Raw genomic sequence first — 101,584 nt, 5'->3', positions numbered from 1 at the left:
GAAAGACATTAAGGTTGAGTTCAAAATTACCGAAGACAATATAAAAAGCCGCCTTGACTGTTCACGAGAAGAGTTAGATTTCACCGTCATAGATGATGAAAACAAGAAGAAAAAGATTCTCATAGAAAAACTTGACTACTTAAAAGAAACAACCGGCATACTGAAACTAAATGGCGACGAAACCAAGTGTGGAATAGTCTTCACTCCTAATGTTAACGGATATAAAGGTTGTGTTGATATTGCAAATATACTTCAAAAACACTTTCAGACAGAAGTCAGATGGTTTGCTGGCTCAACCCTTGCGACAGGATTCACGAGGAAACGGCAATCCGAATACACTAGAGAATCCCAAAAAGGATTCAAGGAAAATCAGTTTTCTTTGATAGTGGCAACCAAAGCCTTTGGAATGGGTATAAACAAACCCAATATCCACTACACTTTCCACTACGGCATACCGATGTCAATAGAAGGGTTATACCAGGAAGCAGGTCGGGCAGGAAGAGACAGAATCAAATTCAAGAAAGAAAAAGCTCAATGTTTGATTCTGCTTTCTAAATCTGACGAAACACATCTCTCTAAACTCTGGGAGAGAGAAACACCTCTGTCTATTGTAAAAGAAATACAAGAAAAAGACAAAACAAGTGGAGATATCAATACCAATCTCTTCTTGTTTTGTAAAGACTTGGAAGTCATACCAAAAGAATTTTCAGTCATGAAATCTTTATACACTCGATTTGCAAAACCAAATCAAAACGGAGTTAAAATAACATGGAAAAAATACAAACGAAACGAATTAACTGAAAAAGCGAGCCAACAAACTGAAAGAGCTATTTACAAACTTAGCCAGATTGGAGTTGTAAAAGATTGGACAATTAATCACAAAGATGGCTGTTTTGAAGTGGACTTTAATGATTTTTCCGAACAAACCATACTAACATCTCTTTTAGAAACGATTAGAAAATATGATCCTGAGTACTCACTTGTAAAACTTGAAGAAGATTCCCAACATATATACCAAAAGTTTCTTGATTACCTGAAACGCAACCACAATAAAACAAATGCTACTGACAACGCTTTGTTGAACCCTTCAAAGACAGACAAATACATGCTCAGGTTGCTTGACTGGCACGATGAAAACTTCATATACAGCAGAAGACAATCTTTAAGAAATGTGTATAAATGGTGTTGTGATCTCGCGGACAAAGGGGGAAAAACCAAGGAAGAATTCAAAAAGTACCTTGAAGATTATTTCAGGTTTTCAGAAACAACTGACTCTCTACAAATTATAGCAGAAACACCTGCAAACTATAAAGAATGGTTCAAAGTCTTCTATCAGCCTCAATCTTCCCGTTTGAAGACAAAAGAAGAACAGCAAAGTTTAAGAAGTAGTTTGAGCCGCTTTTTAGAAACATACAAAGAGAATTCAGGACTGAACCTCATCAGTGGTCTGCTACACTTATTGCTGGATGACTATGAGGACAGGGATGGGAATGGGAAAAGCAGACTTGAAGGGTCACTGGAAAAGATTCAAAAATATGGACCTTATGAAAAACAATACATCATTGAAGAGATACTGAAGATTGGCAAGGAGTCCGATGATAAAAACAAGGCTCTTTTGGCTAAATCGCTTCACAAATTTTTTGACAGCGGGAAGTTCTTGTATACATTGCACGGAGTGTTAAACGATTCTTACTCGTTAGCAATCTTGCTTCAGCAAGCAAGCAACAGATTGCAAAGAGTGAAGGAGAACTTGAATGACGGACTTAAAGAAATTGGATAAGACCATCAAAGACTTGGATGAAACATCCAATGAGTTGAAAGAATACGGTAAGATCTACAAGGGAATTTCTGCGTTGAGCAAAGAAGCAGCAGAAGTGACTGACAGACTCAAAAAAACCAATAACAATCTTTCCGAGATAGCAAGCAAACTTGAATCCTTAATCAAGAAGCAAGACCAACAATTCGAAAATGTGGCAGAGAAAGCCGCCGAGGGTTTTTTCAAAGAAACCAACCGCAACCTCTCCCGAATAGTGGAAACAATTGAATCCGTGATAAAAGAGCAAAACCAACAGGCTGAAGACATCAAAAAAGAAAACAAAGAAAACTTCACTCTCTTGTTGGACAACCTCAAACTACAGTTAGAAGCCCAGAATCAACACATTGCAAATATGGAGAAAACTTTTTCTCTGTCCTCAGACAACATCCAAAAGAGCACGAAAGAAACTCTTGAGAATATGGTTAGCCTTCAAATACAGTTGTCTAATGATATGAAAAGTAGATTAACAAAGTATCTTGTCGCTATGGCATTGGTTGCAATGGGAGTAGGCGCGGGGATTGCTTTGTACTTTATGAGAATTTGACTTGTAATGCCTTGCATGAATAGAGAAAATTAGGAGTTGAAATATAATGAACTGGTCAAATGGACTTGATGAGGAAACGCCTACTTTTAAGATAGCCTCTTCGAATAATAGTCGCATTCGTGTCATGGCCGGTCCGGGAACAGGTAAGTCTTTTGCCATGCAAAGGCGAGTTGCTCGGCTGTTAGAAGAAGGTGTTGAACCATCTGAAATCCTGCCTGTGACTTTTACCCGAGTGGCTGCAGAAGACTTGCATCGTGAATTATCTAGTATGGATGTCTATAGATGCGACGAACTCGAAGGAGTTACTCTCCACAGCCTCGCTCTGCGGATGCTAATGCGGACTAATGTATTGAGGGCAACAGGACGTACTCCACGACCACTGAATAAGTTCGAGATAGAGCCACTGATTTATGATTTGAAAGACAAACATGGCGGAAAACGCAAAGTAATTAAGCTAATTGATGATTACCAAGCCGCTTGGGCTCGACTCCAAAATCAACAGCCAGGATATGCACAAAAATCCGCAGACATCGCCTTTGAAATAGACATTATAGGGTGGTTGAAGTTCCATAAGTCTATGCTGATTGGCGAGGTTGTTCCTCAACTTTACCAATACTTACACTCTAATCCAACAGCAACAGAAAGAAGTAATTACAAACATATTCTTGTGGATGAATATCAAGACCTGAACCGTGCTGAACAAGAGGTAATAGAATTGTTATCTGATGTAGCCGATGTGTGCATTGTCGGGGACGATGATCAGTCTATATATAGATTTAAACATGCCCATCCCGATGGTATCCGAGAGTGGACTACTATTCATCCAAGGGCAGATGATTTGGATTTGGAGATATGTCGCCGCTGTCCCACCAGGGTGGTTGAAATAGCAAACAACCTGATTAAGAATAATAATACATCACGCTCAAAGCCTCGATTAACCCCCAGGCTCAAAAATGGCAAAGGTAATGTGCGAATTTTCTCATATCGCACAATCGCAGAGGAAGTTAAGGCTGTTTCATCAATAGTCTCTGAGATGATTGCAAGTGGCATACCCCCCAGAGATATTCTCATTCTCACACAAAGCAAAGCTTTTGGCACACCACTATATGAAGCCCTTGTAGCAAAAAGTATTCCCACCAAATCTTATTATGTGGAATCTGAGTTGAGTCACGAAGATGCACAACGAGCATTTACCCTCCTTAAACTCTTTGTGAATCATGAAGATAGGGTTGCATTAAGATGGCTTATCGGCACGGGTATAGGTAACTGGAATTCTGCTGGCTATAGTCACATTAGAGAGCATTGTGAGAAAAACCGTATGTCACCTTGGGAGACAATGACACAGATTGTGCAAGGGACACTAATATTACCTTATACGAAAGGTATCATTGAGTCTTTCCGCAAAGTTGTTAAAGATTTGTATGCCTTAGAAACACTTCCTAATCTTCGAGCCGTTGTAGATAATCTTTTTCCTAATGAGCAAGATTCCACTCGAGATATGCGCAAACTGGCGTTAAAAATTCTTGACCAAATGACAACTGACGACCGCACTGAATTCGTTCGAGAAATTTCCACATCAATTAGTCAACCTGAAATTCCTACCGAGATCACAGATGTGCGAATTATGAGTTTACACAAGAGCAAAGGACTCAGTGCACCAGTGACTGTGATTGCTGGGTGCGTTCAAGGACTACTTCCGCGTCTGCCAGATAATAGTCTCTCCAATGCAGAAAAAATACAACACATAGAAGAAGAGAGACGTCTTTTCTATGTGGGAATCACGCGAGTGAAAGCCATGCCGCAAAAAGGGAAACCAGGAACACTTATTCTTACTTATTCCAAACAGATGCCAGTTGCTACTGCCTATTCAGCTCGTGTTTCACCCTATGGGAAGCAAAGTGGACAAGCTCTTTTCCATGCAAGTCAATTTATCAATGAACTACAATTAACACCGCCATCTGTCGGTAGGTAAATGCGTCTCTCACAGAGCAGAAACATACTTACAAAAGATTAAGTTCCCCCTGACGCACTCCTGTTTTTTCCGAAAACCTTATAGTTTCGCCAAAACGAGACTTCAACTCATACCCACACTTCCCAATCAACCCCTCAACATCCTCAAGCGACTTCACAGAAACAAACCTCCTATCCGGTGAAAAATAAACATCCGCTTCCTTCCGTTGCTCCAGCAAGTTGAAGATATTATTCAGCGTCCCCCTACTCTTGCCGTCCCATATCATAATGCCGAAATCAGCAACACGGCTCATTTCGGCATCTTTCATCGCAAAGTATTTGAAATCCTTCCTCCTGCCCCCGGAGTCAATCACGACAGTCTCCCAATTCCCCAAATTGTTCCTGTATTCCCCGTCCATACAGTAGATAACCACATTCTTATAACCTTCCTGAGCAAAGAAACCCTGAACCGCTTTATCCGCGCCACCGGCTTCTCCGACCACAACTTTGCAGTTGCTTGCTATTACACTATTCAGCCTTGCGCGGACAGTTGAATTCAATCGCGGCAACTTCCGCGAACCGCCAATAAAGACCGTCTTCATTTTAATCACTTCCTTCAATCCTCTTAATAAACTCTTCAAACATCGGCACAGTAAACGCCACCTTTCCACGAGCCGGACTGTAAATTACTCCTTTTCGTATAATACTGTCTCGCTGTTTGCTGAGTTTTCCTGTGCTCACGTCAAGCCTTTTCGCAATATCGGACGAGCGGTATGGGCCATGTCCAAGTTCCGCCATTGCAACCACATAATCCTGCTCTTTGGGTGTCAACCGGTCATAGCGAACGCTAAAGAACCCTTCATCCAGCCTCCGTAGAGCCTCAGTTGAAGCCGTGTCAATATCCTCCTTGCTGATGGGAGAAGACTCCGCAATGTTCCACGCCTGAGACCCCCATTCCTGCAAAAAATAGGGGTAACCCCCCGTTCGAGTCAAAAGCCGGTCAAGAGCGGCGTCCGAGATTGACTCACCCTCATTCTCTATGGGTTGACGAATCGCTTTGACAGCCGCCACATTGTCAAGGGAGCCGACCTTCGGAAATTCAAACAGCCGCTCGGCATACGACTTCACATTACCCGCCATCGGAGCCACCTGAGGCAGACCGGCCCCGAAAAACAACACAGGCAGAGACTCCTGACTGACCCGATGGAGCGAGACAATCAGAGCGGCAAGTTCCTTTTTGCTCAAATACTGCAATTCATCTATCAGCAGACACCACGCTGTCTTTGCCGATTTTGCGGCTTCCCCAACTTTTAGAAACAGGTCGGGTAGGTCAAATTCAAGGTTGCCGCTGTCCGCCGTTCCGGGTTCCGCATCCACTGAAATCGTAACGTCCCCAACCGATATTTTGAAAACATTTGCGAAACCCTTCAGAGCACGCATCGCCTCATGGACATGCGCTTTGGCATTCTGAACCGCCGACAACTTCCTTAAGACCTGATGAATTTGCGGATACAAAAGGCCCGCCAAACTCTCGTTTTCGGGCGACTCTATAAAGGAAGTTAGACATTCGTCTGATTCGGCTATCCCCTTGATCTTATTTAAGAGAACGGTCTTACCCGTGCCGCGCAGTCCGAGGAGAATTTGAGATTTGGCATGGCGACCCGCAACAACTCGCTTGAGGGCGACCTCGGCACCGGAAACAATCTCATCACGACCAGCAAGTTCCGGCGGCTGACTGCCCGCCCCCGGCGCAAACGGATTTCTTACCGTGTTCATGGCGAAAGTATAACCTTTTATCCCCTTGTATACCAAGATTGGGTTATAAATAGGGATAAACGGGGATAAATAGGGATAAATGGTTATAAAGAGGGATAAACGGTTATAAATGGATAAAGAAGTTATAACTCCGTTTTCTCCAATGATTACAGTAACTTACCCCCCTCAATCCCCCTCCGCAAACTTCGCAAAACACTCCTCCCCCGTCATCTTCTCCCTCTCTCCCCCGAACTCATAAAACCCCGGCTTCTCGTCAATAAAGACCTCATGGGTGAATGCAAACCCCTTCCCGTCTCCGAACAGCCCGACCGGCATCATATGCGTATTGTTGCGCTTTATCCGGTAGAACAGATGAGTCCCGCACTTTCCGCAAAACCCCCTGTCCGCCCAGTCGGACGAGTCCAGAACCTTTATGTCGCTTTCACCCTCAAAAGCCACATCCGAACCGCAGTTAACGCCCATAAACGGGCCGCCGCTCCAACGTCGGCAAGTCCCGCAGTGGCACGCGCCCACATCCGTGCTCGCGCTTGCCGCCGTAAAACTGACCGCGCCGCACACACACTTTCCCTTTGCTTCCTTTACATTCGCCATCTTAATCCTCCTTGCTTTGGCATTGCACAACCCTACCCGCCCGTCAGTCAAAAAACACCCTGAACCCAAGACCCGGCGAGCGGTATTCAAGCGGCAGCAACCGGCCGCCGAAACTGCTTGCGGTCTGCTTTCCGGGAAGCAGCCAGTTGCCGCCCTGCGCCCACATCGCAAGGCCGCCCGCATCAACGGACACGCTGCGCGTCCATTCCGACACGCCCCCCGCAAGGTCGTTTATTCCGGCGGAGTTGCGGTCGCGCGAAGACCGCCCGCACACAAGGGGGCCCGTCATGGCGGCGTCTCCCGTTACGGCGGCGGACGGGTCATAGTCATCACCCCAAGGATAGCGGAGCAGATCGCCTCCGGCGGCGGCAATCTGCCATTCCTCGCGGGTGGGAAGCCGCCCTCCCGCCCACCGGGCGTAAGCGTCCGCCGCCCACCAGTTGACGCCGCTCACGGGCAAACGCGGGTCTTCCCTCTGCTCATCCCAGCCGAGCGGCGTGTAGTCCGTCCCCTCCGGCTCATTCTCATTCGCAAAAAGCCCCCACCGGGTCAGCCGGTCGGAAAGAAAACGCCCGTATTCCTCCCTGCTGACCTCGCACACGCCCGCCTTCACCGAACCGCCGCGCGCGCGGGCTTTTCGTAAAACCTCCACCGGCGGGTCTCCGGTTTCAGCGATGAAAGCCGCAAGACGGGGCAGACGCGCGCCCGGAGGCATGCCAGCGGGATACTCGCCGCCCGGTATTTGAACGGAACGTATTTCCGAACCCCAGGGCGCGGAGCGGGCGGGGGCGGAATCGTAAACACAGCGGAAGCCCAGATGGTGGCTTTTTATTGAGGGGGAAACCTCAATCCATGCGGGGTTGAGCGCATACAGCCGCCGCCCCCTTGCGCGAAGCGGAGGCGCGCCGTGAGCGGCGGGGCGGCGGAAACCTTCGGGCAGGTCGCGCCGCCCCCTGCTCCACTCCATCACGTTGTGGTTCAACCCGCTTACCCCCTCCGGCGTTGAGGCGGACGGGTGGGCTTTGCACACCTGCGCCGCGTTGCGGTCAGGGTCGTTGTAGGGCCACGGCGAGCCGTCCCACTCATTTCCCCAAGGGTAAAGCCGCCCCTCCGCGCCGGACGCCGCCGCCTCCATCTCGTCCGTCCACGGCAGCCGCCCGCCGGCAGCCCCGCAATACGCGGCGGCGGCGGCAAAGTCCATCCCGCTTGCGGGCGATTTCAGCAAACCGGCAATCCGGTGTCCGGTGGAAATGCTTTTCAGGTCAACGGCGGACGCATTGACGGCGGCGGCGTTGGCGCTTTCCGCCCACCGGGCAAACATCTCATAGTCCCTTTGCGTTACCTCGCACTCGTCAATGCGGAACGGGGATATGTCCGCCGAACCCGAACCCTTTGAGAGCCGGGCGCGAAGTTCGGCGTCGGAGCGAATAACGTTCAGATCTTCCAGCACCGCCTCGTCAACGGAGCGCGCCGCCCCGCCGCCCTGCTGTAAAAGGGCGGGGATTTTGACCTCCGCAAGCGCGGACGGGCGGATTAAAAACCCCTGCCGCGTGAGCGCGAGCGAGGCGGCAATCAGAAGGGCAAACAGGGCAATGAACCCGCGCGGAAGAGCCGCGCCGCGAAACATCCTTTTCAGAAACAGCGCGAGTATGCCGAGGCCGAGCAATGCGTAAAACGCAAACAGCAGCCCCCTTGCCCCGAAAAACTGCGCGGGGCGGGGCGAGAGCAGGGAGCGCCCGTCCAGCAATGCGCGGTTGTTCAGCGGGTCGGTAAGAATCCGGCCCTCCGAATCAATCCGCGAATAAATGAAGCCGACTATAAAATCGTTGAATTCCGGCGAAACATGCGCCACGGCGCGCCAGCGCGGCACGGACGGCAACTCCTGTGACGGCGGCATAAGCAGAACCGAACCCCATCTCACCGGCAGGCGCAGACCGTTCCAGATGTCGGGGTGGGAATTGAGGTTGATAACCGGGCGGGCTTCGGAGGAAAACTGCCCCGGACCGGAGATGAGCGCCGCATGAGACAGCAACCGGTTCGGCTTGAACGCAAGCGCGGGCTCTCCGCCGGGAGACTCCTCTTTCAGTATCAGGAACGGCTGAACGGGCAAATCCGCGCCGAAGAGGCCCTCCACAATGCCGCGCTGCCACATAACGCTGCCCGCAATTCTCCGCTCCGGCGGGGTAAGGCGCGGCGGATTTTCAACCAGTTCCGATATACGCCGCTTGAAATTGCGTATCTCCGCAACCGGCGAGACGCCGCCGTCCAGAACCTCCTGAAGTTCAGCCGCATACCGCAACAGCGCGCCTATCACCTTCTCCGGCTCGGGAATCTCTTTGCCCCACGGCAAACCCTCCTCATCCTCCCTCAAACTTTCAGGGCTGGCAAGACGCAGGCGAAAACCGCCGCCCTCAGAACCCGAACCGCCACCGCCGCCGCCACTTCCGCCGCCTCCGGAACCGCCACCGCCGCCGCCTGAACCGGAGCCGAAACTGCCGCCATAAGCGCCGCCGTATGCCCCCGGAAAACCTCCGCCGCCAGAACCTCCGCCACCGCCGGAGCCGGAGCCCTCACCGAAACCGCCGCCCGGTGACGCCACCGCGCCGCCGGGCAGGCTTCCGCCGCCTCCGCCGCCGCCCGCTCCCGAACCGGAGCCGCCTCCGCCGCCGTAGTCCCAGCCGCCGCCTCCGCCGCCGCCCAAACCGTCACCGTCGCCCGAGGCAAGAATGTCTCCCACGGACTGCCCCGAACCGCCCTCACCTGAACCGGCGGCGACCGCCGGGCAGTCTTTTCCGGCAACCCCCGGCGGACACCGGCGGGCGGCGGCAATCGGCAGGCGGGCGGGAAGAAAATGCCAGTGAGTGGGGGTCGCCTCATATTCGCGCAGTATGGACATCACCACGTAAAACTGCCCTATGTCGTAAATGTCCATCCGCAACCGGCGGCGGGTTCGCGGGGGGATGGAGGAAAGCCACTCGTCCATCGGGTTGGGGTCTGCAAGCAGAACGGCGCGGGGCCATACGCGGCCCGAATAATACTCCCGCGCATAGTCGCGGTGAAGTTCCAGAATCGGCATGACGGCGGGGTCAAGGATTTGGTCTATGGGAGAATGCTCATAGTCGTGCAGCACGGCGGGCTGGCTCGCCGTGAGGCGGTTCAGCACAAGAGAGGTGGCAAAACGGCGGCTCATCACGGAGGCAACCTCGCGCGTCTTTTCCGCCTTGAACTCCTCGCGCTCAACACGCGCCGCAATGCTGAGGACGATGACTATGAGAAGCATCGCCGCCCCGTTTGCGAGGATGTCCACAAGCGCCATTCCGGCAACGCCGGGAAGTTTGCGCCTACTGCTCACGGCTTTTCCTCCACGTATTCGCGTATGTAGTCCGGAATGTCTCCGAGGGAGACGGATTTGAGAAGTTCATTGTCGGCGATAACCCAGCCGATGGTCACCGCCCTGTCGGGCCACATGGTTCGCAGGCACTCGCGCGCCTCCGCCATTACGGGAACGCTGCCCTCAAGCATGAAGAAAACCAGCTGGTCGCCGCGGTTTGAATAAACCCGGCGGGCGTATTCGGCAAACGGCGTGTTTGTGTGCGGGCAAATCCCGCCCGGCTGAGCCTCCTGCCCCGTCTCAACTATGCGGAGAGACGAGGGGAAGGAGATGACGACAAAACCGGAGCCGCGCTTGTCGGGACGCTCTATGCGGAACAGCCCGTTTTCCCCCGCGCTTTCAAGCCGCTCCCGCGCCGCCTCGCCGGTGAACAGGTTGACGAGGACGAGAAAAACCAGCAACAGTCCGAAAAAGCCGCCGAACGCGGCCATCATAGCCGCGCCGTTCTCGCCCTCCGAAAAACGCCCGCCCCTTCTACCGTTTCCGCGCATCGTTGCGAAGGCGCGTCTCCAGAGCGGCAAGCGCCCCCTCTTCGCCGCGCTGCACAAGGGTCAGCATCAGCATAAGAACAACGCTCAGCGACAGCGCTATCAGGGTTGTGTCAAAGGCTATTCCGAGCGGCGCAATCGCCCCGCCCAGCTCGCCGGACATTCCGGCAAGGCCCGTGTCGGATGAAAGTATGCGCCGTATGCCGTCCGCGGCGAGCGATATGCCGAGAACCGTGCCGATAAAGCCCAGCACCGGAACAGCCCAGACAATGTAGCGCGGTATCAGGTAGGACTCCTCCAGTTTCTGCCACAGCATGGCGGAAAAACGGTCAACATCCCCGCCCGATTCGGAGGGAAGAGCGGGGGGGCGCAAAGCCCCGGCGGCGCGGCGCAGGGCGCGTATTCCGCGCAGTTTCCCCAGAAGAAGCAGAAATCCCCAGAAGAAAAGCAGGGTGGTTACGGGCGGAATTATCCCGCGCTCAAGAAACCGGACGGACACGGCGTCTCCGCCCGACGGCCCCTCCGACCACCAGTTGAGGCCGAGCAGAAAACCGGACGACAGCACAAGGGACGCAATAAGACTCAAATGCGCGGCGGGCTCTGAAAACAGCGCGCCGGAAAACTCCTCCCGGCGCGGGGCGGAAGCCGAGGCGAGCCAGATTGCGGCGATATACAGCGCGAGCGCAACGGCAAAAAGCGGTGCCATGCGCCCCGCAAGCGAGTGCTCCGCCCCGCCCGACACCACCTGCCACGCGGGAAAGGCGAGCGCAACGGCGACTGCGGCGAGCGCAACCGTAGTAAGCGAGCGCAAAAAACCGTAAACCGCGCGGTCGGAGGACGCAAAAAACATAACGCCCGCCGCCGCGCCCGCGCCCCCGGCGGACACGGCAAGCGCAATCCACACGGAAACCCCCGCCATGCCCGCCAGATTCACGCAGGCGGCAAGAAAAAGAACCAGCGACACGGCGGCGGCGGACGCGGCTTTTGAAAGCGGAAACGCTCTCACCACGCCAAGGGCGGTTTCAAAAAAACGGCGAATACGGGGCATCAAACCTTTTCTCACGGACGGAAACGCAATCGTATCACAAAGAGCGCAAAAATACACTCCGCCGCCCCGCCCTTGCATTGGAGGCTTTCACAGACAATACTCTTTACACAATGCCGAGGGCAGTCAAATGCAACCCGTTCATAGGCGGCAGGGAGGTCAGGCCGCGCGGCGGAAACTATTTTGCGCGGGAGAACCCCGCCACCGAAACCCCGTTTGCGGAGGTGGCGCTCTGCGGGCGCGCCGAGGCGGACGCCGCCGTCAGGGCGGCGCAAAAGGCGTTTGACGGGTGGCGGCGCACTCCCGCGCCGCAGAGAGCCAAAACACTGCTCAAAATGGCCGGGGTGTTGGAGAAAAACTCGGAGCGCCTCGCCCTCATCAACACGCGGGAGACCGGCAAGCCCGTCCGGGAGAGCAAACTGGTTGAGATCGGCGGCTCGGTGAAAACGCTTGAATACTTCGCCGGGCTTGCTCACGGGATATGCGGGGAGGCAATGGAAACCTCCGAGGGGCAGGCCTCTTTCACCATAAAAGAGCCCGTGGGTGTGGCGGCGCAAATCGTGCCGTGGAACTTTCCCGTTTTGCTTGCGTTCTGGAAAATCGCCGCCGCGCTTGCCGCCGGGTGCACGGTTGTCGTCAAGCCGTCCGAACTGACTTCGGTCGCCATCACAAAAATTGCCGGGCTGTTTGCGGACAAGGCGGGGCTGCCCCCCGGCGTTCTGAATGTTCTTACCGGAGCGGGCGCGGAGGCGGGCGATGCGCTGTGCCGCCATCCGGGGGTCGCAAAGATTGCGTTTACCGGCTCAACCGCCACGGGCAAAGCCGTTATGGAGGCCGCCGCCGGGGGGGTAAAGCGCGTCTCCCTTGAACTTGGGGGAAAGGCGTCCTGCATTGTTTTTGAGGACGCGGACATCGGCGGCGCGGTTGAGGCGTGCCTGAGGGGCGGCTTCTTCAATCAGGGGCAGAACTGCACGGCGGTAACAAAACTGCTTTTGCACGAAAGCATCCGCCGGAAGTTTCTGAACGCCTACATTAAAAGGGTGGAAAAGATAAAGACGGGAGACCCCCTTTCTCCCGCAACGGAGATGGGCGCGCTGATCTCGCGGGAGCATCTGGACAAGGTTGAGGGCTGCGTTAGGGAGGCGGTGAGCGGCGGCGCGCGGGTGCTTTGCGGCGGCGGGAGGCGGCGCGGCGCGGGGTATTTCTTCAAGCCCACCGTTCTTGGGGACGTCCGCCCCGGAAATGTGGCCGCGCAGACGGAGATCTTCGGGCCCGTGGTTGCCGTGATGAGTTTCAAGACCGAGGGGGAGGCGCTCAAAATTGCCAACGACACCGGCTACGGACTTGCGGGCGGCGTGTGGACAAAAGACATAAACCGCGCGATGAGGTGCGCGCGCGCGGTGGAGGCCGGTTATGTGTGGGTGAACACCTACGGCGGAATCATCCCCCAGACGCCCTACGGCGGATTCAAGCAGAGCGGTTTCGGAAAGGAACTGGGAGCGGAGGGACTTGAGAACTATCTTGAGACAAAAACGGTCAACATCTCCGGCGTCCCGGCGGTCAAGTGGTATGGCGGCTGATTTCAAGGACATAAAATATTCAAAAACACGCGGGCGCGCCCTCATAACAATAAACCGCCCGCGTGTTCTGAACGCTTTCAGGGCTGTAACGCTCCGCGAGATGATAGAGGCGCTGACGGATGCGTGGAAGGACAAAAAGGTGGGTGTTGTGGTCATTTCCGGCGCGGGAGGCAGGGCGTTTTCCACGGGCGGCGACCAGAAGGCGAAAAAGGGCAAGCCGGACGCAAAACTTCTTGGCGTGGGCGCGTATGTGGCAAAACTGCACTACATAATACGCAACATTCCAAAGCCCGTTATTGCCGCCGTGAGCGGATACGCCATAGGCGGCGGCAACGTGCTTCAGGTGGTGTGTGATTTGACAATTGCGGCGGAGACCGCCGTTTTCGGGCAGGTGGGGCCGAGGGTCGGAAGCGTGGATGCGGGTTTCGGGACCGCCTATCTGGCAAGGATAGTGGGTGAGAAGAAGGCAAGGGAGATGTGGTATCTGTGCAGAAAGTATTCCGCCCGCGAGGCGCTTGAGATGGGTCTTGTGAACGCGGTCGTGCCGGAAAAAGACCTGAACGCCGAGGTTGACCGCTGGTGTGATGAAATTCTTGAGAAAAGCCCCACCGCCCTGAAGATGGCAAAATACTCCTTCAATGCGGACACCGACAGCATATTCGGCATATCCCGCATGGGGCTGAGCTCCCTTGAGTTGTTTCACCTGACCGAGGAGTCAAAAGAGGGTGTGGACGCGTTTGTGGAGAAGCGCGAGGTGGATTTCGGGAAGTTTCGGAAATGACAATGAAGTTATAATGAGTTGACAATGAACTGACAATGAAACTGTGTATATGCGCTATAACTATTTGATACATAAAGATATTTTTTCCAATGAGTTGACAATGAACTGACAATGAACTACCTTATGACCTCACAATGAGCGTCATAAAATACGGAAAACCCGCAGATTGGATCAGTTACGACTTCAAGGAGGTTGCGACCCCTCTTGCCGAGGCGAAGGCGGCGGTTGAAACCTTGAAACTTCTGCCCCGCACACGCGACTACACGGAGCGGTGGAAAGCGGAGCAGTTAAGGCGCGAAGCGGCGGGAACATCGCGCATAGAGGGCGCGGAGTTCACCGAAGACGAACTTGACGAGGCGCTCAGGGAAACCTCCGCCGAATACGGGCTGACCCATTCCCAGCGGCAGGCAAGAGCGGCGGAGCAAACCTACAGGTGGCTTACCGCGTTGCCGTCCGGCTATCCGTTTGGCGGCGATTTGATAAAAGAGATTCACAGGCGGATTGTCAGGGGTTGCGATGATGACCATTGCGAGCCGGGCGCGTTGCGGAGAAGCGGGCAGAATGTGATTTTCGGCTTGCCGCAGCATCGGGGCGCGGAGGGCGGAAATGAGTGCGGGGAGGCGCTTGAGGAACTTGTAAGGGCGGCGTCAAGGGAATTCGGAAGCCATGACCCGCTGATTCAGTCCCTTGCCGTTCATTACCATCTTGCGGCAATTCACCCTTTTCTTGACGGAAACGGCAGAACCGCAAGGGCGGCGGAGGCGTTTATGCTCCGCAAGGCGGGGTTGCAGGAAGAGATTTTCATACCGGTTTCCAATTTTTACTATGAAAACAATGCCGAGTATTTGAAGGTTTTAAGCGAAACCGCCGGAAAACACGGAGACCTGACGGACTTTGTGAAATTCGGGTTGAGGGGAATAAAGACCCTCTGCAAAAGGGCCGCCGGGGAGATAGCCCTTCATCTCCGCAAGTCGCTTTTCCGCGAGCGGATGCATGAGTTGTTCGGCAAGCTTGAGAGTCCGAGGAAACGGGTGATTGCGGAGAGGCAGATGCGTCTTTTGAACATACTGCTTGAAAAGGGCTCTCTTCCGGCGGAAGATTTTGCAAAAGAGGCGGTGAGCAGGTCTTTGTATTCGGGACTGAAGAAACTTGACAATGCCATACAAAGGGATTTCAAAAAACTGCTTGATCTGGAAGCGGTGAAAGTTGATGAAGCGACAAATGAAATGAGTATAAATCTTTTATGGGCGGAAAAGATGAGCGAGAAAGAGTTTAAGGAAAAGTTTGACCTGCTTCCGAAAGCAAGGTCTTATTTGTAACGAAGCATAGGCAAGGTGTCCAGCAACTGAAAATGACATATACGACCTATAAAGTGATTTGTTCGTAGAATACGGGAATGTTGAATTTCTCCCGTAGTGTTTTCAAGTATGCCTCGCCCTTTTTTGTAAGTTTTGGTTCTCCCACGACTATGAGACGCTCCGCCACTTCACAACCCGGCCAGTATGAATATTCAAGCAGTTGCCCCATGGCTTCGCGGATACATAGGCGGTCATTATCTTGCACTTTTATCTCATAAAACCAGCGTTTGGAACCTTGTAGAACCACTAAATCAACACTTTGACCATTATCCGTACGCCACTCCGTATCCACATTTTGCTTACCGTGTTCTCTTACTTTCTTTTTATACAGGAGGTCTTTAATCTTGTCATGCCTTTCTTCAGTCTGAATTGTCCTTTCTTGAATTGTTCTTTCTGTTGACCGAGATGTCGGGTTAAATCCGGGGTTAGAAGAAACACCTTCCCTCTTATTATCCTCGCCCTCAACAAGTGGCATTTTGGCTCCACAGACTTTGTAAAGCGGAAAAAGGCGGTCAAAAGTTCTCAAAATTTCGTCATAATTTCTCTCATTAACTTTGCAAGTTTTTCCGAAAAAGATGAAAACTCCTTCTTTGACCAGATTATTCGGAATAGAGTCTTTCAGTAAAAAACGTTTTCCTTTCGCCTCATCATATCGAAAACAAACCATTTCTTCAAGAAGGTCAGGGTGAGAACTGACATACTGATTAAATTTTTGAACTTTAGGCTCTAAATGCTTTCTAAGGTCCTGAAACTGATAAGTTTTAGACTTTCTGAAAGAAAACGCCACTCCATAGCGGAACTCATTTTCGTCTTTCCGTATTCCAACATTATATTGTAATTCCAACCTCCCACCCCGGTGCGCCGTCCAAGTCTTACCATTACTCGGCATAAGAAATTTACCGCCCACAAGTTTTGGGTTCTGTCTTTTGCGCCAAGCGTGGAAACCCCCTATCTCATATTTGTCTATCTTCTTGTTTATTTCATCAACAATCTCAGCAAGTTTATCACTCATCTCAACTCCTCCGTTTCCCATATTATAATCTGTAGCGTCCCTCTTGCATAATCCCCCCTTCCCCCTATACTTAAAGCCCCCGCCCACAAAGCGGGCTTTACGGGATTGCAATGTCCGGTTCTAACGAAGAGATAAAGGTTTTCAGCGGCAACTCCAACACCCCGCTTTTTGAGTCAATCTGCGAAAAGATTGGCGTGAAACCGGGGGAAATCAACATTCACCGGTTCAGCGACGGCGAAATCTACGCCGAGATTGTGGAAAGCGTGCGCGGGGCGGACGTGTTTGTGGTGCAGTCCACATGCCCGCCCGTCAACGAGAACCTTATGGAACTGCTGATAATAACGGACGCCCTCAAACGCGCCTCCGCCGCCTCCATAACCGCCGTGATGCCCTACTACGGATACTCCCGGCAGGACAGAAAGGTGAAACCGCGCGGGCCCATCTCCGCCAAACTGATAGCCGACACGGTCGTCAACGCGGGAGTGAGGCGGGTGATGACCATAGACCTTCACGCCGGACAGATACAGGGCTTCTTTGATGTTCCGGTTGACCACCTCTACGCCTCCCCGGTGATTATCAACTACCTGAACGGAAGGTTTGAGGGAAAAAACGCCGTGGTGGTCTCGCCGGACGCGGGCGGAATGGAAAGAGCGCGCTTTTATGCGGACAGAATGCGCCTGGATATCGCAATGACCACAAAACGGCGCACCGCGCCCAATGTGGCGGATGTGGACTACATTATCGGCGAAGTGAAAGACAGGCACGTCATAATCGTTGACGACATGGTTGACACCGCCGGAACGGCCACTCAGGCGGCTGAAATCCTTATGAACGAGGGGGCGCTGAGCGTCTCCCTGTGCTGCACGCACGGCATACTGTCGGGACCGGCCATTGACAGAATCAACTCATCGGCGCTTGACGAGGTGATTGTAACAAATACCATCCCGCAGGAAGAAAAAATGAAAAAATGTGATAAACTGACCGTCCTGTGCATGGCGGACCTGATAGGAGAGTCCATCCGCAGAGTGGCAAAAGGGGAGTCCATAAGCCCCCTGTTTAATTGAAGAAAGCCGACCGGGCAAGGAACATCAAGCAATGGCGACAAGCAGTCTGACCGTGAAAAAAAGGGATAGAGTCGGCAAGTCCGGCGCCGCCGGAGTCCGCAGGGAGAAGAAAATTCCGGCGGTCATCTACGGAAAGGGAATAAGCCCGGTGAGCGTGGAGGTTGAGCCGGAAGACCTGAAAAAAGCCCTCTCCACCGAATCACAGAGAAACACCCTTCTTGAGGTCAGCATAGAAAATTCGGGAGACAAACCCGCCCTGTCCATCATCAAAGACGTGCAGAAAGACCCGCTTACCGGGAAAACCATCCATCTGGACTTTCACTCAATAGACCCCGACACCGCGCTGGTGGTTGAAGTTCCGGTTGAGTTCACGGGAAGGTCTCAGGGCATCAGGGACGGAGGCATACTTGAGGAGATTGAAAGAACCCTCAGGGTCAGATGCCTGCCCGAAAACATACCAAGCAAAATAGAGGTTGACATCACCGAGGTCTGCATAGGCGACTCCCTTCATGTGAGAGACTTGAACTTTGACGAAAGCATTGAAGTTTTGAACAATCCGGATGACCCGGTCGTTATGGTCATAGCGCCCAGAGCGGCCATCTCCGAAGCCGCCGCCCAGAAAACCGGAGACGGCGAAGAGGGGGAGGAGGCGGACGGGGAGACCGCCGGAGAGGAGGAGGAGAAGACCGGGGAGGAAACCCCCGCGAAGGAAGGCGAAGGAGAATAGGCGCACGGTGGTTTTTCTGGTGGTCGGTCTCGGCAATCCGGGCTTGCGTTACGCAAACAGCAGGCACAACGCCGGGTTTATGGTGGTTGAGAAAGTTGCGGAAAAAACCGGCATCGGGATTTCGGGCAAACAGTTTGACGGAGAGTGCGGAAGCGGTTTTTGCGGCGAAACAAAACTGATACTTTTCAAGCCGCAGACATTTATGAACAACAGCGGAGAGCCGGTCAGAAAGATAATGGGATTTTACGGATTAAACACGGACGCCGCCGTTGTGGCGCATGACGAGGTTGATTTGCCCGTGGGGCGCATTCAGGTGAAAACGGGCGGCGGAAGCGCGGGGCACAACGGCGTCAAGTCCGTTGCGGGCAAAATAGGAAGCGGTTTCGCAAGGCTGAGAGTGGGCGTGGGACGCCCCCCCGCCGGTGTGGACACCGCCGATTACGTTCTTTCAGGATTCACCCGGGAGGAAACCGGGGCAGTGGAGGATTCAGTGTCAAGAGCCGCGGACGCGGTGATTGAGATGGCGTCCAAAGGCGTGGAAAGCGTCATGAACCGATACAACACAAACCAAAAACAACACAACGGAGGATAAAAGATGTTGGCAAATTTTGATGCAAGCACGGCGGGAATTGCCGGAATAGCGGTCGGAGCGGTTGTTCTGCTCTACGCCTATGTGGTCTACCGCGGCTTGAGCGGGCTTCCCGTGGGAAGCGACAGGATGAGGGAAATATCCGAAGCCATTCACGAAGGGGCGATGGTGTTTCTCAAAAGGGAATACAGAATTATTCTGTTATTTGTTGCGGCGGTTTTCGCCTGCGTCTCATACTTCATCGGGCTTGAGACGGGAGTTGCGTATGTCGGCGGGGCGGCGTGCAGCGTGCTTGCGGGATTTTTCGGGATGAAATCCGCCACGAAGGCGAATGTCCGAACCGCGCAGGCGGCGGCAAGCGGCGGGCAGGGAAAAGCCCTTGAAGCCGCTTTCAAAGGCGGAAACGTCATGGGGCTCTCCGTGGCAGGGCTCGGCCTTCTGGGGCTCGCGGTCGCCTTTGTGGTTCTCGGAACCGGAGACAACTTCGCCTTTGCCGAAATCATAGGCGGGTTTGCCATGGGCGCAAGCACGGTCGCCCTGTTTGCCAGAATCGGCGGCGGGATTTACACAAAAGCGGCTGATGTGGGCGCGGACCTTGTCGGCAAGGTTGAGGCGGGCATTCCCGAAGATGACCCGCGAAACCCGGCAACCATAGCGGACAATGTGGGAGACAACGTGGGAGACGTGGCCGGAATGGGGGCGGACCTGTTTGAGTCCTACGTGGGGGCTGTTATCGCCACCGTGGTGATAGCCGCGTCAACAAGTTTTATATCGGGGGCGGGAGCGTATGTTGACACTTCAATCCTTATGTCCGTTCCGCTCGGCCTGATACTGCTCGGAAGTTTGTCCTCTCTTATAGGGGCGCAGTCGGTCGGGTGGCTGAAAAACTCCGAGCCGCAACTCGTTCTGCGCTGGTCAACAATCATAGCGGGGGTGGTTTACGTAGGGCTGTCGCTTGCGGGGCTGCTGCTTCTTGCAAAAAGCACCGCGCTTGACGCAAGCGGCTTTCACGGCTTCGGAAACGCGGGAGAGGTTTTGACCCTGAGCGCCATGGGGATTTTCCTCGCCTCGGTTCTGGGTCTTTTCTCTGGCGTTGTGATAGGGCGCATAACGGAGTATTACACCTCGGCGTCCCCGGTCAGGAAGATTGCCGAAGCGTCTGAAACCGGCGTGGCGACAAACATCATAGAGGGGCTTGCGGTCGGCATGTACAGCACGACCGCGCCCGTGCTTACAATCGCGGTGGCAATCGGCGGCGCGTATTACTGCGCGGGGCTTTACGGAATAGGCATAGCGGCGGTCAGCATGCTTGCGACCATCGGGATGACCATGTCGGTTGACGCCTACGGCCCCGTTGCGGACAACGCGGGCGGCATAGCGGAAATGGGGGGGCTCGGAGAGGATGTGAGAAAGATCACCGACAAACTTGACTCCCTCGGAAACACCACCGCCGCAATCGGCAAGGGGTTTGCCATCGGCTCTGCGGCGCTTTCCGCGCTTGCGCTCTTTGCCGCATATGTGAACGCCGTGGGGCTTGAGTCAATAGACATCTCGCGCCCCGATGTGGTGATCGGGATGCTTGTGGGCGGAACGATGCCGTTTCTCATCGGCGCTCTCACCATGGGCGCGGTCGGAAGGTCGGCGCAGAAGATGGTTGAGGAAGTGAGGCGGCAGTTCAGGGAGATCAAGGGAATTCTTGAGGGCGAGACCAAGCCGGACTACTCCACATGCGTCAGCATCAGCACGGACGCCTCTCTGCGCGAGATGATAGCGCCCAGCGTTGTTGCGATTGTCGCCCCGATAGCGGTGGGGCTTGCGCTCGGCAAAGAGGCGCTCGGCGGATTTCTTGCGGGCGCGGTGGTAACGGGCGTTATGCTTGCGCTTCTTATGGCGAACTCCGGCGGCGCATGGGACAACGCCAAAAAGTACATAGAAGAGGGCAACCTCGGAGGCAAGGGCTCTGAGGCGCACAAGGCGGCGGTCGTGGGAGACACCATCGGAGACCCGTTCAAAGACACTTCGGGGCCCGCGATGAACATTCTCATCAAGCTGATGTCCATCGTGTCGCTCGTCATCGCGCCGCTTATGCTGTGAGACGTTTGACCCGGACGCGCCTGTGGTTATAATAGGCGCGGTCTTTCTTGCCTGTTCCCGCGCTCCGATATTGATGAGGCGCGCGGGCGCAAGACCAAAGCAGGAGGAAACATTTGACTGACAAACGCAACTTTTACGAGACCCTCTACCTTGTCCGGCCGGACATAGGGGAGGACGAGCTTTCCGCCATACAGGGCAAACTGGCCGCGGCGCTCAAGGAAAATGAGGCCGAGACCATCCGCAACGAGAAATGGGACGAGCGCGACCTCGCCTACGAAGTGCGGGGCTACAGGCGCGGCGCATACCACATTCTCACATACAAGGCCCTTCCCGGCGCGCCCGCCGCGCTTGAGAAACATCTGGGATTTTACAAAAGCGATATCATGCGGTTTATAACCGTGTCCGTGGGTGAAGACCAGGCGCACGGCAGAGAGCCTGAAAAGCCGCCCGCCCCCCCTCCGGTTGAAAACGAAGGGCGAGACGGGCGCGGAGGGCACACGAGAGAAAGAGAGGGCGGAGGGCAGAGGCGCTCTTCGGGACAGCGGAACGGAAGGGCGTCCGATGAGGGCTCAAGCCCCTGGAAGTCCGCCCGCAGGGAGAAGGAGGGAGAGCGGAAATGAGAAGCCACAACCAGAGAAGGCACAACAGGAAAAGGGGAAAGAAGGTCCGCAACCTTGCCAAAGAGGGCAGGAGAATAGACTACAAGGACACCGAGCTGCTTTCGCAGTTCATCACCGAGAGGAAGAAGATTATCTCCAAAAGGGGGACGGGCTTGAACGCCAAGGAGCAGAGAAGGATTGCGGTCGCCATCAAGCGGGCGCGCTTTATGGCTCTTTTGCCTTACACAACCCTTCACAGGTAGCGGGACGGAAATGAAAGTCATCCTGACATCGGACATAGACGACATCGGTTTCGCGGGCGAGATAAAGGTCGTGAAAAACGGTCTTGCGCGCAACTACCTCATCCCGAAAAGTCTGGCTATTGAGGCGACCGCCACCAACATCAGAGACTGGGAAAAGCGGCTTGAAAACCTGAGGCTGAAACGCGAAAAGGTCATTGCGGACGCTGAAAGGACGGCGGGCGACATAGAGGGAAAGGTCATCACCATGGAGTTCAAAGTCAGTAGCGGGGAGAAAATGTTCGGCTCGGTAACCGCCCAGACAATAGCGGACGCGCTGAAAGAGCAGCACGGCATCACGGTGGAAAAAAGGAACATACTGCTTGAGAAAAACATCAAATCCGTGGGAACGCACGATGTGCCCGTGAGGATCAAGGGGCATATAAAAGCGACCGTGATTGTTGACATAAAACCGGACAAAGAAGAGGAGATTGATGAGGAAGCGGCCATGGAGGCCCCGCCGGAGCAGACGGAGACTGAAACGGCGGAAGCGGCGGCGGAGACGGACGCCGGAGACGGAACGGCGGCGGAAACCGCAACGGAACAACCGGAGACGGAGGGCGAAACCGAGGAGGTTGCGGAGGAAGCAGCCCCGGACGCGGAGCCTACGGAGTCTGCGGAAACAGAGCCCGCGCAATCCGCGCCGGAGCAACCGGAGGCGGAGCAGACGGAAGCGGAGCAGCCCGGAGAAGAGGCGGCGGATTCAGGCGCAGAATCCGTTGCGGAACAGACGGAAACGGAAACGGCGGAGAATGTTGAACAGGCGGAAACCGGCGCGGAAGAAGAGGAGCACAACAATGGCTGAAGACGGAAACGGAAAAGTGAAGTTTGCCCCGGTCGGGGAAAAAGAGGTTACAAGGGCAATCGTTGAGGGGTTTTCCCGCGAGTTTCTTGAATACACGGAGAGCGACGTGATAGTCGTCGGGGCGGGCCCCAGCGGGCTTGTCGCCGCAAAAGACATTGCGCTTGCAAAATACAAGGTGCTGCTGGTTGAGCGTCTGAACTCGCTCGGCGGCGGCTTCTGGATAGGCGGCTACCTTATGAACAAGGCGAGCGTGCGCGCTCCGGGGGAAACCGTTCTGGACGAAATAGAAGTTCCCTACGAGGAGGTCTCCAAAGGGCATTTTCTCGTGGACGCCCCTTATGCGTGTTCAAAACTCATAGCAATGACCTGCGAGGCAGGCGTGACAATAAGAAACATGACGATGTTTGACGACCTGGTTCTGAGAGAGGACGGGCGGGTCGCCGGAATCGTCATCAACTGGACGCCCATAGCCAATGTGCCCAAGGAAATAACCTGCCTTGACCCGATATCCATAGAATCAAAACTGGTTATTGACGCAACCGGGCATGACGCCTATGCGGTGTCGCGCCTCTCACAGCAGGGGCTTTACAAAGAACTGCCGGGGCACGGCTCAATGTGGGTGGAAAAAGCGGAAGACGCCCTTGTTGAATACACCGGAGAGGTTCACCCCGGCCTCATAGCCTGCGGAATGTCCGTCAACACCACATACGGACTGCCCAGAATGGGACCCACATTCGGGGGGATGCTGCTCTCCGGAAAGAAGGCCGCCCGCGTGGCGATTGAAACGCTCAGAAAGATGGAAGGGTAACCCCTCCCCTCTCCAACACCTTTTCACACCCGGCGCACAGCCGCCCCTTCGCCTGCGCGGCCAGCACCTCGGACTGCCGGTGAGAATTGAACAAACTGCACTGCGGGTCGCCGCAGAACTCCCTTCCAAAGAAAAAATACATAAGCGGCTGAAGGCAGTAGGCCGCCACCGCGCGACCGAGCAAACCGCCCGACCGCCTTACAAACCCGCCCTCAAAAACCTCGTCAAGAACGGAAAGGGCCTTTTCGTCCGCCGCGCCCTCCTGAAGCATCCTCGCCTTGGCCCAGTAGTATTCGGGCGGCTTTGCCGGGCCCTCAAGCACGCCTTCGGACGAAACCACCTGAACGGAAGGCGCGTCTCCCATAACAACCGTCCGCGCGTGATACCTGCCCCGCCCGTATGTGCAGAGAAGCCGCCCCGTGCATACCAGATTTGCCGCGCCGGGCTTTGAGGAATTCGCGCAGATGCGGTGCGCCTCCCTCTGAAACCAGAAACCGTCATAAGCCGCCCGGGGGTCGGCGGCGCGGGAGGCAATCACGCACAACTCCCCGTTCACCCCGCCGCCGGAAGGCCGCGCCGGGACGTCAAGCGGCTTTTCAAAATCCCTTATGCGTATGGAGGCGAGAAACTCCGCCTCGGAGCGCGCGCCTTCAAACAACTCTCCCGCCGGACGCGCCTCAAACCCGAACCGCCGGAGAAATTCGCACACCCCGGCGGCGTCAACCCCGGCGGGCAGGCAGTCCGTCCGGAGATTGCAACTTCTCATCCGTCCCGGACTTCCGCCACGGCTTCAATCTCAACCGGAGCGCCGAGGGGCAGCGCGCTTGCCCCGACCGCCGCCCTTGAGTGGCGTCCCCTCTCCCCGAACACCTCCGCAAACAGGTCGGACGCGCCGTTCACAATATCGGCCTGCCGGACAAAACCCGCCGCCGAAGCCACATACCCCGTAACCTTCACAATCCTCCCGACCGCTCCGAGGCCGCCCGCCTCCGCGCTGAGGACGGCAAGGCAGTTCACCGCCGCCTGACGGGCGCACAGCACCGCCTGCTCAACGGAAACCCCGCCGCCGACAAGCCCCTCAAACAGCAGTTTCCCGTCTTTAAGCGGCAGTTGCCCGGAAATAAAAACAAGCCGCCCCGAACGGACGCAAGGCCGGTAAGAGCCCGCAGGGGACGGAACTCCGGGCAGGACAATTCCCATCTCCCGCAGTTTCTGTTCCGGTGAAAAATCGCTCATTTCAGGGAGACCATACACAAAATTTCAGGATTTTACCGCGAAGTATCCGCCCGCAAGATAGCCCCCGAAGAACTTTACGGGCGGCTCAAATCCCGCGTTTTCAAGTATTTCGCGCAATCTGCTTTCGGGAACAAACTTCACGTTTTTCATTATGTTCGTCATGGTTTCCTCAACCTTGTCCGCCTCAACTTCAAGAGACCGCATGCGGCGTCTCCACGCCCCCACCAGGGCGGCGAAACCGTCCGAAGAGGGGTCGCCCTCAAGGTCGGCAAGGACAAACGGCGCGCCCGGTTTCAAACGTTTTGAAATCTCCAGCGCGAATGCGTCCTTTGAGCCGTCATCGGGCAGAAAGTGCATTACCAGTATGGCGGTGGCGGCGTCAAAAATCTCCCCCTTTTCAAGCGCGTCCGCAAAACCTTCAATCAGGCGGACGCGCCCGCCAAGCCCCCGCTTTTCCACCTTCGCCCTTGCAATCCTCACCATCTCCCCCGCCGGGTCAAACCCGGTTACCGTCCAGCCGGGATTGGCGGACGCAAGGGAAACCGCCTCGTTGCCCGTTCCCGCGCCGGCGACAAGAACCCTTGCGCCCCCGGCAAGGACGCTCCCAAGCAGGGAGGCGGCAAGTTCCTGAAGCGCGTCATAGGCGGGAATCAGAATTCTGACCCTGCGGTCATAAGCCCCGGCGCGCTCCCTGTCAAAATGGCTCGCCGGGTCTATCGCCCCGCCCTTGCCGCCGCCTCCGCCGCCTTCCCAGATGCGCGAAACCTCCGGCTTCAAAACCTTGCCGAGGGCGTTCTCCGGCAGTTCGTCCACAACCTCAAACAGCGAAGGCACTTTATACGGGGCAAGGCGCTCTTTGAGACGCCGCCTGAGGCCGTCCCCGTCAAACGCCCGCCCCGGCTGCGGCACAATCGCGGCGGCCACCCTCTGCCCCCATACCTCATCCTCCACCCCCACAACGGCGCAGCGCGCCACATCGGGGCTCTCAAGTATCTCGCTTTCCACCTCAAGGGCGGAGACCTTGTATCCGCCGGTTTTGATGATGTCCACAGACCGCCTGCCCAATATCCGGAAATCCCCCCCGCCGTCCGTCCGGGCGATGTCTCCGGTTTTGAACCAGCCGTTTTCAAACGCCTCCGAGGTGGCCTGCGGGTTGTTGTGGTATTCAAGGAACACGTTTTCCCCCCTCACCCGTATCTCGCCCTCTTCGCCCGCTGCGGCGGGCTCGCCGCCGGAGTTGAAAACCGCCGCCTCAACGCCCGGCATCGGCCTGCCGACAAAGCCCGGTTTCCTCTCCCCCCTGAGGGGGGCGGAGAGAATCATGCCGGTCTCGGTCATGCCGTATCTCTCAAGCAGTGTGTGGCCGCTTATGCCGCGCCACCGGGAAATCAGCCCGACAGTGAGCGGAGCGGAGCCCGAAACCATCAGACGCATTGCGCGGCAAGAGTCTCCCGCCGCTTTTTTTTCACTTTCATCCATTGCGTCCCAAGCGTCGGAGAGTTTTGCGTAAATGGTGGGAACGGCCATAAAGACCGTTATGCCGCCCCGCTCAAACCTTTTCCAGACGGCGCGGGCGTCAAAATCCGCCATTTCGCATGTCGCCCCCACGGCGAGCGGGCACAGCAGAAGGTTCAAAATCCCGTGCAGGTGGTGAAGGGGCAGAACGTTCAAAACCGCGTCATCTTCCGTCCACTCCCACGCGCTTATCATGGCGCGCGCCTGAGCGTTTATATTGGCATGGGTGGTAACAACCCCCTTGGGCGCGGAGGTTGTTCCGCTTGTGCGGATGATCATCGCCCGGCGCGAAGGGTCTACATCAGGAAGAGACGGCGCGGGAGCGGCGGACAGCAACTCACCTGCAAGCGCAAAAACCGCCCCTCCGCCGGAACAAATCTTCCGCGCTGCGGGCTCAAACGCCGGGTGGCAGACCACCGCAAAGGGGTCGCAATCGCGGACGGCGCGGGCTGTCTCCGCCGGGGGGTGGTCGGGGCACAGCGGGACTGAAACGCCGCCCGCCCTCCATATTCCGATTTTGAGGGCTGCATACTCCCTGCCCTTCGGAACGAGAAACGCCACGCGCCGCTCCGCCAAATCCCGCGAGCCCGCAATCTCAAGCAGCGCCCCCGCAGCGCGGCGCGACATATCGTCAAGCAATGCGTAGGAGCATTCGCCTTCGGTGTCAACAATTGCGGTTTTGCCGCCGAAGCGGCCGGGGTTTTCAAAAACATTCGGGGCGGGCACGGACAAAACTTTATCACGGACGGGGGCGCGGTTTGCGGATTTGCCGGTTTTTAGCATAAAATCATCCCCATGAATGACCGTTATCCGAAAGGACTTCACGAGGCCGTGCGGCACGGCTTCTTTGACACCGTATTTGAGAGGCGGTCGCGGCGGTTTGGTCTCGGAATGGAGATAACCGAGGGCCCGCTCAAGTATAAATCGCGCCACAAGGCGCTGCCGCTTTCCGAACTTGAGGAGGCAATCATCGTATGGACGGGTCTCGGCATAAAGAACATCAACCTGTCCGACTTCCCGCCGCACCTCGGGCTTGACCTTGAGGTTCAGTTCACAAGCAAAACCATCCCCGCCCTGGGGGACGTGCACCGGACGGAGCTTTTCTACACGAATGACAGCGGCTCATACATGATAAAGATGCACGATATGAAGCCGGATGATTTCAAGGGGCTTGAGGCGATGCCTTTTGAAAAGAGGGTTGATGAAATCGTGCGTCTGTTCAGGGAGTCAAGAATAAAGACGGGCGAAGGCCGTGCGGACATTCCCGACCGGCCGCCGGGGCTTGCCACGCACAACCTGTGGAATGTGAACAAGCCCGGAACAACCGTCTTTATGCCGGTAACCGACCTTACCTCCTGCATCATCAACCTGTATTTCTTCTACATGCGCGAGGGGCACAGGTTCAATTTTGCGGACGAGTTGCGCGGCATGAAGCCGCCGGGAACGCAAAAGTGGATTGAAAGCGGCTTCATAGACAAAAACAAGACCATGCCGCTGATAGAGGCGGAGTTGCGTTTTGCCAACGGGTTCATAGCGGAGCAGGCGTTTCTGGGGCAGAACATGGTTTTGACGCTTCAGACTCTCGGCCTCGGCGGGTGGCTGTTCAGCGGTTTTGCAAGCCCGTTTGTGCTTGGAATGTCGGATGATTTTGAGGGTCTCGGCTTTACTTTCACCAAGCCCGAACCTAGCGGGGAAACGGCGAATCCCAATCCGGTTGCGGTGGGCAAAGACGGGCTGTTTCACGGCTTCTGCCCGCCCTATTACAAAGACATGGGCGAGGCGGTTGAGGCGTTCAACGATATGAAATGGAGCAACTGGGAGAAGAAAAACATGCCCTACACAAACCCGCAGGGCGTTTACGAGGAGACCGTCCGTCCGGGGAAAAAGGAGATTCAGGTTGTAAAGGACATTTGCAACTACATTTACGACACCTATGGGAGATTCCCCGCGTTTTCAGACCCGATGTTTCTGCGTTTTATGGTTCAGGCGCATCATCTTGATCTGGACTTTTACGACAAGTTTTATCCGCCGGGGGCTTACACGGAGTTGCATAAAAATCATTTCAAACTGTGGCATCCGGAAGTGGAAGACCCGTTTGGAGGGAAAAAGTGAGCGGGAGGCTTATTGAAAACTGCGGGAGCGAAACCCCGTCAACAAAGTTGCGACAGTAAAGTCCCCGCCGGAACAATCACGGGAGTCTTGCAGGAAAAGACATCCACATCCTCATAGTCATCGTCAACCACCGCCTGAAATGCGTGGGAGACATTTAACGCCTTGCTGAAGTGTCTGAGACCGGGGGACAGAGCCGCGCCGGAGGATTTTTTCGCCTCCACCAGCATCCACGGCTTGCGGTTTTTCGTAACCAGAAAATCAACCTCCCGTTTTTCCTTGTCGCGCACATAATACAGGTCGTAATTACCGAGCCCGGTGTCAGTCCAGAAATGCGCGGCTTTGAGCAAGTGGGAGGCGATGAAGTTTTCGCACAGAGCGCCCTCGTCATCACATTGTGACCAATCCCACAAAAAGTATTTGGGCTCTTTCAATATGGAGCGCGTTATGTTCCTGCTCCATGGTCGCACCGTAAAGCAGTAATAAAGAGATTCCAGCACAAGCACCCAGCGGCGTATGGTGTCAACCGACACGCGGATTTTCTTCGCAAGGCTTGTGTAGCCGGTCAGTTGACCGGCTTGGTTTTTGAGCAACAGCGCGAGCATCTCCAGCTGGTCCAGTTCCTGCACCCGTGTCATCTCGCGGATATCCTCGCGGATGAGTTGTTGCTCACGCAACCGGCTCCAGCGGTTGTAGAACCGTTGGTCCCTCTTTATGAAAGGGTCCGGAAACCCGCCCCATTGCAGCAATGCCTGAAACTGTTTGCCGCTCAGTTTCCTTTGCGGGCCGTATTCATTTTCCGGCGACGGCCCGTTCAGCAATTCCGCGACTGAAAGCGGATGAAGGCGGTAGTTGAAATACCGCCCCATAAGGCTGTCTCCGCCTTTTCTGAAGCTGTCCATACGCGCGCTGCCGGTTACGATGATGTTGCAGCGGTCTTTATAGCGGTCATAGAACCCCTTAACAAACTGCTTCCACCCGGAGTATTTGTGAATTTCATCAAAGATGACAGTAAGCGGCTTTGCGCGGGCTTTATCCAGAGCAAGGTGTTCCGCCATAGAGGCCGACCCGGTCAGCAGCAGGTCTCTGTCTTCCGGGTCATCCCAGTTAAGATAGCGGGTGTCTGTCTGTTTCCCGATGGACATGGACAGGGTGGTCTTGCCCACCTGCCGGGGGCCGGTGATGAATGCCATCTGCCGGTGGCGGGCGAAATGATCCGCGATGATTGCTTGGTAACTCCGTTTCACCCTGACCATTTTAAGCAATGTCGTAAAATGGTCAAGACTATTTTACGATGTTGCCACAGTTGAAGGAAGGTTTATTTCTGCGAGGATGATAGCGAGTTTGAGAAACACGCTGGACTCGGCGAGTGTGTGGCGGTTGAGAAGGGAGAGACGCTTTACTTGGGAGAACCGGTCGGGGGAGTACCATACGGGAAGAAGCGGCGTTTGAGGGAAAGAAATAAGCGGAAGCAGGGCATCAATCAAACTAATTTGTTATCAATCATAGCCTGTTCAATTGCATCAAACCAAGAGACGTTTTCTCCAACAGCGTCCTCTATTTTCGCAATTTCTGCTTCTGTTAACGGCCTTTTCAAAACTTCGTCCGCAACAGTCTGAATATCTTCCACATTGATGGAATAGATGATTCTTTTTTCACTTCTCTGTCGTTTGACCATAATCTGAACCCATCCCTTGACTGATGAAATTTGTATGTGCTTTCATTCTAACCACACCCTCCAAAAACATTTTCCCTATGCCACTTGACCGCATTCAAATCCGGCCACAACTTCGATTGCCTTGGAAGCTGCACACCATCTTTATTTGCTGAGAGTTGTTTTAACAACCCGTAATTCCAAATCTTTCCCATATCATCGGGAAGATCTCCCAGCTTGCCAGAGACAACCAAATTAAATTTTTCATCAAAACTGTACCAACCAACATCAAAAGACCAATGATGAAAACGGCAAAGAGACAAACCATTCCAGATGTCATCTTTTCCATTAAAACCATGAGGAACTATATGGGCGGCTTCCACTTCCCATTGGTGGCTTGCTGGAGAACAAATTTTCAAACCGCAAACAGCACACTTATAGTCGTATGCTTCAATAACAGCCTGTCTAAATCCTCTGTTTCTTATTTTCATAAGTCTTTGTGACTGTTTCGCTTCCTTTTTTCCACCTATAGGATTGTAGTTTGTAGGTTTGCTCTTTTTCTTTAACTTTCTGGCAAATGTTTCAACTTCAAAAGATTTAACAAGAAGGTCTTCTTTATGTTCGACCGACATTCCCATTACTTTCAATACCTTATCAAAACCTTTCTCTGTGAGCATCCATTCTTTTTTATTGGTTAGCTTCAAAGTCTGAGTAGGTCTGGACAAAAATTTTCTCTCCGCCAAGTTATTAGCTACCCGAAATAACAGTCGGTGCCAAAGATTTGGTTTTTTCACCCTGTTTTCCTTTCTGTAAACTGTTTCCAGAAAAGCGGTTCTTTGCTCTTTGCTCAAATGAAACTCATCAGCAAGTTCTTCAACTACACTCTCCCTTGAACCGAATTCTCTTATAACTCCGTTATTGTTGAAAATCGCTTTGAGCAAAGATTCTTCCATATCCTTCCGAGAAGGCATATTGTATCTTTGAAGTTGTTCCGCTTCATAACTCATAACAACTCAACCAGAAAGCAAGCCCCATTGTAACGGACCACCCTCACCCCGCAAGCCCGTCAACCATCTTCTTATCCAGCCTCTTCACCACTTCCACAACCAACTTAACAGTGTTCTCAAAGTCCTTCCTCTGAATGATTGAGTTGTGACTGTGTATGTGCCGGGTCGGAACGCCGAGAACGACTGTCGGAACTCCCTGCTTGTGCAAGTGTATCGCCCCGCCGTCCGTTGCGCCCCCTTCCATTGAGGCAAACTGAAGAGGAATCTTCGCCTTTTTCGCCGTGCTTACCACAAGGTCGCGCAGTTTGAGATTCGGTATCATCCTCGCATCGTAAAGCAGAAGCGAGGGGCCGCCGCCCAGTTTTGTGGACGACTCCTCATTGCTTATCCCCGGAACATCGCCGGAAATGTCCGATTCAAGTATGATTGCCGCATCCGGGTCAACCGCGCGGGCGCTTGTTGTCGCCCCGCGAATGCCCACCTCCTCCTGAACGGTGGCCACCCCGTAAACCGCGCACGGGGGCTTTTTCAACCTGCCGAGAGCGGATATCAGCGCGGCGCACCCCACCCTGTCATCAAACGCCTTTGCCATATACACCCCATCAATCGCAAGTTTTGTGAAACCGCTTACCGGAACAGCCGGGTCTCCCACCCTCACGCCCGCTTTCTCAACCTCTTTGTCCGATGACGCGCCGATGTCTATATACATGCTCTTTTTCTGCACCATCTTGCTCCGGTCTTCCTGCGGTATAAGGTGGGGCGGCTTTGCCCCTATGACGCCCTCAACCTCGCCCTTTGAGGTCTTGATAAGGACGCGCTGGGCGAGAAGAACCTGATCCCACCAGCCGCCGAGCGGCGTGAACTTCAAAAACCCGTCCGGCGTGACGGCGCGAATCATAAAGCCGATCTCATCCATGTGACTCGCCAGCATCACCCTGGGCGACTCCGGAGCGCCGCGCGCCGCGCATATAAGACTGCCCATCCTGTCGCTTGAAACCGCCCCGAACCTGTCAAAATGCTTTCTGAGAACTGCGGAAATCTCCCGCTCGTAACCCGCCACGCCGCCCGCTTCGGTGAGTTCGGCAAGCAACGCCTCGGTCTGCTCAATTTCTTTCTTTGTAGCCATAAAGCCCTCCGTTCAGAGTAGAATTAAACATACAATCACCGGAGGAGCAAAAAATGACGCAACTCACAAAGTCGTTTTCAGTTTCAAGCCGCGGCAACACGGACATTGTTGACATCACCCCCGATGTTGAGGAAATCGTCAGGAGTTTCGGGGTCAAAGACGGGCTTGCGACCGTTTTCGTGCCGGGCTCAACGGCGGGGATTACCACCATAGAGTTTGAAAGCGGAGCGGTTGCCGACCTCAAAGACGCGTTTGAGCGCATGTGCCCCGAAGATATTCCCTACGCCCATAACGCCCGCTGGGGAGACGGCAACGGCCACTCGCATGTGAGGGCGGCGATTCTGGGAGCGTCCCTGTCCGTGCCGGTCGCAGGGGCGCGCCTGCTTCTGGGAACATGGCAGCAAATCGTGCTTGTTGACTTTGACAACCGCCCCAGAACGCGCGAGATTGTCGTGCGGATTAGCGGATAGCCCCGCGTCAATCCACAAACTTCACGGAGAAGTGCTTCTTGTGGCGTATGTTGAGATTGACTATCAGCGGGGTGATCGCCTCTATCATCGGCGACACTTCAAGCGCCCCGGCATCAAGGGTTCTCAGTCCCGACAGGTCTTCGGTGAGTTTGGCAACCACCGCTTTGGCCTCTTCATCATCACCGCAAATGACAACATCGGCGTCAAGGTCTTTGTCCAGATTGCTGAGCCCCTTCGCCGGAAGGTTGTGATACGCGGAAACAAGACGCGCGGTCGGCGGAAGTTTTTCCTTTATCTCAAGAGCAGACGAGCCCTGAGGCGGCGGGACAAACAGAAAAGTCTTTCCCTCTTTCGCCATCGGCACAACGGGCGTTACCACTATCTGGTCTGTTATGCTCCCGCCAAGCCCCGCTATTGTGTCTGCGGCGTATTCGGGCGGAATGCTTATGACCACAACCTCGGAACTTGCCGCGGCTTCGGCGTTTTCCATCCCGACAACCCTCGGCGTTACGCCCAGAGAGTTCAGTTTTTCCACATAACCGGCGGTTATGGTGTCCGCCTTTTCCTTGCTTCTTGAGCCGACAAAAATCTCATGCCCGGCCTTTGACCACCTGAGAACCAGCCCCTCGGCTATGTCGCCCGTGCCTCCCAAAAGAGAAATTTTCATATTGAGTCCCTCCTGACTGCTGAAGTAGGCGCTTATTGTAACAAACAAACCGCCGCCGCAAAAGCCCCCGGCCTAAAGCAGGTTCAAAAAGTCAATCATTATCTTGTTAAAGGCGTCCGGCCTCTCCATCATCATAAAATGCCCCGCATCCTCAATGACGAAAAGTTTTGACCCCCTTATGTGGCGGCGCAGGGCGTTTGTATGCTTTGCCGGTGTGAGCGTGTCCAGCCCGCCGGCAACTATCACGGAGGGAACATCTATGCGGCCCGCGGACTCCGAGGCGTCAAAGCCGTCGCACGCGAGCAGGTCTCTGTGGCTGGTGTCGGCGGGGGTTGAAAGCAATCTCTTGAGAAAAACCTCCCGGACGCCCGCCGGAGCGCCGGGGCCGAAAGCGTTTTGCGCCGCAGTCTCGCAAAAAGTCCGGTAGTCCGCAAGCACGGTTTTTAGAGACCAGCGCGAGACCCTTATGCGCGTTCCCGTGGCGGCAAACAAACACCCCGACGGGCTCACCCCGCCGTCCAGAGCGAGGAGCTGGGCTATCCTTCCCCCCATTGAATGCCCGATGAGAACCGGATTTGTAATTCCCGCCGCCCCGCAGAATTTTTTGACAAAATCCGCATAGCCCTCCATTGAATCCATCGCGCGACCGCCCGAACGCCCGTGTCCGGGCAGGTCAACCGCCGCCGAGGGAAAGCGCCCCCGGAGTTTGAGCGCTTCAAGCTGATTCTCCCAGCATGCCGCGCCCTGCCCCGCGCCGTGAATCATCACAACGCACCGCCCCTCAAGCGGAGCGGGGCCTGAAGCCTCGTAGTTTATGGAGTCTGCGCCAATCCGTATCCGGGGCATGGCAAATTACAACCGGCTTGCGAAGTCGTAAAGGGAGTTCACAATCAGGTTTCTCAGAAAGATGATGAGCAGCAGCACGGCTATGGGGGAGAGGTCTATCCCGCCGAGGGGCGGAATAATGCGCCGCGCCTGCTCAAGGACGGGCTCGGTCGCCGAATAAACAAACCTCACTATGGGATTGTAGGGGTTGGGGTCAACCCATGAGATAATGGCGCGACCGACTATGAGCCACAAGTAAATTTGCAGTATCAGCCCGACAACCTCGGCAAGCGCCATGACCGTGTTTTGCGCAATCATCATTTTTTCCCTCCCTGTGAAGACAGTTCCTCCGCGCGGCGGCGGGCGGCGGCAAGCGCGCTTTCAACGGCGGCGGAAAAGCCGCCCCGCTCAAGCGCGGAAAGCCCCGCCGCAGTAGTCCCTCCGGGCGAGGTTACCATCTCCCTCAAGCCGTCCGGCGGAGTTCCGGCCTTCATCATGGCGGCGGCGCCGAAAACCGTCTGAACCGCAAAGCGCTCCGCCGTCCGGCGGTTTATGCCGAGTTTTTCCGCGGCGGCGGCGAGAGATTCGGCAAACGCCGCCACAAATCCGGGACCGCTGCCCGACAGCGCCGTAAACGCATCCATCAGCCCCTCGTCAACAAACTCCACCACACCCGATGAGCCGAACAGCCTGCCCACCGTCTCAATGTCATCCCGCCCGCCTTCGCCGCAAACCACGCACGCCCCCTCCCCCACCGTAACCGGCAGGTTCGGCATCGCCCTGAAAACCGCGCACTCCGCGCCCAGAGCCGACCTTATGCGCGCCACCTTCACGCCCGCGGCGATGGAGACAAAAACCGCGTCCGCCCCGCGCCCGGCGCGGCTCACGTCCGACAGGGCGGCGTCCATGTCCTGCGGTTTTACTGCCAGTACCACGCAATCCGCCGCCGCCGCCGCCGCAACATTGTCCGGCGCGGCGGCAACCCCGTATTTTTCACCCACCTCGGCAAGCCGCCGGGGGTCTGTGTCGCTGATGACCATGCGGGCGGCGGAGAAAGCCCCCGCCCTGACAGCGCCGCCTATGAGAGACTCGGCCATCTTTCCCGCGCCGATAAAAGCAATGTCCGCCGTGCTCATGCCCTCTCCCCGAATATCAGCGAGCCCACCCGCACTATGGTGGCGCCCTCCTCTATCGCGGTCTCAAAATCCGCGCTCATCCCCATGGAGAGTTCGCGCGCGTCCGGAAAATCGGCGGCAAGTGTGTCCCTCAAATCTCTCATCTCCCTGAAATAACGTCTTGAATCCTCCGGGTTGTCCGCTTGCGGCGGCATGGACATAAGCCCGCGCGCCCGGACGTTGCCGAGCCCGTCAACCGCATCAAAGAGCGCCCGCGCCTCCTCCGGCCTCACGCCCCCCTTTGCCGGGCTGTCCTGATTGACCTCGATCAAAACTTGCGCCTCCACGCCCAGGGCCTCAGCCCTTTTATTTATACCGGCGGCAAGGCCGGGGCTGTCAACCGAGTGTATCAAAACGCAGTTGCCGACAACATACTTTACCTTGTTTTTCTGAAGCCGCCCCACGAAATGCCAGTCCGCGCGCGCCTCCGCGCTATTGAAAAAGGCCAGTTTATCCCTGAACTCCTGAGCGTAATTCTCTCCGAGATGGCACAGCCGCGCCGCCCGGACGGCGACCTCCGGGGCGACCGTTTTGCTCACGGCGACAAGCAGCACATCGCCCTCTTTCCGCCCCGCGCGGCGGGCGGCGGACTTTACTCTTTCCCTCACGAGCGCGATGTTCTCTTCAACGGCGGCCACAAACCTATTTTACCAGCCCCCGGCTTTGCCCGCCGCAGTTTTGAAAAGGCTTTGGCCGCATATACAATTCATCTCCGGCTTTCCAACTATGTGTCTCCAAACAAATCTGGGCGCGCTCTACCGCGCGACAAGACGGCGGATGAGCGGCGGCGGGATGGAAAATCCCGGCCTTGAGGCGTCCGTCATTCTGTGCTCGGTCATCGGAAAACCGCCTCATGCGGTTTACACCGAGCCGGAAACTGTGGTGGGGGAAAAAGACGCGCGGGAGTGCGCCGCACGCGTCCGGAGACGGCTGGACGGCGAGCCGTGCGCCTACACAACGGGGTTCAAAGAGTTCTTCTCCCTCCGGTTTGAGGTGAGCCCGGCGGTGCTGATACCGCGCCCGGAGACGGAAACGCTTGTTGAGGAGGCGCTCCGCATGCTCTCGCCGGGAGAGCGGTCGCTGGACATAGGAACAGGCTGCGGTTGCGCGGCGGTCGCGCTGAAAAAAAACATGCCCGGCGCGGTTGTCGGCGCGTCCGACATATCCCCCGAAGCCCTTGAGGTCGCAAAACGAAACGCCCGCGCCCACTCCGCGGATATAAGTTTTACCCCCGGCGATATGCTGTCGCCCTTTGAAGACAACTGCGCGGACATGGTGGTCTCAAACCCGCCGTATGTGTCGGAGCGGGAGTTTGAAGCCCTGCCCCGCGAAGTGAGGGACTTTGAGCCGGAGGGCGCGCTTGTCAGCGGAGAAAACGGGTTTGAACACATACGGAAGGTGATTTCATCAGCCCCGCGCGTTCTGAGAAACGGGGGGCGCTGCATAGTTGAGGTCGGCGAAGGGCAGGCGGACGGTTGCGCGGAGATTTTCAGGCTCTGCGGTTTTACGCGCGTAACGACCGCGCGCGACCTTGCAGGAAAAACAAGAACGGTGGCCGGATATTGGAAAAGATAATTATAGAGGGCGGCATACCGCTTGAAGGCGAGGTTTCGGTGGGAGTCGCAAAAAACTCCATACTGCCGCTGATGGCGGCGGCCATACTGAGCGAGGGTGAAAGCACGTTTGCGGATGTTCCCGACCTTATGGATGTGAGAGTGATGGGCAGCATTCTCGGCGAACTGGGGGCGGGGGTGGAGACCGGGGGCGGGCTGCTTTCCATAGACCCGGCGGCGATGGACGGCTGGGTTGCCGAATACGAACTGGTGAAAAAGATGAGGGCTTCGGTGCTTGCGCTCGGCCCGCTTACGGCGCGCTTTGGCAGGGCGCGCGTCTCGCTTCCGGGCGGATGCTCCATCGGCGAGAGGCCCATAGACCAGCATTTGAAGGGTCTTGAAAGCATGGGGGCGCGCATAAAAATTGAGGGCGGGTATGTGGAGGCGGCGGCGAAAAAACTGAAAGGTGCGGTTGTGCCCCTTGATATGCCGACCGTTACCGGAACTGAAAACATCATGCTCGCCGCCGTCCTCGCCGAGGGGCAGACGGTTATTTCCGGCGCCGCATGCGAGCCGGAGGTGGCCGAACTGGCGGACGCGCTCAACCTTATGGGGGCAAACATAACGGGCGGCGGGACGGACATTATAAGGATAAAAGGCGTTTCGTCTCTCAGTCCCCTGAAAAACTACAGGGCCATACCTGATAGAATAGAGGCGGGAACACTGATGACGGCGGTGGCCGCCACCGGCGGGAACGCCGAAATTAAAAGGTGCAGGTTTGAGCATCTGGGAGCGCTTGCGGGAAAACTTATGAGAGCCGGAGCGGAGGTAAGCGAGACCCCGTCAGGGGTGAGGGTGAAGGCGGACGGAAGGGTTGAGTGCGCGGACATAGCGACCTCCCCCTATCCCGGATTTCCCACCGACATGCAGGCGCAGTTCATGGCGCTTATGTGTTCGGGGCGGGGCGTGGCAGTGGTAACGGAGAACATATTCCCGCAAAGGTTTATGCATGTGGCGGAGATGAAGAGAATGGGAGCGGACATAAAACTCACGGGCAACACCGCCGTGGTGAGAGGGGTTGAGACCCTGAAAGGGGCGCAAACCATGGCGGGCGACCTGAGGGCGGGCGCGGCTCTCGCGGTGGCGGGCGCGGCGGCGCGGGGAAGAACGGAGATCAGCAGGGTCTATCATATGGACAGGGGCTATGAGAGGCTGGACAAAAAACTTGAGGCGCTCGGAGCGCGAATATGGAGGGAAAAACAATGATAAAGATAGCGGTGTCGCGGGGAAGGCTGTTTGAGGAATCTCTGGACGTGTTCGCAAAAGCGGGCATCAAAACGGGAAAAGCCGCGAGGAAATCAAGAAAACTCATACACGAGGTCAAAGAGGACGGGCTCACGCTTTTTGTCGTCCGGCCCACGGACGTGCCCGCGTATGTGGAATACGGCGTAACGGACTGCGGCATAGTCGGCAAGGACTCCATAATGGAGAGGGAAAACAACCTCTACGAGCCGCTTGACCTCGGAATAGGCAAGTGCCGTATGATAGTGGCGGCTTCCGAGGGATACAAATTCCCGAGCGGCGGCACGGTGCGGGCGGCGACAAAGTATCCGCGCATAGCGAGAAACTGGTTTGAGGAGAAAAACATCCGCGCCGAGATAATTAAACTTTACGGCTCGGTTGAACTTGCGCCGGTTGTGGGGCTTTCGGACGTAATCGTTGACCTGACGGCGACCGGCAGAACCATCAGGGAAAACAAACTTGTTGAGATGGAGTCCATAATGGACATAACGGCGCGGCTTGTTGTGAACAAGGCGGCGATGAAACTCAAATCGCCGCAGATAGACAACCTGATATCCAAAATATCAGCGGTGGTTTAAGAGGGCGGCATGAACGGGGGCAAAGGCGCAAAAATTGACATCCGCGAGACCGGAAGGACAAAGGCCGGAAAGACCGTCCGCAGCGACAGGCGGCTGTTTGTCCAGTTCCTTGCCTTTGGCGGCGCGCCCGACCCGCAAAAGGCGGCGCGGGCGGCGGCGCGGCGCGGAATTGACTGCGTAATCTACGCCGACCTGAACGACCCGCGCGGCATCGGAACGTTGTTTATGAGCGAGGATGAAAACTTCTTCGTTGACGGATTGAGAAACATTCTGAACTCCGCGCCTTTTGACTCCCTTGCCCTGAAGGGCGAATACTCCATGTTCGGCAGAACCTACTCTCTCGGCTACGAGAGCGACCTTGACGAAACCCTGGTGGACGCCCCGAAAAGGAAAATGCTTGACCCCGACTGGCCGTGGGCGGTGTGGTATCCGCTGCGGCGCGCCAAGGGGTTTGAAACCCTGAGCGGCGACGAGCAGAGGGCTGTTCTGGGCGAGCACGGCAAACTGGGCTTCAAATACGGCGAGGCGGGGCTGGTAAAAGACATTCGCCTTGCGTGCCACGGCGTTGACAAAAAAGACAATGACTTCGTCATAGGGCTTCTCGGCAGGCATCTTTATCCGCTGTCCTCGGTGGTTCAGGCGATGAGAAAAACAAGGCAGACCTCGCAATACATTGAGGAGATGGGGCCGTTCTTTGCGGGAAAGGCGATATTCAAAACCGGCTCCCGAAAATGAACACCGCCATCCTCGCAATTCTTCCGTTTCTCGCCGGAGGGCTGGCCGTTGCGGTCGCCCTGATTATTGCGCTGAAAAAATCCCCGGCGGCGGACAGGCAAACGCCGGAGGCATCCCCCGCCGCCGGGCAGCCGCCCGCAGACACCCAAACACCGGCGGAAGAGCAAACGCCGCCCCCCCCTGCGGACACCCTCAGGGAGGGTCTCAAAAAAAGCCGCTCCGGTATTCTGTCCGGACTGGCGGACATAATTTCCGGCGGCGGAATGGACGAGCGGATGTGGGAGAGTTTTGAGGAGACGCTTGTGCTGGCGGACACGGGAGCGGAAACGGCGGCGGAGATAAGAAAACGGGTTGAAAAGCGGCTTTCAGGCGAAGACCTTGCGGACGGCGCGAAAATCAAAAACGCCCTGATGGATGAGGTTCGGGAAATGCTGCAAAAAGCGTCCCCCGACCGCCCGGAGACCGGCGGTCTTAAGGTCATTATGATGGTCGGGGTGAACGGCACGGGAAAAACAACCACCGCCGGAAAACTCTCCGCGCTTTTCTGCGGCAGGGGCCGGAAGGTCATGCTCGCCGCCGCCGACACCTTCAGGGCCGCCGCCTCGGAGCAACTTGAAAAGTGGGCGCGAGAGAGCGGAAGCGAGTTTATCGGCGGGGGCAAGGAAGCCGCCCCGGCCACCGTGGCGTTTGACGCCGTGAAATCCGCCGGAATGAAAAACTGCGACATCCTTATAATAGACACCGCCGGGCGGCTTCATACAAAAACAAACCTTATGGACGAACTGGCGGCGGTAAAAAAAGCGGTCGGCAAGGCGCAAAGCGGCGCGCCTCACGAGGTTATTCTGGTTCTTGACGCCACTACGGGGCAGAACGCAATACGGCAGACCGAAATGTTTGACAAGACGGCGGGCGTAACCGGGATAGTTCTTGCCAAGATAGACGGAACAGCCAAGGGCGGCATCGCGGTGGCGATTGCGCGGCGGTTTGAAATACCGGTGCTGTATGTGGGAACGGGGGAAAAACCGGGCGACATTGCCGAATTCAACCCCGAAAGTTTCGTATCCTCCCTTTTTGAGGAAGGGGACTGACCGTGCCGGAAAACAAAACGCATGAAAAGTTTATGAGCCGCGCGCTTGCGCTTGCGAAAAAAGGGGAGGGGCTTGTGAGCCCGAACCCGCTCGTGGGCGCGGTGCTGGTAAAAAAGGGGGAGATTATCGGCGCCGGGTGGCACAAGGGTTCGGGGCTTGCCCATGCGGAGATTGAAGCCCTTGAAGACTGCCGGCGCAGAGGCAACTCGCCCCGCAGCGCGACAATGTATGTGAACCTCGCGCCGTGCGCCCGCCGCTACAAGGGGAAAAAGACCGCCCCCTGTTGCGAAGCGATAATAGAGAGCGGCGTATCGGAGGTGGTCATCGGCTGCGATGACCCCAACCCGAAATCGGGAGACGCGGGCGCGGCGCTGAAAAAGAAAGGCATTTCCGTAACATCGGGCGTGCTCAGGGAGCGGTGCGAGACGCTGAATGAGATTTTTTTCAAAAACGCCGCAGAGGAGCTCCCGTTCACCATTTTGAAGTTGTCCGCATCGGTGGACGGCAAGATAGCCACGCGTTCGGGAGACTCCAAGTGGATAGGCAACACGGCGCAGAGAAAAGCCGCTCACGCTCTCAGAAGACGGTGCGACTCGGTTCTGGTGGGCGTTGAAACGGTCAGAAAGGACGACCCTTCGCTGGACGTGAGGCTGGTCGGCGCGGCGCGGCAGCCCGCGCCGGTGGTAGCGGACACTGATTTGAGGATACCGCTCTCGGCAAAACTGCTCGCGAGAGAGGGCGTTCTGATAGCCGCCCGTCACCGGGCGAACGGAAAAAAAGCGAAGGCCCTTGAGCGGGTGGGCGCGACAATCATAAACGTCCGCAAGGGCGGCGCGGGAGGGGTCTGCCTGAAGGATTTGATGAAAAAACTTTTCGCGCGGGGAATACGGTCGGTTCTGATTGAAGGCGGGGGGAAGATAGCCGCCTCGGCCATAAGGGAAAAAATCGTTGACAAAATGGTCTTTTTCTACTCGCCTTTAATAATCGGGGGAGACGGCGCGGACATGGTGGCGGGGCCGGGAACGGACGCCGTCCGCGGGGCGCGGAGAGTGAGGATTGAACGGGTGGCAAAAATGTCAGGAACAATAGTTGTGGAGGCCTACCCGGAGTTTTGAAACCAAGTAAAACCGCTCTGTTCGGAGGCAGTTTTGACCCGGTTCACAACGGGCACATATCCGCCGCGGTCGCGGTCAGAGAGAAACTGGGGGGGGACAGGGTCGTGCTTGTTCCGAATTACCAAAACCCCCTCAAGGAACAGGCCGCCGGGGCGTCCGCCGAAGAACGGCTTGAAATGCTGAGGCTCGCCGTGGCCGGAAAGGAAGGGCTTGAAATCTCCCGGATTGAAACCGAAAGAGGGCCGCCGTCCCACACGGCGCAAACTCTGCGCCTGTGGAGGGAACGGGAGGGAAACGGCTCTCTGTGGTTTGTGATGGGGCGCGACCTTTTTTCATCCGTTGCGGAGTGGAGGGACTTTGAAGAGATATTTGAGAAAACAAACATAGCGGTTATCTCAAGGCGCGGCGTCAGCGCGGAGGCCGCGCCGCCTTTTGAAATCAGAGACTGTTTTCTATATGATGGAGAGGGCATGGAGACGGTTCGCTTCAACCACAAAAGCGGTTCCCGGCTGTGGTTTGTGAAAATAGACGCCCCGGATATTTCATCAACCCTTATAAGAAACCGGGTGAAAGACGGCGGCGAATTTGAGCGCCTCGTCCCGTCTGCGGTGGCGGATTTCATACGGCAGAACAAACTCTATACCGGAGACCCCCGAAAATAACTTCCAAACAGCAGGCAATTTTTCTCGCGCATTGCGCGGCGGATAAAAAAGCGGAAAACATTTCCGTCATAGACGCAAGGGGCGGAAGCGGCATAGCGGATTTCTTTGTGATATGCAGCGCGTCTTCGGAAAGGGCGGTCAAGGCGCTCGGCGAGCATGTGGAAAAATCCCTCAGGGAAAAGAAGATACGCATTCTGGACAGGGAGGGGCTTGCCCGGCAAACCTGGATTCTTATCGGCACCGGCGATGTGATAATACACATTTTCCACCCGCAGGCGCGCGAGTTTTATAACCTTGAGGGACTGTGGTCGGACCTGCCGAGGGTGAAGTTTGAGGCCGGTTCAGCAACCCCACTTTGAAATCTGGCGCCGCGCTTTGCGCAGCATCCTCCCCACCTGAGAGGGGGCGGTGCCGCCCTGAGAGTTTCTGCTTTTCACGGAACCCTCAATTGAGACCGCATCGTAAACGTCTTCGCCAATCCTGCCGGAAAACTTCCTGAGTTCGGAAAGAGACAGTTCGCTTATGTCTTTGCCCTTTTTCTCCGCATGCGCCACCGCCTTGCCCGCAATTTCGTGGGCGCTTCTGAAGGGCTCTCCCCTGCGCGCCAGATAGTCCGCCAGGTCGGTCGCGGTAACAAATCCGCCGGAGAGGCTTTCTCTCATTTTTCCGGTGTTAAAACGGCAACCGGCAAGCATTTCCGACATGACGGCAAGCGTCCCGGCGACCGTCCGGGCGGTGTCAAAAACGGGCTGTTTGTCCTCCTGCATGTCGCGGTTGTATGAAAGCGGCAGACCCTTCATCAATGTAAGCAGTGAAACCAGATTACCGGTTACTCTCGCCCCTTTGGCGCGCGCGAGTTCCGCTATGTCGGGATTTCTTTTCTGCGGCATTATGCTTGAGCCGGTGGTAAAAGCGTCTCCGAGGTCAACAAAACCGAACTCCTCCGACGACCACAGCACAAGTTCCTCCGACAGCCTGCCCAGATGCCCCGTCAGGGCGGCCGAGCAAAAGACAAACTCTGTCATGAAATCCCTGTCGCTCACGGTGTCTATGCTGTTTTCCGTAACGGATGAAAAGCCGAGCAGCCGAGCGGTCATTTTTCTGTCTATGGGAAAAGACGTCCCGGCCCCCGCGCACACGCCCAGAGGGTTTGAATCCATCCTTTTGAGACAGTCCTCAAATCTGCCGCGGTCACGTTTGAGCATTTCAAAATACGCCAGCAGGTGGTGGGAGACAAGCACCGGCTGGGCGCGCTGAAGGTGCGTATAAAGCGGCATCACCGCGCCGAAACAGTCTTCGGCGAGAGAGACTATGCGGTCGCACAGGACGGCTATCCCGTCAAGTATCAGGGCCGTCTGCGACTTGAGATAAAGCCGCTCGTCCAGAACCACCTGATCGTTCCTGCTGCGCGCCGTGTGAATCATACCGCCCGCGGGACCCGCCTTTTCAATGACCCGCTTCTCTATGTTCATGTGTATGTCTTCGTATTCGTCCCTGAAAGGAAAGTCCCCTTTCTCTATTTCCGCTTTCACCTCGGACAGGGCTTTTTGTATGCGCGCCGCGTCTTTTTTGGGAATTATCCCCCGCCCGGCAAGCATCTTCACATGGGCGGCGCTTCCCCTGATGTCTTCCATGGCAAGGGCTTTGTCAATATCCACGGATGCGGAAAAACTTCTGGCAAGGCCGTGAGGCGCTTCTGAAAATCTTCCCGACCAAAGCGTTTTTTTTGACATCGCGCCCTTACTCCTTCACCGCAACCTCAACCCTGTTTCCCGCAAGCAGGGTCTGGGTCGGGTAGGCAAAACTGATTTTCTCCTCGCGGAATCTGCTCACTATCTCCAGATTTATGTCCTGACGCGCGTCAAGATAGGTTGTGTAATCGCTCGTCAGGACGTAGTAGGCGACCTCAAAATTGAGCGAAAAATCCGCAAACTCAACAAAATGAACCCTTTCGTATTCCGTCATGGGGTGGCGGTCTATTATATCTTTCAACATGGCGGGAATGCGCCCCAGTTTTTCCGCATCCGTCTCGTAAACGACCCCGAAAGTAAAGAAACAGCGGCGGCGGGGAAGGTTTCTGTAGTTCAGCACCGTGTCGGAAACAAGCTGGTTGTTTGAAAAAACCACAAGTTCGCCCGATATGCTCCTCACGCGCGTGGTCTTGAAACCGATTTTTTCCACCTCGCCCCTGAACTGCCCCACAACTATGAAATCGCCCACCACAAACGGCTTGTCCAGAACTATTGAAAGAGACGCTATGAGTTCGCCGAGCACATTCTGGACGGCAAGGGCAAGGGCGATTCCGCCGACTCCGAGCCCGGCTATAAGCGGGGTTACCCTGATGCCCAGATTTTCAAGCAGGATAAGCGCGGCGAGAAACCACAGAACCATCCGCAAAAAAAACATCGCAACCCGCGACTGGGTGACGGTGAGCCCCCACCGCTCGTGGCGGCGGGAAATGTAATGGCGGGCGATGGCCTCAAACCACAAAACCGCCTGAGCAACAAGCGCGGCGGTGAAAACATTTCTCAAAATCCCCTCCGCCCGCGCGCTGTCGGGGGCGAGGAATGCGGAGCCGACATATACGGAGACGGCAAGAACAAAGAAGGTGTGAGTGCCGCTTATGATGTCCGCAACGGCGTCATCAAAGGTGTTTTCGGTTGTCCGGGAAAACCTGCGAAAACGCGCGGACAAATACCTGACGGCGACCAGTAAAATAACGAAGGCAACCGCGCTCGCGGCCAGAGGGCGGAAGTATTCATAAAAGCCCGCCGTTCTGAAAGCGTCAATCAGAGCGCCAAAGTCCATCGCCTGCGTCAAACGCCTCCCGAAGACCTGTCTATCACGGCGGCACCCACGCTGTCTCCCCACACATTGACCGTGGTTCTGAAACGGTCAAGAAGCCAGTCAACCGACAGCAGAAGACCTATGCCCTCAAGGGGAAGCCCCACGCTTGAGAGGACTATCACCATGGTGACAAGGCCCGCCTCTGGGATGCCCGCCGCGCCTATGGCGGCAAGGGTGGCCGTAAGAAAGATTATGACAAGCGCCGTTGAATCAAGCGGCACGGCGTAAACCTGCGCGATGAATATGACCGCCACCGCCTCATACAGCGCCGTGCCGTCCATGTTCACCGTCGCTCCGAGGGGCAGGACAAAATTCCCCACCCTCGGCGACACCTTCGCCTCCTCAATGGCGCCGGACATAGTGAGCGGAAGGGTCGCCGAGGATGAGGCGGTGGAAAAAGCAGTCAGTAGCGCCTTGCTCATGTGCCTGACGTAGGCAATCGGGTTTCTGCGGGCGAACAGAAAAAGCACAAGGGGCAGGACAATAAGCCCGTGGATGCCGAGCCCCGCTATAACCGCAAGCATATACTTTGCTATGCCCGCCGCCATTGAAAACAGCGCATCCCCTCCGCCCGCCTTTCCCACGCGCGCGGCAATGATGCATGCGACGCCCACCGGCGTGAGGGCGATGACCCAGTGAACGATTTTCATTATCGCGCCGTCAAGCGCGGTCAGAACGCGCTCAAGCGGCTCCGCCTCTTTTACGCCGAGGCGGGAGAGCGCAAGCCCGAAAAGGAGCGAGAAAACTATAAGCGGCAGTATCTGAAACTCCGTGGCGGACATAAAGACGTTCGGGGTTACCATGCTTTTCAGTATCTCTTCGGCGCCCGCATTCTTTCCCTCAACCTTCATCGCCGCCGCCGACCTCATTTCATCGGTCATGGTTCCGAGGATTTCCGGCGAACCGCCGGGCTGAATCAGGGAAACGACAAAAATACCGATGGTAACCGAAACGGCGGTTGTAACGGCATAATACAAAACGGTTTTGAGCCCGACGGATTTGAAATCGCGCATCTTCATAACGCCGAGCGTTATGCTGACCATTACCAGCGGTATGACCATCATCTTAAGAAGGTCAAGAAAGAGGCCGCCGATAAATTCGGCCTTCACACCGGTATCCGGAAAGAAGGTTCCGGTTACGGCCCCCACGGCAACGCCCGCAATAATGGCGGGCAACAAAAGACTTCTTCCGTTGTTCATAGTTCAGCCTCCGTTTGGCAAAATAAAAAACCGGCGCCGCCACGCTGGGCAACGCCGGTTTTTATATTACCGGAACAAGGAAGGAATTACATCATCCCGCCTATGCCGCCGGGACCCCCGGTCATGGGGGGAGCCCCGCCGCCCATCGGCATTTCGGGCTCCCTTGAGGGAGCGTCCGCTATAAGCGCCTCGGTGGTGAGCAAAAGCCCCGCCACACTCGCGGCGTTCTGAACACAGGATCTCGTAACCTTTGAGGGGTCAACGATTCCCGCTTTCAGCATGTCTCCGTATTCAAAGGTCGCGGCGTCAAAGCCGAAGGGCCCTTTGCCCTCTCTCACCTTCTGGACAACTATTGAGCCGTCTTTCCCGGCGTTGCCCGCTATTTCCCTGAGCGGCTGCTCAAGGGCTCTCTTCACTATGTTGACACCGGCCTGCTCCTCACTATCCGCGCCCTTGAATGCTTCAAGGGACTCAATTGAGCGCACAAGCGCGACTCCGCCGCCGGGCACTATGCCCTCTTCCACGGCGGCGCGGGTGGCGTTGAGAGCGTCTTCCACTCTGTCTTTCTTTTCCTTCATCTCGGCCTCGGTCGCGGCTCCGACCCTGATGACCGCCACTCCGCCGGCAAGTTTGGCGAGACGCTCCTGAAGCTTCTCCCTGTCATACTCGCCGCTCGCGGTGGATATTTGCCCTCTTATCTGATTTATCCTGCCGCTGATGTCGGCTTTCTTGCCGGCCCCGCTGACGATGGTGGTGTTGTCTTTGTCTATGACAACCTTTTTTGCCCTTCCAAGGTCCGCAATCGTGGCGTTTTCAAGTTTCATACCCGCTTCCTCGGATATGACCTTGCCCGCAGTAAGGGTCGCTATGTCCTCTATCATGGACTTGCGCCTGTCGCCGAATCCGGGAGCCTTGACGGCGGCGGCCTTCAATGTGCCGCGAATCTTGTTCACAACCAGTGTGGCAAGCGCCTCGCCCTCAACATCCTCGGCGATGATAAGAAGCGGGCTTGAATTCCTCGCAACCTCTTCAAGCAGGGGAACGAGGTCTTTCATCACGGCCACCTTTTTGTCAAAAAGAAGGATGAACGGGTCTTCAAGCTCAACCAGCATCCGCTCCGAATCGGTTACGAAATAGGGGCTCAGGTATCCGCGGTCAAACTGCATTCCCTCAACAACCTCAAGTTCGGTCTCAAGGCTTCTCCCCTCTTCAACGGTTATAACCCCGTCTTTGCCGACCTTCTCCATTGCGTCCGCTATCTTGTTTCCAATGTCGCTGTCGCCGTTTGCGGAGATGGTGGCAACCTGAAAAATCTCCGTCCTGTCTCTGGTCTGTTTGCTCTGTTTTCTGATGCTTTCAACAACTTTCTCAACCGCCTTGTCAATTCCCCGTTTGAGTTTCATCGGGTCATGCCCGGCGGCGACCAGTTTTGTGCCCTCGGCAACGATGGACTGCGCGAGAACGGTGGCGGTTGTGGTGCCGTCTCCGGCGACTTCGCTTGTTTTTGAAGCGACCTCTTTTACCATCTGCGCCCCCATGTTTTCAAACTTGTCCTCAAGTTCTATTTCCTTGGCGACGCTGACGCCGTCCTTGGTAACCGCAGGCGCGCCGAACGCCTTGTCCATAAGCACATTTCTGCCTCTGGGCCCGAGAGTAACCTTCACCGCATTGGCGAGTTTGTTCACTCCGGACACAATCAGATTCTGCGCCTCTCTGTCAAATTGAATGCTTTTTGCAGACATTTTTTCCTCCTTTTATGTGGATGCCGTCTCAACCGATGACGGCAAGTATGTCTTCCTCTTTCAAGACGACGTGACTTTCACCCTCTATGTTGATGTCCGTTCCGCCGTATTTGCTGATGAGAACCATGTCCCCAACCTTGACGTCGGGCTTTATGACTTTACCGTCCCGCCCTGTCGCGCCGTTTCCGACCGCGACGACCTCGCCTTCCTGAGACTGCTCCTGAGCAGTGTCGGGTATTATGATACCCCCCGATGTTTTCGCTTCACCTTCCAATCTCTTTACAAGAACCTTGTCGTGAAGAGGCCTGAACTTTACCTTTGAAGCCATTTCACCCTCCTGAATGTGTTTTTTTGTCGCAACAGGACAACCGCAGAAGTGGCAAAACCACTCACACGCCCCGCAACGGTTATAAGGATAATCACCGCCCCGTTGTTGTCAAGAAAAGTTTTTTCATTGGGCGGGGCCGTATGGTTGCGTTATAATGTGCCTTCCGGCCGAAGTGGCGGAATTGGCAGACGCGCAGGATTCAGGATCCTGTGGGCGCAAGCCCGTGGGGGTTCGAGTCCCCCCTTCGGCATAAGGGGACGGCGGAAAGTTGGATGGCTTGAACCGATGAGGAAAATCAGACAGTTTTGCGAGTCCTCGCTTTTTTCAAACTCTGAAAGTTCAGAAAAGACAAAGATATGGAAGTGGTTCCCGCGCCTTATGGCTCTGGGGTTTGCGATGCGGCTTGTTGTCGCCCTCACTTGCGACTGTCACGCTTATGCGGATGAGGTAATGAACTACCTTGAGCAGGCGCACAGGGTGGTTTTCGGATACGGGTTTATCCCGTGGGAATACAGGTTCGGTGTCCGCTCCTGGCTCATACCGGCTATCCCCGCCCTGCCGCTATGGCTGTCAAAGACAGCGGGGCTTGATTCACCGTCTTTCTATGTTCCCTTTGTGTATTCGTTCAACGCCCTCATATCCATGGCAATACCCGCCGGAATGTATTTTTTCACCCGCCGCGCCGTGTCGGAAAATGCCGCGCGCTACGCGCTTGTTTTCGGGCTTTTCTGGTACGAGCTGATAGCGTTTGCGCCACGGGCTCTTGCCGAACCCTACGCCACCGCCGCATTTTTCGGCGCGCTCGCCCTGATGTCGCGGAAGAACGGCAAAAAAATCTTCATCACCGGTCTGCTGTTGGGACTCACGGCAACCCTCCGGTGGCAATACGCCCCGGTTGCGGGCGCGGCGGGGCTGATGTGGCTTATATCCATAGATGACGGGCGCAAAGCCGCAGTTACGGGCGGGATACTTTCAATCGCAATCTGGGGAGTTGTTGACTTTTTTACATGGGGGCAGTTTTTTCATTCCGTAACAATGATGCTGCAAATATCAACCGTTTTCCAAACTCTTGAATTCTTCGCGAGCCATACTACTCCGTGGCATAAAGGGATTGTCTGGCTTGTCACCGCATCTTTGGGGGTTCATCTGATTTCCCTTGCGGGCGTGGCAAAGCGGCAACGGCTTTTTTTCCCGGTTTTTGCGGCTTTACTTGTTTTGTCTGTTCACATGCTTCCTGAAGGAATTGAATACAGAAACATCTTCATTGTGATTCCACTTTCACTGATGGCCGCGGGAGGTTTTGCGGGTCTTACGGGCGGCAGGACAAGAATCATTGCCTGCGGGCTTTTTTTGTGTATATCGCTTACCGGGCTTCTGGGAAAACTGCCGAAAATGGAACTTGCCCTCGGCGATTACACTCGCTACATAAACGCCTCAACAACTCCGGGCATAAGCGCGGCGAAACAGCTTTCACAACTGCCAAGCGCGCAGGTTCGCGGTGTCTTGTGGCTTGCGGGAAACCAGATATTTTCGGGCGGATATTTCTACCTTCACAAAAACATTCCCTCATATTTTATGGCCGACCCTCAAGATCGCGCCATTGTCTCAGAACATCTCAATTCGGGCGGGAAGTTGAACACGGTCGCAACCCATATTATCTCGCCACAGCCCGTAAGCAGGCTTGAAGGATTTGAAGAGCGGGGCGGAATTCCGGGATGGCCCGGATGGAGGATATACGAAAACAAAAACCCCAAAACTGTCCGGCGACTTGCCGGGTTTTACTACGACACCTTTGACCCGAACTGGATGAATATCGGAAGACGGGCAAAAGAGGCGGGAATTGAAACAGACCCTCTTCCGCTGACACCTTACAAAAAACAGTAAAACGGGCTCAAAATTGAGACGGAACTAAAGTGGTGGATTGAAAACCAGAATCTTTGCTCCTTCGCACTCAAAAACGGCGGAGGGTTGCCTGTTATGTTGTGCCGCCCACGCCATAGCCCGGTCCTGAGAGAGAATGTAGGTTGACAGCGGATCTCTGGGCGAGCCGCATTTGTATATGGAACACAAATCTCTTTCGGGGGGACCTTTGCCGGTATTGGCAATTATAAAATCAAACGGCCCTTCATAAAAGCGGTCGGGTACGCCGAATTTCCACGGATAAAGCAGGATTTTGCCCTCACGGTTTAGATAGACGGAGACTTGCGCTATCTGAACTTCGGCTTTTGAGGTTGCCATAATTGATTTTGTCCACCAGTAAGTGGCAAGGCCCTTTTTTAAACCGAACCTCCGGATGCCCTCATCAAAACATTGTGCGGACGGCGGATAATAATTCACAAGCGCGGCTCCATTCTTTTTTAATGCAAGCGCATACGGGGCACAGACCGTCATCAGAATAACGGCCGTAATTGTGAACATTTGCGGCAACAGCGTAATGCGGCTCGTTATCAAAAAAGCCCATCCGATAAAAAGTGGAACAGCGCGCGCGGGAATAAAATATCTGCCATTCCCCACAATTTCGGAAGGCATCCCACCGAGGAAGAAATTCCCACTCAAAACCGTCGCAACCACCGAAGCGGCAGATGCAAAGAAAAAAAACATTAGAACAAACAAAAGTTCCGCTTTTGTATTCGTTGTAGAGCGGATGCCTTTGAAAACAGCTCTCAAAAGAAGCACAAAGAATAAAACCCACACGACGGCTAAAATCGGATGCCGCACAGCCGTCTCCGCCGCCCATGTTCCCATATCCCTGAAAGCGACAATGATTTGATCAGGACTGCCAAATCCGGAATACTGCAATGTTGTTTCGCCTTTCTCTATGAAATACTCTCTCAAAAGAGGCGAACATAAAAACCCTGCTATACATGCAATGGACGAGAAAACCGGAGTCACGGTTCTGAATAAACCGGCCCACAAAATCCCCGCAGTAGCCGCCGGAGCAACAAACCACACGGTCAAAATGGGATCCGAAACGACACCTGTCAAACACAGTATAAAAAGAAAAATATAAAAGGGTGTGCGGCGCGAGCGGACAGAGTAAAGAAAAAGAAAAACCCCAAAACCTGCTACAACCCACGTTGAGGCATGCCGAGTTGGAGTAAGAAACTCTCCGGGCAAAACGGCATCCGCCCCGTATGCGAGAATGACCCATCCCAAAGTGCAGAGGATGAAAACAAAGGCGCGGCGCAGAGGGTCTTTCCCAAAGAGAAAATCACTGACAAGCATCCACGCGAGCGCATGAAGAAACATCATCAAAGCGCCAAAAAGATGAGTGCCCAAAGCTATGTTGCCGCTCGTCAGCCAGAAAAGAGACCATATAACGGGGAAATCAGTGAACAGGTAAGTGGGCGCTATTCTTTGGAAATTCCAGTCGGCATAGGAAAAAATCCCAGCCCGGACATCCTGCCACATAACAAAAGGTGTTGCCTCGTCCGAACTAAAAAGAATCCCGTGCAGAAACAAATCACCGTTCAAAAGCGCGCCGTAAATCGCGGCGATTGAAACTGCAAAAGCGGAAACGGCAAGAAACAAAACCGGATTTCTGTTTTCTTTTCCCTCTCCTATTACCCACCTCGCCATAAGAAAGCCAACCGGAATTCCAACCATGATAGCAAAAATAGGAGCCAGTTTATCGGAAGCACCCGCTTGAAGGGATATGTGCAAAGCGGCAAGACCGGCAAGCATTTGGACCACAAAAACAAGGGGGTAGGAAACCAGTTTTTCCGATGAGTGTTCGGCGCGAAAAGTGAACTTCACATTCAGCAGGTAAGAAGGGTAAACGCTTGCGACAAAAGACGCAATGTAAGCCCAGTAAGGATTGATAAAGTAAAGCAGAACCAGATAGATGCCGTAGGTCAATACGGTCTTTGCGCCGCCGACCATAAGAAATCTGATAAACTCTCCTTTCATATCTTCTCTTTAATTCAACTCTTTCACAAGAAGCGGCTTAAACTTTTGGCGAAGTTTTTCCCAGTCTTCCAAGTTCATTTCGTAAAGACGTTCCATCCCTACTCCGGTTTCCACTTCGCCAACAATGCGCGCATTCATTTTTGCATGAAACTTGATCGAGGGTAGGTTGTCTTTGTGAACCTTGCAGGAAGCTTTTTGAAAACCAAAAACTTCAAAACCCGCCTGACAAATAAAAAGCGCCATCTCAATTGAGGAGGTGGGAGTCTTGTCGCCATTCAAAATCAAACTTCCCCACTCAAAATGATCTTCTTCAATAAACAACCTGACCGTACCGCACCTTTTCTCGTCTTCGTTGCGGAAAATTATGTAGTAATACTCCACCCCATCTGCCTCACGTTTTTTGTAGTCCGCAAGCCATTCCCGTTGTTTCTGAACCGAGGGATCAGTAGGAAACAGGTAGCGCCCAAGTTCAGGGTCGGTTCTCAACCTCACAATAAACTCCGCATCCGCTTCTTCAACAAGGCGGAATGAAACCGTTACACCACGCGCCGATTCAACTTTCTTCAACAAGGTCTCTCCCGCAAGACAGTTTTTTAACAGAGCCGTGTATAAAACCGCCCAAACGACAAACCCACGGCATTTGACCGAACACTTTGTCCGTGACAGAAACAAGCGATTTCAGGTTTCCGCCAACCAATGTTTCAAGGTGCGGCGGAACAAACATGCTGTAGAAAAAGTCTGTTTCAACATCCATTCCTCTGTGCCAGTCAATAATGTCCCGCTTGGAAATTACATTATGGGAACCCGCCTCTTCGTGCCAAAGGGGCCACAACTTCATCATCAAATCAAAAACGGGACGAACAAACGATTTGTTATTCTCGCTGAAAAAATGAAATCCTCCGGGTTTCAAAGCCGATTGAATCCTAATACAGGATTGTTTCGGGTCGGGAACATGGTGCAAAGCGCCGATAGTTAACACACAGTCCCATGAATTTTCGCAAACCGGCGGTTCATGAAGATCCGCGACAAAAAAACAAACACGGTCGGAAAGGCCTCTTTCTTCCGCCTTCCGCATGGCCCGCAGAATGGATTCGCGGGAGATGTCAAAACCGGCAACATAATGCCCGGCTTCCGCCATTCTGAGGGCAAAATCGCCGGGTCCGCAAGCCGCATCCAACAACCAGCCGCTCCGCTCGGTTCTTTTTTGCAAATAACGAAATATGACTTCTTCCACCACCACGCTGTGAGGTTTTTCCTTGAAATCTTCGTAACTCAACTCGCTGTCCGAAGACCATTGATCAAAATGCTCCCGCTGTGAAACCTGAGCGGAATACTCCCCGCCGGAATTCTTACCAGTATTTTCATAACGCAATTGCGGAATAACCAGCTCAGTCACGCCGCCCGGCCCTGTGAAAGTTTCCGAACAGGAAACGCAACTACAAACCCCCAATTCAAAGCGCAAACTGCCCTCCTCTCCTCTATTCATACACACAGGGCAACGAAGTTTTGAAAGAACGGGCTGAAGCACGATGGCGCATTATAACACACGGAAAGAATGTGGAAAACTTGCATTGAAGATAAAGGCGGGTAGTCTGGGTGTTTATGAAGATACTCCTTACGGGCGGGGCGGGCTTTATCGGCTCTCACGTTTCCCGCGAATTCATCAAAAACGGGCATTCAGTTTTAATCATTGACGACCTGTCCGCCGGAAAGGAGGACAACCTTCCGGCGGAAGCGGAATTTGAAAAGTGTGACATACGGGACGGCGGCGCGATGGAAAAGATCTTTTCATCTTTCAAGCCCGATCTGGTAGACCACCACGCCGCCCACATAGATGTGCGCGTGTCGGCGGATGACCCGGCTTTTGATGCGGATATAAACATAGCGGGCTCTCTCAATCTGCTGAACCTATGCTCCCGGCACGGGGTCGGAAAGTTCATTTTCGCCTCAACGGGGGCTGTTTACGGAAACGTCTCAAAAATCCCCGCCGGTGAGCAAACCCCCCGGCAGCCGGAGTCTCCCTACGGAATAGCGAAACTGTGCGTTGAGAACTACCTTCATTTCTTCAAGAATGAGCGGGGAATTGACTTTACTGCCCTGCGATACTCAAATGTTTACGGGGAGCGGCAGGACACCGAAAGAACAACCGGCATTGTGGCAATACTCTGCGGAAACCACAAACGGGGGCTGGAAACAACAATCTGGGGGGACGGCGGGCAGACCAGAGACTATGTCCACTGCTCCGATGTTGCGCGCGCAAACGCCCTTTGCGCGCAACACCTGAGCGCGGGAAAACCGGGCGGCATCTTCAATGTCTGCACCGGAAAGGAAACCTCCATAAACGACATTATTGACTGCCTCGCCCGGGTTTCAGGTAAAGAGGTGAAAATTAAAAAAGCCGCGACCAAAAGCGGCGATGTGGACAGGATATGCCTTGACTACTCGCTTGCTGAAGAAACTCTGGGCTGGCGTCCCGAAGTCGGCATAGAGAACGGAATCTCAAAAACATGGGACTGGATTGCCGGGGGCTAATGCCACTCCCCTATTCTCTCCTCAACAACAACTTCCTGTTTTCTTGTATTCTCAAGTGTCCGCCACAGGTATTCGCCTATGATTCCGAGCATAACCATCTGCACGCCGCCGAGAATCAACACCACGAGAACAAGAGACGCCCACCCCTCGGCGGGAACGCCCGCGAATTTTGCGACAACCACATTGACACCGTAGAGAAACCCCAGAAAAGCCGTAAAGAAACCCAGAAAGGTTATCGCCCGAAGCGGCACGACAGTATGGGCGGTGAGAGTGTCAAAAAGCAGATTGATGTTTTTTGAGAAAGTGAATCTGCTTTCGCCGTGGACACGCGCACGCCTCTCGCCCGGAACACGGGACTGGGAAAACCCCACCTCGGCAACGGCGGCGAGGATGTTGATGTTTTTTCCCCTCATCTTCCTTATTTCATCCAGAGCCCCGTCCCTGACAAGAACCATGTCTCCCCCGTCCGGAGGAATTGAGGAAACCCCCATAATGCGGCGCATGACAAAGTAGTAAAACCCCGCCATAAAACGTTTGAAAAACGGGTCGTCCCTGCCTCCCTCGCGCGTGAGCCACACGACTTTGCTCCCCGTCTTTTTCATCTCTTCCACAAGCCGCGCAATGTTGCCGGGCGCGTCCTGCCCGTCTGCGGACAATATAACCGCGCAGTCACCCGACGCCTTCTGAAAACCGAAAAGACAGAGCGCGTGAGAGCCCTCATTTTTCGCCGCGCGAAGGCCCTTTATTCTTGAATCCGCCCGCGCAAACCCCTTTATCACATCGGGCGTTGAATCAGTGGAGTGGTCATCAATGATTATCCACTCCCACTCCATCCCCAGACCTTCAAGAACCGGAATCAGTTCGGCGTGAACCGCGGGAAGGTTTGCCTCCTCGTTAAAGGCGGGGGTTATGACGGATATCTTCCTCATCAGGCCGCCGCCTCTTCAAGCAGAACATCGCAGACATACCTTATCTGCTCATCGGTGATGCCGGGAAACATCGGCAGGGAGAGTTCGGTATCCGCGATTCTTTCCGCATTTGGAAAATCACCCCGTTTGTATCCGAGGTCTTTGTAGCACGGGTGAAGATGAACCGGGCTCGGATAATGAACGCCGACACTCACTCCCCGCTCGCGCATACGCGCGGCGGCGAGGTCTCTGTTTTCCACCATCGCGGCGAACACATGCCACACATGGCGGCAGTCCGGGCGGAGTTCCTGCAAGCGGACGGCGGAACCGGAAAGCAGTTCGCGGTAGCGGACTGCGGCGGCGGCGCGAAGGTTTGCCCACTCCTCCGCGCGCCCGAGTTTGACGCCCAGAACCGCCCCCTGAAGCGCGTCCATTCTGTAGTTGAAACCCTTTTCCGAGTGAAACCCTTTTGACGACTGCCCCCAGTCCCGCAACATTCTGCATTTCTCCGCGACCGCAGAGTCGTTTGTGGTAATTGCTCCGCCCTCGCCCAGAGCGCCGAGGTTTTTGCCCGGATAGAAACTCCATGCGGCGGCAAGCCCCATGCCCCCGCACCTCTCCCCCCGGTATTCCGCCCCGTGCGCCTGAGCGGCGTCTTCTATTACGGGGACGCCGTTTCTTTCGGCTATCTCCGTTATCGCGTCCATACCGGCGGGCTGACCGTAAAGATGCACGGGAACAATTGCCTTTGTTTTCGGGGTTATCGCGGCCTCAACCGCTCCGGGGTCCATTGCGCAGAAACCGTCAACATCAACGCAAACGGGCTTCGCCCCTATGTATGTCGCCGCCATCGCGGTGGCTATGAAGGTCATTGCGGGGACGATAACCTCGTCTCCCGCGCCCACTCCGGCGGAGAGAAAGGCGAGGTGAAGGGCGCTTGTGCCGCTGTTCACACACACCGCATGCCTTGCGCCGGCAAATTCGGCGAACCTGTTTTCAAACGCCTCCACTTCGGGGCCCAGAACGTAAAAACCGGAGTCCGCAACGGCGGCGAGAGAGCGTTTCATCTCGTCCCGAACGGAAGCATCCGCAACGGACAGGTCAAGAAAGGGAACTTTCATGGCGCGTGTCAGAGGGCAACCCTCTCCCCGTTTTGCCTGATTGACAGGTCTGCGGCCTCAAGTATGCGCACTATACGCGACCCGGCGGCGGCGTCCGTTCGCGGCTTTCTTCCCTCCCGGACGGACGAAAGAAACTCCGACGCCACAAGGGAAAGCGGTTCAGATGATTCAATCCGGGGAACATGTATGTCTCCCGAACGGTACTCAACCCGAAGCTGCTTTATGTCCGTGCCGGCGCTCCTCATATCAACCCCGCTGTCGTAAATTTTCAGTTTCTCGGTGGACTCCGTGTCATCGTATATAGCCATTTTGCGGTTTCCGGCGACCGTTGTGCGCCTTATTTTAACGGGGGCGAGCCACCCCACATGTATGTGCGCGATGAATGAAGATTTGTAATGAAGCGTCATGTAGGCGGTGTCAACGGGCATGCCGGAGATGTGCGAGACCGCCGAGGCGGAAACCGCGACCGGCTGCTCGCCGCTGACCTGAAAAAGGATTGAAAGGTCGTGAACGGCAAGGTCCCAAAGCACATTGACATCCGTCTGGACAATTCCGAGGTTGATCCTCACCGAATCAAAGTAATAAAGGTCTCCAAGTTCGCCGCCCCCCGCAATCGCGGCCAGCTTCCTCACCGCGCCCGAATAGACAAAAGTGTGGTCAACCATCAGGACAAGCCCTTTTTTGTCGGCGAGTTCGGCCATCCTGTCGCAACCTGACGAACTCATTGCCATTGGCTTTTCAACAAGCAGGTGCTTTCCCGCGGCAAGCGCGCGCATGGAAAGGTCCGCATGGGAGGACGCCGGGGTCGCCACGCAAACGGCGTCTATGGAAGAGTCCGCGAGTATGTCGTCAAAACTTGCCGTAACTGCGGAGAGCGGGTGGTCGGCCTGCGCCTTTTTTGCAAGCGCGGGGTCGGTCTCGCAAACAGCCCGGACTGACGCCCCTTCAAGAGAGGCGAAATTACGGGCGAGGTTCGGGCCCCAGTATCCGTATCCTACAATTGCTATGTTCATGGAAACCTGCCGCCAAGTTTACAGCAACGGCGGAGATTTGGAAATTTATTCCCGAACGGCTTCGGCCTCGGTGAATATCTCCCGCAACCGCTCCAGCGTTTGCCCGCCGGGGTTTTCCCACATCCCGCGCTGGGCGGCTTCAAGCATCCTTTCCGCCATCTCCGCCGCCGCGCGGGGGTTGTTCTCCTTGAGAAATTTGAAGTTGTCCGCATCAAACAGATACGCCTCCGCCACCCCTTCGTAAACAAAATCGTCCACAATACCGGTCATGGCATCGTAGCCGAACAGGTAGTCAACGGTGGCGGCCATCTCAAACGCGCCCTTGTATCCGTGATTTCTCATCGCCTCAATCCACTTGGGGTTTACCGCGCGGGAGCGGTAAACCCTGAGCAACTCCTCTTTGAGGGTTTTGATTTTCGGGCTTTCGGGCCTTGAATTGTCGCCGAAGTAAACCGCAGGCGCGCCGCCGGCCCCGCTTGCGCGCGCGGCGTTTGCCATGCCCCCGTGAAACTGATAGTAATCATCCGAATCCAGAATGTCGTGCTCGCGGTTGTCCTGATTCTGGAGGACTATGTCCAGGGAGGCGAGGCGCATTCCGTATGCCTCGTGCTCTGACCGGGGGCCGTCCGGCCCGTAGGCGTAGCCGCTCCAGTTTACGTATATCATCGCCAGGTCCTCCGGCGTCTTCCAGTTCTTTGAATCTATTGCGGACTGAAGCCCCGCGCCGTATGAGCCGGGCTTTGAGCCGAAGACCCTGTGAAGCGAACGCCGCGCCGCCGCGCCCTCATCCAGCCCCTCCGCCACCCAGCGGGATTTTTCCAGAAGGTGGCGGCTTCTGAGCGGGTTCATTTCCGGCGGCTCGTCATCCATTGCCGCAACCTTGTCAACCGCATGGTTGAAAAGCGATATCAGGTCGGGAAAAGCGTCTCTGAAAAAGCCGGAGATTCTCAGGGTAACATCCACGCGCGGCCTGCCGAGTTCCGTGAGGGAAACAACCTCAAAATCCGTCACCCTGCCGCTCTCGCCCTGCCACACGGGGCGCAGCCCCATCAGCGCGAACGCCTGCGCGATGTCGTCCGCGCCCGTGCGCATGGTTGATGTTCCCCAGACCGAGATGCCCGCCGCGGCCGGAAACTCGCCGCTGTCCTGAAGGTGGCGCGCAATGAGGGCTTCGGCGCTTTTTTTGCCGAGGGCATACGCGGCGCGTGTGGGCAGCCCCCTTGTGTCAAGGGAATGGAAATTTCTCCCCGTGGGCAGGATGTCCGGCCTTCCTCTGGTGGGCGCGCCCGAAGGCCCGGACGGCACATGAAGCCCGCGCAGACCGGCAAGCAGGTTTGTAATCTCGTCCGGGCACCGCTCCAAGCGGGGAAGCGTGTCGCGGAGGGCCGCCTCGCAGACGGACGCAAAGGCGGGAAATTTTCCCCTGTCAACACACCCGGCGGAGCGGCCCGCAACCGCGCGCTCCATGGCGGTTTTTGCCATCTCCTCAAGTTCCTCCACCGCCGCGCCCAGAGTTCTGGGGGTTTTCTCTCCCACTTTGCCGCTGAAAGCAGACCCGTAATCGCAGTCAACCGGGTCAAAACTGAGTCCCATGTCGCTTGCGAGCGCCTGCGTTATTCCGGGAAGCTCCCCCGCGCCGATCCTGTGAAGGGCGACAAGCAGTTCGGCAAGCGGCTCTCCCTCCGGAGGCTGTCCGAGGATGTGCAGTCCGCCGCGTATTTGAGACTCCTTGATTTCGCACAGATAGGCGTCCAGCCGCGCCATAACCTCGTCCAAGTCGTCCGCCGGACAGCCGAGGTCTTCATGGATGCGGGTTTTCTCCACGACCTGCGCTATCTCCTCTTTCAGAAACTCCGCCCTTGCGGGGTCAAGCCCCCACGCCTGATAGTATTCGTCCAGAAGTTGCTCAAGGCGCAAGTAGTCGCCGTAGCCCCCGGCGCGAACCATCGGGGGGATCAGATGGTCTATGATTACGGCGTGCGCCCGCCTCTTTGCCTGAGAGCCCTCGCCGGGGTCGTTGACGATGAACGGGTAAAAATGCGGAACCGGAGGGAAAACGGCCGCGGGAAAACAGGTTTCAGGGTCAAGAGCCACGCTTTTGCCCGGAAGCCACTCAAGATTTCCGTGTTTGCCGAGATGAACCACGGCGTCCGCGCCGAACCGCCGGAAAACCCAGAAATAAAACGCAAGATAACGAAAGGGCGGCGGGATGTCCGGCGAGTGGTAAACCGCTTTTGTATCCTGTCCGTAGCCGCGCTCCGGCTGTATGGAAACAAATACGTTTCCATACATTATCCCCGGAAGCGGAAACCCGCCGCCGCAAAGACGGGGGTCTTTTTCCGGCGCGCCCCACTGCGCCTCAATGCGCCCGCGCATGCTTTCGGGCAGCAGGCGGTAGCAGGAGAGAAAATCCGCCAGCGGCAGAAAAATTTCGCTTTCCCTCACGTTCATAAAATCCGGCTCGTTGGTAACCCTGCTCGCGATGGCGTCCATAAGTTCTGGGGCCGAAAGCGGAAACTCGCCGCCGAGGCGGTAACCGTCCCGCGCAAGCGCCTCCAGAATGCGGACGCAACTCTGCGGCGTGTCAAGCCCCACGCCGTTTGCGAGCCGCCCGTCCCGCGAGGGATAGTTTGGCATTATCAGGGCTATTTTTTTCCGGGCGTTGTCTTTTTTTGCGAGCGAAAGCCAGCCGTCTCCAAGGGCCGCCGCACGGCGGCAACCGTCCTCGTAGGGGGCGAAAGCGACTATTTCCGAATCCGTTGCCGGGTCTTTTTCCAGCGCGCGCTTGAAACAGACGGGGCCCGCGTCAATTTTCCCGTCCATTTCCGGAAGGGAAATGTTTATCGCCATGTCGGTCGGGGAAAGCCCGAAAAGGTTTTCCCTCCATGACTCTTGCGCGCATGACGCGAAAACCGCCTGAAAAACCGGCAGTTTTATTTTTTCAAAAATAAAATCTCCGCCGTCCGCCGCGCCCTTCAGGGCGAAACTGGTGGCGTTGAATATAATGTCAAACCCGCCTCCGGAAAGCGCGTTTTCAAGGGCGAGAACATCTTCGCGCTCCCTGAGGCTTTTAACAAAAATCGCGCGGGAGGCGATGCCGAGGGAGGCAAGGGCGCGCGCCAGCGATGCCATAGGCGACAAGTTTGCCGAAAGATAAAGGCTTCTGTAGGCGACAATCGCCGCGGATGCCTTTTTATTTGCGGGTTTTTCAAATTCGTCAAACAGAAATATGTCCGGGGTTTTTCGCGGCGGGGAGACTTTCAGGGAAAAACCGAAAAAAGTGTTAAACGCCAGCCTGAGAAAATTCCCGCAGTTTTCCGTTCCGCCGGAGGAAAAATAATCCCATGCGGCGCGAGTCCAGTCCGGAGGAGCGGTTGACAAAGACATGAGTCCCGCATCCGGGCTGTCATCTCCGGGGAGAAAAACGAGCGGGGTGTTATTTTTTTTGCATTCCGCGCAAAGGGAGTCGCAAACGTAAGGATAGTAGTTTCTGCCTCCGAGCATTCTCGCAACCACCAGCCGCGCGCCGCCGACCACGGAATCAATATATCCGTCCGCGGACGCCTCCTGTTTAAGGTGGGCGAGATTTGCCATGCGGAGGGAGGGAATATGTTTTTCGCTTGAGAGAATTTCCCTGTATGCGGAATTCATGCAGAGTATGTCTGTGTCCGCCGCGGAAAGGAAAACCATGTCGCCCGGGGTCTGCTCAACGGAAAAAACTCCGCCGCCGTCCCCGGGACTCCACCCCCCCGGTATGGTCGCTATAAGGTGCATGACGGCAAAGAGGCAAAATTAATTTTGCGCCAGATGTTTTTCCACTGTCTCACCGATGTTCAGCGCGGAGAGTTTTCTTCCGATAAAAACCAGACGGGTTTTCGGGGTTTCGCCCGCAAGCCACGCCCTGTCATAATATCCGTCAAACCTCTCGCCGACCCCCTGAATAAGCATTCTCATCGGCTTGCCGGAAACCCGCATAAAGCCCTTGACTCTGTAGATTTCATTCTCGCGCGCGGTTTTTTTCAGCGCCTCCACAAGCCGCTCCGGCGAGGCGTCCGAATCTATTTCCACCACCACCGAATCTATGTCGTCATCGTGCCCGTGCTCTTCCCCGCTTTCGTGTTTTTCCTCGTGAACGCAGCGCCGGGAGTCCAAATCATCCTCGGCGGCGGCTCCGATTCCCAGCAGTATGTCCGGGGAAACCTCCCCCATGCGCGCCCTCACCACCGGGGCGCCCGGCCTCATCGCGCCCTTCAAGCCTTCCTCAACACCTGCAAGTTCCGCGCCCTCCACAAGGTCGGTCTTGTTCAGAACAACCATGTCCGCGCACGAGAGCTGGTCTGAAAAAAGCTCCTCTATGGGGGTCTCGTGGTCAAGGGAATCGTCCGCCTCGCGTTGCGCCTGAACCTTTTTTCTGTCGCATATTTCCCCGGTGGCCGCGCCCGCCGCGTCAACCACCGTAACCACGGCATCAACTGAAAAATGCGGCCTGAGACCGGGCCAGTTCACGGCGCGGACAAGGGGTTTCGGTAGCGCAAGCCCGGAGGTTTCAACCACTATGTGGTCTATGTCGCCCTTTCTGTCGGCAAGTTTTTTCATCACCGGCAGAAATTCCTCCTGAACCGTGCAGCAAAGGCAGCCGTTGCTGAGTTCAACAATATCACCCTCCTCACAGCCGCAGGACGAGCGGATGATCTCGCCGTCAATGCCCACGTCGCCGAACTCGTTGACGATAACCGTTATGCGCCGCCCCGCCGCGCCGGTGAGCAGGCTGCGGACAAGCGTGGTTTTTCCGGCGCCGAGAAAGCCGGTAACAACCGTTATGGGAATCTTGCGCGTGAGGATGCTCATTTGCGGTTGAAAACAATACTCATCACCGCGTCCATATCCAAACTTTTCTCAATGCGGTCGGCGAGCAGGTCGTATTGTTTTTCCCTCCTGAGGGCGAAACTTTCCGCCGCCGGGGCGTCCGCCCCCCTTTTTTCGCTCAAATAACGCACAAACTCGCCCCTCAGGTTGTCATTCTCAAAGATGCCGTGAAGGTAAGTCCCGTAAACATTGCCCCGCCCGCTCACCGCGCCGTCCGCAGAGCCGTCCGGGCGGGAGAGAAACGGCCTGCCCCCCTCCTCAAGCCGCGTCCGCCCCATGTGTATTTCGTATCCCGACACCCGCTCCCCTTCAATCGCCGCGAAAACCGCGCCCCCGTTTTTTACAACTGCTTCGGTCCTCTCAAGTGTCTTTGCCTCCTCCATTTCCGTGCGGGCGGCGAAAACTCCCAGCCCCTCCTCCTCTCCGGCGGTGGAGTCAAACGCCCCCCGGTCGGCAAGAACCGATCCCATCATCTGGTAGCCGCCGCAAATGCCGATTACGGGAATTCCCGCCCCGCAGAGGCGGCGGACGGCGGAGGCCATGCCGCTTTGTTTGAAAAACTTCAAATCCTCCATCGTAGCCTTGCTTCCGGGGACAACCACCGCGTCCGCGCCCTCCATACCGGCGGGCGAGCGGACGTAGGAGACGGCAACGCCGTCCTCCATTTCAAGCGGGCGGAGGTCGGTGAAATTTGAAATGCGCGGCAGCCGGGGCACGCACACCTTCAAGTCTCCCGGACGGGGCGGGCGGTCATCGTCAAGGGACACCGAATCTTCATCGTCAAGAAAAAGCCCGTCAATATGGGGCACGACCCCGAGAACCGGCCTGCCGGTTTTTTTCTCAAGAAATTTCAATCCGCCGGAAAGAAGCGAGATGTTTCCCCTGAACCGGTTGATTATCATCCCCCTGACGCGCTCCCTGTCTTCGGGGTCAAGCAGTTCAAAAGTCCCGGCGAGCGAGGCGAAAACCCCGCCCCTGTCTATGTTTCCGACAAGAAGAACGGGGGCGTCCGCAAGACGGGCGACCGACATGTTCACTATCTCTGTCCGGGCAAGGTTAATCTCCGCCGCCGCCCCCGCCCCCTCTATAACCACAACATCAAAGCCGCTCATAAGCCGCCCGAGCGAGGCGCGCACGGCCTCCAGAGCGCGCGGGCGGAACTTGCCGTATTGTTCAAAACTCATGTGCCCCTCCGGCCTGCCCATAACCATCACCTGCGACAGGTCCTCCCCGGCGGGCTTAAGCAATACGGGGTTCATATCCGCAAGCGGGGGCGTCCGGGCGGCTTCGGCCTGCATTGCCTGAGCCCTGCCTATCTCGGAGCCGTCATCGGTTACAAAAGAGTTGAGGCTCATATTCTGCGACTTGAACGGGGCGACAGACAGCCCTTTTCTCACAAGAGCCCGGCATATGCCGGCAACTATGACGCTTTTGCCCGCGTGAGACGCCGTGCCTTGAATCATCAGGGTTTTAGCCTTCACCGTCCGCCTCCGCCCATGCCTTGAGAAGTTTTTCACAATCCCGCTCCGGCATCGCGCTTATGCGTATGTGGGACGGCAGCCCGAAAGAGGCGCAGTCCCGCACGGCGACCCCTTTTTTGAGAAGCCGGTCTCTTGTGCCGCGCGCGTCAGGCTGCTTGACGAGGAAAAACCCCGTGTCCGTGGGAAGGCACGTTTTGCCCGCCCCGGCAAGCCGTTTTATGAGGCGGTCTCTTGCGGCAAAAAGGCGGCGGCGGCTCTCTTCGCGAGCGGACGGCGGAAGAGAAAACACCTTTTCCGCCGCGCGGCAGGCAACCGAGTTGACGTTCCACGGCGGGCGGACGCTGTTCAGCGCGGCGGTTATCCGGGGGCTTGAAACCGCATAGCCCATCCTGACGCCCGCGAGGCCGAAAAACTTCGTGAGCGAGCGGATGACAACCGCGCCGCCACGGGCGGCAAGCGGGGTTGAATCGCACCGCCGCTCCGTGAAGTCCGCATACGACTCGTCTATAACCAGCACCGCGCCCCCCGCCTCGCGGGCGACCTCCTCCGTGCCGCCGTCCGGCATAAGCAACCCCGTGGGGTTGTTCGGGTTGCAGAGAAAAACAAGCGCCGGGCGGTGGCGTTTTATGGCGCGGACAAGCGCGGACGGGTTGAAACGCAAATCTTTTCCGGCGGCGCACCGGACAACGCGCGCCCCGCAAATCAACGCCGCCCTTTCGTATTCGGAAAAAGTCGGCACGGCCACCAGAACGGTCTCCCCCCCCCTGAGGCAGCGGCAGAGCAGGTGAACTATCTCGGACGCGCCGTTTCCGGCGAAAACACAGTCTGCGCTGGCCCCGTGAAAACGGGCTATGGTGGCGCGAAGCTCCGAGTATCCGGCATCGGGATAGGCGGACGAACCGGCGCACGCGCCCGCGAGCAGTTCTGAAGACGGGAAAAACGGGTTCAGGTTGCTTGAAAAATCGGCGATTTCAAGCGGGTCAAGGCCGAGGGCTCTTATCTCCCCGTGGTCAAGCCCGCCGTGAAAGGGCGGCGCGGCGCGCGGAACAAAACTCACCCGCACGCCCCCGCTTCAGGTTTGCCTGCTTCAGGCTCGCCCGCTTCGGGTTTGATTCGGTCGGCGGCGCGGGCGGCAATTCCGGATGAAACAAGGCTCAGGTGGACGTATGAGGCAACCGTGTTGCAAAGGCGCACGCCCGCCCCGGAGCGGTCGCCCGCAGAGTTTGTAACGTTGAAAAACCCGCCCGCGTCTCCGGCGGCGGACGAGTAGTGGAACTCATGCCCCCTTTCGGTGTCGCCACGGCGGAAAAACCCCGCGTCTCCGGACGCGACCACCTCTCTGTAGCCGATGGACTGGAGTTTGCCGCGCATGAGAAAACCCCCGCCGACCGCGCCGCACATTTCAAAATCGCGTCCGCGCAAATCGGTGATGCTTGAGCCCAGATACATCATCCCGCCGCATTCGGCGTAAACCGCGCCGCCGGAGAGGCAGAAATCCCTCACGGCCTCCCTCATCGGGCTGTTGGCCTCAAGTTCCTCACAGTAAACCTCGGGAAACCCGCCGCCTATGTAAAGGGCGTCCGCCCCTTCGGGCAGCCGCTCTTCCGACACCGGGGAAAACGGCGCGACCTCGCAGCCCCAGAGGGAGAGCAGGTCAAGGGTGTCTTCGTAGTAAAAGGAAAACGCCTTGTCGCGGGCGACGGCGAGGCGGGCGCGCTGCGGGCGGGGCGAGGGGGGAAAAAGACGGCTTTGCGCCGGGGGCGGGGCGGGGGCGGAGCGGGCAATTTTCTCAATAAGCCCCATGTCAAGACGGCTTGCGGCGAGACGCTCGGCCTCCAGTTTCCGCCCGCCGGGCGGGGCTTCGTTGGCGGGCACAAGCCCAAGGTGTCTGAACGGGGTCTCCAGATCTCCGTCCGGGGGAAGAAAGCCCAGATAGGAAATGCCGGTCGCGGCGGCAACCGCGCGCGCCGCGCGCGCCGCGTCCGCAGGCGCGGCGCGGTTGAGAATAAACCCGGCTATGTTCACCTCCGGGTCAAACATCTTGAGCCCCAGCGCGGTCGCGGCGGCGGACGAGGGGCCGCGCATGCCGTCCAGCACCAGTATCACGGGGGCGCGGAGGAATTTCGCCGTATGGGCGGCGGACGCCCTGCCGTCCGGGCGCGCTCCGTCATACAGCCCCATAACCCCCTCTATAACCGAGATGTGAGCGCCCGATGAGTTTTTCAAAAACAGTTCAAGGCAGTCTTGCGGCTCTGTCATCCACAAATCTATGTTTCTGCCCTTTCTGCCCGTTCTGGCTTCGTAGTGGGACGGGTCTATGTAGTCTGGCCCGGTTTTGAAACCCTGAACGGTGAGCCCGCGCGCGGACAGGGCGGACATTACGGCGAGGGAAACGGTCGTTTTCCCGCATCCGCTCCGCTCGCCCGCTATTACAACTCTGGGATACACCGCGGCCGCTCCCGCCGGAACTACAGAAAGACCTTCAGCAGGTCTCTCCTGCAAAGCACGCCCACGGGCTTTCCGTCTTTGACCACGGGCAGGCGGCGGACGCGGTGCTTGAGCATCATTTCCACCGCCCGCTCAACGGTATCGTCCGGGGCGACGGCGATGACCGGCGTCCGCATAAACTCCTTCAGGCTCAGCCCCGCCGCCGCCCGGCACGCCTTTGTGATGTCGCGGGTTTCAGTCCAGATGCCGAACAGCGAGTGCCGCTCCTCTCTGGAAAACGGGACGGCGCTCATCCTGCCGATGAAATCGCTTTCGGATATCAGCCCGACCACATTGCCGTCCCCGTCCACAACCGGCAGGCAGCTGACGGAGCGCTCGGTCATTGCGCGCGCCGCGTCCTCTATGGTGGCGTCCCGGCTTATGGTCCGGGGCGATTCCGACATTATTTTAGAAACAAGCATGGCTTCCGCCCGGAGCGGAAATGTTGACAATCCCGCCCCGGTCAATAGATAATACCACCCGTGAGCCCGGAAAACATCAAGTCCGCCATAGAAAAATCAATCAACGCCTCCCATGTTGAGGTCAGCGGCGATGACGGAGCGCACTTTGAGGCGGTCGTGGTATCAGGCGAATTTGAGGGCAAAACGCCGGTTGAGAGGCACAAGATGGTTTACGCCGCGCTCGGAGACGCAATGAGAGAGGAGATACACGCCCTTTCAATCAAAACCTACACACCGGGGCAATACGGAGGATAAAATGGCAGGAGACATAATAAGCACAATCAAATCGCAAGTGGAGGGCAACCGCGTTCTTCTATACATGAAGGGAAGCAGGGATATGCCGCAGTGCGGTTTTTCCGCCCGCGTGGTGCAGATACTGAACGCGCTGGGGGTTTCCTACGAAACTGTTGACGTGCTGCGGGACGAGGCAATAAGGCAGGGGATAAAGGATTTTTCAAACTGGCCCACCATTCCCCAGCTTTACGTGGACGGCAACTTTGTGGGCGGTTGCGACATTTGCGAGGAGATGTTCCACAACGGGGAACTTGAGAAGACCCTCGCCGAAAAGGAATAAGGGGTTCTAAAGGCGGGCGCGCGCTATCAGCCTGTCAACGGATAGGTAGCCGCCGCCCGAAACGGTAACCGCAAGCGCAAGACCGATGGCGAGAAGGGTGTATTCAATCCCCTCGCCCGCCTGATTTCCGCGCCAGTTCATAAAAAACCCGTGCTGGAGGTGCATCATCATCACTCCCGTCATTATGATGCCTATTGACAGCGCGCAGAAACGCGACAGAAAGCCCACTATCAGGGAAACCGCGCCCAGCGATTCCCCTATTATCACCAGAAACGCCACCACGGACGGCAATCCGGCCCAGGTGGTGAGGCTCGCCATACTCTGGTCAAACTCTATAATTTTCAGGAAGCCGTGCGGAAAAATCACGACTCCCAGAGTCACCCGCGCTATGAGGGGCGCGTATCCCGAAGTTGCAAAAAGGTGTTTGAGAATCATTGTCTAAAGTCCCCGCTGTTATAAGTAGATACTACCCGCTTGAGAGAAAGTCAACCACAAGGGCGTCCACTTCCTCTCTTTTTTCGCGCCAGAATCCGTGCCCGCAGCCTTCAAACGCGCGGACGGTCGCGTCCGGTATGAGTTCCCCCACCTCCGCCGCCCGCTTCGGGTCGGTAACGTTGTCTTCCGTCCCGAACATAACAAGAGAGGGCGACTTAATACGTGGAAGAAGCCCGGCGGTTTCATGCCCTTCGCACGCCGCGCACTGGCCGTGGTATCCCGCAATGTCTTCGGGTGTGGTTTGCACACCGGCGAGGCGCTCTTTGATGGCGGTGAGATTGTCTTCAATGTATTGCCTGCCGTAGCCGAGGAAAAGCGCGGTGAGCCACACGGGCCCCATGCCCGCCTTTTCGGATATTTGCCTGCCCGTTTCAAGTATCAGGTTTCCGACCTCGTCCCTGTGGGCGGTTGAGCAGCCCATAACCAGCCGCCGGACTCTTTCGGGATGGTTGATGCCTATCCACTGCGCTATCATTCCGCCCATGGACTTGCCCGCAAAAGACGCCTTTTCAATCCCCAGAAAATCGGCAAGGGCGACTGTGTCGTCCGCCATGTCCCGTGTGGAATACGGGGCGGTCGGTTTGCTTGAGAGGCCCGACCCTCTGTTGTCAAACACTATGACTTTGAAGTGTTTTGAGTAAACCGGTATTTGGTCGTCCCAGCTTGATATTGTGCTTCCGAGCCCTCCGATGAGGAAAACCGGCTTTCCAGAGCCGTGTTCCTCGTAGTTAATGTTCACCCCGTTCACTTTGGCAATCGGCATATTATCCCTCCGCGCTGTCCAGATATTCCCGCAGTATGACCGTTGCGGCGACCTTATCAACAACTTTTTTTCTTTTCTTTCTGCCCATTCCGCCGCCGATTAGCGCTTTTTCCGCCTCTTTGGTGGAGAAACTTTCATCCCACAGAACCGTCTTTATTCCGAAAGTCCGGGAAACCGTTTCGGAAAAGTCTTTTATCGCCCTCGCCCGCTCTCCGAGAGAGCCGTCCGCGTTAAACGGGATTCCGACCACAATGCGCCCCGGCTTGTGTTCGTTTATCAAAGCCGCGAGGGATTGCAGGTCGTTTTTTTCATCCGTCCGCCGGACAACCCCAAGGCCGTTTGCCGTGATGCCCAGTTCATCGCTCACGGCAACGCCGATGGTTTTCGTTCCGACATCAAGAGCAAGGGTTTTCATTGACAAGTCCGTTCAGCCGCGCTTGTGTCTTGACAATGCGGGCTTACTTCATACTATTTTACGGAATAAAGAGCGGGGACGGTATGAAATCTTCGCTTTTTTGTTCTTTGAAAGTCAAATAACGGGAAAGAAAACCGGAAAATCCCCTGAACAATAAGGAGTTGATGAAAGTCTCCGGGTCTTTCAGTTGGACGATACCCTTAAACAAGGGGGATGTGAGGCCGTTGTCGCCTTCTATTTCTGCCATCAAGTGTTGGACGATACCCTTAAACAAGGGGGATGTGAGGCGCCCCGGAATGGTTCAAGAGTGGAAGGCAAGTTGGACGATACCCTTAAACAAGGGGGATGTGAGACCTAACACAGGACGCGAAAGACCTGCGTCTCGTTGGACAATGCCCTTTTAACGGTTCTTCTCAGAAATCTTTATAGATTCTGTTTTGCCTCAACCCGTCCGGTTGTTCTTTTCCCGTTTTTTGATTAACTGACAGGATAATGAAATATAAAGGACTCACCGGATACAGTCTTCATCTCAAACGGATAGATTTTTCCGGCGGAAAAGCGACACGCGCCGTAAAATACCCAATTGATTGCAAAAACAAAAAACATCTGAAAAACCTCGCCGACCATATTTTCAGCGATTATCAGGCGATTGTCGGCGACTTCAACATAAACGACTGGATAAAAAACAAGGAAAAGGAAAAACATCCCTATTCGCTTTTTGATTTCTGGCGTGATTCACTGCGGGCGGGAGTGGTTTTCTTCCCAAACGCCGCGGAACTGATTGACCGGTTCAATCCTGACATTAAAGAGAGCATTAAAAGGCAAGTCCAAAAAACAAACCCTGATTTTTCCAATCTGGTCAAAGATTGGGACAAACTCATGGGATATGTCGTCCTGCCAAGAGAATTCAGAAGCAACAAGACCAAAGGTAAAGTTGAAGCAGAAATGAAAGAGATTTTCAAACTGGAAAAAGAAGAAACCATAGACGGCAACGCAAAAGAGTTTTGTTTCACAATAAAAAGCCTGATAGGAAAAGGCAAGGAAGAAAAACATAACATTCTGCTAAAAAAATACGGCATCAATCGCAACCTGTTATCCGAAACAGATATGGAAACAAATCTGACTTTTTGCCCTCATCCCGACATTCCGGCGAATCGGGAAGCCGACATCAAAGACCTGATGAATACGATTCAAAACATGTTCGGAGAAAAATACAAGGATCGCATGGGTCTTGATTCCGAATACAATTCCCAGTCAAACTACCTCGGAGCGCAACTCAAAAGGCTGCGCGAAGGGAAAACCGGAGAAATTAAAGCGGACATTCTCAAAGCCGCCCCCGTTTGGAAAGGTAAAGAAAAAGAACTTGAGAAGCGTCTGGATAAACTCTCCCAATGCGCGAAAAAACTTGCCGACCGCCCCGAACTTGCCGAATGGAGGATATACCGTCTTCAAATGGGCAAGATCAAATCTTATGTGTCAAACATTGAAACACAGAAAGGAAAAATAGAAGAGCAGATTGAAAAACACATTGAGGATTTCAAGGAAATAAGAAAAGACATTGAAGCGGGAGAGTTTCCCCTGTCCAAAGAGTATATGGAACACCTTCAAAAACTGGAAAACCTTGCCGTTGGGTTGAGGGGTAAAATGGAAGACTCGCCTCACGAGGAATTGAATTTCTACGACGACCTGATGGGAAGATTCCGCTCCGAACTGAACCGCCGGTATCAGGAAAGCGACACCAACAATAAAAAAGCGAAGTATGAAACGGCGGCGCACGCATACAAGAGCATTCACTCCGACCTGCGCAAGATACCGGCATTTCCCGGAGAAACCGCAAAGGAAATGTATAAAAAATACGCGGACTCATGGGAGCGTCTAAAAGCCGGAACTGAATTTCTGGCGGAAACCCTGAAAACCCCGGAAAGCGGCGGACGCAAGCCCGCGCAGGAAGATGAAGAGTTTCTGCTTGGGCGTTTGAACTCTCTCAAGAGAATATACGGCAAACAGAAAGAAAAAGACGCCACCCTGAGAAACGGCTCAATGAACACCGCAAGGTTTGCCGGAGTGGTGAGAAACGCGGTTCTCAAAGCGGCAAAGATTGATCTGCACGACTGCGGCGAAAAAGACTATTTCATCCGGGGAAAGGGCGTGAACTCGCAACGAAGATGGTCGGGCAAAGACCTTTCCGCAAACATCAAGGGGAAAAACCCCCTCCCGTTGATTGAGGGGCTTGTTAAAAATCTGCAACCCGACTGGAACGGCATATTCAAAATGAAAGGCGGTTTCAAAAACGCCATACACGAACTTCTTGACGCGGTTGAGGTTGAAAAAGCAAGAGCCGCATGTGTTATACACCTTCAACCCGACATTTCCGCGTCCATACCCCCGCATATAAAAAAGGACTTCTATAAAGCCGCGCCGTTTATAAAAGCGTTTGCAAAAGGCGGCAAGTTGAAAGGCGGGCAGTTGGGAACTTTCATTAACACAATCATCTGCTCCGAATTAAGGGGAACTCTGAGCCGTATGACACAGGAACAATACATAGTGCGGGCGACCGTTCAGTTTGAAAACCTGAAGAAAAGTTTCCCCCTCATCCACAACGGCGACAAAAAGAGATGGTTTATAGAAACAAAGGATGCGGAGGGGAATTCAATAAGTTTTCCAATCAGATCTTCAAAATATCAGACACAGTTTCTTGAAAAGTCCGTAAACCCGAAAGGCGGCATCACAATGAAGCCCGGCGACCATTCTTTAATCGCCGAAAGAAAACTGGCTGTTGAATGGGAAAAGACGGAGGACGGCTTCAAGCCCTCGCTTAAGATGTTTTCCGATGAAAGGGTGTTTGTCTCCATTCCCTTTGAAATATCGGGCGGGGAGGAAACAAAACCCAAACGGCTGCTCGGAATTGACACGGGGGAATACGGTCTCGGATACACTGTTCTTGAGACAAAACCCAAACTCAAAATTGTAAAACAGGGCTTTATCTCCCACCCGTCCCTCGGAAAGATAAGAGAAACCATCAGACACGGGAAAACGCGGCAACGAACCGGAATGTTCAGAGAATCCTCCACGAAACTCGCCGACATAAGGGAAAACGCCATAGGCGCTTTGAGAAACCGGATTCACGACATCGCCGTGCGCTACAAGGCGGCAACGATTTACGAAGAGCAGACAAGCGCGTTTGAACCATATAACTCTTCAAAAAAGGTTTCCAAAGTTTACAAGTCGGTCAAACGCGCCGACATTCGCAACAAAAGACAGGAAATTAAAGCCGACAAAGATGAGCGCAAACTTGTATGGGGAACTGCCAAAGCCCCCGGAAAAGAGATTGACGCATACGCCACAAGCAATATATGCAGTTCCTGCGGTGAAAGCATATACGCGCACATAACGCGGGAACGGGAAAAAGATAGTTTTCCGGTTACATACGAAAAAGACGGCTTTTGTAAAATCAAGATTGGAAAACACGACATAAACGGAATTTCAAAACAATCCGGCAATACGATGACCGGAAGGGAAGCCATCAATGCCGTAAAAAACTTTTCACGGCAGCCCGTTGAAAATCTGGCGGGAAAGAACCCCGTATTTCAAAACCGGAGGGAAGCCGGGGAATTCAAAGAAAAACGGGGAAATCAACCCGTTTTCACATGTCCGTTTTGCGGACATATTTCAGACGCGGACATTCAGGCATCTCTTATTGTGGGGCTCATTGCTTATCTGCAAGAGAATGAAAATGAAAAAGAACTGTGGAAAAGACGCAAATCAAGACTGGGAAAAATCAAACAACTGATTTCCAAAAACGGGAATCTGAAAACCGGATTCTCACACATAGTCCCAATTTAAGATGAACCCCAGCTCAATTTCGTCCAATAACTTCAAACCACTCTGATATAATATCTACTTGCCCGTAGATGTATTTCCTTGCACCGGAGGAATAAGCATTTGCGGTCGAAACTGAAGGAAAGACCCTTTTCCTTCATGGTTTTCCACAAGTTTTATACATGAGGTTGATTCAAAGGTGACAATAGTTGAGTGAAAAACAGACAAAATGATTTCTTGGAATTCCTGATCTTCCTCCAGTGGAATCACCTTCAACCCTTTCTCCTGAAGCAAGTCAATACCCAATGGGCGTGCATGGGTTTTATGCTGTCTGGCATCAGCAAGCCACTTTGCAATTTCCCGAGGCTTATCATTGTTTTCACCCTTAAACATATAGTTTGACAGCCATTCGAAAACTTTCTCCTGAGACAGATCCAATGCTTTCTGACAACTGTCCAAAAAAACCCGGTGGCCAGTTTGCTATTCTTGAAACCCATATTGGAGCAGTTTTCGGATCTTTAATAACTTCACTCCTCGCTTGAGCGAATTCGCTTAAAACCGCATGGGCTGACGCTCCGTTGAGCAAAGGATCTGTCGGCCCCAACGCCGACTCTTTACCCATAATAATCTCATCGGCAGCACACGCTATCATAGTGGCGGCAGACATGGCGTTTTGAGGAATAATTGCTCTTATGTGGTCATACTTTCTCCTAATATATTGCACTATTTGGTCAGCGGCTTCCAAAGAACCTCCCGGACTGTGCAAAATAATATCCAAGTTTTTTCTCTTCAAGCCATGGAAAACAGCCATAAAGGCTTGAAGGTCATTCAACTCAATAGAGTATGCTGAACTAGGTATGTTCGGATTTGGCGAGGAAAAACTGGAAGCATAAACAACCGTATCTCGTTTGGTGTATTCACCGAGTTTCTTGAGATAAATGCGCCTTATCTCATCCGGTAGGCTTCTTTTACCAACTTCGTTGCGAATATCAGAAAGTGTCGCCATTTGGGTCACTACTGCTGGAAAACGACAAAAAAGGATTTGGAGCTCTTTTCTTTGACAACTTGTAAGAAACATCAATGGCGTTCTTCAGTTCATCAGAGATTTGCAGACTCATGTTTTCTAACAGTTCCTGCCTTTTCTCTTCCATTGTATCGGCTTTGCCCGCTTCTCTTTTCGTCTTCATAGGAACACCGGCACTTTCTACTTTTTCCATAACAACACCTCCTGCGCAAAGGTTGTAAGTTCAAATCTTTACCCAATCTTCAGAAAAAGTAAACACCTGCGCAGAACCCCAAGGGGGTTCTGCGCAGGCACGTATGCTACAAAACACTTCGGGCTTGTAGCAATACATCAAAACGAACTCCCCGGCTGTTTCAAAAACTCAATCTCCTCCTCCGTGCTTCCCCTCCCCAGTATCCCGTTCCTGTGCGGGTATCTGCCGAACCTCTCTATAATTTCAAAATGCCTGCGGGCGAAATCCTCCGATGATTTCAGCCTTTCATAAACCTCCGGGGCTTCCCTGAACTCCCCGGCAAGAGAGGAAAAGGTTTCAACCGATATCTTCTGAATCGCAAAACTTTCCGAATGCATCAGCGGCATGTAAAAGAAAATCCTCTCAATAGGGAAAAGAGACCTGTCAAACCCCTTTTCCATCCCCCTTCTGCACACGGCGAGAGACAGGCCGTCAAACGCGAAAGACTCCGGCACGCCCCTGTGAATGTTGCGCGGAAACTGGTCGGTGAGAAGTATGCAGGCAAGCGCCCCGCGTGGCGTTTGAGACATGCCCTCCGGCTCTCCCGCGCCCGCCGCCCGGAGAGCAGCGCCGAACTCCCTCTCAACAAGACGGTCAAAACCCTCATCCCCGGCAAACCACTTTGACATCAACTCCGGGTCGCAAAGCCCGTTTTCGCCCATTTCACCGAACCAAAACCGGTGTATCCGCCGCGCAAATCCGTCATTCAGCATAAAACAGCCCTCCAACACTTTCTAACTATGCTCGCTTACTGTCTTTCAGTAAAGGATAATTCCCTGTTTGTCATAAAACAGGCACAAATCCGTTTGACTTGCCCGCCGTGTGCTACTACAATATCTGGTGTTCACGAGTTCACTGCAACACGAAATACAGTAGTTGGACTGCTTGGAGGAGGCTAATGTCATCAGAGAAAACGGAAACGGGCAAGACCGGAAACGGTGCAACGGAGGAAAGAGGAAACATATTTGAACTTCCCAAGAAGTCTCTCTCAAATGATACCGTTTTTTCGGGCGAAGAGAGACCCGAAGTTCCGAGGCTCGTAACCGAGAAGCCCGACGAGAGCGGGCGGGACCTTCCCCCCGAAACCATTGAAGAATTCGGCGGAGACGAACTCCGCGCAAGGGTGTTCTTTGAGAAATACGCCCTGAAAGACGAAGAAGGCGGCACAGTTGAAACCCGCCCGCAGGAGATGTGGAAAAGGGTCGCCTCCGAAATGGCCTCCCCCGAAACCACGCCGGAGTTGCGCGAGGAATGGACGGAGAAGTTCTACTGGCTTCTTTCCAACTTCCGCTTCATCCCCGGCGGGAGAATCCTGTTCGGCGCCGGGCAGACGCGCCGCTCAACACTGCTTAACTGCTACTTTATGCCCATCAAGGAAGACTCCATAGAGGGGATATTTGAATGGTGCAAAGAGGCCGCAAGGACCTACTCCTTCGGCGGCGGCGTAGGCACGGACATCTCTCCCCTGAGGCCCAAGGGGGCGCCGGTAAACAACTCGGCAATCCACTCCACCGGAGCGGTCTCCTTTATGGAGCTTCTCTCCACCACCACGGGCACTATCGGGCAGGCGGGCAGAAGAGGAGCGCTGATGATCACCATAGACGTCAGCCACCCGGACATATTCAGTTTTCTTGACATAAAAAACGATTCGGACAGGTCTCAGGTCAAGTTCGCCAACATATCGGTGAAGGTTTCGGACAAGTTTATGAAGGCCGTGGAAGAGGACGGGGATTTTGACCTTGAATACGAAAACAAAAAAGTGCGGATGAGAAAGACGGTCAAAGCCAGAGACATCTGGACGCGGCTTGTAAAATCGGCGTGGGCTTCGGCGGAGCCGGGCCTCATCTTCTGGGATGCTGTGAAACGCTACTCACCCACCGAATACGGAGGCATGGAGGTTGAAGGCGTCAACCCGTGCAGCGAGCAGGCGCTTGAGAACTACGGAAACTGCTGTCTCGGCAACATAAACATGAGCCTTTTCGTCAAGAACGAGTTCACAAAGGACGCCCGTGTTGACTGGGAAAACCTTGACCGCTCGCTTTCATACTCCGTGCGTTTTCTTGACAACGTGCTGGACTACAACGAGCACAAACACCCGCTCGGCTTTCAGACCGACGCGTCCCGGCGCTCAAGGCGCATAGGCGTGGGCTTCACCGGTTTCGGCGACATGCTCGCCAAACTCGGCAAACGTTACGATTCGGATGAAGCCGTTGAGTTCACGGACAATATCTTCAACCACATCAAAAACACGGTTTACTCCTCCAGCGCCAAACTCGCGGGCGAGAAAGGGGTGTTCCCCGCATACGACGCAAAGCAGCACTTCAAAAGCCCGTTCCTTGACACCCTTGACGGAGACGTCCTTGATTCGGTGCGCGAGAACGGCCTCAGAAACGCCTGCATACTGACTGTTCCGCCGGTGGGAAGCGGCTCGGTTCTGGCAGGCACATCAAGCGGCATTGAGCCCATATTTGCGCTCTCCTACTTCAGAAGGTCGGAATCCCTCTCAAAGGAGCAGTTCAAGGTGTATCACCCGCTTGTGGGCGACTATCTGGAAAAGTTCAGCCTCTCCGGCGAGGAAGACCTGCCGGGCGACCTGTTTATAACATCCCACGACATAAAGCCGGAGTCCAGAGTCCGCATGCAGGCAACCATTCAGAAGCACATAGATTCGTGCATATCCAGCACAGTGAACCTTCCCACGGACATCTCTCTTGAAGAGGTGGAGAAGGTTTACTTCCAGTCGTGGAAGACCGGCTGCAAAGGCATAACCATTTACAGGGAAGGCTCCAGAGAGGGCATTCTCATAACCGAAGAGCAGGAAGAGAAAAATGAAAAGAATAGGGATGGGGAGATTTCACAAGCCACTCACCCCAACCTCCAAACCTCATCTCCTCATCCCTTAAAAAATCCTCCTGCTGAAAAGGAGAAAAGGCCGCAGGTGTTAAGCGGCTTTACGGAGGTTGTCCGCACGGGGCACGGCAACCTCTATGTTACGGTGAACACCGTGGAAGGAAGACCGTTTGAGGTTTTCGTTCAAATAGGAAAGTCCGGCTACACGACAATGGCGGACGCCGAAGCCATAGGTCGGCTTGCCTCTCTGGGGCTGAGAGCCGGCATCAGCGCAAAGGAGATAGTTGAGCAGCTTGAGGGAATAGGCGGAGCGTCTCCCGTATTCTCCGAGGGCAAACTGGTAATGTCCATTCCGGACGCGGTGGCGGCGGTGCTGAAAAGACACTTTGTTGAAACCGGAGAGCCCCACAGCCAAAGCGGCGGCCCCGGACGGGAAAATGAATCCGGGTCAAAAGACCTCCGGCTTGCGAGTTGCCCGGAGTGCAACAGCCCTTCCATCGCCTTTGAGGCGGGATGTGTAACCTGCAGAACCTGCGGATACTCAAAGTGCGGATAACATAAAGAAGTTACCACCTCCACCCCTCCTTGCAAAAAACCCTGCCGGACAAGCAGTCTGGCAGGGTTTTTGTTTGCGAAAATCAGTCAGTTAAAAAAGCCTTTCGGCAGTTTGAAATTTCTCATTATCTTGGACAGGTAGGGTGTCTTGATGTCATCTCCCTCACGGTGAACCGGAATTGTAAAGGCAACGCGCCTGCCGGAAATGTCAGGGTGTTCTATAGCCCTGTGGCTACCCTTGCCCTTATTTTTGTAGAACTCAAACCGGGGGTCGTGACTGACAAGCATCTTCCGAAGTTGGCGGAAAGAAACCGCTCTCATGCCGACGCATATCTGTTTTCCGGTATGTTTCGCGGAATATCAAGGTCATCGGACCGAAAGTTGCTTGACGGCTTCTTTTGTGTGTGGCTCACCAGGTCCCTCAACTCGGCCTCCCTTATTTGCCTGAACTTCTGAAACAGGCGCGGCGGAGCCGGTTGAAAGATGAGGGAGTCGTCTCCCCGGAATCTGGCAAATGACACTTGGGCGCAAATATTCTCCCTGAGTTCAGAAAGCGCTCCCTCCCAGTCATCTCCCACCCCTATAACATCCATCTCCAAGGCGTGAGCCACCCAGTGACCATCCTCAATATAGCCAAGAACACTGACTTTTACGGTATTCATCCGTTGTTCCTCTCACCCACAGTTTCGCCCGCCACAAAACGGTTGTCAACCGTGTTTAAGGGACCCGCTCGCTTTTAATCTGTCTTACCCGCCCCGTCGCCCGGGCTCTCAACGGCCTTTGTAAGCACCGTTACCGTGTCGTCCCTGACCTCGGTGATGCCGCCGCGCGCGATGAACGACCCGCTCCCGCCGGAGCTCTCATACCGCATCTCGCCCTCAACAATAGTTGACACCATGGGGACATGACCGGCAAGAATGCCGAATTCCCCGAGGTCGCCCTTGAGAACCACGGTTGAGACCCGCTCTTCAAGCGCGAGCCCCGAAGGGGTTATGACTCTGAGAGTGAGGGTTTGTCCGGACAATAAAGCGCTCCCGTACCGGGTCAGGCGGCAATCTTCGCCGCTTTCTCCCTGACCTCTTCAATGCCGCCCACCATGTAAAACGCCTGCTCGGGAACATCGTCCATTGCGCCGGAAAGGATTTCGCTGAAAGCCTCTATGGTGTCCTTGATTGGGACGTATTTGCCCTCGGCTCCGGTGAACTGCTGGGCGACAAAAAACGGCTGGGAAAGAAACCTCTGAAGTTTCCTCGCCCGCGAAACCGTGAGTTTGTCCTCCTCGGAAAGTTCATCCATGCCGAGAATTGCAATTACCTCCTGAAGCTGCTTGTAACGCTGGAGAACCTCCTGAACGTTTCGCGCAACCCTGTAATGCTCCTCTCCCACAACCTTGGGCTCAAGGATGCGCGAAGTTGAGTCAAGCGGGTCAACCGCCGGGTATATGCCCAGTTCCGTCAACTGGCGCGAAAGCACTATTGTGCCGTCCAGATGGGCGAAAGTGGTCGCCGGGGCGGGGTCGGTCAGGTCGTCCGCGGGGACGTATATCGCCTGAACCGAGGTGATGGAGCCGTTCGTGGTTGAGGTGATCCTCTCCTGAAGGTCTCCCAGGTCGGTTGAAAGCGTCGGCTGGTAACCGACCGCCGACGGCGTGCGCCCGAGAAGCGCGGAGACCTCGGAGCCCGCCTGGGTAAAGCGGAAAATGTTGTCTATGAACAGGAGAACGTCCTGATTTTTTGCATCCCTGAAATACTCGGCAAGGGTCAGGGCGGTAAGCGCCACCCTTGCGCGCGCTCCGGGCGGCTCGTTCATCTGCCCGAACACAAGGCCGGTGTTCCCCAGAACGCCGGACTCCTTCATCTCCATCCACAGGTCGTTGCCTTCCCGCGTGCGCTCCCCCACGCCGCCGAAAACCGAAACGCCGCCGTATTCCTTCGCAACATTGTTTATGAGTTCCATAAGCAGAACGGTTTTCCCCACTCCCGCGCCGCCGAACAGCCCTATCTTGCCTCCCCTGAGGAACGGGGCGAGCAGGTCTATGACCTTGATGCCCGTCTCAAACAGTTCAAGGCCGGTGCTCTGGTCAACAAAATCGGGCGCCGGGCGGTGGATGGGCCAGCGCTCGTCACATTCAATCGGCCCCGCCTCGTCTATGGGCTCTCCCACAACGTTGATGAGACGGCCAAGCGCCGCCTCGCCCACGGGAACGGTTATGCCCTCGCCCGTGTTCAACACCTTCTGCCCCCTTTGAAGCCCCTCGGTGGAATCCATGGCAACGGCGCGCACGCGGTTGCCGCCTATCTGCTGAACCACCTCCAGCACCAAATTCCATTCCTCCGCCCCGATGGCGGGGTTTGTTATCTTCAGGGCGTCGTAGATGCCGGGCAGTCCGCCCTCGGGAAATTCAACATCCACCACCGGCCCCATAACCTGAACAACTTTTCCGTCCATTAATCGTTTCCTCCTTCTCTTAAAGCCTCGGTTCCGTTCACAATGTCCATCAGTTCAGTCGTTATTATTGCCTGCCTTGTTTTGTTAAACAACAGGGTGAGGTCGCGTATCAGTTCGTCCGCATTGTTTGTCGCGCTCTCCATCGCGGTCATGCGCGCCGAGTGCTCGCTTGTGAGCGACTCAAGAATCGCCTTTTCAACCCTCATCCTCAAATATTCGGGTATCAGGCCGTCCAGAATGCCCCGTTTTGACGGCTCAAAAACCGCGGGCGCGGGCTCGCCGCCCTCTTCACCGGCCTCAATCTCAAGGGGAAGCAGGGTCTCAAAAACCGTCTCCCTTGAAAGCGCGGATATGAACGCGCTGTGGACAAGGACTGCCCCGCCGGTCTCCCCGGCGGCAAACTCCTTTGAAACCAGAGACGATATCTCGTCCGCGACCTCGCCGCAGTTCTTCTCGCTCACCCCGGTGTAGTAGGAGCCCAGCTCAAAGCCGCGCGCTCCGAAGAAGTTTTTTCCCTTGTTTCCGATAAAGGTGAGTTTCACATCGTCCCCGCCAAAACCCCTGTCCGCAAGAAAAGAGTCAAGCCCCTTGATGAGGACGTTGTTGTAGTTGCCGCAAAGCCCCCTGTCGGAGGTCAGAAACACAAGGTGCGTCTTCCCGTTTCCGGAGGGGCGGGACAGAAGGGGATGGGCGTCCGGCCCGCATGAGCCCAGCACGCCGCGCGCCACCCGCGTGTAGGCGTCAACATAAACGCGGTGCGCCTTGAGGGCGGCCTGCGTCCTCTGCATCTTGCCCGCGGCTATCAGTTTCATGGCGCTCATTATGCGCCGCGTGCCCTTGATGCTCGCTATCTTGGTGTTTATCTGTTTAAGGCTGGGCATCAGTTCTGCGCCAAATCGGCCGTGCGCGATTTCAGTTCCTCAAGCGCGGCTTTCACCCGCTCCTCAACATCGGCGGTTATCTCTTTCTTGTCCCGTATTTCGTCAAGAATCCCCTTGTGCTTGGCTTCAAAGAAGGTGAAAAGCTCCTTCTCGTACGCCGCCGCCGCAGACACCGGATGCTCGTCCAGATACCCGCCGGTAATCGCGAATATGGACAGCACCTGCCTCTCCACGGGCAGGGGAACAAACTGGTCCTGCTTGAGTATCTCCACAAGCCGCTCTCCGCGCGCGAGCTGGTCGCGGGTGATCTTGTCAAGGTCGGAGGCGAACTGGGAAAACGCCTCAACCTCGCGGTACTGGGCGAGTTCAAGACGCAAAGTTCCGGCAACCTTTTTCATCGCCTTTATCTGCGCCGAACCGCCCACCCTTGAGACCGAAAGCCCCACGTTGATCGCGGGCCTCACGCCCGAATAAAAGAGGTTGCTCTCAAGGTATATCTGCCCGTCCGTGATGGATATGACGTTGGTCGGTATGTATGCGGAAACATCCCCCGCCTGCGTCTCAATTATCGGAAGCGCCGTAAGCGAGCCGCCGCCGTCCTCGTCCCTCAGTTTCGCGGCGCGCTCAAGAAGGCGCGAGTGCAGGTAGAACACATCGCCGGGATACGCCTCGCGCCCCGGAGGGCGTTTGAGCAGCAGCGAAAGCTGCCTGTACGCCCACGCATGCTTTGTGAGGTCGTCATAAATGACAAGGGCGTGCTTGCCGCCGTCCCTGAAGTATTCCCCGAGCGCGCAGCCCGCATACGGGGCGATAAACTGAAACGGCGCCTGCTCACTGGCGGAGGCCGTAACAACGGTGGTGTAGTCCATCGCGCCGTGCTCCCTGAGTTTGTCCACAACCTGCGCCACATTGGATTTTTTCTGCCCGATGGCGACATAGATGCAGTAAACGTCCCCGCCCTTCTGATTGATGATGGTGTCAACGGCGATGGCGGTTTTGCCCGTCTGCCTGTCGCCGAGAATTAGTTCCCTCTGCCCCCTGCCTATGGGTATCATGGAGTCAATCGCCTTGATGCCCGTCTGCAGCGGCTCGTTCACCGATTTCCTGAAAACCACTCCGGGGGCTTTTACCTCAAGGTTTCTCATCTCCGCCGCCTCTATGGGCCCCTTGCCGTCCACGGGCATTCCCAGAGAGTTCACCACCCTTCCAAGCGCTGCCTCCCCCACGGGAATCTGCGCGATGCTTCCGGTGCGTTTAACCACATCGCCCTGGCTTATCCCCCTTTCCTCCCCGAAGATTGCCACCCCGACATTGTCTTCCTCAAGGTTGAGAACCAGCCCCCGCGTGCCGCCCGGAAACTCCACAAGTTCGCCCGCCATGGAGTTGTCAAGCCCGTAAACCTTGGCGATGCCGTCTCCCACCGAGATGACCGTTCCCACCTCCGAGGTCTCAAACTTGTGCTCGTAGCCGCTTATCCTCTTTTTAAGTATCTCGCCTACATCATCAATTTTTATCTGTTCCCGCACTTGCCGTGTCTCCTTTGCAATGATTTTTTGCCGCCTTATTTTCGCCCTATTTTGAAAGGGCGGCGCGCACCCTCTCCAGATGCAGTTTCACACTGTCATCGTAAACGCTGTTTCCAACCCTCACCACAATTCCGCCTATTATCTCCGAATCCTCCACAAACTCAACCTGAGCGCCCCCCGCACCCGCAAGACGCCCCACCGCACCCCTGATTCTGCTCTCCTCCTCCGGGCTTGCGGCGCGGGCGAGCGTAACGGTGGCGCGCGCCACGCCCCCTGCGGAGCGCAATTTTTCCAGAACCGTCTCGCGGCGTTTCAGCAACTCTCCCAGCCTGCCGAACTCCGCCGCCGCCGCAAGAAAGTTGACCGCGGCGGCGGGAACGCCCCGCGCGGCGCAAAGGTCGCGCACAACCGCCGTCTTTTCCCCCGGTGTTACCACCGGACTCCGGACGGCCTTTCTGAGGTCCGGGCTCGCCTCAACATTCTCAAAAAACATCTCAAGCCCGCGCGCGCATTCGGGGGCGGAGCCGTCCGCTTCGCAATGCGCCATGAGCGCGGCGGTGAGGTCTTTCAGTTTTGCGACCGAAGCCATTTGCCCTCCCCCGCCGCCGTCTCAAATCCGTCTATGTCCGCCGCCGCGCCGCTTTCCCGCAGCCTGCTCTCGGCGATGCGCATCGCCGCCGAAGCCGCCTCGTTCACTATGGACTCCCTCGCCCTCTCGGCGGCCGCGTCAATGCCGTCCGCCGCATCTTTCAGTATCGCCTCTTTCTCCCGCCCGGCGCGAAGCAGTATGTTTTGCCTCTCTGCCTCCGCCTGCTCGGCTATTGAAGAACGCAGAGCCCCCGCCTCGGCTTCCAGCCCGTCCAGCCGGGCGGACCACTCCTCAAACAACTTTTTCGCCTCCTCAAGTTTCCTGCCGGACTCCTCAATCCTTTCCGCCATGCCGCGCTTGCGCGACCGCATGAACGAAACAACGGGCTTTCTCAAAATGAAATACAGCCCGACCACCAGCACCGTGAGATTAAACGCATGCTTGCCGACATACACCCAGTTGAAACCGGCAACGGGCGCTCCCGGCGCGGCGGCGAAAAGTTCTATCTCAAACACCTTTTCCTCCGGCGGCGCGGGTTATCACTTCGGCAATTTCCTCTATCTCGGCGCTCATGCCCGCCCTTGCCTTTTCAGTCCGGGCGGCAAGTTCCTCCGCGCGTTTTTCAAAAAGAGCGCGCGCCTCCTCCCTTGCCGAAGACACTATCCCGTCCGCCTCGGCGGCGGCGGATTTCGTGAGCCGCGCCCGCTCGGCAAGCGCCTGCTCCCTTGCGTCCTTCAGCGCCGCCTCGTATTTGGCGGCTATCTCTTCGGTTTTTGCCGCCAGTTCATCGGCCTCCCTGCCGGAGCCGGAGGTCGCCCGCTCGCGCTTGTCCGCAAGTTCCATAAGCGGCTTGAAAAACAGGGCGTTCAGAATGTAAAGGGCGACAAGAAAGATAACGAACTGGACAAATACGGTCTTGTCCGCCGTTATCAGATTACCGGCGGCAAACGCGGCGGGAGCGCCGGAAACAAAAACCCCAATAGCCGTTGCGAGAAAAATCCTCATCCGTTTTTCCAGTGTTAAGCGTCCCCGTCCGCTTCCGCGCCGCCGCCGAAACCTCTCTGAAGCAAAGGCGGAACGACAAAAGTGGTAAGCATTACGGTCAGAACAATCGCTGAAAAGAATTCCTTGTCAAAAACTCCTTTGCCATTATTGTAGCCAATCTGAGCAAAAATCAAGCCCACCTCCCCGCGCGGCACCATTCCTATCCCCACAATGCTTTTTCTAATGCCCCCGCCGAGCGCGCCGAAGGCGCTCACGTACTTGCCCGCAAACGCCAGCACAAACAGTATGAGGGCAACCGCAAGCACCTGAGAGTTGCCCTCCGCAAAGGGGTTGAGAATCCTGACGTCAACCTGAGCGCCCACGGCGACAAAAAACACCGGCACAAGAAAGTCCGACACCGGCTTGATGCTGTTCTCCACATCGCGGAACTGGTCCGTCCGCCGTATGACGAGCCCCGCCGCAAAAGCGCCGACTATCGGGGCGACGCCCGCCAGATGCTCTCCCGCATACGCGTACAGGAAGGCGACCGAGAGGGCGCAAACCACAAGAGCCCCCCGGCTTTTAAGGTTTGCCGCAAAAGCGAAAAACTTCGGGGCGGCAATGTTTCCGAGCGCGACCGCGGCAAACAGAAACCCGAACGCCTTGACCGTTGTGAGGGCAATACCGGAAAACGACACGCCCGCCTCAACGCCCGCCGCGCTTGATTGAATCAGCCCGCTGACTATGCTGAGAATGATAAGCCCCACAACATCGTCTATGACCGCCGCGCCGATGATTATCTTTGACTCCGGCGCGCCCAGTTGGTTGATGTCCGAAAGCACTCTCGCCGTTATGCCGACGCTTGTGGCGGTCAGGGTGGCGCCGGTGGTTACCGCCACAAGAAATATGGACGAAGCGTCCCATGACATCACGCCGTAGGCGTCAAGGGCGTATATGGAGGCAAAGCCCAGGCCGAAGGGGGCGACCACTCCCAGCGCCGCAACCAGAAGTGAGACGGGACCCGTTTTGAGTATGTCGCCGAGGCGGGTCTCAAGCCCTATTTCAAACAGCAGCACAACAACGGCGAGTTCCGCAATCAGGTGGAAGACGTGGTAGCCGGTTTCCGCCGGGGATGACGGCATAACGGCGAGAACCCCCGCGCCCAGAACCGCCCCCGCGACAAGTTCCCCCAGCACGGCGGACTGCCTGAAACGTTCCGCCATTTCCCCGAAAAATTTGGATACTATCAGCACAAGGGATAGAATCAGCAGGAAGTCACCCGCCGACAGTTGCGCCGCGCCGCCTTGAATATCCTGAATCATAAAACTGTTTTCCGCCCCGAACCGGAGAGGTCGGCAGGAAATCTACATATTGAGACGCTTTGCTGTCAATGCCCGGAGCGGCGGCAATGAAAAAAAGTTTTGCCTTTTCGGGGCGGCAGACCGCCCTCATGCTGGGGGCGCTGGCAATAGGCGCGGCGGCGGGAACGGCGAATTACATTTTTTCCGCCTCCTATGACGGGCTTTACGAGTTGGCGGTCAGGCCCTTTGAGAGGGGCGGGGCGAGGGTTTTCATCCCGCTTTTTGCGGGCGCGGCGCTTCTGATTGCCATATCAAAAGGCGTGCCGGGTGTTCTGGGTCTGGGGTTTCCCCGTTTCATTGAGAAAATAAACCTCGGAAGCGGAACAGTGCGGCTCAGAGACGCGGCGGCGCGGGCTCTTGCGGCGGCGGTTTCGCTGGGTTTCGGCGGTTCGGCGGGGCAGGAGGGACCCATCGCCCAGACCGGGGGGGCAATCGGCGGCGCGGTGGGAGAGCGGGCGGGGCTTTCAAAATCCGACATTCGCACCTTCATAGCGTGCGGGACGGCGGCGGCAATTGCGGCGACCTTCAACGCCCCGATAACCGGCGTGTTGTTTTCAGAAGAGATAGTGCTGCTCAGAAACCTGAGGTCTGCGACCTTCATTCCGATAGTCATATCGTCCGCAACGGCGACCGCCGTTTCATATTTCATCAAGGGGGGCGAGCCGCTTTTCAATGTGCCGGTGTTTTCCATTGAGGCGCTGAGCGCGGGCGACCTGTTTCTTTTCTATCTTCCTCTCGGAGCGGTTATCGGCGTGGCGGCGGCGGGATTTATGAAGGCGTTTTCTGCGGCGGAAGACCTGTTTTCAAAACTGCGCGACACAAAAATCCGCCTGCTTGCGGGCGCGGCGGCTCTGGGCGTTCTCGCCATGGCAGCCCCTGAGGTTCTTGGAAACGGCTATGAGCATGTGAGGGACATTCTTTCGGGAAACATCGCTCCGGCGGCGCTTTTCGCCATGGCGCTGTTAAAACCCCTTGCCGTTTGCGCAACGGTGGCTTCCGGATGGCCCGGAGGTCTGTTTGCGCCCGCGATATTCATGGGGGCGGCGGCGGGGAGCGCGTTTGCGGCGGCGGCGGAAAGACTGGTTTCCGTTCCCGAAAGCGTCCCGGCGGCTTGCGCGACTGTTGGAATGGGGGCGTTTCTTGCCGCCATTACGCATGCCCCGCTGACTTCCATTTTTCTCATAATAGAACTTACGCAGAGTTATCAGGTAATTGTTCCGGCGATGGGGTGCACTGTGGTGAGTTGGTCTCTTGCCCGCGCGCTGACGGGCGGCTCAATGGATGTGCTTGCGCTCAAAAAAGAGGGGATTGAGATAAGCGGCATAGAGAATGAAAACCTGCATTCTTTGCGCGTCCGGGATGTGATGAGAACCGACATTGAAACGATTGATGAAAACACGAAACTGCGGAGTCTGATTGAGGACATACCCCGCAGCAGGTTCACAACGTTTCCCACAGTTGATTCCGAGGGGTTGCTGTCGGGCATAGTGTCCATACAGGATTTCCGGCAGTGGCTTTTTCAGGAGGATATAAAGGATTTGATACTGGCAAAAGAGGTTGCCACTCTGGATGTGACCACTGTGTGCCCGGATGACAATCTCTATGAGGTGGTCAAGGTTCTCGGACAGAAGCCTGCGGAAATTCTTCCGGTGGTGGAGTCAAAAGGGTCAAGAAAACTTGTGGGGATTTTGTCCCGAAGGGATGTGATTGAGGCGTATAACAGGGCGGTTAGTGAAGGGTAAATGAAATATCTGATTGTTTATGAAAAGACCGGAACGGGATTTTCGGCTTACTCGCCGGATATTCCGGGGTGTATTGCAACGGGCGGCACAAAGAGGGAAGTTGAGAAAAATATGAAAGAGGCTGTTGGGTTTCATTTGGAAGGGTTGACGCTGGAAGGTATAGGAGTGCCTGAGCCGTCAGCCTACTCTGGATATGTGGAAATTGGTGTAGATAGGGTGATTAGTTAGGTATAATGGGTATTCGGAGTTTGAAGCAATGAAGAGAGTTGTCTACATAATCGGCGCGGGATTTTCACAGCCTTTGGGATTGCCAACGATTTCAAACTTTTTTGAGAAGGCGAAAGAACTTAACAGACAGGATCCAACAAGATACAAAGGGTATAAAATCTTAGACAAAACTGTCAAGGATTTCTCTATTATAAAAAATTACTGCAAGGTTAATCTTTTCAATATTGAAGAACTGTTGTCAATTACTGAAATGAGAGATCATATTGGCAGCAAAGATTCAAGAAAGAAAATTATTGATGTAATAGTAGAAGTTATTCAAGGAACAACTCCACCCATCAAACTCAATTTCCTATTTGATTTACCACGATGTGACAAAAAGGGTTTTGATTGGGATAATGTTGATTGTTTCGAACAAGTGAATATAAATCACACGCAATACTGTTCCTTCGTGAGCCACATACACGGCATAGCAATTCACTGCATTAAAAAAGAAAAATACCCTGAGACATGGGATATGATATGGGAGAAGCCGGAATTAAGTTCAGAAATTCGCTTTGATACAAGTTCAGGAATTCACTACGATATAATTTCCCTGAACTATGATACGGTTCTGGAAGACATATGTGATTTTATAAATACAAACAATTATATAAAAAGAAAGAACAAAAAAATCAAATTCAAAAGAAGTAAAAACGACAAAGTTGATGAAAACTCTCCATACCTAATCAAACTTCACGGTAGCATTGATGACAAGAAAACAATTGTTCCACCAACTTGGAAAAAAGGCGAGCATAACAACGAAATCAAAGAGCAATGGGAAATAGCATCTGAACTTATTAGCAATGCAAATCATATTGTTTTCTTAGGTTACTCCTTACCCGCAAATGATAATTATATTCTTTCCTTGCTCCAGTCTTCAATTAAAGATACAACAATAACTTCCATGCGCTCTGTAAATTCAGATAGGGAAACAATTGAAACATATAAAGATATATTCCCTGATGTTGAAGTGGAGCATACAGATTGCCAAAGTTATTTGCAAAAGTTTCAACAATCTCAAATTCTAAAACCTCCCATCTCCACAAGCAGTAATTGCTGTTTTGTCTATAACGGAGGATTGGGCTGGGACAGAAAGAAAGAGATTATTTTCTAACAATTAACGCACTAGTTAATCGGTTAGTAACCTACTCCATATTTCCAACAATCTCCACCGTCTTAACACTCACCGCGCAGACCTTGCCGAGTAGTTTGATAACTTCCTCTTTGTGGTCGGCAAACTTGTATGTATTGAACTTCTCCCTGATTGTTGGGTCTTTGGGTTTCTTTTCCTTGTATTGGTCAAGCACCCACTCAAGAGCGGAGCGGTTGCCTAACCTGTATTCCCATGCTTCCGGCGGAATGCCTGTCAGTTCTGTTTGCTCGTCAATAACTATTACATTGCCTTCTTTGTCGGCTTTCAGTTTCGCCTTGCCGGGTTCACATTCTTTATCCACTCTTTCAAGTTTGTAAGGTTTCTGTTTCTCAAAATTTATATGGAGTTTCATCAACTCCTTTCCCCGTTTTACCCACTTGGGAAAATCCCCGTAAAACGGCAAGCGGGGAAACTCTCGCTTTAGATTGATTGCGTATTTCTCCAGATACGCCGGATTGTGCAAAACCGCATAGGTGTAGTGGAAGATATCCTCAGCGGTGATCTTGTCATTGCCATAATGGTCACGAAACTGCTTTAATCCCCAATCGGTGATGTTGCTACAGCGATTGCCGTCTTTATCGTAACTGTATAGGGGCAAGCATTGCGTCTTCTCAAGAAAATCAAAACTAAAAACCTCTTTGACCACCAAACTCTGAAAAGGTTTTACGGAAGAAGTGCCTGAAAAACAAATGACTTTATTCTCTCCCTTCTTGCCGGACGGGAAAATATCCGGCATTTGATAGCGGCGATGAATGATTAAGGGTTGATAGTAGAGATTTGATTTAACAAAAGGTCTGTATAAAGAATCAACAATGCTTTTGTCTGAATAGTTGATTGGTGTTCCCTTGAACAAATGACCTTCCAACTCAGAAGTCCATTTAATCTCTCTGTTGACCCAATCTCCCATTTTTTCTTTCTTCGGAGTTTCTTTAAGAAATCGCACAATCTCATCATTGTAAAGTTTGCAAAAATATCTAACCTTCTTTTTCAAACCTGATACATCAAAACCATACACCCATTCATCACGAGCAGTAACCACACCCAGAGAGAACAACTTAAACACGGCATTCTCATCCACTTCCCGCTTGGCAAGTTTTGTATCCTTGTTTGCGACACAAACCAAATCATCAAAATCATTGTCGGTTTGATTTATCCAGTTGTGTTGTGAATCAGGAACAATATGCTCAAAATCATCTTGCGACAAAGAGACTTTCTGAATGTGCGCTATTTTGTCATTGTATTTTGCATAGTCTTTAACCGAATTATAGAAAATATCACAACCTTCCACGCCTTCTTTCTTGACAAAAAAGTAAATCGCAACACCCACGCGGATTTTATCTTCAAACACATTGCCGCCCTCTTTCCTTCTCTGTTCCCCGCTTGTGCGGGCATTGCCCTTCAAATCAACAATCCAGATTTCATTAAACTCTTCCGCTGCCACTTTGCGAAACCCGTCATCCTGCCCCGAATTGATAAAGGCGCTATTGGAAACCAGCGCCAACACCCCATTATCGTCCAGCCTGTCGGAAGCCCAACGGATAAAACGCTTATACATATCATACTGCTTGGTCTTTTGCGCCGTGCTTTGTTTAATGTAAGTTTCCTTAATCCGCTTATCTATCCCCGGATACTCCCGATTCTTGTTGTTTTCATTCTCATTACGCTGATTGGCGTTATAAGGCGGATTTCCGATAATCACCGAAATGCGTTTCTTGTTCTGCCTTTTCACGCGCTCCAAATTCTCATCGCTCACACTGCCAAGCAGTTTGACCTGCCTCCCGCTTGGTCCGCCCTTGAACATCAGATTGTCCAAAGTGTCAACAAAACAGATATTAGGAAACTCCCTGTATTTCCCCGTCTTTTGCTTGTAAGTGTATTCAATGTTCAGGTTCGCTATGTAATAAGGCAGTATCCCGACTTCGTTGGCGTGTATCTCATTCTCATACTTGTAGGGAACATGCTTTTCCGGCATAAACTCAATCAAATCCGTTATGAAAGTCCCCGTTCCGGCGGCGGGGTCAAGTATCTGCACATTCCTGTCGTAAAGACGGCGGCTAAAATGCTTTTTCACAAGGTGGTCTGCGGACTTTATCATAAACTCCACAACCTCATTGGGCGTATAAACCACTCCGAGACGGTCAGCCGCCTTGGGGTTGTAAATCCTGTAAAAATCCTCATAAACCGCCTTTAGAAACTTCTGCTTTTCCCTGTGGCTTTCAATGCTTGCCGCCGTAACGGTAATCGCGCTGTAATAACCCTTTAACCTGTCAACCATCGCCCGCCTTGTGTCTCCCGTGAAAAAGGTTTCCTCAAGGTCGTCCAGACGGGCGGCTATGTTGTTTTCCTTGTGAAACTGATCCTCGCCGAAAACTTTCAAAAATATGTCTTTCGTCAAAATATGCTGTATAAGCATTTCCCGCACATCGGCGGCTTCAACCGAGGGGTTTATCGCCTCCTGACAAAGTTTGAGAAACTCGCCCGCCGCCTCGCGGAATGCGGGTTTTTTCCCGTGCGACTCGTCAATCATCTCGCGCAAAGCGTCAAGCACTCCGGGAAAATCGTCTTTGAACTGATTTGCGGCTTTGCGGAAATCCCCTATCTGTTTCGGCTCGTAAGCGAGAAAACTTCTGACAATGCCGTCAAGGGCTTTCGCATCGGACATTTTCACCCTTTGCGTTTCCAGTCCGTCCTGTATCAAAACCGCAATTTCGGAATTTTCAAAGATGATGTTTGAGGTCGGGTAGCCCTTTGCGATTTTTTTGCTTATCTCATCATCAAGATTGTCTTTTGTGTCTTTCGCCTCCCAGTATCCCAGAGTGAGGCGCAAAGAGTCTTTAACCGTCCCGTCGGGAATTGCATCGGATTTATAGGGAAGTTCCGTGACAAGTATAAGTTTCTGTTGCGAGCAGTATTTGCTTAAACAGGCTTGAAAAGCGGAGCGCAAAACGGTCTCATTTTCAGAACCGCCCACTTCACGCAGTTTTTTAATATCCCTTTGATATTCCTCAATATATTCAACACTCATTCCTGCTTGCTCCTTCTTTCAACAGTAATCTTCTCAATCTCATATCCGGCAGACAATCCGGTCGAGGCTCAAATCCTCGCAATGTAGCCACTCCATAGAATAGCGTAAGTCACCCTTTAACCAAGTTGTCAGTAGATGCACTGGCAAATTGAATTCAGGAAGGAACAAATTAGAAGACAAGAAAGGCATGATAAAGACAAAGTGACTTAGGGGGCTTAGGTCGTGAATGGCGACTATACCAAGTGGAATTAGTGTTGCTACTGCTTGACTTAAGGCTGTCTTTTGAGCGCGATTGGTTTTTCAAATAACTATTTATCTTACTAACAGATCCCGAGGGTAAACCTGAAAGAACATAACCTACCATAAAGCCAATTGCGTGGTTCTCACCGTACTTTCCTTTAATAAATCTGTCCATACCTTCATTTACATAATCTCGGCATAGACGACTGTCTGATTCCTCAATACGTTTACATTCAATTATTACATGCGGATCATGCTCTGCCTCAAGCAAGGGGTCCCCTAACAAGGTGAGCGGGATATCCGTGAGACCATCCGGGGTCATTACGCTTGGGGTGGATACTGATTCCATGCCCCTTTCCACTCTCATCCTTAGCCGCTTTGGAGAAGGTTGTTTCTTGTTCACTACTCTGCGCATTCCCTCCCGTAGGCACTCATTAATTTTGACTTCACAAATATCAGGAGTGAGGCTATAGGTAGAGGAAGCCAAAGCCAACTTCCAGCCATTGCTCAATGTTTCCAGAATAACCTCCACATACTCGGGTTTCAGGTCAATGAATAACCTTCCGTGTATGTAACGGGGTTCGTACTGAATCTTCAAATACGACTCCCCGTACCGGTAACACTCTCTGTGAATAATACATCCGCATCTTCTATTGCTACTATTCTCATCCAGTAACGCTTTGCCGCCGGTTTGATGATTACAACTCCATTGCGCACATGCACACAAAGTTCACGCTCTGTCCTGAGTGTTTCTGTAATCGGGAATTTCAGACGACCGCCAATATCTTCCAGCACTTTGTTCAAATCACCCTGTGGCTCCACAAAAGAGACATCAGTCTTTCCCGGTTCATCTTCCAAAACGAAACGAACGACACGCAGAGCCGACTGCGTTGGCAAGTCAATTACCTCGGCTCTCATGGACCGCTTATTACGGACAGCAAGCCAGTTATTGATTGAATATAGAAAAACACGAGCATAATCCTTGACCTCGACGCGACTGTCTGCGGGTGAGGAAGATTTTTCACGCCCGTTTTTCCAACACCAGCCGATTCTCACCAATCCATCCCGAATTATGTCCTTGTCAGCCCAGTCAAGTTCATATAGGTCAAATACCAATTCATCCAGTTCGGTCCAGTCTTCCTTTCTCACATTCACAGTGGGGTCGCGTTGACATAATCTTTTTTCAATTGCTAACAAACGCCGCCCAATTTTCGATTTCACTGCTGAATTTAGATTAGGCAAGGGCAAGGAGTGAAGATCAAATTTTGACACTTTTCTCTTTTGGATACCAAACTCAGCGGCGGTCAAACTAAAGAACCAAGAAGCAAGAGCCGAACTCAAAATTGCGGCAAGTAAATGTGCTGTTTTTCCATGATTAGGCATTGACGCACCGAAGCGCGAGTTGTTAAAAACAACATCACGCTCAGCGACTGCTGTCACCAATCTCGGAGAGGAACCCAACAGTTCTTTAACAATCACCAATGGAGAACGATATGTGTCTCGCGAACGAGGCCTCCCCGCCTCTAATCTTCCATATGGTTGGAGTTTATCGGGAATATAAAAGTGTTTCATATCTTTGGCATTTAGCATCTCCAATTTTTTTATCTCTCCCGTATCAGAGGTCTGCATTTCTGTCCCGCCCTGAATCAATCCTTGGCGAAAACTGGTGCCAATTGACTTTAGTTGTTCCCCAAGGTTCTGATGATCTTCAGTCAACTCGTCCAAAAGCATTAGGTCACGGCGGCGGCCCCGTGTAGCAGCCGTCAATGTCAATGACCGCTGCTCAATTTTATTAAGACTTAATGTAGTTACATCCCTTGGCGCCACGTCAAAAGTATGAGTTCTCTCTCCACCGATTGTCCACGGAACTTGAACAACTGTGACCCGGTCTTCTTTCTGCTGTGGCCTATGGTGTGCAAAAAGTATCATCGCCGGTGTCTTTGCAGTTGCAAAAAGCCAGTTACTCAAATTGGACAGGTCAACCAAAGTAACCGGAGCCAGTGTTCGCATGACATGCAACATAGCGTCTCTACCTTTATCACTACGACTGGAAAACGATTTCGCACTCAGCACAATACCGAAGCGCGTCTTTTCATGGGAAAAAAACTTCTGCGCCCGCAGCACGAAGTCCAGCCCTTGGTCTCGTGGCAACGCAGGTTGTCCCGCCCCTGTCTCACGACGCAATGCGGTTCCTTCTCTCCCCTTGAAACTCCACGGCGGGTTCCCGACAACTAAATCAAATTTCTTCAACCCCCCTTGTGTGGTAAGCGCCCTCTTGCCATATCCGTCCCTTTCAATAGTGCGGGCATCACCAACCAGCAAAGTTTCCCCCACCAACCGCTTGAATCGAAGTGAGTGCGGCGGTTGTGGGTCGGGGTCAAGTTCAAGCGCCGCCAAATACAGACTGAATGCCGCCACCCGAATTGCAGCCTCACTAATGTCCACACCATAAATTTGCTCATGAAGCGTTGTGCGAATTAACTCTCGCGTAATCTTGCTGTTCCCAGCGCGTAGGTGCACCAGTCGCCTCAAGGCTTCGACCAAAAAAACACCAGAACCGCAGGCTAAATCCAGCACGGATTCCTTCCCTGTAAGTCCGTCCATCACCTCATCAAGAACCAGCGAAACTACTGAAAGTCGCGTGTAATGCACACTATTGCGCCGCGCTTCCGTCACACCCCCGCCTGATGTAGTATGGGCAAACCGCTCGTAAATAGAACTGATGAGTTCTACCGGTATAACATTGAATTGATAGGGGAAAAGGCTCCGCTGACCAGTGTCAGGGTCAGTGGCTTCAAGAAAATTAGCAACCCGATTCAAATGACTGGCATCGGGGGGCTCTTCACCGGCGGACTCCGGAAACATATCTCCATTGAAAGTCTTGGTAAGCCACTTGAAGAGACGGGCAGTAGCACGCTCATTCCGCAACACCGCAGGCAATTCTGTATGACCGCACCGTTCTTTCAACATTGTCTCATCGACAATTTTGCGGTCTATGAGATACTGGGTGAATATAACACGCCCTATCAATGCTTGTGCTGCATTGACCTCCAGATTGCCCTTAACTAGGTCACGCTCAAGAGATCCAAGGGCGGACAATAATTTCTCGTCAACACTGGTCTTACGATTAATTTGTGGCATTTTGGCCCAGAACCGGCCTGTTTCCATCGCCAGACGGCCAGCCAACGCATCCAAATCACGCAGTTCGGCTTCTATATTCTCGAAGGTTCTAAGCAGATTTTTCTCAGCATCGCCTTCTCCCACAGGGGAGCCGAAGCCGTTGTATAGGTTTATACGCTCGGGAGAGACTATCCATAACAATGGAGCAAACCCCTCGTTCCATATCTCCTGTCGCCATTTGCCGATTTGGTCATCGTGAGGGATATCAGGCACGGCTTTGAAGTAAACTTTCAATTCTGACTTGCTTTCCCACACTTTGTCCGGAGAAAAGTTGCCATGTCTGTAAAGAACGCCCTTGCAAGGTTGCAGGCCGGACACAGGCTTCCCGTTTACCATGTAACCGGTAGCGGTAAGTACTTGCTCCAGTATTTTCACACTCATGATTAGCTCCGACCTTCCTCCGGCGGGGTCAGCAAGTTTGTTTTATTGAGGGGGGCATACTCCATATTCTTGCCTATCCAATCATGTAGTCCCTTCGGTATTTCTCCTCTTTTAACTATAATCTACCCACATCCCCCTTCAAGCATCACCTTCTCAATCTCATATCCGGCGGCGATGACGGCGATCTTGGCGCACAGGGAAAACAGCGCCGGTATCTCCGCAAACTGCCCCGCCGCTTCGGGAAAAGGACCGAATTCCATGCCGGACGAATTCAGATTCTGCGTCTCGTCCTTCTTTGAGTTGATTCTGTAAAACGCCCCGGCGGTGCGGGTTTCCACCATATAAAGCACGGGCTCGGCGGGCATGCCATCCGCCGTCCGGAGCGCGGTCGGCACTCCCTCCTGAATGACCACATCCCTGACAGACCTTTTTGACTTGCCCGCCCGCATCTTCTTTCTGTTCTCAGCATTCATGTTTCTCACCCCGTCCCCCCCGGACACCGCAACCACCGCCATACCGTATGTGCCGGTGTTGCTCTTGATGAAAACAAGCGGCTCGGCAAGTTCGTCAACCGCGCGCGCGACCCTCTCCCTGCCTTCGGGCGTGTCAAAATCGGCGTCCTCAACCAGCCGGGTGCGCGCCTGTATGGTCTGAGGCTCAAAGCCGCATATCTGCGCCACCTCGGCGGCAAGGGAGTTGTAAAACTCAAAATGGACGTCCTTCCTGCGCGAATGCCACCCGATTTCAACGGGGGGAAGAACCGGCTGGGCGGTGTCGCGCAGTATGGAGGGACAGTCATCGGAAAAGTCATTGTTGAGCAATATCACATCGGGGCAAAAAGAGCCCGCAACCACCTCCGCGCCCTCGCGGACAACCTTGAAAACCTCCACACTTCCGCCGCCCGCCGCCCCGCACGAAAACGACCGCCGCTCTATGGAAGGGTCAACAAACCCCACCTTCACAAGAAAACCGCTGCGCTCAAGAACGGTCTGAAGCGTCAGCACATTTTCCCAGTAATGAGGGTTGCGCGTGTGCGCTTCGGGAACGATAAGGACGGACTGCGCCCCCGGATGCTTCTTTGCAAGGGCGCTCTGAACAAGAGAGCCGAGCCGGTCGCGGAACGGCGCGGACAGGTTGTTGAAACCGGCGGGGAAGATGTTGGTGTCAACCACCGCCGCCTTGCCGCCGGAAACCCTGAGGTCGGCGGAGGAGTAAAACGGCACGGGTATCCGCTCCAGATGCCCGGCTTCCCACTCCGCCAGTTCGGACGCCCTCGCGCCCGCCGCCTCACCCGCCCGCTTTATGTAATCCATGGACAGACTTTTCAGTGAACTTCCGAAAGGCGTATGTCTATCGCCTTGCGCATAAGAGCGGGGTCATTGGGAACTCTCATCCCGTCAATAAAAAATGAGGGCGTTCCCTCCACCCCAAGCGCCCTTGCCTCGCTTATGTCTTTATCAACGCGCTCTTTCATCTCCCCCGAAGCCGCGCAACGGCCCAACTCTTCGGGGTCAATACCCGCCGCAAACGCTATTTCGGCGAACCTCTCGGCGCTGTTCTCAACCGTTATAAGTTCCTGACCGGCAAAAACCTCATCGTGAAACCGCCTGAACGCCGGGTTGCCGCCAAGTTTCTGAAAGCAATACGACACCTCGGAGGCCCCGTACGCCCATTTGTGAAAACTCAAAGGGAACTGCTTGTAAACCAGCCTCACCCTGCCCCCGTATTCGGAAATAATGTCTCTCACAAACCCGCTCGCCTGCGCGCAATACGGGCACTGAAAATCGGAATACTCAACAATCGTCACCCGGGCGTTTTCGTTCCCTATCACAAGCGCGCCGTCAAGAGAGATTTGCTCCCTGTTCAGGGCGGCGCTGTCCGTCCCGACCTTCAGCAGTTGAGCCGCCGCCATGATGCGGCCGTCATCCGAAACCAGAATCAGCGGAGCGCGGGCGGCTTGCTGCGGAATAGCGCGGAAGCCCGGCACGCCCGCGTCCTCAAGGTCGTCCCTTTCCAGAATTTCACGCGCATCCACCACAACCGTTTTCCCGTCCGAGGTGAGAAGGAAACCCACGGGGCCAAAACCCTCCGCCTCCCCGCCTTCGGGGTCTTTGAGGAAAAACTCTCCGGATATAAACTCGCCGTCCCTCCCGCCGCGCCGCGCGGCAACGGTGTGATTTTCGGGAATGTAAAGAGACAGGTGGCGGGCAAACTTCTCGGTCGCGGCGAGCACTTTCGCCTCATCATCCCCGTCCCCGGCGGCTTCCCCTCCCCCTCCGCACGAAAGGACGGCAAGGCACACGGCGGCGGCAAAAACAAGCCGCGCAGACCGCGCGAAATCAGCCAAAAACTTTCTTGAAAATCTCACACGCAAAGCAACGGCGGAGAGCGGAGAGCCGACAACAACAGACCGCGCGAAATCAACCAAAAACTTTCTTAAAAATCTCATCAACATGTTCAAAACCCGCCTTTATATTAAAACAGGAGTCAACCTCCTGCGGCGACAGCAGTTTTGCCACCTCCCCGTCTCCCTTCAAAATCTCCTGAAAATCGCCCCCGCCGTCCCAGCACTTCATCGCGTTTCTCTGCACCGCGCGATACGCCTCCTCGCGCGACACCCCCTTTTCAACCATCTTTAACAGCACCCTGTGCGAAAACACAAGCCCGCGCGTCAGGCCGATGTTTTGCGCAAGGCGGTCTTTGCGGACAACAAGACCGCCGAGCAGAATTTTGAGGCGGTGAAGCATAAAGTCAACAAGTATTGTGCCGTCCGGCGCGATCACCCTCTCAACCGAGGAATGGCTTATGTCTCTTTCGTGCCACAGCGTTATGTTCTCAAGGGCGGCGGGAACGTGAGACCGGACAACCCGCGCAAGGCCGCAAAGGTTTTCCGAAAGAACGGGGTTTTTCTTGTGCGGCATTGCCGAAGAGCCCTTCTGCCCGCTTGTGAACGGCTCTTCCATTTCAAGAACCTCGGTTCTCTGAAAGTGCCTTATCTCGGTCGCTATCCTCTCAATGCCCGCCGCTATGAGAGACAGGCACAGAAAATACTCCGCGTGAACATCGCGGTGGATTACCTGCGTGGACACCGCCGCGGGCCTGAGCCCCAGTTTGCGGCACGCGCTTTTTTCCACTTTGGGGGGAACGCTTGAGTAAGTTCCCACGGGGCCGGACATCATTCCCACTCTCACCCCCTCCGCCGCGCGGGTCATTCTCTCAAGGTTTCTCGCCATCTCGTCATACCAGAGCGCAAACACAAGCCCCAGTGTTTTCGGCTCTGCGTGAACGCCGTGAGACCTGCCTATCATGGGGGTTTTTTTGTGCTCCCGCGCCCTCTTTTTGAGGACTTTCAGAACATCCTTTACGCCGCCGGTGATAATCCCTGCCGCCGCGCCCAGTTGAAGGGAAAACGCGGTGTCAAGAACATCGGACGAGGTGAGCCCCATGTGGATATACCTTGAGTTGGGACCCACTTTTTCGGAGACGGAGGTGAGAAACGCCAGCACGTCGTGTTTAAGTTCCTTTTCAAGTTCGGCGATTCTGCCCTCGTCAAAGGCGGCTTTTTTTCTTATGTCGGCAAGGGCTTTGTCCGGGATTTTTCCCGCCTTGTTCCATGCTTCGCAGACGGCGATCTCAACTTCAAGCCAGCGGGAGTAGCGCGAGCGGTCGCTCCAGATGTCTGCCATTTCGGGGCGCGAGTATCTTGAAATCAAAGGACAAACGCCTCCCCGCGCGCGGTTCTGGGGGCGACATGAAGAGACGGGGAAAAACCGCTTACCGCCTCATTTGCCGCTTTCAGCGCAAGTTCTGGCATGTTGTTGGACTCGCTCAGGTGCGCGAGAACCACAAAACGCAGGCCTCCGTGCGCGACTTCGGCGAGCAGTTTTGAGCACTGGCGGTTTGACAGATGCCCCAGCGCGCCGCCGACCCGCTGTTTGAGTTCCCACGGGTAGCGCCCCGCAATAAGGCGCGCCTCGTCGTGGTTTGACTCCACTATCAGCATGTCGCATCCGCGCAGTCTTTCCGACACGAGACCCGTAACCGAGCCGATATCGGTTACGATTCCGATTTTTGCGCCCTTGCTTTCAATGGTGAAGCCCACGGGGTCTATGGCGTCATGCGGGACGGGGAAGGTTTCCACCGTCATATCGCCCACGGCAAACCCGCCGCCGGAGTGAAAGTCAAAAAGAGAGCCGACCTTTCCCTCCCACAGGTGTCTTGTCGCCTCGCTCACATAAACGGGCACGGGAACGGCGGTTATCGCCTTTGTGTGGTCGGAATGTTCATGGCTTACGACAACCGCGTCAATGTCTTCCATGCGGACGCCGATGGAGGCGAGTTCCTTTGCGAGTTTTCTCGGCGCGATGCCTGCGTCAACAAGTATTTTTGCGTTTCCGCTGTCTATAAAAGTGCAGTTGCCTGAACTGCCGCTGGCAAGAGTCTGGACCTTCAAGTATGGCTCCCGTGAACGGGGCTATTATGAACCGTTGCGGGTTTTGTTTCAAGGGAATTTTGGATAAAGTTTTGATCTGGTATCAATTGGCTATGAGCAACCGCAAGACGGAAAGCAATGAGATGAGCAAAGCTGAAGACATCAATCCGGGACTGGAGCGCCTTACAAAAAAACGCGAAGAGCAATTGCCAACAGTAAAAGAACTCGGCCTCTTACATGTGCTCCCCAATTTGAGTTCTGACCCACACCAATTCATTTACGAACTCTTACAAAACGCCGAAGATGTAGGGGCACGAAAAATGGAATTCTTCATAAAGGATGGAATTCTACGAGTAAAGCACAATGGGAGTGTTTTCACTATTGGCAATGTTGAAGCCATAACAAGCGGTCAATCTGTAAAGGAAGAAGATTCCAACCCCATAGGAAAGTTTGGAGTTGGCTTCAAATCGGTTTTTAAGATTACAGAAAGACCGTCGATTCATTCTGGCAAATTTCACTTCCGAATTGAAAACATCATTGTTCCAAAACCCGAACCAGTTAAAAACATTGGCAAACAAGATACTCTCTTTGTCTTACCTCTGATGGAAGAAAAAGAAACGGAAATAGAAGAAAAATTCATAAAATTAAGAAGTGAAAACCTATTGTTTCTTTCAAACATAAAAGAGGTCAGTTTTTCTTGCAATGACAATAAGCGAACATTTTCTATAACAAGAAAGCAAATTACCCTACATAAAAGATACAAAGGCATATCAAAGGCAACAGAAACTACTATCAAAGATGGGTCAAACAGCCAATCGTTTCTTGTCATAGAATCTGATGAAATAATTGAAAACAAAGAAGGGGAGACAATCAAGCACAAAGCCCAGATAGCATTCCGCCAAGACAAAGAAGGCAACATCATAGAAGATACAAACCGCAAAGCATTCGTGTTTTTCCCCACAAATGAAGACAGTATTTTTGATTTTCTCGTCCAAGCGCCATACAAAACAACACCTTCCAGAAACACAATAGATTTCAAAGACAAAGAAAACAAGAAGATTACCAAAATACTGGGCAGGCTTGTTGCCAACTCCTTGCCTCTTATGAAAGATTTGAAACACTTAACGCCTCAATTTTTCAAATACCTGCATTTAGGTGACAACAAGGAACAAAGCGAGATTTACCAATCCGTTCGCAGTGAGATTATAGGAAAGATGAAAACCGAAGCATTACTTCCGGGGCTAACCACTACTTATATCAAGGCTCAAAATGCGGTCATACCTTCTGAAAACACTATAACAAAATTGTTAAATTCAAAAGATCTCAACTTATTTTTTGAGCAGAAAAAACAATACAAATGGCTTGGCAATGTAAACATAGAAAAAAGTGTGTTGAAAAACGATTTTGAGATACCAGAAATTGGAATGGAAGAAATCAAAGAAAAACTTGATACAATCATAGAAAGAAAAGGGTTTATGTGGTTAGATAAACTTTATGACATTCTTGCTAAAGAGGAAAATGAAGACTTGTTGGAAGAATTCAAAAGAGAAAAAATTGTCCCTCTCACAAACGGTAAGCGCATTACACCCGTTGACGAAGAAGATAACTTACAGGTTCATT

Annotated in this window: 93 protein-coding genes, 1 tRNA gene and 1 CRISPR repeat array; of the genes, 35 read left to right on the top strand and 59 right to left on the bottom strand. The window is 54.5% G+C overall.

Features of this window, described 5'->3' with window-relative positions; genetic code table 11:
* The 3 genes from OXF42_07535 to OXF42_07525 all read left to right on the top strand — a co-directional run.
* Window positions 1-1,780: helicase-related protein (locus tag OXF42_07535; protein MCY4047937.1), on the top strand; the 1,780-nt coding region annotated here is incomplete at its 5' end.
* Complete coding sequence (locus OXF42_07530) at window positions 1,755-2,360, top strand: hypothetical protein (protein ID MCY4047936.1); 606 nt, start codon at window positions 1,755-1,757, stop codon at window positions 2,358-2,360. The genes OXF42_07535 and OXF42_07530, both read left to right, overlap by 26 nt.
* A gap of 46 nt (window positions 2,361-2,406) precedes the next feature.
* Entirely contained in the window at window positions 2,407-4,332 is a 1,926-nt protein-coding gene (locus tag OXF42_07525; protein MCY4047935.1) for an ATP-dependent helicase, read from the top strand.
* Window positions 4,333-4,360: 28 nt separating this feature from the next.
* Here the strand turns inward: OXF42_07525 and OXF42_07520 are convergent, their stop codons facing one another.
* The 6 genes from OXF42_07520 to OXF42_07495 form a co-directional block, all read right to left on the bottom strand.
* Window positions 4,361-4,912: a hypothetical protein gene (locus tag OXF42_07520; protein ID MCY4047934.1), complete on the bottom strand. Its 552-nt coding sequence runs from the start codon at window positions 4,910-4,912 to the stop codon at window positions 4,361-4,363.
* A 1-nt stretch (window position 4,913) separates the two neighbouring features.
* Window positions 4,914-6,086 carry an AAA family ATPase gene (locus tag OXF42_07515; GenBank protein MCY4047933.1) on the bottom strand — a complete coding sequence of 391 codons (1,173 nt, stop codon included), beginning with the start codon at window positions 6,084-6,086 and terminating at the stop codon, window positions 4,914-4,916.
* 165 nt (window positions 6,087-6,251) lie between these two features.
* Window positions 6,252-6,677 carry a GFA family protein gene (locus OXF42_07510; protein ID MCY4047932.1) on the bottom strand — a complete coding sequence of 142 codons (426 nt, stop codon included), beginning with the start codon at window positions 6,675-6,677 and terminating at the stop codon, window positions 6,252-6,254.
* Between the two features lie 43 nt (window positions 6,678-6,720).
* On the bottom strand, window positions 6,721-10,029 hold the full coding sequence (locus OXF42_07505; GenBank protein ID MCY4047931.1) for an SUMF1/EgtB/PvdO family nonheme iron enzyme: 3,309 nt from the start codon (window positions 10,027-10,029) through the stop codon (window positions 6,721-6,723).
* On the bottom strand, window positions 10,026-10,559 hold the full coding sequence (locus OXF42_07500; GenBank protein MCY4047930.1) for a hypothetical protein: 534 nt from the start codon (window positions 10,557-10,559) through the stop codon (window positions 10,026-10,028). Before OXF42_07500 ends, OXF42_07505 begins: the two co-directional genes overlap by 4 nt.
* The gene (locus tag OXF42_07495; GenBank protein MCY4047929.1) at window positions 10,543-11,604 is read right to left on the bottom strand and encodes a hypothetical protein; all 1,062 of its coding nucleotides are present in this window, start codon (window positions 11,602-11,604) and stop codon (window positions 10,543-10,545) included. Before OXF42_07495 ends, OXF42_07500 begins: the two co-directional genes overlap by 17 nt.
* A 110-nt stretch (window positions 11,605-11,714) precedes the next feature.
* On the opposite strand from OXF42_07495, the gene OXF42_07490 reads away from it, so the two are divergent.
* From OXF42_07490 to OXF42_07480, 3 genes are all read left to right on the top strand, one after another.
* The gene (locus OXF42_07490) at window positions 11,715-13,181 is read left to right on the top strand and encodes an aldehyde dehydrogenase family protein (protein MCY4047928.1); all 1,467 of its coding nucleotides are present in this window, start codon (window positions 11,715-11,717) and stop codon (window positions 13,179-13,181) included.
* Complete coding sequence (locus tag OXF42_07485; protein ID MCY4047927.1) at window positions 13,171-13,962, top strand: enoyl-CoA hydratase-related protein; 792 nt, start codon at window positions 13,171-13,173, stop codon at window positions 13,960-13,962. The genes OXF42_07490 and OXF42_07485 overlap by 11 nt, the downstream gene beginning before the upstream one ends.
* Window positions 13,963-14,096: 134 nt before the next feature.
* Entirely contained in the window at window positions 14,097-15,281 is a 1,185-nt protein-coding gene (locus OXF42_07480; protein ID MCY4047926.1) for a Fic family protein, read from the top strand.
* Between the two features lie 46 nt (window positions 15,282-15,327).
* Here the strand turns inward: OXF42_07480 and OXF42_07475 are convergent, their stop codons facing one another.
* Window positions 15,328-16,332, bottom strand: a complete 1,005-nt coding sequence (locus OXF42_07475) for a hypothetical protein (GenBank protein MCY4047925.1) — start codon at window positions 16,330-16,332, stop codon at window positions 15,328-15,330.
* A 110-nt stretch (window positions 16,333-16,442) separates the two neighbouring features.
* Here OXF42_07475 and OXF42_07470 point away from each other — a divergent pair, with 110 nt between their 5' ends.
* From OXF42_07470 to OXF42_07435, 8 genes are all read left to right on the top strand, one after another.
* A complete protein-coding gene (locus OXF42_07470) occupies window positions 16,443-17,396 on the top strand; it encodes a ribose-phosphate pyrophosphokinase (GenBank protein MCY4047924.1) in 954 nt (317 codons plus the stop codon).
* A gap of 31 nt (window positions 17,397-17,427) precedes the next feature.
* Window positions 17,428-18,123 carry a 50S ribosomal protein L25/general stress protein Ctc gene (locus tag OXF42_07465; GenBank protein ID MCY4047923.1) on the top strand — a complete coding sequence of 232 codons (696 nt, stop codon included), beginning with the start codon at window positions 17,428-17,430 and terminating at the stop codon, window positions 18,121-18,123.
* Window positions 18,124-18,130: 7 nt separating this feature from the next.
* The gene (gene pth / locus OXF42_07460) at window positions 18,131-18,715 is read left to right on the top strand and encodes an aminoacyl-tRNA hydrolase (protein MCY4047922.1); all 585 of its coding nucleotides are present in this window, start codon (window positions 18,131-18,133) and stop codon (window positions 18,713-18,715) included.
* Between the two features lie 6 nt (window positions 18,716-18,721).
* Complete coding sequence (locus OXF42_07455; GenBank protein ID MCY4047921.1) at window positions 18,722-20,806, top strand: sodium-translocating pyrophosphatase; 2,085 nt, start codon at window positions 18,722-18,724, stop codon at window positions 20,804-20,806.
* A gap of 113 nt (window positions 20,807-20,919) precedes the next feature.
* Complete coding sequence (locus OXF42_07450; protein MCY4047920.1) at window positions 20,920-21,426, top strand: 30S ribosomal protein S6; 507 nt, start codon at window positions 20,920-20,922, stop codon at window positions 21,424-21,426.
* Window positions 21,423-21,668 (top strand): 30S ribosomal protein S18, encoded by a 246-nt coding sequence (gene rpsR / locus OXF42_07445; GenBank protein ID MCY4047919.1) that lies wholly within the window; start codon window positions 21,423-21,425, stop codon window positions 21,666-21,668. The genes OXF42_07450 and rpsR overlap by 4 nt, the downstream gene beginning before the upstream one ends.
* A gap of 10 nt (window positions 21,669-21,678) precedes the next feature.
* Window positions 21,679-22,509 (top strand): 50S ribosomal protein L9, encoded by an 831-nt coding sequence (gene rplI / locus OXF42_07440; protein ID MCY4047918.1) that lies wholly within the window; start codon window positions 21,679-21,681, stop codon window positions 22,507-22,509.
* Window positions 22,502-23,317 (top strand): sulfide-dependent adenosine diphosphate thiazole synthase, encoded by an 816-nt coding sequence (locus OXF42_07435; protein ID MCY4047917.1) that lies wholly within the window; start codon window positions 22,502-22,504, stop codon window positions 23,315-23,317. Before rplI ends, OXF42_07435 begins: the two co-directional genes overlap by 8 nt.
* On the opposite strand, the gene OXF42_07430 is transcribed toward OXF42_07435, so the two are convergent.
* From OXF42_07430 to OXF42_07420, 3 genes are read right to left on the bottom strand one after another with little or no spacing between them, the layout of a single operon-like run.
* Window positions 23,298-24,083 (bottom strand): hypothetical protein, encoded by a 786-nt coding sequence (locus tag OXF42_07430; protein ID MCY4047916.1) that lies wholly within the window; start codon window positions 24,081-24,083, stop codon window positions 23,298-23,300. The two genes, OXF42_07435 and OXF42_07430, sit on opposite strands and share 20 nt — an antisense overlap.
* Entirely contained in the window at window positions 24,080-24,553 is a 474-nt protein-coding gene (locus tag OXF42_07425) for a RidA family protein (protein ID MCY4047915.1), read from the bottom strand. Before OXF42_07425 ends, OXF42_07430 begins: the two co-directional genes overlap by 4 nt.
* 24 nt (window positions 24,554-24,577) lie before the next feature.
* A complete protein-coding gene (locus OXF42_07420; protein MCY4047914.1) occupies window positions 24,578-26,851 on the bottom strand; it encodes an AMP-binding protein in 2,274 nt (757 codons plus the stop codon).
* Window positions 26,852-26,863: 12 nt separating this feature from the next.
* Here OXF42_07420 and OXF42_07415 point away from each other — a divergent pair, with 12 nt between their 5' ends.
* Complete coding sequence (locus OXF42_07415; GenBank protein ID MCY4047913.1) at window positions 26,864-28,180, top strand: hypothetical protein; 1,317 nt, start codon at window positions 26,864-26,866, stop codon at window positions 28,178-28,180.
* Window positions 28,181-28,218: 38 nt separating this feature from the next.
* Here OXF42_07415 and OXF42_07410 read toward each other — a convergent pair whose 3' ends face one another.
* The 4 genes from OXF42_07410 to OXF42_07395 form a co-directional block, all read right to left on the bottom strand.
* Entirely contained in the window at window positions 28,219-29,433 is a 1,215-nt protein-coding gene (locus OXF42_07410) for an ATP-binding protein (protein MCY4047912.1), read from the bottom strand.
* Window positions 29,434-29,660: 227 nt separating this feature from the next.
* Window positions 29,661-29,807 carry a hypothetical protein gene (locus OXF42_07405; GenBank protein MCY4047911.1) on the bottom strand — a complete coding sequence of 49 codons (147 nt, stop codon included), beginning with the start codon at window positions 29,805-29,807 and terminating at the stop codon, window positions 29,661-29,663.
* 95 nt (window positions 29,808-29,902) lie between these two features.
* A complete protein-coding gene (locus OXF42_07400) occupies window positions 29,903-30,838 on the bottom strand; it encodes an HNH endonuclease (protein ID MCY4047910.1) in 936 nt (311 codons plus the stop codon).
* A gap of 43 nt (window positions 30,839-30,881) precedes the next feature.
* Window positions 30,882-31,964: a M42 family metallopeptidase gene (locus OXF42_07395; GenBank protein MCY4047909.1), complete on the bottom strand. Its 1,083-nt coding sequence runs from the start codon at window positions 31,962-31,964 to the stop codon at window positions 30,882-30,884.
* Window positions 31,965-32,017: 53 nt separating this feature from the next.
* Between OXF42_07395 and OXF42_07390 the strand changes: the two genes are divergently transcribed.
* Window positions 32,018-32,434, top strand: coding sequence for a secondary thiamine-phosphate synthase enzyme YjbQ (locus OXF42_07390; protein MCY4047908.1), 417 nt, complete (start codon window positions 32,018-32,020; stop codon window positions 32,432-32,434).
* A gap of 7 nt (window positions 32,435-32,441) precedes the next feature.
* On the opposite strand, the gene npdG is transcribed toward OXF42_07390, so the two are convergent.
* From npdG to OXF42_07365, 5 genes are all read right to left on the bottom strand, one after another.
* Window positions 32,442-33,101 (bottom strand): NADPH-dependent F420 reductase, encoded by a 660-nt coding sequence (npdG, locus tag OXF42_07385; protein ID MCY4047907.1) that lies wholly within the window; start codon window positions 33,099-33,101, stop codon window positions 32,442-32,444.
* Window positions 33,102-33,173: 72 nt separating this feature from the next.
* Window positions 33,174-33,947, bottom strand: a complete 774-nt coding sequence (locus OXF42_07380) for an alpha/beta hydrolase (protein ID MCY4047906.1) — start codon at window positions 33,945-33,947, stop codon at window positions 33,174-33,176.
* Between the two features lie 6 nt (window positions 33,948-33,953).
* On the bottom strand, window positions 33,954-34,247 hold the full coding sequence (locus tag OXF42_07375; protein MCY4047905.1) for a YggT family protein: 294 nt from the start codon (window positions 34,245-34,247) through the stop codon (window positions 33,954-33,956).
* Window positions 34,244-35,062, bottom strand: coding sequence for a pyrroline-5-carboxylate reductase (proC, locus tag OXF42_07370; protein ID MCY4047904.1), 819 nt, complete (start codon window positions 35,060-35,062; stop codon window positions 34,244-34,246). The genes OXF42_07375 and proC overlap by 4 nt, the downstream gene beginning before the upstream one ends.
* Window positions 35,059-35,739, bottom strand: a complete 681-nt coding sequence (locus tag OXF42_07365; protein MCY4047903.1) for a YggS family pyridoxal phosphate-dependent enzyme — start codon at window positions 35,737-35,739, stop codon at window positions 35,059-35,061. Before OXF42_07365 ends, proC begins: the two co-directional genes overlap by 4 nt.
* 88 nt (window positions 35,740-35,827) lie before the next feature.
* On the opposite strand from OXF42_07365, the gene prmC reads away from it, so the two are divergent.
* The 8 genes from prmC to rsfS are packed head-to-tail and all read left to right on the top strand — an operon-like array spanning window position 35,828 to window position 42,493.
* Window positions 35,828-36,676 (top strand): peptide chain release factor N(5)-glutamine methyltransferase, encoded by an 849-nt coding sequence (gene prmC, locus OXF42_07360; GenBank protein MCY4047902.1) that lies wholly within the window; start codon window positions 35,828-35,830, stop codon window positions 36,674-36,676.
* Entirely contained in the window at window positions 36,664-37,920 is a 1,257-nt protein-coding gene (gene murA / locus OXF42_07355; GenBank protein MCY4047901.1) for a UDP-N-acetylglucosamine 1-carboxyvinyltransferase, read from the top strand. Before prmC ends, murA begins: the two co-directional genes overlap by 13 nt.
* Entirely contained in the window at window positions 37,902-38,534 is a 633-nt protein-coding gene (gene hisG / locus OXF42_07350) for an ATP phosphoribosyltransferase (protein MCY4047900.1), read from the top strand. Before murA ends, hisG begins: the two co-directional genes overlap by 19 nt.
* A gap of 9 nt (window positions 38,535-38,543) precedes the next feature.
* The gene (locus OXF42_07345; protein ID MCY4047899.1) at window positions 38,544-39,269 is read left to right on the top strand and encodes a chlorite dismutase family protein; all 726 of its coding nucleotides are present in this window, start codon (window positions 38,544-38,546) and stop codon (window positions 39,267-39,269) included.
* Window positions 39,266-40,357: a signal recognition particle-docking protein FtsY gene (ftsY, locus tag OXF42_07340; protein ID MCY4047898.1), complete on the top strand. Its 1,092-nt coding sequence runs from the start codon at window positions 39,266-39,268 to the stop codon at window positions 40,355-40,357. The genes OXF42_07345 and ftsY overlap by 4 nt, the downstream gene beginning before the upstream one ends.
* A 2-nt stretch (window positions 40,358-40,359) precedes the next feature.
* Complete coding sequence (ribD, locus tag OXF42_07335; GenBank protein MCY4047897.1) at window positions 40,360-41,472, top strand: bifunctional diaminohydroxyphosphoribosylaminopyrimidine deaminase/5-amino-6-(5-phosphoribosylamino)uracil reductase RibD; 1,113 nt, start codon at window positions 40,360-40,362, stop codon at window positions 41,470-41,472.
* Window positions 41,469-42,134 (top strand): nicotinate (nicotinamide) nucleotide adenylyltransferase, encoded by a 666-nt coding sequence (gene nadD / locus OXF42_07330; GenBank protein MCY4047896.1) that lies wholly within the window; start codon window positions 41,469-41,471, stop codon window positions 42,132-42,134. Before ribD ends, nadD begins: the two co-directional genes overlap by 4 nt.
* A gap of 17 nt (window positions 42,135-42,151) precedes the next feature.
* Window positions 42,152-42,493 (top strand): ribosome silencing factor, encoded by a 342-nt coding sequence (gene rsfS, locus OXF42_07325; GenBank protein ID MCY4047895.1) that lies wholly within the window; start codon window positions 42,152-42,154, stop codon window positions 42,491-42,493.
* On the opposite strand, the gene argH is transcribed toward rsfS, so the two are convergent.
* The 5 genes from argH to OXF42_07300 all read right to left on the bottom strand — a co-directional run bounded on the left by argH (window position 42,476) and on the right by OXF42_07300 (window position 48,250).
* The gene (gene argH / locus OXF42_07320) at window positions 42,476-43,867 is read right to left on the bottom strand and encodes an argininosuccinate lyase (protein MCY4047894.1); all 1,392 of its coding nucleotides are present in this window, start codon (window positions 43,865-43,867) and stop codon (window positions 42,476-42,478) included. The two genes, rsfS and argH, sit on opposite strands and share 18 nt — an antisense overlap.
* A 7-nt stretch (window positions 43,868-43,874) precedes the next feature.
* Complete coding sequence (locus tag OXF42_07315) at window positions 43,875-44,954, bottom strand: mechanosensitive ion channel family protein (protein ID MCY4047893.1); 1,080 nt, start codon at window positions 44,952-44,954, stop codon at window positions 43,875-43,877.
* Complete coding sequence (locus OXF42_07310) at window positions 44,951-46,180, bottom strand: dicarboxylate/amino acid:cation symporter (protein MCY4047892.1); 1,230 nt, start codon at window positions 46,178-46,180, stop codon at window positions 44,951-44,953. The genes OXF42_07315 and OXF42_07310 overlap by 4 nt, the downstream gene beginning before the upstream one ends.
* A gap of 86 nt (window positions 46,181-46,266) precedes the next feature.
* Complete coding sequence (groL, locus tag OXF42_07305; protein ID MCY4047891.1) at window positions 46,267-47,922, bottom strand: chaperonin GroEL; 1,656 nt, start codon at window positions 47,920-47,922, stop codon at window positions 46,267-46,269.
* Between the two features lie 28 nt (window positions 47,923-47,950).
* The gene (locus OXF42_07300) at window positions 47,951-48,250 is read right to left on the bottom strand and encodes a co-chaperone GroES (GenBank protein MCY4047890.1); all 300 of its coding nucleotides are present in this window, start codon (window positions 48,248-48,250) and stop codon (window positions 47,951-47,953) included.
* Window positions 48,251-48,416: 166 nt separating this feature from the next.
* Here OXF42_07300 and OXF42_07295 point away from each other — a divergent pair.
* Window positions 48,417-48,500 (top strand) — tRNA-Leu (locus OXF42_07295).
* Window positions 48,501-48,535: 35 nt separating this feature from the next.
* Window positions 48,536-50,134 carry a hypothetical protein gene (locus OXF42_07290; protein MCY4047889.1) on the top strand — a complete coding sequence of 533 codons (1,599 nt, stop codon included), beginning with the start codon at window positions 48,536-48,538 and terminating at the stop codon, window positions 50,132-50,134.
* 24 nt (window positions 50,135-50,158) lie between these two features.
* On the opposite strand, the gene OXF42_07285 is transcribed toward OXF42_07290, so the two are convergent.
* From OXF42_07285 to OXF42_07275, 3 genes are read right to left on the bottom strand one after another with little or no spacing between them, the layout of a single operon-like run.
* Window positions 50,159-52,159 carry a GtrA family protein gene (locus OXF42_07285; protein ID MCY4047888.1) on the bottom strand — a complete coding sequence of 667 codons (2,001 nt, stop codon included), beginning with the start codon at window positions 52,157-52,159 and terminating at the stop codon, window positions 50,159-50,161.
* Between the two features lie 9 nt (window positions 52,160-52,168).
* Complete coding sequence (locus OXF42_07280) at window positions 52,169-52,726, bottom strand: GNAT family N-acetyltransferase (GenBank protein ID MCY4047887.1); 558 nt, start codon at window positions 52,724-52,726, stop codon at window positions 52,169-52,171.
* Window positions 52,713-53,555, bottom strand: coding sequence for a class I SAM-dependent methyltransferase (locus tag OXF42_07275; GenBank protein MCY4047886.1), 843 nt, complete (start codon window positions 53,553-53,555; stop codon window positions 52,713-52,715). Before OXF42_07275 ends, OXF42_07280 begins: the two co-directional genes overlap by 14 nt.
* A 206-nt stretch (window positions 53,556-53,761) precedes the next feature.
* Here OXF42_07275 and OXF42_07270 point away from each other — a divergent pair, with 206 nt between their 5' ends.
* Window positions 53,762-54,691 (top strand): NAD-dependent epimerase/dehydratase family protein, encoded by a 930-nt coding sequence (locus OXF42_07270; GenBank protein ID MCY4047885.1) that lies wholly within the window; start codon window positions 53,762-53,764, stop codon window positions 54,689-54,691.
* On the opposite strand, the gene OXF42_07265 is transcribed toward OXF42_07270, so the two are convergent.
* Genes OXF42_07265 through OXF42_07225 form a run of 9 tightly spaced genes read right to left on the bottom strand, consistent with a single transcriptional unit; the run spans window position 54,688 to window position 66,989 of the window.
* Window positions 54,688-55,620, bottom strand: a complete 933-nt coding sequence (locus OXF42_07265) for a glycosyltransferase family 2 protein (GenBank protein ID MCY4047884.1) — start codon at window positions 55,618-55,620, stop codon at window positions 54,688-54,690. The genes OXF42_07270 and OXF42_07265 overlap by 4 nt on opposite strands.
* Window positions 55,620-56,720: a DegT/DnrJ/EryC1/StrS family aminotransferase gene (locus OXF42_07260; protein MCY4047883.1), complete on the bottom strand. Its 1,101-nt coding sequence runs from the start codon at window positions 56,718-56,720 to the stop codon at window positions 55,620-55,622. The genes OXF42_07265 and OXF42_07260 overlap by 1 nt, the downstream gene beginning before the upstream one ends.
* Before the next feature lie 8 nt (window positions 56,721-56,728).
* Window positions 56,729-57,733: a Gfo/Idh/MocA family oxidoreductase gene (locus OXF42_07255; GenBank protein MCY4047882.1), complete on the bottom strand. Its 1,005-nt coding sequence runs from the start codon at window positions 57,731-57,733 to the stop codon at window positions 56,729-56,731.
* A gap of 45 nt (window positions 57,734-57,778) precedes the next feature.
* Window positions 57,779-61,507 carry a cobaltochelatase subunit CobN gene (gene cobN, locus OXF42_07250; protein ID MCY4047881.1) on the bottom strand — a complete coding sequence of 1,243 codons (3,729 nt, stop codon included), beginning with the start codon at window positions 61,505-61,507 and terminating at the stop codon, window positions 57,779-57,781.
* An 18-nt stretch (window positions 61,508-61,525) separates the two neighbouring features.
* A complete protein-coding gene (gene cobW, locus OXF42_07245; GenBank protein MCY4047880.1) occupies window positions 61,526-62,581 on the bottom strand; it encodes a cobalamin biosynthesis protein CobW in 1,056 nt (351 codons plus the stop codon).
* Window positions 62,578-64,080 (bottom strand): cobyric acid synthase, encoded by a 1,503-nt coding sequence (locus tag OXF42_07240; GenBank protein ID MCY4047879.1) that lies wholly within the window; start codon window positions 64,078-64,080, stop codon window positions 62,578-62,580. Before OXF42_07240 ends, cobW begins: the two co-directional genes overlap by 4 nt.
* Window positions 64,070-65,137 carry a histidinol-phosphate transaminase gene (locus OXF42_07235; GenBank protein MCY4047878.1) on the bottom strand — a complete coding sequence of 356 codons (1,068 nt, stop codon included), beginning with the start codon at window positions 65,135-65,137 and terminating at the stop codon, window positions 64,070-64,072. The genes OXF42_07240 and OXF42_07235 overlap by 11 nt, the downstream gene beginning before the upstream one ends.
* Window positions 65,134-66,528 (bottom strand): cobyrinate a,c-diamide synthase, encoded by a 1,395-nt coding sequence (locus tag OXF42_07230; protein ID MCY4047877.1) that lies wholly within the window; start codon window positions 66,526-66,528, stop codon window positions 65,134-65,136. The genes OXF42_07235 and OXF42_07230 overlap by 4 nt, the downstream gene beginning before the upstream one ends.
* Before the next feature lie 20 nt (window positions 66,529-66,548).
* Complete coding sequence (locus OXF42_07225; GenBank protein ID MCY4047876.1) at window positions 66,549-66,989, bottom strand: CBS domain-containing protein; 441 nt, start codon at window positions 66,987-66,989, stop codon at window positions 66,549-66,551.
* Between the two features lie 60 nt (window positions 66,990-67,049).
* Between OXF42_07225 and OXF42_07220 the strand changes: the two genes are divergently transcribed.
* Together OXF42_07220 and grxD are read left to right on the top strand one after the other, a co-directional pair.
* Window positions 67,050-67,283: a BolA/IbaG family iron-sulfur metabolism protein gene (locus OXF42_07220; GenBank protein ID MCY4047875.1), complete on the top strand. Its 234-nt coding sequence runs from the start codon at window positions 67,050-67,052 to the stop codon at window positions 67,281-67,283.
* A 1-nt stretch (window position 67,284) separates the two neighbouring features.
* Complete coding sequence (grxD, locus tag OXF42_07215) at window positions 67,285-67,602, top strand: Grx4 family monothiol glutaredoxin (protein ID MCY4047874.1); 318 nt, start codon at window positions 67,285-67,287, stop codon at window positions 67,600-67,602.
* A gap of 6 nt (window positions 67,603-67,608) precedes the next feature.
* Here the strand turns inward: grxD and OXF42_07210 are convergent, their stop codons facing one another.
* The 3 genes from OXF42_07210 to ruvX are packed head-to-tail and all read right to left on the bottom strand — an operon-like array spanning window position 67,609 to window position 69,275.
* A complete protein-coding gene (locus tag OXF42_07210; GenBank protein ID MCY4047873.1) occupies window positions 67,609-68,037 on the bottom strand; it encodes a DoxX family protein in 429 nt (142 codons plus the stop codon).
* Between the two features lie 31 nt (window positions 68,038-68,068).
* A complete protein-coding gene (locus OXF42_07205; protein MCY4047872.1) occupies window positions 68,069-68,860 on the bottom strand; it encodes an alpha/beta fold hydrolase in 792 nt (263 codons plus the stop codon).
* A 1-nt stretch (window position 68,861) separates the two neighbouring features.
* On the bottom strand, window positions 68,862-69,275 hold the full coding sequence (gene ruvX / locus OXF42_07200; protein ID MCY4047871.1) for a Holliday junction resolvase RuvX: 414 nt from the start codon (window positions 69,273-69,275) through the stop codon (window positions 68,862-68,864).
* 186 nt (window positions 69,276-69,461) lie between these two features.
* Window positions 69,462-69,630: a CRISPR direct-repeat array (repeat unit 34 nt; unit sequence GTTGGACGATACCCTTAAACAAGGGGGATGTGAG).
* A gap of 137 nt (window positions 69,631-69,767) precedes the next feature.
* Here ruvX and cas12d point away from each other — a divergent pair.
* Window positions 69,768-73,118, top strand: a complete 3,351-nt coding sequence (cas12d, locus tag OXF42_07195) for a type V CRISPR-associated protein Cas12d (GenBank protein MCY4047870.1) — start codon at window positions 69,768-69,770, stop codon at window positions 73,116-73,118.
* Between the two features lie 54 nt (window positions 73,119-73,172).
* Here cas12d and OXF42_07190 read toward each other — a convergent pair whose 3' ends face one another.
* The 4 genes from OXF42_07190 to OXF42_07175 all read right to left on the bottom strand — a co-directional run bounded on the left by OXF42_07190 (window position 73,173) and on the right by OXF42_07175 (window position 75,063).
* On the bottom strand, window positions 73,173-73,487 hold the full coding sequence (locus tag OXF42_07190) for a hypothetical protein (GenBank protein MCY4047869.1): 315 nt from the start codon (window positions 73,485-73,487) through the stop codon (window positions 73,173-73,175).
* Window positions 73,480-74,100, bottom strand: a complete 621-nt coding sequence (locus OXF42_07185; GenBank protein MCY4047868.1) for a hypothetical protein — start codon at window positions 74,098-74,100, stop codon at window positions 73,480-73,482. The genes OXF42_07190 and OXF42_07185 overlap by 8 nt, the downstream gene beginning before the upstream one ends.
* A complete protein-coding gene (locus tag OXF42_07180) occupies window positions 74,084-74,311 on the bottom strand; it encodes a hypothetical protein (GenBank protein ID MCY4047867.1) in 228 nt (75 codons plus the stop codon). The genes OXF42_07185 and OXF42_07180 overlap by 17 nt, the downstream gene beginning before the upstream one ends.
* A gap of 137 nt (window positions 74,312-74,448) precedes the next feature.
* Window positions 74,449-75,063 carry a DUF924 domain-containing protein gene (locus OXF42_07175; GenBank protein MCY4047866.1) on the bottom strand — a complete coding sequence of 205 codons (615 nt, stop codon included), beginning with the start codon at window positions 75,061-75,063 and terminating at the stop codon, window positions 74,449-74,451.
* 185 nt (window positions 75,064-75,248) lie between these two features.
* Here OXF42_07175 and OXF42_07170 point away from each other — a divergent pair, with 185 nt between their 5' ends.
* Entirely contained in the window at window positions 75,249-77,756 is a 2,508-nt protein-coding gene (locus tag OXF42_07170) for an adenosylcobalamin-dependent ribonucleoside-diphosphate reductase (GenBank protein MCY4047865.1), read from the top strand.
* Between the two features lie 86 nt (window positions 77,757-77,842).
* Here the strand turns inward: OXF42_07170 and OXF42_07165 are convergent, their stop codons facing one another.
* The 10 genes from OXF42_07165 to OXF42_07120 form a co-directional block, all read right to left on the bottom strand.
* Complete coding sequence (locus OXF42_07165; GenBank protein ID MCY4047864.1) at window positions 77,843-78,043, bottom strand: type II toxin-antitoxin system HicA family toxin; 201 nt, start codon at window positions 78,041-78,043, stop codon at window positions 77,843-77,845.
* 29 nt (window positions 78,044-78,072) lie between these two features.
* Complete coding sequence (locus OXF42_07160; GenBank protein ID MCY4047863.1) at window positions 78,073-78,417, bottom strand: hypothetical protein; 345 nt, start codon at window positions 78,415-78,417, stop codon at window positions 78,073-78,075.
* A gap of 74 nt (window positions 78,418-78,491) precedes the next feature.
* A complete protein-coding gene (locus tag OXF42_07155; protein MCY4047862.1) occupies window positions 78,492-78,779 on the bottom strand; it encodes a F0F1 ATP synthase subunit epsilon in 288 nt (95 codons plus the stop codon).
* Between the two features lie 20 nt (window positions 78,780-78,799).
* Window positions 78,800-80,203: a F0F1 ATP synthase subunit beta gene (gene atpD / locus OXF42_07150; GenBank protein MCY4047861.1), complete on the bottom strand. Its 1,404-nt coding sequence runs from the start codon at window positions 80,201-80,203 to the stop codon at window positions 78,800-78,802.
* Complete coding sequence (atpG, locus tag OXF42_07145) at window positions 80,203-81,084, bottom strand: ATP synthase F1 subunit gamma (GenBank protein MCY4047860.1); 882 nt, start codon at window positions 81,082-81,084, stop codon at window positions 80,203-80,205. The genes atpD and atpG overlap by 1 nt, the downstream gene beginning before the upstream one ends.
* Window positions 81,084-82,610, bottom strand: a complete 1,527-nt coding sequence (gene atpA, locus OXF42_07140) for a F0F1 ATP synthase subunit alpha (GenBank protein ID MCY4047859.1) — start codon at window positions 82,608-82,610, stop codon at window positions 81,084-81,086. Before atpA ends, atpG begins: the two co-directional genes overlap by 1 nt.
* Before the next feature lie 46 nt (window positions 82,611-82,656).
* Window positions 82,657-83,199, bottom strand: coding sequence for a F0F1 ATP synthase subunit delta (locus tag OXF42_07135; GenBank protein MCY4047858.1), 543 nt, complete (start codon window positions 83,197-83,199; stop codon window positions 82,657-82,659).
* Window positions 83,178-83,714, bottom strand: coding sequence for an ATP synthase F0 subunit B (locus OXF42_07130; GenBank protein MCY4047857.1), 537 nt, complete (start codon window positions 83,712-83,714; stop codon window positions 83,178-83,180). The genes OXF42_07135 and OXF42_07130 overlap by 22 nt, the downstream gene beginning before the upstream one ends.
* On the bottom strand, window positions 83,707-84,204 hold the full coding sequence (locus tag OXF42_07125; protein ID MCY4047856.1) for an ATP synthase F0 subunit B: 498 nt from the start codon (window positions 84,202-84,204) through the stop codon (window positions 83,707-83,709). The genes OXF42_07130 and OXF42_07125 overlap by 8 nt, the downstream gene beginning before the upstream one ends.
* A gap of 14 nt (window positions 84,205-84,218) precedes the next feature.
* Window positions 84,219-85,505: a cation:proton antiporter gene (locus OXF42_07120; protein MCY4047855.1), complete on the bottom strand. Its 1,287-nt coding sequence runs from the start codon at window positions 85,503-85,505 to the stop codon at window positions 84,219-84,221.
* A gap of 86 nt (window positions 85,506-85,591) precedes the next feature.
* Here OXF42_07120 and OXF42_07115 point away from each other — a divergent pair, with 86 nt between their 5' ends.
* Genes OXF42_07115 through OXF42_07105 form a run of 3 tightly spaced genes read left to right on the top strand, consistent with a single transcriptional unit; the run spans window position 85,592 to window position 88,667 of the window.
* Window positions 85,592-87,286, top strand: coding sequence for a chloride channel protein (locus OXF42_07115; protein ID MCY4047854.1), 1,695 nt, complete (start codon window positions 85,592-85,594; stop codon window positions 87,284-87,286).
* Window positions 87,287-87,514 carry a type II toxin-antitoxin system HicB family antitoxin gene (locus OXF42_07110; protein ID MCY4047853.1) on the top strand — a complete coding sequence of 76 codons (228 nt, stop codon included), beginning with the start codon at window positions 87,287-87,289 and terminating at the stop codon, window positions 87,512-87,514. It begins immediately after the preceding gene.
* 28 nt (window positions 87,515-87,542) lie between these two features.
* On the top strand, window positions 87,543-88,667 hold the full coding sequence (locus tag OXF42_07105; GenBank protein MCY4047852.1) for an SIR2 family protein: 1,125 nt from the start codon (window positions 87,543-87,545) through the stop codon (window positions 88,665-88,667).
* 31 nt (window positions 88,668-88,698) lie between these two features.
* On the opposite strand, the gene OXF42_07100 is transcribed toward OXF42_07105, so the two are convergent.
* From OXF42_07100 to OXF42_07075, 6 genes are all read right to left on the bottom strand, one after another.
* A complete protein-coding gene (locus OXF42_07100) occupies window positions 88,699-91,731 on the bottom strand; it encodes an N-6 DNA methylase (GenBank protein MCY4047851.1) in 3,033 nt (1,010 codons plus the stop codon).
* Between the two features lie 834 nt (window positions 91,732-92,565).
* Window positions 92,566-95,385 carry an N-6 DNA methylase gene (locus OXF42_07095; protein ID MCY4047850.1) on the bottom strand — a complete coding sequence of 940 codons (2,820 nt, stop codon included), beginning with the start codon at window positions 95,383-95,385 and terminating at the stop codon, window positions 92,566-92,568.
* A 269-nt stretch (window positions 95,386-95,654) separates the two neighbouring features.
* Window positions 95,655-96,845: a glutamate--cysteine ligase gene (gene gshA, locus OXF42_07090; GenBank protein MCY4047849.1), complete on the bottom strand. Its 1,191-nt coding sequence runs from the start codon at window positions 96,843-96,845 to the stop codon at window positions 95,655-95,657.
* A gap of 11 nt (window positions 96,846-96,856) precedes the next feature.
* On the bottom strand, window positions 96,857-97,987 hold the full coding sequence (locus tag OXF42_07085) for a thioredoxin domain-containing protein (protein ID MCY4047848.1): 1,131 nt from the start codon (window positions 97,985-97,987) through the stop codon (window positions 96,857-96,859).
* Window positions 97,953-99,245, bottom strand: coding sequence for an adenylosuccinate lyase (gene purB, locus OXF42_07080; protein ID MCY4047847.1), 1,293 nt, complete (start codon window positions 99,243-99,245; stop codon window positions 97,953-97,955). Before purB ends, OXF42_07085 begins: the two co-directional genes overlap by 35 nt.
* Window positions 99,242-99,985, bottom strand: a complete 744-nt coding sequence (locus OXF42_07075) for an MBL fold metallo-hydrolase (GenBank protein ID MCY4047846.1) — start codon at window positions 99,983-99,985, stop codon at window positions 99,242-99,244. The genes purB and OXF42_07075 overlap by 4 nt, the downstream gene beginning before the upstream one ends.
* A gap of 122 nt (window positions 99,986-100,107) precedes the next feature.
* Between OXF42_07075 and OXF42_07070 the strand changes: the two genes are divergently transcribed.
* Window positions 100,108-101,584 (top strand): hypothetical protein (locus OXF42_07070; GenBank protein ID MCY4047845.1); only part of this gene is annotated, 1,477 nt, incomplete at its 3' end.

The sequence above is a fragment of the Candidatus Dadabacteria bacterium genome (assembly GCA_026708565.1).
GTDB lineage: Bacteria > Desulfobacterota_D > UBA1144 > Nemesobacterales > Mycalebacteriaceae > Mycalebacterium.
Note: the sequence above shows the minus strand (reverse complement) of the source record. Positions and strands in the feature narration are given on the sequence as shown.

Excerpts from the sequence above, each read along its gene's own strand:
- OXF42_07270 (MCY4047885.1), top strand. The coding sequence starts at position 53,762 with ATGAAGATACTCCTTACGGGCGGGGCGGGCTTTATCGGCTCTCACGTT.
- cobW (MCY4047880.1), bottom strand. The coding sequence starts at position 62,581 with ATGAGCATCCTCACGCGCAAGATTCCCATAACGGTTGTTACCGGCTTT.
- OXF42_07115 (MCY4047854.1), top strand. The coding sequence starts at position 85,592 with ATGAAAAAAAGTTTTGCCTTTTCGGGGCGGCAGACCGCCCTCATGCTG.
- OXF42_07435 (MCY4047917.1), top strand. The coding sequence starts at position 22,502 with ATGGCTGAAGACGGAAACGGAAAAGTGAAGTTTGCCCCGGTCGGGGAA.
- OXF42_07160 (MCY4047863.1), bottom strand. The coding sequence starts at position 78,417 with ATGAATACCGTAAAAGTCAGTGTTCTTGGCTATATTGAGGATGGTCAC.
- OXF42_07520 (MCY4047934.1), bottom strand. The coding sequence starts at position 4,912 with ATGAAGACGGTCTTTATTGGCGGTTCGCGGAAGTTGCCGCGATTGAAT.
- rpsR (MCY4047919.1), top strand. The coding sequence starts at position 21,423 with ATGAGAAGCCACAACCAGAGAAGGCACAACAGGAAAAGGGGAAAGAAG.
- OXF42_07525 (MCY4047935.1), top strand. The coding sequence starts at position 2,407 with ATGAACTGGTCAAATGGACTTGATGAGGAAACGCCTACTTTTAAGATA.
- OXF42_07430 (MCY4047916.1), bottom strand. The coding sequence starts at position 24,083 with ATGAGAAGTTGCAATCTCCGGACGGACTGCCTGCCCGCCGGGGTTGAC.
- OXF42_07465 (MCY4047923.1), top strand. The coding sequence starts at position 17,428 with ATGGCGACAAGCAGTCTGACCGTGAAAAAAAGGGATAGAGTCGGCAAG.
- OXF42_07265 (MCY4047884.1), bottom strand. The coding sequence starts at position 55,620 with ATGAGGAAGATATCCGTCATAACCCCCGCCTTTAACGAGGAGGCAAAC.
- ruvX (MCY4047871.1), bottom strand. The coding sequence starts at position 69,275 with ATGAAAACCCTTGCTCTTGATGTCGGAACGAAAACCATCGGCGTTGCC.
- OXF42_07180 (MCY4047867.1), bottom strand. The coding sequence starts at position 74,311 with ATGGAAAAAGTAGAAAGTGCCGGTGTTCCTATGAAGACGAAAAGAGAA.
- OXF42_07500 (MCY4047930.1), bottom strand. The coding sequence starts at position 10,559 with ATGCGCGGAAACGGTAGAAGGGGCGGGCGTTTTTCGGAGGGCGAGAAC.
- groL (MCY4047891.1), bottom strand. The coding sequence starts at position 47,922 with ATGTCTGCAAAAAGCATTCAATTTGACAGAGAGGCGCAGAATCTGATT.
- OXF42_07375 (MCY4047905.1), bottom strand. The coding sequence starts at position 34,247 with ATGATGATTGCGCAAAACACGGTCATGGCGCTTGCCGAGGTTGTCGGG.
- cobN (MCY4047881.1), bottom strand. The coding sequence starts at position 61,507 with ATGCACCTTATAGCGACCATACCGGGGGGGTGGAGTCCCGGGGACGGC.
- OXF42_07510 (MCY4047932.1), bottom strand. The coding sequence starts at position 6,677 with ATGGCGAATGTAAAGGAAGCAAAGGGAAAGTGTGTGTGCGGCGCGGTC.
- OXF42_07105 (MCY4047852.1), top strand. The coding sequence starts at position 87,543 with ATGAAGAGAGTTGTCTACATAATCGGCGCGGGATTTTCACAGCCTTTG.
- OXF42_07480 (MCY4047926.1), top strand. The coding sequence starts at position 14,097 with ATGAGCGTCATAAAATACGGAAAACCCGCAGATTGGATCAGTTACGAC.
- OXF42_07530 (MCY4047936.1), top strand. The coding sequence starts at position 1,755 with ATGACGGACTTAAAGAAATTGGATAAGACCATCAAAGACTTGGATGAA.
- OXF42_07260 (MCY4047883.1), bottom strand. The coding sequence starts at position 56,720 with ATGAAAGTTCCCTTTCTTGACCTGTCCGTTGCGGATGCTTCCGTTCGG.
- OXF42_07205 (MCY4047872.1), bottom strand. The coding sequence starts at position 68,860 with ATGCCGATTGCCAAAGTGAACGGGGTGAACATTAACTACGAGGAACAC.
- OXF42_07470 (MCY4047924.1), top strand. The coding sequence starts at position 16,443 with ATGTCCGGTTCTAACGAAGAGATAAAGGTTTTCAGCGGCAACTCCAAC.
- OXF42_07380 (MCY4047906.1), bottom strand. The coding sequence starts at position 33,947 with ATGCCCCGGATACGGATTGGCGCAGACTCCATAAACTACGAGGCTTCA.
- grxD (MCY4047874.1), top strand. The coding sequence starts at position 67,285 with ATGGCAGGAGACATAATAAGCACAATCAAATCGCAAGTGGAGGGCAAC.
- OXF42_07400 (MCY4047910.1), bottom strand. The coding sequence starts at position 30,838 with ATGAGTTATGAAGCGGAACAACTTCAAAGATACAATATGCCTTCTCGG.
- OXF42_07285 (MCY4047888.1), bottom strand. The coding sequence starts at position 52,159 with ATGAAAGGAGAGTTTATCAGATTTCTTATGGTCGGCGGCGCAAAGACC.
- OXF42_07495 (MCY4047929.1), bottom strand. The coding sequence starts at position 11,604 with ATGCCCCGTATTCGCCGTTTTTTTGAAACCGCCCTTGGCGTGGTGAGA.
- atpG (MCY4047860.1), bottom strand. The coding sequence starts at position 81,084 with ATGCCCAGCCTTAAACAGATAAACACCAAGATAGCGAGCATCAAGGGC.
- OXF42_07420 (MCY4047914.1), bottom strand. The coding sequence starts at position 26,851 with ATGCTAAAAACCGGCAAATCCGCAAACCGCGCCCCCGTCCGTGATAAA.
- OXF42_07165 (MCY4047864.1), bottom strand. The coding sequence starts at position 78,043 with ATGCTTGTCAGTCACGACCCCCGGTTTGAGTTCTACAAAAATAAGGGC.
- OXF42_07490 (MCY4047928.1), top strand. The coding sequence starts at position 11,715 with ATGCCGAGGGCAGTCAAATGCAACCCGTTCATAGGCGGCAGGGAGGTC.
- OXF42_07225 (MCY4047876.1), bottom strand. The coding sequence starts at position 66,989 with ATGCTTGTTTCTAAAATAATGTCGGAATCGCCCCGGACCATAAGCCGG.
- gshA (MCY4047849.1), bottom strand. The coding sequence starts at position 96,845 with ATGGATTACATAAAGCGGGCGGGTGAGGCGGCGGGCGCGAGGGCGTCC.
- proC (MCY4047904.1), bottom strand. The coding sequence starts at position 35,062 with ATGAGCACGGCGGACATTGCTTTTATCGGCGCGGGAAAGATGGCCGAG.
- OXF42_07175 (MCY4047866.1), bottom strand. The coding sequence starts at position 75,063 with ATGCTGAATGACGGATTTGCGCGGCGGATACACCGGTTTTGGTTCGGT.
- rplI (MCY4047918.1), top strand. The coding sequence starts at position 21,679 with ATGAAAGTCATCCTGACATCGGACATAGACGACATCGGTTTCGCGGGC.
- OXF42_07135 (MCY4047858.1), bottom strand. The coding sequence starts at position 83,199 with ATGGCTTCGGTCGCAAAACTGAAAGACCTCACCGCCGCGCTCATGGCG.
- OXF42_07425 (MCY4047915.1), bottom strand. The coding sequence starts at position 24,553 with ATGAGCGATTTTTCACCGGAACAGAAACTGCGGGAGATGGGAATTGTC.
- OXF42_07310 (MCY4047892.1), bottom strand. The coding sequence starts at position 46,180 with ATGAACAACGGAAGAAGTCTTTTGTTGCCCGCCATTATTGCGGGCGTT.
- OXF42_07485 (MCY4047927.1), top strand. The coding sequence starts at position 13,171 with ATGGCGGCTGATTTCAAGGACATAAAATATTCAAAAACACGCGGGCGC.
- OXF42_07120 (MCY4047855.1), bottom strand. The coding sequence starts at position 85,505 with ATGATTCAGGATATTCAAGGCGGCGCGGCGCAACTGTCGGCGGGTGAC.
- OXF42_07390 (MCY4047908.1), top strand. The coding sequence starts at position 32,018 with ATGACGCAACTCACAAAGTCGTTTTCAGTTTCAAGCCGCGGCAACACG.
- hisG (MCY4047900.1), top strand. The coding sequence starts at position 37,902 with ATGGAGGGAAAAACAATGATAAAGATAGCGGTGTCGCGGGGAAGGCTG.
- argH (MCY4047894.1), bottom strand. The coding sequence starts at position 43,867 with ATGTCAAAAAAAACGCTTTGGTCGGGAAGATTTTCAGAAGCGCCTCAC.
- OXF42_07255 (MCY4047882.1), bottom strand. The coding sequence starts at position 57,733 with ATGAACATAGCAATTGTAGGATACGGATACTGGGGCCCGAACCTCGCC.
- OXF42_07395 (MCY4047909.1), bottom strand. The coding sequence starts at position 31,964 with ATGGCTACAAAGAAAGAAATTGAGCAGACCGAGGCGTTGCTTGCCGAA.
- npdG (MCY4047907.1), bottom strand. The coding sequence starts at position 33,101 with ATGAAAATTTCTCTTTTGGGAGGCACGGGCGACATAGCCGAGGGGCTG.
- OXF42_07210 (MCY4047873.1), bottom strand. The coding sequence starts at position 68,037 with ATGATTCTCAAACACCTTTTTGCAACTTCGGGATACGCGCCCCTCATA.
- OXF42_07170 (MCY4047865.1), top strand. The coding sequence starts at position 75,249 with ATGTCATCAGAGAAAACGGAAACGGGCAAGACCGGAAACGGTGCAACG.
- cas12d (MCY4047870.1), top strand. The coding sequence starts at position 69,768 with ATGAAATATAAAGGACTCACCGGATACAGTCTTCATCTCAAACGGATA.
- OXF42_07345 (MCY4047899.1), top strand. The coding sequence starts at position 38,544 with ATGAACGGGGGCAAAGGCGCAAAAATTGACATCCGCGAGACCGGAAGG.
- OXF42_07290 (MCY4047889.1), top strand. The coding sequence starts at position 48,536 with ATGAGGAAAATCAGACAGTTTTGCGAGTCCTCGCTTTTTTCAAACTCT.
- OXF42_07415 (MCY4047913.1), top strand. The coding sequence starts at position 26,864 with ATGAATGACCGTTATCCGAAAGGACTTCACGAGGCCGTGCGGCACGGC.
- OXF42_07300 (MCY4047890.1), bottom strand. The coding sequence starts at position 48,250 with ATGGCTTCAAAGGTAAAGTTCAGGCCTCTTCACGACAAGGTTCTTGTA.
- OXF42_07190 (MCY4047869.1), bottom strand. The coding sequence starts at position 73,487 with ATGTTTAAGGGTGAAAACAATGATAAGCCTCGGGAAATTGCAAAGTGG.
- OXF42_07100 (MCY4047851.1), bottom strand. The coding sequence starts at position 91,731 with ATGAGTGTTGAATATATTGAGGAATATCAAAGGGATATTAAAAAACTG.
- OXF42_07110 (MCY4047853.1), top strand. The coding sequence starts at position 87,287 with ATGAAATATCTGATTGTTTATGAAAAGACCGGAACGGGATTTTCGGCT.
- OXF42_07185 (MCY4047868.1), bottom strand. The coding sequence starts at position 74,100 with ATGGCGACACTTTCTGATATTCGCAACGAAGTTGGTAAAAGAAGCCTA.
- OXF42_07410 (MCY4047912.1), bottom strand. The coding sequence starts at position 29,433 with ATGGTCAGGGTGAAACGGAGTTACCAAGCAATCATCGCGGATCATTTC.
- ftsY (MCY4047898.1), top strand. The coding sequence starts at position 39,266 with ATGAACACCGCCATCCTCGCAATTCTTCCGTTTCTCGCCGGAGGGCTG.
- OXF42_07515 (MCY4047933.1), bottom strand. The coding sequence starts at position 6,086 with ATGAACACGGTAAGAAATCCGTTTGCGCCGGGGGCGGGCAGTCAGCCG.
- prmC (MCY4047902.1), top strand. The coding sequence starts at position 35,828 with ATGTGTCTCCAAACAAATCTGGGCGCGCTCTACCGCGCGACAAGACGG.
- OXF42_07085 (MCY4047848.1), bottom strand. The coding sequence starts at position 97,987 with ATGTTGATGAGATTTTTAAGAAAGTTTTTGGTTGATTTCGCGCGGTCT.
- OXF42_07125 (MCY4047856.1), bottom strand. The coding sequence starts at position 84,204 with ATGAGGATTTTTCTCGCAACGGCTATTGGGGTTTTTGTTTCCGGCGCT.
- OXF42_07475 (MCY4047925.1), bottom strand. The coding sequence starts at position 16,332 with ATGAGTGATAAACTTGCTGAGATTGTTGATGAAATAAACAAGAAGATA.
- atpD (MCY4047861.1), bottom strand. The coding sequence starts at position 80,203 with ATGGACGGAAAAGTTGTTCAGGTTATGGGGCCGGTGGTGGATGTTGAA.